General features: G+C 54.8%; 76 protein-coding genes. 35 read left to right on the top strand and 41 right to left on the bottom strand.

The genetic code is table 11. The features are described 5' to 3' along the window. Positions 1-122: 122 nt before the first annotated feature. Positions 123-1025: a tRNA (adenosine(37)-N6)-dimethylallyltransferase MiaA gene (miaA, locus tag ACK4S7_RS01530; RefSeq protein ID WP_409643804.1), complete on the bottom strand. Its 903-nt coding sequence runs from the start codon at positions 1023-1025 to the stop codon at positions 123-125. A 16-nt stretch (positions 1026-1041) separates the two neighbouring features. Between miaA and serB the strand changes: the two genes are divergently transcribed. Beyond that, positions 1042-1932, top strand: coding sequence for a phosphoserine phosphatase SerB (gene serB / locus ACK4S7_RS01525; protein WP_409643802.1), 891 nt, complete (start codon positions 1042-1044; stop codon positions 1930-1932). A 73-nt stretch (positions 1933-2005) separates the two neighbouring features. Further along, positions 2006-2545, top strand: coding sequence for a superoxide dismutase family protein (locus ACK4S7_RS01520; RefSeq protein ID WP_409643800.1), 540 nt, complete (start codon positions 2006-2008; stop codon positions 2543-2545). 2 nt (positions 2546-2547) lie between these two features. Here ACK4S7_RS01520 and ACK4S7_RS01515 read toward each other — a convergent pair whose 3' ends face one another. Next, a complete protein-coding gene (locus ACK4S7_RS01515) occupies positions 2548-3090 on the bottom strand; it encodes a murein L,D-transpeptidase catalytic domain family protein (RefSeq protein ID WP_409643797.1) in 543 nt (180 codons plus the stop codon). 292 nt (positions 3091-3382) lie between these two features. Between ACK4S7_RS01515 and ACK4S7_RS01510 the strand changes: the two genes are divergently transcribed. The 3 genes from ACK4S7_RS01510 to ACK4S7_RS01500 all read left to right on the top strand — a co-directional run bounded on the left by ACK4S7_RS01510 (position 3383) and on the right by ACK4S7_RS01500 (position 6595). Further along, a complete protein-coding gene (locus tag ACK4S7_RS01510; protein WP_409643795.1) occupies positions 3383-4207 on the top strand; it encodes a L,D-transpeptidase family protein in 825 nt (274 codons plus the stop codon). Between the two features lie 94 nt (positions 4208-4301). Beyond that, a complete protein-coding gene (locus tag ACK4S7_RS01505; protein ID WP_409643793.1) occupies positions 4302-4754 on the top strand; it encodes a MerR family transcriptional regulator in 453 nt (150 codons plus the stop codon). Positions 4755-4795: 41 nt separating this feature from the next. Beyond that, on the top strand, positions 4796-6595 hold the full coding sequence (locus ACK4S7_RS01500) for an acyl-CoA dehydrogenase C-terminal domain-containing protein (protein WP_409643791.1): 1800 nt from the start codon (positions 4796-4798) through the stop codon (positions 6593-6595). Positions 6596-6654: 59 nt separating this feature from the next. Here the strand turns inward: ACK4S7_RS01500 and cysK are convergent, their stop codons facing one another. The 8 genes from cysK to ACK4S7_RS01460 form a co-directional block, all read right to left on the bottom strand. After that, the gene (gene cysK / locus ACK4S7_RS01495; protein WP_409643789.1) at positions 6655-7575 is read right to left on the bottom strand and encodes a cysteine synthase A; all 921 of its coding nucleotides are present in this window, start codon (positions 7573-7575) and stop codon (positions 6655-6657) included. Continuing rightward, positions 7572-8900 carry an MFS transporter gene (locus tag ACK4S7_RS01490; protein ID WP_409643787.1) on the bottom strand — a complete coding sequence of 443 codons (1329 nt, stop codon included), beginning with the start codon at positions 8898-8900 and terminating at the stop codon, positions 7572-7574. The genes cysK and ACK4S7_RS01490 overlap by 4 nt, the downstream gene beginning before the upstream one ends. 87 nt (positions 8901-8987) lie before the next feature. Then, the gene (locus ACK4S7_RS01485; protein WP_409643785.1) at positions 8988-10133 is read right to left on the bottom strand and encodes an aspartyl/asparaginyl beta-hydroxylase domain-containing protein; all 1146 of its coding nucleotides are present in this window, start codon (positions 10131-10133) and stop codon (positions 8988-8990) included. A gap of 68 nt (positions 10134-10201) precedes the next feature. Then, the gene (locus tag ACK4S7_RS01480; RefSeq protein WP_409643783.1) at positions 10202-11092 is read right to left on the bottom strand and encodes an alpha/beta fold hydrolase; all 891 of its coding nucleotides are present in this window, start codon (positions 11090-11092) and stop codon (positions 10202-10204) included. Between the two features lie 85 nt (positions 11093-11177). Next, positions 11178-13481 (bottom strand): ATP-dependent helicase, encoded by a 2304-nt coding sequence (locus ACK4S7_RS01475; protein ID WP_409643781.1) that lies wholly within the window; start codon positions 13479-13481, stop codon positions 11178-11180. Positions 13482-13664: 183 nt separating this feature from the next. Beyond that, entirely contained in the window at positions 13665-14000 is a 336-nt protein-coding gene (locus ACK4S7_RS01470) for a hypothetical protein (RefSeq protein WP_409643779.1), read from the bottom strand. Between the two features lie 41 nt (positions 14001-14041). Continuing rightward, complete coding sequence (rsmD, locus tag ACK4S7_RS01465) at positions 14042-14605, bottom strand: 16S rRNA (guanine(966)-N(2))-methyltransferase RsmD (RefSeq protein ID WP_409643777.1); 564 nt, start codon at positions 14603-14605, stop codon at positions 14042-14044. Beyond that, the gene (locus ACK4S7_RS01460; protein WP_409643774.1) at positions 14605-15468 is read right to left on the bottom strand and encodes a pseudouridine synthase; all 864 of its coding nucleotides are present in this window, start codon (positions 15466-15468) and stop codon (positions 14605-14607) included. Before ACK4S7_RS01460 ends, rsmD begins: the two co-directional genes overlap by 1 nt. 73 nt (positions 15469-15541) lie before the next feature. Between ACK4S7_RS01460 and ACK4S7_RS01455 the strand changes: the two genes are divergently transcribed. Continuing rightward, positions 15542-17122, top strand: a complete 1581-nt coding sequence (locus tag ACK4S7_RS01455; protein ID WP_409643772.1) for an AmpG family muropeptide MFS transporter — start codon at positions 15542-15544, stop codon at positions 17120-17122. On the opposite strand, the gene ACK4S7_RS01450 is transcribed toward ACK4S7_RS01455, so the two are convergent. The 9 genes from ACK4S7_RS01450 to ACK4S7_RS01410 all read right to left on the bottom strand — a co-directional run bounded on the left by ACK4S7_RS01450 (position 17107) and on the right by ACK4S7_RS01410 (position 27459). After that, entirely contained in the window at positions 17107-18447 is a 1341-nt protein-coding gene (locus ACK4S7_RS01450) for a bifunctional folylpolyglutamate synthase/dihydrofolate synthase (protein ID WP_409643808.1), read from the bottom strand. The two genes, ACK4S7_RS01455 and ACK4S7_RS01450, sit on opposite strands and share 16 nt — an antisense overlap. 64 nt (positions 18448-18511) lie before the next feature. Beyond that, complete coding sequence (gene accD / locus ACK4S7_RS01445; protein WP_409643770.1) at positions 18512-19366, bottom strand: acetyl-CoA carboxylase, carboxyltransferase subunit beta; 855 nt, start codon at positions 19364-19366, stop codon at positions 18512-18514. A gap of 149 nt (positions 19367-19515) precedes the next feature. Continuing rightward, the gene (gene trpA, locus ACK4S7_RS01440) at positions 19516-20298 is read right to left on the bottom strand and encodes a tryptophan synthase subunit alpha (protein ID WP_409643767.1); all 783 of its coding nucleotides are present in this window, start codon (positions 20296-20298) and stop codon (positions 19516-19518) included. Continuing rightward, positions 20295-21536 (bottom strand): tryptophan synthase subunit beta, encoded by a 1242-nt coding sequence (gene trpB, locus ACK4S7_RS01435; RefSeq protein ID WP_409643765.1) that lies wholly within the window; start codon positions 21534-21536, stop codon positions 20295-20297. Before trpB ends, trpA begins: the two co-directional genes overlap by 4 nt. Then, positions 21523-22164 (bottom strand): phosphoribosylanthranilate isomerase, encoded by a 642-nt coding sequence (locus tag ACK4S7_RS01430; protein ID WP_409643763.1) that lies wholly within the window; start codon positions 22162-22164, stop codon positions 21523-21525. The genes trpB and ACK4S7_RS01430 overlap by 14 nt, the downstream gene beginning before the upstream one ends. 157 nt (positions 22165-22321) lie before the next feature. Then, entirely contained in the window at positions 22322-22996 is a 675-nt protein-coding gene (pyrF, locus tag ACK4S7_RS01425; RefSeq protein ID WP_409643760.1) for an orotidine-5'-phosphate decarboxylase, read from the bottom strand. Next, positions 22993-23298: a hypothetical protein gene (locus ACK4S7_RS01420; RefSeq protein WP_409643758.1), complete on the bottom strand. Its 306-nt coding sequence runs from the start codon at positions 23296-23298 to the stop codon at positions 22993-22995. Before ACK4S7_RS01420 ends, pyrF begins: the two co-directional genes overlap by 4 nt. A gap of 102 nt (positions 23299-23400) precedes the next feature. Further along, entirely contained in the window at positions 23401-24711 is a 1311-nt protein-coding gene (gene purB / locus ACK4S7_RS01415; protein ID WP_409643756.1) for an adenylosuccinate lyase, read from the bottom strand. Positions 24712-24843: 132 nt separating this feature from the next. Then, complete coding sequence (locus ACK4S7_RS01410; protein WP_409643754.1) at positions 24844-27459, bottom strand: TonB-dependent receptor plug domain-containing protein; 2616 nt, start codon at positions 27457-27459, stop codon at positions 24844-24846. A 211-nt stretch (positions 27460-27670) separates the two neighbouring features. On the opposite strand from ACK4S7_RS01410, the gene parC reads away from it, so the two are divergent. After that, positions 27671-29995, top strand: a complete 2325-nt coding sequence (gene parC / locus ACK4S7_RS01405) for a DNA topoisomerase IV subunit A (protein WP_409643752.1) — start codon at positions 27671-27673, stop codon at positions 29993-29995. A 175-nt stretch (positions 29996-30170) separates the two neighbouring features. Continuing rightward, positions 30171-31802, top strand: a complete 1632-nt coding sequence (locus ACK4S7_RS01400) for a putative bifunctional diguanylate cyclase/phosphodiesterase (RefSeq protein WP_409643750.1) — start codon at positions 30171-30173, stop codon at positions 31800-31802. Here ACK4S7_RS01400 and ACK4S7_RS01395 read toward each other — a convergent pair. Genes ACK4S7_RS01395 through ACK4S7_RS01380 form a run of 4 tightly spaced genes read right to left on the bottom strand, consistent with a single transcriptional unit; the run spans position 31760 to position 34624 of the window. Further along, positions 31760-32986: a CCA tRNA nucleotidyltransferase gene (locus tag ACK4S7_RS01395; RefSeq protein WP_409643748.1), complete on the bottom strand. Its 1227-nt coding sequence runs from the start codon at positions 32984-32986 to the stop codon at positions 31760-31762. The two genes, ACK4S7_RS01400 and ACK4S7_RS01395, sit on opposite strands and share 43 nt — an antisense overlap. After that, positions 32986-33558 carry a CoA pyrophosphatase gene (locus tag ACK4S7_RS01390; protein ID WP_409643745.1) on the bottom strand — a complete coding sequence of 191 codons (573 nt, stop codon included), beginning with the start codon at positions 33556-33558 and terminating at the stop codon, positions 32986-32988. The genes ACK4S7_RS01395 and ACK4S7_RS01390 overlap by 1 nt, the downstream gene beginning before the upstream one ends. Beyond that, complete coding sequence (locus ACK4S7_RS01385; protein WP_409643743.1) at positions 33555-34106, bottom strand: DUF1285 domain-containing protein; 552 nt, start codon at positions 34104-34106, stop codon at positions 33555-33557. The genes ACK4S7_RS01390 and ACK4S7_RS01385 overlap by 4 nt, the downstream gene beginning before the upstream one ends. A gap of 38 nt (positions 34107-34144) precedes the next feature. Beyond that, a complete protein-coding gene (locus tag ACK4S7_RS01380) occupies positions 34145-34624 on the bottom strand; it encodes a GNAT family N-acetyltransferase (RefSeq protein ID WP_409643741.1) in 480 nt (159 codons plus the stop codon). A 179-nt stretch (positions 34625-34803) separates the two neighbouring features. Between ACK4S7_RS01380 and ACK4S7_RS01375 the strand changes: the two genes are divergently transcribed. Next, positions 34804-35664 carry a DUF1499 domain-containing protein gene (locus ACK4S7_RS01375; protein WP_409643739.1) on the top strand — a complete coding sequence of 287 codons (861 nt, stop codon included), beginning with the start codon at positions 34804-34806 and terminating at the stop codon, positions 35662-35664. A 20-nt stretch (positions 35665-35684) separates the two neighbouring features. Here ACK4S7_RS01375 and ACK4S7_RS01370 read toward each other — a convergent pair whose 3' ends face one another. Next, positions 35685-36818 (bottom strand): PQQ-dependent sugar dehydrogenase, encoded by a 1134-nt coding sequence (locus ACK4S7_RS01370; RefSeq protein ID WP_409643737.1) that lies wholly within the window; start codon positions 36816-36818, stop codon positions 35685-35687. A gap of 186 nt (positions 36819-37004) precedes the next feature. On the opposite strand from ACK4S7_RS01370, the gene rimP reads away from it, so the two are divergent. The 10 genes from rimP (at position 37005) to pnp (ending at position 47720) form a co-directional block, all read left to right on the top strand. Continuing rightward, positions 37005-37565, top strand: a complete 561-nt coding sequence (gene rimP, locus ACK4S7_RS01365; protein WP_409643735.1) for a ribosome maturation protein RimP — start codon at positions 37005-37007, stop codon at positions 37563-37565. Positions 37566-37569: 4 nt separating this feature from the next. Continuing rightward, positions 37570-39213 carry a transcription termination factor NusA gene (gene nusA / locus ACK4S7_RS01360; RefSeq protein ID WP_409643732.1) on the top strand — a complete coding sequence of 548 codons (1644 nt, stop codon included), beginning with the start codon at positions 37570-37572 and terminating at the stop codon, positions 39211-39213. Positions 39214-39244: 31 nt separating this feature from the next. Next, positions 39245-39901 (top strand): DUF448 domain-containing protein, encoded by a 657-nt coding sequence (locus ACK4S7_RS01355; RefSeq protein WP_409643730.1) that lies wholly within the window; start codon positions 39245-39247, stop codon positions 39899-39901. 21 nt (positions 39902-39922) lie between these two features. Continuing rightward, entirely contained in the window at positions 39923-42475 is a 2553-nt protein-coding gene (infB, locus tag ACK4S7_RS01350) for a translation initiation factor IF-2 (RefSeq protein WP_409643728.1), read from the top strand. 29 nt (positions 42476-42504) lie between these two features. Continuing rightward, the gene (gene rbfA, locus ACK4S7_RS01345; RefSeq protein ID WP_409643726.1) at positions 42505-42921 is read left to right on the top strand and encodes a 30S ribosome-binding factor RbfA; all 417 of its coding nucleotides are present in this window, start codon (positions 42505-42507) and stop codon (positions 42919-42921) included. Continuing rightward, positions 42921-43502 (top strand): thymidine kinase, encoded by a 582-nt coding sequence (locus ACK4S7_RS01340; protein ID WP_409643724.1) that lies wholly within the window; start codon positions 42921-42923, stop codon positions 43500-43502. Before rbfA ends, ACK4S7_RS01340 begins: the two co-directional genes overlap by 1 nt. 40 nt (positions 43503-43542) lie before the next feature. Continuing rightward, positions 43543-43977 carry a DUF6491 family protein gene (locus tag ACK4S7_RS01335; protein WP_409643722.1) on the top strand — a complete coding sequence of 145 codons (435 nt, stop codon included), beginning with the start codon at positions 43543-43545 and terminating at the stop codon, positions 43975-43977. Positions 43978-44007: 30 nt separating this feature from the next. Next, complete coding sequence (gene truB, locus ACK4S7_RS01330) at positions 44008-44910, top strand: tRNA pseudouridine(55) synthase TruB (RefSeq protein WP_409643720.1); 903 nt, start codon at positions 44008-44010, stop codon at positions 44908-44910. Between the two features lie 16 nt (positions 44911-44926). After that, positions 44927-45196 carry a 30S ribosomal protein S15 gene (rpsO, locus tag ACK4S7_RS01325; RefSeq protein WP_409643718.1) on the top strand — a complete coding sequence of 90 codons (270 nt, stop codon included), beginning with the start codon at positions 44927-44929 and terminating at the stop codon, positions 45194-45196. A 199-nt stretch (positions 45197-45395) separates the two neighbouring features. Then, positions 45396-47720 carry a polyribonucleotide nucleotidyltransferase gene (gene pnp / locus ACK4S7_RS01320; RefSeq protein ID WP_409643716.1) on the top strand — a complete coding sequence of 775 codons (2325 nt, stop codon included), beginning with the start codon at positions 45396-45398 and terminating at the stop codon, positions 47718-47720. A gap of 9 nt (positions 47721-47729) precedes the next feature. Here the strand turns inward: pnp and ACK4S7_RS01315 are convergent, their stop codons facing one another. After that, a complete protein-coding gene (locus tag ACK4S7_RS01315; protein ID WP_409643714.1) occupies positions 47730-47915 on the bottom strand; it encodes a hypothetical protein in 186 nt (61 codons plus the stop codon). 19 nt (positions 47916-47934) lie between these two features. Here ACK4S7_RS01315 and ACK4S7_RS01310 point away from each other — a divergent pair, with 19 nt between their 5' ends. From ACK4S7_RS01310 to ligA, 4 genes are read left to right on the top strand one after another with little or no spacing between them, the layout of a single operon-like run. Next, a complete protein-coding gene (locus ACK4S7_RS01310; RefSeq protein WP_409643712.1) occupies positions 47935-48729 on the top strand; it encodes an outer membrane protein assembly factor BamD in 795 nt (264 codons plus the stop codon). A gap of 4 nt (positions 48730-48733) precedes the next feature. Beyond that, positions 48734-50389, top strand: coding sequence for a DNA repair protein RecN (gene recN / locus ACK4S7_RS01305; protein WP_409643709.1), 1656 nt, complete (start codon positions 48734-48736; stop codon positions 50387-50389). Next, a complete protein-coding gene (locus ACK4S7_RS01300; protein WP_409643706.1) occupies positions 50386-50949 on the top strand; it encodes a hypothetical protein in 564 nt (187 codons plus the stop codon). Before recN ends, ACK4S7_RS01300 begins: the two co-directional genes overlap by 4 nt. Before the next feature lie 29 nt (positions 50950-50978). Continuing rightward, complete coding sequence (gene ligA, locus ACK4S7_RS01295; protein WP_409643806.1) at positions 50979-52994, top strand: NAD-dependent DNA ligase LigA; 2016 nt, start codon at positions 50979-50981, stop codon at positions 52992-52994. Between the two features lie 12 nt (positions 52995-53006). Here the strand turns inward: ligA and ACK4S7_RS01290 are convergent, their stop codons facing one another. Further along, on the bottom strand, positions 53007-53702 hold the full coding sequence (locus tag ACK4S7_RS01290) for a TIGR02117 family protein (RefSeq protein ID WP_409643703.1): 696 nt from the start codon (positions 53700-53702) through the stop codon (positions 53007-53009). 15 nt (positions 53703-53717) lie between these two features. Between ACK4S7_RS01290 and phhA the strand changes: the two genes are divergently transcribed. Beyond that, complete coding sequence (phhA, locus tag ACK4S7_RS01285) at positions 53718-54587, top strand: phenylalanine 4-monooxygenase (protein ID WP_409643700.1); 870 nt, start codon at positions 53718-53720, stop codon at positions 54585-54587. Positions 54588-54624: 37 nt separating this feature from the next. On the opposite strand, the gene ACK4S7_RS01280 is transcribed toward phhA, so the two are convergent. The 6 genes from ACK4S7_RS01280 to ACK4S7_RS01255 form a co-directional block, all read right to left on the bottom strand. Continuing rightward, positions 54625-55194 carry a fasciclin domain-containing protein gene (locus ACK4S7_RS01280; RefSeq protein WP_409643696.1) on the bottom strand — a complete coding sequence of 190 codons (570 nt, stop codon included), beginning with the start codon at positions 55192-55194 and terminating at the stop codon, positions 54625-54627. A gap of 98 nt (positions 55195-55292) precedes the next feature. Further along, complete coding sequence (locus ACK4S7_RS01275; RefSeq protein WP_409643694.1) at positions 55293-55979, bottom strand: anti-sigma factor domain-containing protein; 687 nt, start codon at positions 55977-55979, stop codon at positions 55293-55295. Next, positions 55976-56560 (bottom strand): sigma-70 family RNA polymerase sigma factor, encoded by a 585-nt coding sequence (locus tag ACK4S7_RS01270; RefSeq protein WP_409643692.1) that lies wholly within the window; start codon positions 56558-56560, stop codon positions 55976-55978. Before ACK4S7_RS01270 ends, ACK4S7_RS01275 begins: the two co-directional genes overlap by 4 nt. 46 nt (positions 56561-56606) lie before the next feature. Continuing rightward, positions 56607-57587 carry a 50S ribosomal protein L11 methyltransferase gene (locus ACK4S7_RS01265; protein WP_409643689.1) on the bottom strand — a complete coding sequence of 327 codons (981 nt, stop codon included), beginning with the start codon at positions 57585-57587 and terminating at the stop codon, positions 56607-56609. Beyond that, positions 57577-58269 carry an SDR family NAD(P)-dependent oxidoreductase gene (locus ACK4S7_RS01260; protein WP_409643687.1) on the bottom strand — a complete coding sequence of 231 codons (693 nt, stop codon included), beginning with the start codon at positions 58267-58269 and terminating at the stop codon, positions 57577-57579. Before ACK4S7_RS01260 ends, ACK4S7_RS01265 begins: the two co-directional genes overlap by 11 nt. Before the next feature lie 41 nt (positions 58270-58310). Beyond that, positions 58311-59651 carry a methyl-accepting chemotaxis protein gene (locus ACK4S7_RS01255; protein ID WP_409643685.1) on the bottom strand — a complete coding sequence of 447 codons (1341 nt, stop codon included), beginning with the start codon at positions 59649-59651 and terminating at the stop codon, positions 58311-58313. Positions 59652-59898: 247 nt separating this feature from the next. Here ACK4S7_RS01255 and sdhC point away from each other — a divergent pair, with 247 nt between their 5' ends. From sdhC to sdhA, 3 genes are read left to right on the top strand one after another with little or no spacing between them, the layout of a single operon-like run. Further along, on the top strand, positions 59899-60342 hold the full coding sequence (gene sdhC / locus ACK4S7_RS01250; RefSeq protein WP_409643683.1) for a succinate dehydrogenase, cytochrome b556 subunit: 444 nt from the start codon (positions 59899-59901) through the stop codon (positions 60340-60342). Beyond that, positions 60342-60731, top strand: coding sequence for a succinate dehydrogenase, hydrophobic membrane anchor protein (gene sdhD, locus ACK4S7_RS01245; RefSeq protein WP_409643681.1), 390 nt, complete (start codon positions 60342-60344; stop codon positions 60729-60731). The genes sdhC and sdhD overlap by 1 nt, the downstream gene beginning before the upstream one ends. Then, positions 60731-62533, top strand: coding sequence for a succinate dehydrogenase flavoprotein subunit (gene sdhA / locus ACK4S7_RS01240; protein WP_409643679.1), 1803 nt, complete (start codon positions 60731-60733; stop codon positions 62531-62533). The genes sdhD and sdhA overlap by 1 nt, the downstream gene beginning before the upstream one ends. Here the strand turns inward: sdhA and ACK4S7_RS01235 are convergent. Continuing rightward, the gene (locus ACK4S7_RS01235) at positions 62508-63515 is read right to left on the bottom strand and encodes an LLM class flavin-dependent oxidoreductase (protein WP_409643677.1); all 1008 of its coding nucleotides are present in this window, start codon (positions 63513-63515) and stop codon (positions 62508-62510) included. The genes sdhA and ACK4S7_RS01235 overlap by 26 nt on opposite strands. Positions 63516-63919: 404 nt before the next feature. On the opposite strand from ACK4S7_RS01235, the gene ACK4S7_RS01230 reads away from it, so the two are divergent. Next, positions 63920-64561, top strand: coding sequence for a LysE family translocator (locus ACK4S7_RS01230; protein WP_409643675.1), 642 nt, complete (start codon positions 63920-63922; stop codon positions 64559-64561). Here the strand turns inward: ACK4S7_RS01230 and ACK4S7_RS01225 are convergent. Further along, on the bottom strand, positions 64558-65706 hold the full coding sequence (locus tag ACK4S7_RS01225; protein WP_409643673.1) for an alpha-hydroxy acid oxidase: 1149 nt from the start codon (positions 65704-65706) through the stop codon (positions 64558-64560). The genes ACK4S7_RS01230 and ACK4S7_RS01225 overlap by 4 nt on opposite strands. A gap of 7 nt (positions 65707-65713) precedes the next feature. Beyond that, the gene (locus tag ACK4S7_RS01220) at positions 65714-66607 is read right to left on the bottom strand and encodes a neutral zinc metallopeptidase (RefSeq protein ID WP_409643671.1); all 894 of its coding nucleotides are present in this window, start codon (positions 66605-66607) and stop codon (positions 65714-65716) included. A gap of 89 nt (positions 66608-66696) precedes the next feature. Here ACK4S7_RS01220 and ACK4S7_RS01215 point away from each other — a divergent pair, with 89 nt between their 5' ends. Then, positions 66697-67482, top strand: coding sequence for a 3-hydroxybutyrate dehydrogenase (locus ACK4S7_RS01215; RefSeq protein WP_409643669.1), 786 nt, complete (start codon positions 66697-66699; stop codon positions 67480-67482). Between the two features lie 19 nt (positions 67483-67501). Here ACK4S7_RS01215 and ACK4S7_RS01210 read toward each other — a convergent pair whose 3' ends face one another. From ACK4S7_RS01210 to ACK4S7_RS01200, 3 genes are all read right to left on the bottom strand, one after another. After that, entirely contained in the window at positions 67502-67912 is a 411-nt protein-coding gene (locus tag ACK4S7_RS01210; protein WP_409643667.1) for a hypothetical protein, read from the bottom strand. Between the two features lie 158 nt (positions 67913-68070). Next, entirely contained in the window at positions 68071-68229 is a 159-nt protein-coding gene (locus ACK4S7_RS01205) for a hypothetical protein (RefSeq protein WP_295444897.1), read from the bottom strand. A gap of 11 nt (positions 68230-68240) precedes the next feature. Next, positions 68241-69842 carry an isocitrate lyase gene (locus tag ACK4S7_RS01200; protein WP_409643665.1) on the bottom strand — a complete coding sequence of 534 codons (1602 nt, stop codon included), beginning with the start codon at positions 69840-69842 and terminating at the stop codon, positions 68241-68243. Positions 69843-69992: 150 nt separating this feature from the next. On the opposite strand from ACK4S7_RS01200, the gene ACK4S7_RS01195 reads away from it, so the two are divergent. Further along, positions 69993-71405, top strand: a complete 1413-nt coding sequence (locus ACK4S7_RS01195; RefSeq protein WP_409643663.1) for a short-chain fatty acyl-CoA regulator family protein — start codon at positions 69993-69995, stop codon at positions 71403-71405. On the opposite strand, the gene ACK4S7_RS01190 is transcribed toward ACK4S7_RS01195, so the two are convergent. Then, positions 71402-72436, bottom strand: coding sequence for a mannose-1-phosphate guanylyltransferase (locus tag ACK4S7_RS01190; RefSeq protein WP_409643661.1), 1035 nt, complete (start codon positions 72434-72436; stop codon positions 71402-71404). The two genes, ACK4S7_RS01195 and ACK4S7_RS01190, sit on opposite strands and share 4 nt — an antisense overlap. A 167-nt stretch (positions 72437-72603) precedes the next feature. On the opposite strand from ACK4S7_RS01190, the gene ACK4S7_RS01185 reads away from it, so the two are divergent. Genes ACK4S7_RS01185 through prsR form a run of 3 tightly spaced genes read left to right on the top strand, consistent with a single transcriptional unit; the run spans position 72604 to position 77446 of the window. Beyond that, on the top strand, positions 72604-73992 hold the full coding sequence (locus ACK4S7_RS01185) for a TIGR03013 family XrtA/PEP-CTERM system glycosyltransferase (RefSeq protein ID WP_409643658.1): 1389 nt from the start codon (positions 72604-72606) through the stop codon (positions 73990-73992). Further along, on the top strand, positions 73993-76083 hold the full coding sequence (prsK, locus tag ACK4S7_RS01180) for an XrtA/PEP-CTERM system histidine kinase PrsK (RefSeq protein ID WP_409643656.1): 2091 nt from the start codon (positions 73993-73995) through the stop codon (positions 76081-76083). It abuts the gene before it with no gap. A gap of 1 nt (position 76084) precedes the next feature. Continuing rightward, positions 76085-77446, top strand: coding sequence for a PEP-CTERM-box response regulator transcription factor (gene prsR, locus ACK4S7_RS01175; RefSeq protein WP_409643654.1), 1362 nt, complete (start codon positions 76085-76087; stop codon positions 77444-77446). 21 nt (positions 77447-77467) lie between these two features. Here the strand turns inward: prsR and ACK4S7_RS01170 are convergent, their stop codons facing one another. Further along, positions 77468-77809: a GntR family transcriptional regulator gene (locus tag ACK4S7_RS01170; RefSeq protein WP_409643652.1), complete on the bottom strand. Its 342-nt coding sequence runs from the start codon at positions 77807-77809 to the stop codon at positions 77468-77470. 57 nt (positions 77810-77866) lie between these two features. Further along, positions 77867-78436: a nitroreductase gene (locus ACK4S7_RS01165; RefSeq protein WP_409643650.1), complete on the bottom strand. Its 570-nt coding sequence runs from the start codon at positions 78434-78436 to the stop codon at positions 77867-77869. A gap of 132 nt (positions 78437-78568) precedes the next feature. Here ACK4S7_RS01165 and ACK4S7_RS01160 point away from each other — a divergent pair, with 132 nt between their 5' ends. Both ACK4S7_RS01160 and ACK4S7_RS01155 read left to right on the top strand, forming a co-directional pair. Beyond that, positions 78569-80149 carry a peptide MFS transporter gene (locus tag ACK4S7_RS01160; RefSeq protein ID WP_409643648.1) on the top strand — a complete coding sequence of 527 codons (1581 nt, stop codon included), beginning with the start codon at positions 78569-78571 and terminating at the stop codon, positions 80147-80149. Between the two features lie 3 nt (positions 80150-80152). Beyond that, a partial coding sequence (locus ACK4S7_RS01155) for an amidohydrolase (protein ID WP_409643646.1) occupies positions 80153-81486 on the top strand: 1334 nt, incomplete at its 3' end.

The following is an 81486-nucleotide window of genomic DNA, read 5'->3' as shown; positions in this document are numbered from 1 at the left end:
TGCGCCGGATTTTTCGGGCACTGGAAAGTCCTTATCTATTGTGTCGCCGTCCTATGTTGCACTGCAGCAGGCTAAGCAAGAGCGGGCTAGCTAATGATTAGAAAATGGCTTGTCAAATAGTATCATTGAAATTTTATTACAAAATCATCTATATTTGAATCATTTATTGCTGTCTCCACGCGCGCCCAGTCCCCCGGTGCTTGATTTCTGAACCACGTAAACTGCCGTTTCGCATATTGCCGGGTGGATATCTGGCCGCGCGCAACAGCTTCATCGCGTTGAATGGATCCTTTCAAAAATGCCGAAATTTCCGGCACGCCGATGGCGCGCATCACCGGCGCATCTTGCGGGAGGTTGCGCGAAAGCAACGCTTCTACCTCTCGGACCGCTCCCCGCTCCAACATCAACTCAAAGCGCGCATCGCAGCGGTCATAAAGCCACTGGCGCGGCGGCAAGAGCAGCAAGGGCCGCAGAGTGATATGCTTTCTTATGCCGCCAGTCTTCGTCGCGCGCCATTCGAATATGCTGCGGCCAGTGCTTTGAACAACCTCTAGAGCCCTGGTGATGCGGCTAATGTCGGTTGGTGCAAGGGTGGCCGCAACTGGCGCGTCGTCGCGCTGCAGTGTCGCGTAAGCCTGCTCGACGGGCATTGCACGAATCGATGCCCGCAATTCTGGGTCCACCTCTGGGATGGGCGCAATGCCGTCGAGCAATGTGCGAATATACAGCCCGCTTCCACCCACTAATATCGGCGTTGCCCCCGCCGCATGAGCCTGCGTTATCACTTGTTTGGCATCGGCCGCCCAGCGCGCGGCAGAACAGGGTGTTATTCCGCCCAAATAGCCAAATAGATGATGCGGAGCAATGCGTTGTTCTTCCGCCGTCGGCTGCGCGCTCAATATCGGCAAATCGCGATATACCTGAGCGCTATCTGCGTTGACAATTACATAATTGCCAGTCCTAGCGAGGCTCAGCGCTAATGCCGTCTTGCCGCTCGCGGTCGGACCCGCAATAAGCGCGACCATATTTTTAGGATTCGAAATGCCCATTTGCACTCTGATAGCAGCAGATAGTTTTGAGAGCGGCATAATTTCCGAGGTTAAGGACCGTTTGGCCGCAGCGGAATGTTCGCCGGGCGCACTCAACTGGCTTGACGATGCCAAAGCGGTCGACATCATGTTCGATGGCAGTCCGTCAAGCGCGCGCTCTGCATTGTCGGATATGGAAGACCGCTTTGACATTGTCGTGCAGTCAGGTGATGACCGGCGCAAAATGCTTTTAGTATCAGACATGGACAGCACCATGATCACCGTCGAATGTATCGACGAGCTGGCGGACTATGCTGGTATCAAGCCCGAAATCGCTGCAATAACGGAACGCGCAATGGCGGGAGAACTCGACTTTGCCGATGCACTGACTGCAAGGGTCGCGTTGCTTGCCGGGCTGGGTGAACATGTCATTGAGCAATGTCTGCGCGAACGGGTGCGACCCATGCCGGGTGCCGAAATTTTGGTCCGCACCATGGCCGGCTGGCGCGCGCATACGGTTCTAGTTTCTGGCGGGTTTACAAGCTTTACTGGTCCTGTGGCGGATATGCTAGGCTTCGCTGAAGTGCACGCGAATGTACTTGAGATTAGAGACGGGCGGCTAACGGGGGCATTGGCGGCTGATATCGTGGATGCCGCAACCAAGCGTGCTGTTCTGCATTCTGCTGCTGATACGCGTCAAATTGCTTTGGGCGCGACTTTAGCCGTGGGCGATGGTGCCAATGACATGCCGATGATCGCTGCCGCAGTTTCGGGTGACGGCCTTGGTGTGGGTTATCATCCAAGGCCGCAACTAGCCGAGGCAGCAAATTTCTCAATCAGAAACAATGACCTGACCGCCTTGCTATACGCCCAGGGCGTCAGACCCTCCCTTTGGGTGCACTGATTTTACGAAACAAATTGAGTGCCGCGCGTTTAATGTTATGTTGCGACGGCTAGGCGACTTTCAGGAGACAATAATGCGCAAATTGCTGCCGATTCTCATTATCCCGACACTCGCTAGCTGCTCGACAATGCAATCGACCAAGACGGCGGAAGTTTTAGAAGTTGTGACTGCTGACCTCGCCCGGGCTGATGGCAGTTGGGCAGGCGTGGCGACAATTTCCAAGCGTACTGACGGCATATTCTTCAGCCTAACTGCTGAGGCACCTTCCGCAGGGACGTACGGCATGCATCTTCATGCAGTTGGCAAATGCCAAGGACCTGATTTTACAAGCGCTGGGCCACATTGGAACCCCGCCATGAAACAGCATGGTCGCGATAACCCGATGGGCGCGCATGATGGCGATTTGCCAAATGTCGACGCAACCGCTGATCGCAAAATTACGCTTGAGTACAAACTGACAGACATCGTGCTCTCCGGGCCGATGGGTCTACTAGATGCCGATGGCGGATCTCTGATCATTCATGAAAAAGCCGATGATTATAAAACCGATCCAAGCGGCAACAGCGGCAAACGGATTATTTGTGGTGTGTTCAAATCCGGCAACCGGAGCTGATGTTAAGCCTTATCGGCGTATAACAGGCATCCCGGGGCAACCCGCTCCAGAATAACGTTGATGTCATCCTTGGCAAAAGCAAAGCACCCTTGGCTACGGCCAATCTTGCCTTGGTCATGAATGAGCGACCGGTTCACATACCACGCTGGATGGATAACTATTGCGCGCGCCTCAGCCTGATCATTTTGCGGGTCGAGTCCAATCAACCGTCGCGATTCGCCGTATTGGCCAATATATGTCTGACCGACGAGGTAGCTGCCGGCCGATGTGGCTTCGGATCCATGGACGTTCGAAAAGTTTTGAACCCAGCCGCTATGGCCCGGATCCGAACCCTTGCCATGGGCAACAAGAAATGTGTCGGATTTGCCGCTGCGCAAATCAACCACATAAAAGCGCGGATCGCGCGAATGTTTGGAAAAATCGGCAATCGCGAGCAAGTCCCGATTGCGGATGCGAGCCTTATGCGAGGCCAATGCAGCTTTTGCGCGCTCCAGTAACAAAGGCGACGGGCCAAGGCCACCACCTCCCGTGCCCGACTTGAACATTATTTCAGCTGCGGTGGAGGGTACAGTAAGCAAACTTGCACCAAGTACCGCCGAATGAATTAATTGCCTTCGTCCGATTATCATGCACTAAAGATAGGAAGCAATCCTTTCCAAAAACAGTCCTGTGGTGGCAATTGAGCGTATATCAAGGACGGTTAAGCGCATTGCCTGCCATTTTTTCTTTTTATGCCGCTTTAGCTAAATTGACGTCGAATTCCTGTGCCATTGTTGCTAAAGGTCCCATTGAGCGCGGCCATGAGGCTGCATTTCATTGCGCAGTTAGGGCATTTTCATGAAGTTCGGCAACGGCATCCGCACATTGCAGGGTCTTTTTGCGCTTGCGTTAGTAATAGCCGTTCCCAACACGGCGATTGGTCAATCGCGCGTGCAAGGCCAAGCTGTCCCTGTGCCACAATCCCAAAGCCCTATGGTCGTACCTGTTGAGCCCCAGACACCCAAGCCGGAGGTAGACACGCCAACGACCGCGGCAACGCCGGCTGTACCGACGCCGGATACTACCTCACCCGTTGCAGAACAGGAACCGAAACCGCGCAAGAAAGGGCCCATCGACGCACTGAGGCCCGGGCAGTTTGTTTGGGCAGCCCAAGATGTTTACGAAGGGCCGATGAAGATCGTAATTGTCCTTGATATTCAACGCATTTATGTTTTTCAGAACGACAAGTTGGTCGGTTTCAGCACCATTTCTTCAGGAAAGAAGGGAAAGGAAACGCCGACAGGCATATTCAACATTTTGCAAAAAAACGTGGATCACAAGTCCAATCTCTACAGCAATGCGCCAATGCCTTATATGCAACGGCTGACGTGGGACGGCATCGCCCTTCACGGCGGCTATCTGCCAGGTTATCCCGCGTCGCACGGCTGTATCCGTTTGCCCCACGCATTCGCAAAGGCCCTGTATGGCGTAACGCAGATGAACCAAGAGGTTGTTATTCTGCAAGACACATCGACCCCAGTTAAACGACCGCCACCCCCACCCATGGTTGACCCGGAAGCTGTGCCGGCAGAACCGCCTGTCGATCCGTCCTTCGTCCCACCGGTTGCGACCCAGCCGCCAGCGTCAAATTCGTCCAATGTTTTTCCTGACCCGTCTGCGTAATTTATTATTCTGTGTTTGACGTCTGCAACTTCCCCGATTGACGTTTACGCTAACGTAAAGTAGTGACGTTACTGCAACGAAGAGGGAAGGCGCTATGGCATCTATCACGCGCGATGAAAGGCGAACCGATGCAACCATCGACACGCCGGACGCATTCAATCGGGAGTCATTTACGATCTCCGATTTATCCATCGAATTTGAGGTTACAGCCCGAGCATTACGTTTCTACGAAGATCAGGGCCTCATTTCGCCTGAGCGAATGGGTTTGGCACGCATTTATTCCAAGCGCGACCGTGCACGGCTTGCATGGATATTGCGGGCAAAGCGTGTTGGCTTCAGCCTTGCCGAAATTCGCGAGATGATCGATCTTTATGACTTGAACGACGGCCGGAATATTCAGCGACGAGTCACAATTGAAAAATGTCGGGACAGGATCAATCTATTGAAAGCCCAGCGTGACGATATTGAAAGCGCAATTAATGAATTGACCGAATTTGTCTCCACGGTGGAAAAAGTCGAGGCCGCCGAAAAGTCTGCCGCTGCTTGATACGTCACCAGTTTATTTTGATGCAATTTTAAGGATAGAAAATGCCTAGCTATACTGCCCCTGTTCGCGATACGCAGTTCATCCTCAACGAAGTTTTAGGAATTGAACGCTTCGCCAATTTGCCGGGCTTCGAAAATGCCAGCCCGGACATGATCGATGCGATCCTGACCGAAGGTGCGAAATTTGTCGAAAATGTCCTGTTCCCTTTGAACCAGATTGGCGATTTGCAGGGCTGCACACGACATGAGGATGGCAGCGTCACTACGCCCGATGGATTTAAAGAAGCCTACAAGCTTTATTGCGAAGGCGGCTGGGGCACATTGTCGGCGCCGGAGGAGTTTGGCGGGCAGGGCATGCCGCATATCGTTTCCATGGCTTTTGAAGAGCTGATGGCAAGCTCCAACATGGCGTTCGCGATGTATCCAGGCCTGACGCAGGGCGCAGTGTCCGCGATCTTGGTTAAAGGCAGCGATGAACAGAAAGCCAAATTTGCGCCGAACATGATTTCGGGCAAATGGGGCGGGACGATGAATTTGACTGAACCGCATTGCGGAACGGACCTTGGCCTCATTCGGACCAAGGCAGTGCCAAATGGCGATGGCAGCTTTGCTATTTCGGGCACCAAAATATTCATCTCCTCAGGGGAGCATGATCTCACCGAAAATATCATTCACCTGGTGCTCGCCAAAACACCCGGCGCGCCGGACAGCGTCAAAGGCATTTCACTGTTTATAGTGCCGAAGTTTCTTGTGAATGACGATGGATCGCTTGGCGCGCGCAACACGCTGTCGTGTGGATCCATTGAACATAAGATGGGCATCCACGGTAACGCCACTTGTGTCATGAATTATGATGGCGCCACCGGCTATCTCGTCGGTGAAGAAAACAAGGGCCTCGCCGCGATGTTCATCATGATGAACATTGCGCGCCTTGGCGTCGGTCAGCAAGGCCTCGGTGTTGCTGAGGTCGCTTACCAAAACGCCGTTCATTATGCGCAAGACCGCCGTCAGGGACGTGCCCTTACTGGCCCGCAGGATATGGACCAAAAGGCCGATACGCTATTTGTGCACCCCGACGTGCGCCGCATGTTGATGGACGCAAAGGCATTTACAGAAGGAATGCGCGCCTTGTGCCTCTGGGGCGCGTTGCAAGCCGATTTGCTGCACCATGCCCAAACTGAGGAAGAGCGTCAGATGGCCGATGACCTGTTGTCGCTACTGACTCCAGTTATCAAGGGCTATGGCACTGACAAGGGCTACGAAGTCGCAACCAACGCGCAGCAGGTATATGGAGGCCACGGCTACATCGCCGAATGGGGTATGGAGCAATATGTGCGCGATGCCCGAATCGCGATGATCTATGAAGGCACCAACGGCGTGCAGGCGATGGACCTTGTTGGACGTAAGCTGGCGCAAAATGGTGGCCGCGCAATCCAGGCATTATTCAAGATTGTGGATGAGGAATGCGCTGCTGCAAAATCGGGTCCGCTTGCGGACCTTTCCACCCGTCTTGAGAAAGCCAATGGCGATTTGAAAGCTTCAACAATGTGGTTCATGCAAAATGGCATGGCTAACCCGAACAATATCGGCGCTGGCGCACATCATTATATGCACATTATGGGCATCGTCGCGCTTGGCCTGCAATGGCTGCGCATGGCGCAAAGCGCGCAAAAGGCACTTGATGCTGGCGCTGACAACGCTTCATTTTACGAAACAAAGCTTGTCACCGCCCGTTACTTTGCAGAACGCTACATGCCAGATTGCGGCGCGCTTCGTCGCAAAATTGAGGCAGGAAGCGAGGCCATTATGGCGCTAACGCCGGAAATGTTCGCGGCCGCATAATCGCGCTTTGAATCGCAAGACGTTAAAATGCCGGGATGATGAGTCCCGGCATTTTTGTTTTATTCGACCGGCAGGAAATCCGGCACTGACAGATAGCGCTCGCCAGTATCGTAGTTGAAACCCAGCACGCGGTTTCCGGCAGCCAGCTCAGGCAGCTTCTGCGCAATAGCGGCTAGCGTCGCACCTGATGAGATACCGACGAGCATACCTTCTTCGCGGGCCGCCCGACGCGCATATTCCTTCGCCGTGTCAGGATCTACCTGAATGACGCCGTCAAGTAACGCGGTGTGCAAGTTGGCGGGAATAAAACCTGCGCCTATACCTTGGATAGCATGTGGGCCTGGCTGGCCTCCGCTGATAACAGGGGACAAGGTCGGCTCGACCGCGAAGACCTTCAGGTTCGGCCACGCCTTTTTCAGGACCTGCGCACAGCCGGTAATGTGGCCTCCAGTGCCGACGCCCGTGATCATGACGTCAATGGGGGAGTCACCGAAGTCTTCCAAAATCTCCAGCGCGGTCGTACGGACGTGGATATCGATATTCGCGGAATTTTCGAATTGTTGCGGCATCCAAGAATTGGGTGTTTGCGAAACCAGTTCTAGTGCGCGTTCAATCGCACCCTTCATGCCCTTTTCGCGGGGCGTGAGATCAAACGACGCGCCATATGCCAGCATCAAGCGGCGACGTTCCAATGACATCGATTCCGGCATGACGAGGATAAGTTTATACCCCTTGACCGCGGCAACCATGGCAAGGCCAACGCCAGTGTTGCCCGACGTCGGTTCAATGATCGTTCCGCCTGGCTTCAAACTGCCTTCTTTCTCGGCCGCCTCGATCATCGCCAGACCAATGCGGTCTTTTATGGATCCACCAGGGTTTGACCGTTCCGACTTTATCCAGATCTCAGCATTTGGGAACATACGTTCCATGCGGATATGCGGGCTGTTGCCAATGGTATCGAGGATCGATTGTGCTTTCATGGACTTTTTCCTCTATATTGCGGTTCAAATGTGCGGGCGTTCTTAAGCTCGGGAAACAGCCCCGCCCATATTGCTGTTATGAATATGGCACCGGCGCCACCAAATACAACTGCACCGACGGGGCCGAGCATGGCAGCCGCCAGTCCAGATTGCAGTTCACCCAATTCGTTAGATGCTGAAATAGCAAGGCCCGACACGGAACTTACCCGTCCACGCATGTCATCGGGGGTGTTAAGTTGAACAAGGGACGAGCGCACATAGACTGACAGCATGTCCGAAGCGCCAAGCACCACCAGCATGACCAACGCGACCGCCATGCCGGCGCCCATGTTAAGAAAGCCAATACGGGCATCACCAAATATGCGCGTGCCGATTTCATGGCTTAGGCCGAAACCTATGGTGGCAATTCCAAAGACAACAACTGCCCATAGCATTTTAGCCCCGACGTTGCGACGTAACGGTCGAATGGTCAGCATCAGCGCCACGATTGAAGCGCCGACAGCAGGAGCAGCGCGCAATTGGCCGAGTCCATCTGGACCGACCATCAATATATCACGCGCATAAACAGGCAGCATCGCTGTTGCCCCCGCAAGCAAAACGGCGAACAGGTCAAGCGTAATAGCCCCAAGCAAAAAGCGTTCGGACCAGGTGTAACGAATGCCATCAACCATCTGGCGGACTGGATGAATCTTCTTTTCCATCGGCGGTGGGTAGACTGGTAGCACGAGGCTGAGGCTGATTGTCGCCAACAGCATAAGTCCAGCCGAAACCCAATAGGGCAGAGACGGACTTGCCGCAAACAATAGTCCCCCAGCAGCTGGACCGATGACTGAGCCGATTTGCCAGGCAATTGAGCTTAACGCTATCGCACGTGGCAACGATGCTGGCGGTACAATGTTGGGAGCAATTGACGACATCGATGGGCCAACAAAAACCCGCGCTACGCCATGCAATGCTGCAAACAGGAAAAGTAAGGGCAGGGTGAGCCCCTCAATATAGGTGAACCAGCCCAAAGCGAGCGCGACCAACATATCGATGCTGTTGGCAAGTCGCGCGACGGTGCGCCGTTCCCAACGGTCCGCAGCCCACCCCGCGACCGGTGTCAGCAGCGCGAGCGGAACGAACTGCACCAGCCCCAAAAGACCAAGTTGCAGCGACGCCTCGCGAATGGACATGCCATAATCACTACGCGCAATGTCATAGGCCTGATAGCCAATGACAACGACCATCCCCATGGTCGCAAGCACCGCCATAAATCGCGCCATCCAGTAGAAGCGGAAGTCAGCGATCTTAAGGGGATGAATTTCGGAGGAAATATCGGACATATTATATGCGCCTATCGGCTTATATTTCCTAGTGCAATGCTCAGACTTCTATCCACCTGCAAAGCTGTCTTTTACTGTCAGCGGTAATTAGCCAGCATTTTCGGGGGCGCCGTGATAATCGTTGATCGTCTCGAATATCGAGGTCAACGCCGCGCGTTCTTCGAGGGATATTTCGGGACGCCAGATTTCAAAAAGCAATATGACCCGCGTTTCACCGCTCTTGTTCCATGCTTCATGTTCGAAGCTGTCATCGAATATGAGCGCTTCTCCTTCACGCCATGCCCGTGTTTCGTTGCCGACACGAATCGCACAATCAGAAGGAATGACCAAGGGAATGTGGCAGATCAAACGCGTATTCAACAGGCCGTGGTGTGGCTGTATATGCGTGTCTGGCTTAAGCAGTGACCACAATGCAATCGGCGACCGCTGGTCGATATGGGGCATGGGCGCGCTTTCCAGTGCTGTCATGGTTACAGGACAACGCGCTGCATTTTCGGGAACGATTTGCCCGTTGCGCCAAAAATAAAATGCACCCCATTTCGGGTCGTTGATCAGCGGATTGGCAGCCCGGGGACGTTCACCATTTGCTTCCACATAAGGCGCAAAGTCATTTCCGTCCGCCAATACCTCGCGCAGTTCGGCCTGCATTTCGGGCACCGCATTTTCGATTTCAGCTAGCCAAGAAAATTCATAACGCTCGTAAAATTGGCGTTGCGGCAAGCCCGGGAAATAAAAGCTCGACGGCTGTTGCAGATAGAGCTGCTTGCGTCCCAGAAGCAAGTCCACGGCCGTGCCGACCCGGCCAGCACGATCAAGCCCAGCTTGCTCTAATCCGTCCAACAAATGTTGTTCAAACTTAACCTGCACCTGCCCCACAAAATTGCGTGCGCGGTGAAGCATCGGATGAAGCGCTGTGGGCACATTTGGTGTGCGTGCAGCTTGATTTAAAGCCGCTTGAAAGAAGGAGTTCGCTGCGCGGTCATCGCCAGACCGTGCTTTCAACTCACCCGACAGGATCAACGCGGACAGATTACGTGGTTCTAATTCGAGCTGGCGCTGTAATGCCGCCTCTTCGGCTGGCGTATCTCCTAACAGGTTGCATGATTGCGCCAAAAGAAGCCATGGCATTACATCATCCGGTAGTTCGGCTAACAACCGCCGGGCGCTGGCACCATCGCGCCGCTGAAGCGCAGCTCTGGCGTCGGTTATAATATTTGAAGCCCCCACATTCATTCTGCACCTTAACGCCAAAGGATGGGGCTTTACTAGCCCCATCCTAGATGCTTCGCTTCATGGTGTTATTAATACCCACCCATGGGCAAGGCAGGATTAATGACAAAATTTTCCGGGTCTTGGGAGCCTGGTTCTTCGCCGTTTAGAAACGCCATGATATCAGAAATCAAGCGATCGCGGTCTGTTTCAAAAAGGCCATGCGGAGATCCGGCATATTCGACGAGTGTGACATCGTCGATCATGGCAGCGGCCATCCGCGCGGTTGGGTCAATTGGCACCGTCGAATCTGCCGTGCCATGAATGATCAATGTCGGAACGTTGAACGCAGGCAGGTCGTTTCGGAAATCGGTCGAGGAAAACGCTTCTGCGGCTTTTAAAGTAGGGCGAAGCCCAGCCTGCATTGTCATGTTCCAGGCCCAGTCCAACGTAGCATTGCTGACAGGTTTGCTGAGCCACCCAATACCAAAAAAGTCATGGAGAAATGTGCGCATGAACGCCGGGCGATCTGCGATCAGCTCCTGGGTCATTTGCTCGAAGGTTTCGATAGGAACGCCGTCTGGATTATCGTCGGCCTGAAGCAAAAAGGGCACGACGGATGCCACAAATACGGCGCGAACTATGCCGGTACCTTCATAACGTGACATATATCGAGCCACTTCGCCGCCGCCCATTGAAAAGCCGACCAGGGTCACATTTTCGGTGGCGCCCGTAGCTTTCATGATATCGGCGAGGTCGTCGGTCAGACCGTCATAGTGATAACCATCCCACGGTTGCTCCGAGCGGCCAAATCCTCGCCGGTCGTAGGAAATGACCCGATGTCCGGCATTGGCCAGCGCTTCCGCAACTGGGTCCCAGCTGTCGGACGATAGCGGCCAGCCGTGAATAAGAATAACCGGGTTTCCGGTGCCCCAGTCCTTCACGTAAAGCCACGTGCCGTCGCGCGTTTCGATCATGGGCATCCGTAATCTCCTATGCATTTCAAACTGCATAGGAAACTCGTCAAAGGTGGGGACGTTCCGTCACATGCATACCCGACCAGGGTGATCAGGTTAAACTCACAAAGCTGTCCATCACCCGTTTGCGCCCAGCCTGTTCGAAGTCGATCTCTAACTTGTTACCTTCGATTACAGCGATGGCGCCATAGCCGAACTTTTCATGGAAAACGCGAAGGCCAACGCTCAGGTCTCGCCTGCCTTCGTTCCCCAAGCTTACCGCGCTGCGCGTGTTTTCGGCGATACGCTGGGGACGGGGGTTAAAGCCGCCTGAAGTCGCTGCGCGCTGCCATCCAGGACCGCGTGCGCCCGCGCGCGTCGCGTTGGCGGCGGCCAAGTGCGCAAACGGGTCGGATTGTTCGCTCCAGTTGGCGCGCCACAAAGATGCGCCGCCGGTCATGGTCTGCTCGGCCTCTATGTGGTCGAGCGGCAGTTCCTCTATGAAGCGACTTGGGATGCTACTTGTCCACTGGCCATAAATCCGGCGGTTCGCTGCGTGGATTATGGTGCATTTGCGTTTGGCACGGGTAATCGCGACATAGGCCAGGCGACGTTCCTCTTCCAGCGACGCCAGTCCGCCCTCGTCAAGCGCGCGTTGTGAAGGGAAAATGCCATCTTCCCATCCGACCAAAAAGACATTGTCATATTCAAGGCCCTTGGCTGCGTGTATGGTCATGATTGTTACACTCGCGCCGCTGTTGCCCCGGTCGTTATCCATGACCAGACTGACATGCTCCAAAAATTCACCTAGCGTCTCATATTCTTCCATGGCGCGCGATAGTTCGCTCAGGTTTTCGAGACGGTTCGATGCCTCCGTGCTGCGCTCGGCCTGCAAAACGGCTGTGTAACCACTTTCGTCCAGTATCATCCGCGTAAGATTAGCAGGTGACATATTTGCCGCTTCGTCACGCCAGCGGGCAATGTCCACCACGAGGTCAGCAAGCGACTTGCGGGCCTTACCTGTCAGTTCATCTGTCCCCACCAGACGTGCCGCAGCCACTGACAAGGGCGCGCGCTCTGCGCGGGCTACGATATGAATTTTCTCTACGGCTTTATCGCCAATTCCGCGTTTTGGCACATTGACGATTCGTTCGAAGGCAAGATCGTCGGCTGGCTGGTTTACTACACGTAAATAAGCAATAGCATCACGGATCTCAGCCCTTTCGTAGAACCGAAAACCGCCAACTATCCGATAGTTAACACCGATTTGGATGAAACGATCTTCAAATTCCCGGGTTTGATGTTGGGCGCGGACGAGGATAGCAATGCTGTCCAGACTTTCGCCTTTATATTGTAACGCCTCTATTTCTTCCCCAACCCGGCGGGCCTCTTCTGGCCCATCCCACACGCCAATGATGCGAACCTTTTCACCCTCATCCAGCTCGGTCCAAAGCGTCTTGCCGAGTCGCGCGCTATTGGCGTTGATGAGGCCCGATGCAGCAGCGAGGATGTGCGGCGTGCTGCGGTAATTTTGTTCAAGCTTGATCGTTTTTGCACCAGGAAAGTCCTTTTCAAATCGCAGGATGTTCGCGACCTCCGCTCCGCGCCACGAATAAATGCTTTGATCGTCATCGCCCACGCAGCAGATGTTCTTACGTTTCTGCGCGAGGAGGCGAAGCCATAAATATTGTACGGCGTTCGTATCCTGATATTCGTCGACAAGAATATATTTGAACTGCGCCTGATATTTTTCGAGGATATCGCGGTTGCCTTTCAGCAGGTTCAACCCATGCAACAATAGATCGCCAAAATCACAGGCGTTCAATGCAAGCAGCCGCGCCTGATATAGCGCATACATGCGTTGCCCTTTGCCATTTGCGAACGCCTCATTGTCTGCCGCGTCCAAGTCCGCTGGGGACTTGCCGGCGTTTTTCCATTTGTCGAGCAAGTTCGCAAGCCCACGCGCGGGAAAGCGTTTTTCGTCGAGATCCTCCGACTGAATAAGCTGCTTCAGCAACCGGATCTGGTCATCAGTGTCAATGATGGTGAAGTTACTCTGCAAGCCGATGACTTCCGCATGGCGGCGCAGCAGCTTTGCGCCAATGCTGTGGAAAGTGCCAAGCCAAGGCATGCCCTCAACGGCTGATCCTACCATGGCGCCAATACGCTCGCGCATTTCGCGCGCGGCTTTGTTAGTGAAGGTGACGGCAAGGATTTCTGACGGCCATGCTTGGCGCGTATATAATATCTGCGCCATCCGTGCTGTTAGCGCCGCGGTTTTACCTGTGCCCGCGCCAGCCAGCAGGAGAACCGGACCTTCCGTGGTGAGCACCGCTTCACGTTGCGGCGCGTTCAACCCGCGCAGCCATGGGGGTTCCATTTCGGAGCGATCGGTCTGGACCTGAATATCTGACATGAGGCGAACAGTTAGGGAACGACGACTTGAACCGCAAGCGTTGTTCGGCAAGCTGGCGGAACTAATTCTTGCGATGGTGATTTTGCTTTAAGTCCATCAAAGGAGAGATATCATGCGCAAGACCTTGTTATTTGGTGCCGCAGTGTTGATCGGTGTTATTGGGACTGACCCTGCATTTTGCTTTCAAAACGGGATGCCGACGAGTCCGCAGGTGCAACCTGGGCCAGAGGTGCCGACGGAGCCAGATGCTCCGGGCATGCCGCCCATCGAAGACCCCTCGCAACCAGCACCCCCGATCACGGAGCCTTTGCCGCCGGAGATGCCTCCGGTTGCCGGGGAAGCTCGTGATGTTCCCTCATCGCCGAAAGCGCCGGTGCCGACCCGCACAGATGCTCCAATCGGGCCTATGGCAACCCCACCATCATCGGGTGGTACGCAGGCTATCAGTGGCGGAACCACACGTGCCATGATGACCCCACAACCTGCGACAAAGGTATATCCGTTATGCACACGAACCATTCAGGATAGCTGTCGCAATCCCGGTGAAGGGCCAAAGGCGACTAAACGCCCGCGCCGTTAAGCCCTTCGGGCCGCAAAAGCGTAAGACGCGCCTTACCCACATTGCGGACGGTGTCGACCGTGAAACCTTTCACGTCGACATCTTCCTTAATACTGGTTTCGACGCTAATCCACGCGGATGGCGCAAACCAGCCAAAGCGGGCAAGCTTATCAAGCGCGACAGAACCGGCGCCACTTAGGTAGGGCGGGTCGATAAGGACAATGTCCGACGGGTTAACGGCAGTGCCGAGCGACAAAACTGACGATTTGCGAACGTCGCTTCGATCTTTGGCGCCAAGTTTAATGATGTTTGCCTCTAACGCATCGAGCGCCAGATGGTCCTGCTCGACAAAGGTGCAATGCGCTGCTCCGCGTGACAATGCTTCAAGACCAAGTGCGCCGGACCCCGCGAAAAGGTCAAGCACGCGCAAATCTTCAAATGATCCCAGTCTGCTGGTCAGCATCGAAAACAGCGTTTCGCGCGTACGGTCGGCGGTTGGACGGGTAATATCGCCCTTTGGCGCTATTAGCGGCCGTGACCGCCATTGGCCGGAAATAATACGCATTACTTCAGAGTCTTTCTAAACTCGATCAGGTCAACGCGCCGAACTTCGCCAACGTGGCCAGGGGCCAGTTCTCCCAACACAAACGGACCATAACGGGTGCGGATAAGGCGGCTTACTTCAAGCCCCAAATGCTCGAGTACGCGGCGAACCTCACGATTCTTGCCCTCCGTCAACGTCATTTCGACCCAACCGTTGCGGCCCGTGCGGCGTTCGAGATTGGCATCGATTTTCCCATATTTGACGCCGTCGATCTCGATACCGTGGATAAGGTCCTCAAGCTGGTCCTGACTAACATCGCCAAAGCATCGCGCGCGATATGTGCGTTCAACTCCGGTAGATGGTAGCTCCATCTGGCGTTTGAACTCGCCATCATTGGTGAGAAGCAGTAAACCTTCCGTGTTCAAATCAAGCCGCCCGATCGGCATGAGCCGCGGCAGATCCTTCGGCAGAACATCATAAATCGTCTTACGCCCGCTAAAATCACGTTCAGCGGTTAAGCAGCCTTCGGGCTTGTGAAACATGTACAATTGCGTCGGCGCAGGTTGCCCAACAGCCTTGCCATCCACAGCGACACCTTGCAGCGATTTCAGTAACGTGGCGGGCGTTTCCACCTTTTCGTTGTTCAGCGTAACGCGGCCGTCGGCTATCATTCGCTCGATTTCCCGTCGCGACGCCACACCTGTGCGCGCGAGCAGTTTCGCAATGCGTTCCTCGCCCTCCTTTCGCTCCAATGCTCCCTTGCTTGGGCCTGCATTGGGGTTGGGTTTGCGCGACGGTTTGCTGTCCCAACGCAGACGCGGTGGCTTGGTCGGACGGGCAGGTGCTTTCGAAGGAGGTTTAGCCATAAAGCGCCTTTGACGCATGTTGCTTCAAAAGTCACTGGCCATTCAGGAAAATGCCGTTAGTCATCGGCTCAATAATCTCGGAGGGGTCCGCATGTCAGTCGATTTAGCGCGTTTCATCATTTTCGCAGGCATCTTGCTCGCGCTACCGCTAATTGCGCTGACAGTTCCAGCGTTCCGGCCTTATCTACGTAAAAATCCTGTCATTACCTTTTTGCTTGGTATCTCGAGCGGCTTTCCTCTGACGTTGCTTGTAGCGACGATGACGTTCTGGTTAGCAAAGGTGGGTATTGATACTGCCACGATCGGTTTTGCTGTTGCGTTGGGTATTCCGTACACGATCAAGTTTCTCTGGGCACCTTTGGTTGACAAGCTGCACTTGCCGGTCCTGACAAAGCTTTTCGGGCAACGCCGCAGCTGGTTGTTCTTTGTACAAGCTTTGCTGTTTGTGTCGATCTGGCAGTTGGGCGCCAGCAACCCGCAACCCGGCGATATGGGTTTGTTCGCAGTTTGGGCTCTCATCACAGCGTTCCTATCTGCTACCCAAGATATTGTCATTGATGCATATCGCATTGAAATATTAGAAGAAGAAGAATTTGCCCACGGCACGGCTACAAACCAGTTCGGCTACCGTACTGGCAACCTGATTGCTGGTGCAGGAACTATCTATTTTGCCTCGCAAGAGGGGCTCGGTCTTGGATGGTCGACGGCTTATGGCCTTACTGCTTTCTGTATCATTCCCGCTATTATTGGAGCGCTTTGGGCAGGTCCGGGTAAGTTTGTTGATCGTTTCGCCCATGCGGAGGGCATGAAACCAAAGCAATGGCTGACCGAAGCCGTCGTTAATCCGTTTCGCGAGTTTTTGACGCGACATGGTGCATTTCTTATCCTCGGCTTTGTTCTTGTCTACAAGGTAGGCGACGCTATGGGGCAGGCAATGCTTAGCCCTATGATCGTTGATCTGGGTTTCTCCGACCTCGATTATATTTCGGCAAACAAATTATGGGGCTTTGGCGCGTTGATTGTCGGGTCAGCATTGGGAGCGCCATTCATATTGTGGTTGGGCATGGGCCGTGCCTTGCTCATCTCCGGTCTTTTGATGATGTTCTCCAACGTCATGTTCATGATCTTGGCTGCCACAGGCAACAGTTACTGGATGATGGTCGCCGCCATTTGCACGGAGAATTTGACCAGTGGTATCGGCCTCACGGTGTTCGCAACTTATTTGTCAGGGCTGTCGAGCATTGCTTATACCGCCACTCAATTTGCGCTCCTGTCATCCTTTGCTGGTGTAGGGCGTACTTTCATGGCTGGCCCAGCGGGCATCGTCGCCGAGAATGTGGGTTGGGTTGGTTTTTGGGGCTTCACTGTAGTTGCGGCGATACCAGGCATGATCTTGCTTTGGTTACTGTGGAGCAAGGGCTATGTTGTCCAGAGCATCCATCAGGTCGAAGCCGTCGATGAAAAGGCGTTGAAGGATCCTGTCGGACCACTGCGTATCCTTGGATTTTTATTGGTTGTGGCCGGGCTTATCGGTTTACTGTTAGCCAAGCCGTTGGAGTTTACAACTAATGTCACATGGATGTTTGCTGCAGTGTTGGTTGCCGGGGGATTATTGGCCTGGAAGGGCCAGCCCAAGCGCGTAGCTCAAACCCAATCTCAGTCAGGTATCTGATCATTCAGGCGTAAAACCTCGCCAGCGAGATATAGCGAGCCGCAGATCAGGACATTTGTCGCCGGATGTCGCGTTGCAATTTCCTTCAGCGCCTCGGCGACATCGACTTTCTCGTGTGCGCTGGCAATTTGCAGACCGGATTGCGCCAGTTGGCAAAGTTCTTTTGGGGTATGGTGCTCATGCCCCGGTATCGGCACAGCATACAGCGAGGCAATTTTATGCCTGAAGGGTTTTAGGAAACCGATCGCGTCTTTGTTTTTCAACATGCCGACAATGACATGGAGTTGCGCGCTGTCCCCCAGCGTTTTGGCAATCGCTGACCCAGCGTCAGGATTATGGCCTCCGTCCAGCCAAATCTCTGATCCAGCCGGTAATAATCGGGTGAGCGGCCCTTTGGCCAAAAGTTGCATACGCGCGGGCCAGCGTGTCCATTCCATAGCCGCTGACAAGGCTGCTTCGGGAAGGTGTATCGCGGTTTGGTGCCGGATCATCGCGACCGCCAAGGCAGCGTTGTCGGCCTGATGTCCCCCGGCCATTCGAGGCAATGGCAAATTAAGTTTTCCGGCAGCGTCCCGGTAATGCAGGCGGCCATCATATGTCGCCGCATCCCAGCTTTCGCCCCGCGCGTGCAAAATGGCGCTGTGTAAAGATGATTGCACGGCAACAGTGTTCGCCATTGAGGCACTATATTTTTGCGTCATCAGCGGCGAACCCGATTTTGCAATGCCAGCCTTTTCAAAGGCGATGCGGTCAAGCGGCGGCATGTCGGGTATACCATCCTCCTGAGCCAACAAAAAGGCTTCATGGTCCAGACCAAGCGACGCAATGCCGCAGGCAACAGGGTTGATCAGTACGTTCGTCGCGTCCAACCTGCCGCCAAGACCAACTTCGACGATGCATGCATCCGCTTTTGTCCGCGCAAAGGCGCAGAAGGCGACAGCTGTGGTGACTTCAAAGAAACTGGCCTCAAGCCCCTCTGCATGGTCCAGCACTTCGGACAATAGCGCGGTTAAAATTACGTCATCAACCAGTTGTCCCTCGACCCTGATGCGTTCGTTGAAGCGCACCAGATGCGGACTGGAGTAGACATGTGTGACAAGGCCCGCTGCTTCCATAGCGCATCGTAAAAATGCACAGGTCGAACCCTTGCCGTTGGTGCCGGAGACATGAAAAACTGGCGGTAGGTGATGGTGTGGGTTGCCGAGCCGGTGGAGCAACTCCGCAATTCGCTCAAGCCCCAAGACGTCCTTGCCCGGCGACAGCATCGTCAACCGGTCAAGCTGCGCCTGAACCGCTGGGTTAGTCGATATGGCGTGGTCAGGCATACGCTTTTCCTTTGTCATTCCAGCTTTCGCAAGAATGACAACAATAGTTTTATGGGGAGGATTACTACGCCGCCTTCTTCTCGGGCGCGAGATAGCCAATAAGTTGTGACAATACGCCGCGCAGGTCGTGGCGATGGGTGACCATGTCGATCATGCCGTGTTCAAGCAGATACTCGGCGCGCTGGAATCCTTCGGGTAATTTCTCGCGGATTGTCTGTTCAATCACACGCTGCCCGGCGAAACCGATGAGAGCGCCCGGCTCGGCTATCTGCACATCTCCGAGCATCGCGTACGACGCGGTGACCCCGCCAGTGGTTGGGTCGGTTAATACAACAATGTAAGGCAATCCTGCATCATGTAGCATCTGAATCGCCACGGTCGAGCGGGGCATTTGCATCAGGCTCAGGATGCCTTCCTGCATGCGCGCGCCGCCAGCTGCGGTGAAAATAACATAAGGACATTTCGCCCGGATCGCCGCCTTTACCGCGTCGATAAATGCTTCCCCGACCGCCATTCCCATTGAGCCGCCCATGAAGGCAAAGTCTTGCACGCTGACGACAACGGTCTGGCCATTGATTTCGCCGCGTGCTGTTTTCATTGCGTCGGTTTCGCCAGTCGCAAGTCGGGCCGCCTTTATCCGGTCGACATATTTCTTGGTGTCTTTGAATTTCAAAGGGTCTTCGCCGACGACAGGCGGCTTAAGGATGTCGTAGCTCTCGTCGTCAAATAAAGCATCAAAACGCGCAGCCGGACCAATGCGGCCATGATGGTCGCATTTGGGGCAGACAGATTGATTTTCCTCAAACTCCCGAAGGAAGATCATCGCGTGGCAGCCCTTGCATTTGTGCCAGAGCGTTTCAGCGGTCTCGCGTTTCGCGATGAAGGGAATGGCGTTACGGACGCGGGTGACCCAGTTCATATTTTCTGTCCCTGTAAAATACGCAGTGCAAAATTTACCGTAGTGCTGAGCCTGTCGAAGCACGTTTTCAGGCTAGCGCTACACCCCAGATGCGCCCTTCGACGGACGCAGTCGCTGTGCGACTGCTGCTCAGGGCTACGGTTTTGTAGTTAGCCTCGTGATGAAATGATAGCTGCTTTTAGCGACGCCACATAATCGCGCACAGGGCCAGCTGCGCCTGTTCCGTGCTGGGCGACCAATTCCACAATGGCGGAACCAACCACAACTCCGTCGGCAACACGCGCAATATTCGCGGCTTGTTCAGGTGTGCGCACGCCAAAGCCAACCGCGACCGGCAAGTTGGTATGCGCCTTAAGACGCGACACGGCCTCGTCGATACTGGTCTGTGCAGCCACTTGCAAACCAGTGATGCCAGCAACGCTAACGTAATAAAGAAAACCCGACGCGCCGTCGAGGACCGTGGGCAGACGTGCCGCATCGGTGGTGGGCGTTGCCAGCCGGATGAGGTCAATGCCGGCACTCCGCAGGGCAGGGCCGAGCTCCGGGTCTTCCTCAGGTGGAATGTCCACGCATATGACGCCGTCGACTCCAGCCTTGTTGCATTCCGACGCGAACCAGTCCCCGCCACGGATTGTCATCGGGTTGGCATAACCCATCAGCACCAATGGTGTGTCAGGATGACGTTTGCGAAACGCAGATGCGACGTCAAAGATAGCTGCCGTCGTCGTGCCACCATTCAGGCTGCGGATATTTGCTTCCTGAATGGCTGGGCCGTCGGCCATCGGGTCGGTGAATGGCATGCCAAGTTCAATAACATCCGCGCCGCCTGCGACGAGCGCGTCGAGATTGGCAGCAGTGTCGCCATCGCCAGCGGTGATGAAGGCGACGAGGGCAGGGTGTGGCTTGGAGAAGGCGGTGGAGAGGCGGGTCAAATTGTCGTCCCCAAAGCCTCGGCGACGGTGAAGATATCCTTGTCACCACGTCCACACAGGTTGGCGAGGATAATCTGGTCACGGTCCATCTTCTTGGCCTCGCGTTCAACCGCGGCGATTGCGTGGGCAGGCTCCAACGCTGGAATGATGCCTTCGGTGCGACATAGCAACTGGAACGCGGCAAGCGCCTCCATATCCGTGACGCTGTCATACCGCACACGGCCAATTTCCTTGAGCCAGCTATGCTCGGGGCCAATGCCCGGATAGTCGAGGCCAGCAGAGATCGAATGCGCCTCGGCAATCTGGCCATCGTCATCCTGAAGCAAATAGGTTTTGTTGCCGTGCAAAATGCCCGGGCGTCCGCCGGCCAAGCTTGCGGCATGTTCAGCGTCAAGGCCATGACCTGCCGCCTCAATGCCAAGCATCTCAACTTCCTTGTCGTCCAGAAACGGATGGAAAAGGCCAATTGCGTTGGAACCACCGCCAATGGCCGCGACGAGCAGGTCGGGAAGGCGGTTGATGCGTGACAGCATTTGCGCGCGCGCTTCCTTGCCGATGACGCTTTGGAAATCGCGGACCAACTCGGGATATGGATGCGGGCCAGCAGCAGTACCGATAATGTAGAAAGTATCGTGGACGTTCGCGACCCAGTCGCGCAGACCTTCGTTCATGGCGTCTTTCAGCGTACCAGCGCCGCTGGTTACGGGAATGACTTCGGCGCCGAGCAAGCGCATGCGAAACACATTTGGTTGTTGCCGTTCAATGTCCTTTGCGCCCATATAGATAAAGCAGGGCAAGCCGAAACGCGCGCAGACAGTTGCCGTGGCAACGCCATGCTGGCCAGCACCGGTTTCTGCGATGATCCGCGTCTTACCCATACGAATAGCAAGCAAGATCTGGCCAATACAATTGTTGATCTTGTGCGCACCCGTGTGGTTCAGCTCATCGCGCTTGAACCAGATCTGCGCACCTTTGCCTGCAGGCGCATCCTTGCGGACTTCCTCTGTTAAGCGCTCTGCGTAATAAAGCGGCGACGGTCGGCCGACATAATGTTCAAGCAAATCGTCGAACTGCGCCGCAAAGGCAGGGTCACTTTTTGCTGCACGATATTCGCGCTCCAGATCGAGCACGAGCGGCATGAGCGTTTCAGCAACATAGCGCCCGCCGAATTGGCCAAAATGGCCGCGATCGTCAGGTTGGTTACGGAACGAGTTCGGGGTGAGTTCAGCTATTGTCATAATCGCGCACCGCTTGGCAGAAGGCCGCAATCTTGTCCACATCCTTGATGCCTGGCGCGGATTCTACGCCCGACGATGTGTCGACCAGCTGCGCACGCGTTTGGTGCAGGGCTTGTTTAACATTGTCAGGGTTAAGGCCACCAGCAAGGCCCCATGGAAGCTTGTGCTTGTGTTCCGTGAGCAATGACCAGTCAAACCCTGTACCTGTACCGCCAGGTAACGCCTGTGCCGGTGCATCGAACAGGATGAGGTCAGCCGCATCGACATATGCGTCAGCGTTTTTAAGTGAAGCGGCGTCCCGAACGCCAAAGGCCTTCCATATCTCAATATCGACAGCACTCTTTAATATCCGGAGCCACTGCGCTGTTTCGGAGCCGTGGAATTGCACAACGTCTGGCTTTACCACCTCGATCGCTTTAGCCGTAAGACCCGGTTCCGCATTTACGAGCAAAAGCACAACCTTCAGGCTGGCCGGCGCCCGCATCCGCAACGCAGCAGCCTGATCGAGAGCGACATGGCGCGGACTTTTTTCGAAATGGACGAGGCCGATATGGGACGCACCTGCTTTGGCTGCGGCATCAATGCCGGCTTCGGTACTTAGGCCGCAGATCTTTATGTTGGTTGGCATGAAATTCCCATTAGCGGACCAATGAGCTCACGTCATGCTGAACTTGATCCAGCATCTTGCTTTTTGGCGTCGTAGATCAAGTCAAGAAACCGAGGTCAGGAAGGCCAGATTTTATTATCTTCGCACGATGTCAATTTCCGCGCCGTATCGCGCGGTTCTAGAGCGTGCCCATAATTGCCCTTGCAGCGTCGTCAGGGCTCGCTGCTTTGGTTATCGGCCTCCCGATGACCAAAACACTCGCACCATCGTCACGAGCCTTCCTGGGCGTTACGGTGCGTTTCTGGTCTGCGACAATTCCGCCGGCCGGACGAAGGCCCGGGACCACGAAAAAACCATCTTTCCACGCCTTTTTGGCCGCCTTCACCTCATGCCCCGAGCAGACTATACCATCTAGGCCAGCTTCTTGCGCAAGTGCGGCCAGCCGGGCTACCTGAAGTTCGGGGCTGTCAGATACGCCAACACGGTTTAGGTCATGGTCGTCAAGGCTCGTGAGTACCGTCACCGCCACCACTTTGGTATGTGCACCAGCGGCAGCCTTGGCATCCTCCATCATCGCACGGCCGCCGGCAGCGTGAATGGTGACAATAGCGGGCTCAAGCACGTTGATCGCCTGCATCGCCTTGGCAACGGTATTTGGAATGTCGTGGAGTTTCAGGTCGAGGAAAATGGGCAGGCCCAATTTCTGCACTTCATGCACGCCGTGATGCCCATTGGCACAAAAAAATTCGAGGCCGAGTTTCACGCCCCCCACTTGGTCTTTGATGCGCCGCGTTAGCTCAAGTGCATCATCCAGATATGGCGTGTCGATTGCTACAAAGATCGGATTGGTCATATCGGGTCCACAGCGGTATAGGCAGGGGGAGGAGACACCGGCGGGGGTGGTGGAAATGCCAGTGTGCGTTGATTGCTTTCAAGCGTAAGAATGCGGCGTTTCATGCGCCACACTTGCGTTCGATGGAGAATGTACAATGGCAGAAAGCCAAGGACAAAGGCGACGATAACAAGGGCAGGCAATTTTGTGTCAAGGCGAAGCCCGCCCCACAGACTGACAGAGACAGGCGCCCAATTGTTGGTGGCAAATACAATCAGCCCAATAATGACTGTCACCCAAATCAGCGTTTTTAGAAATCGCATCGCGCGGCCTCTCCTTTGCAGGACACACCTTATGGAAAATTTCCCACTTTGGGTAGGGGGTAGCGATTATTCCTTACAACGCAGCAGGAAAACGAAATGCGATCAGCCAAAGACTCGATCGAAAATCGTGTCGATGTGCTTGAAATGGTAATCCAGATTAAACCGGTCTTCGATTTCCGATGCTGTCATTTTGGCCGCGACATCCGGGTCGGCTTTAAGCAGATCCATCAGTGATTCGGCGCCGTCCGATTCCCACACTTTCATCGCATTGCGCTGCACAATGCGGTAGCTGTCCTCGCGGCTGATCCCGGCTTGAGTGAGCGCTAATAGCACGCGCTGCGAATGGACAAGCCCGCCCATGCGGTCGAGATTTTTTTGCATTCGCTCTGGGTAGACGAGTAGCTTGTCGATAACGCCTGTTAAACGGCCAAGTGCGAAATCCAGGGTAATTGTCGCGTCCGGCCCAATGTACCGTTCGACGCTGGAATGGCTGATATCGCGTTCATGCCACAGAGCAACATTTTCAAGCGCCGGAATCACATAACCACGCACCATGCGTGCAAGGCCAGTCAGATTTTCGGTCAACACAGGGTTGCGCTTATGCGGCATAGCCGAGCTACCCTTTTGACCTGGTGAGAAATATTCCTCCGCCTCCAACACTTCGGTTCGCTGCAAATGGCGGACTTCAGTTGCCAAGCGTTCAATTGACGAGGCTATGACGCCTAGCGTTGCAAAATACATGGCGTGGCGGTCACGCGGGATGACTTGAGTGGACACCGGCTCAACGGCAAGGCCTAGCTTAGCGGCAACATGCGCCTCAATCTCAGGGTCAATATTAGCGAAAGTCCCGACGGCGCCGGAAATGGCGCAGGTAGCGATTTCGGCGCGTGCAGCGACCAATCGCTCGCGACCGCGGGCGAATTCGGCATAAGCTTGCGCGAGCTTCATACCGAATGTCACAGGCTCAGCATGGATGCCATGACTGCGGCCAATGGTCGGTGTGAACTTATGCTCAATTGCGCGGGTCTTGATTGCAGCGAGAAGCGCATCCATGTCAGCGAGCAGCAGGTCAGTCGCTTGAGTCAACTGAACTGCAAGGCAGGTGTCGAGTACGTCAGACGACGTCATCCCTTGATGCATGAATCGTGCTTCGTCGCCAACTTGTTCTGCTACCCATGTCAGGAACGCAATGACGTCATGTTTCGTCACGGCCTCAATGGCATCAATCGCTGCGACGTCAATAACCGGGTTTGTATCCCACCATTTCCAAAGCGCTTGCGCGGCAGATTCGGGCACAACACCACGTGCGGCCAGCGCATCGGTCGCGTGCGCCTCAATCTCGAACCATATCCGGAAACGGTTTTCCGGCTCCCAAATTTTGACCATATCGGGGCGGGAATAACGTGGGATCATGAGAAACGCTTTCTGCTTGGTTCGGGAGTCGACGTCCCGTTAGCAGGCGCGCCGTTGGGCGTCAAAAACGCAGGACAAAAAAGAAGGGCGCGGATTTTAGCCCGCGCCCGTCTTGCTCAATCGATCAGGAATTTAGAAGTCGACTGACACGCGACCGTAGACGAACCTTCCGCTAAACCCAAAAGGTGATTGCGAGCTATAAGGCAGGAACGAGTTGTTGAAGCCATAGCTTACGCCATCAACCGTACCAAAAGGTAAGCGGTCCGGGTACACATCCAGTAAGTTGTTCGCACCAAAAGCAATTGAGACGGACTCAACCGGCTTGAAGCGGAATTCCAAATCCGTCACCCACTTCGGCGACAGGAAGATGTCGCCAGGTACGTCTCCCGGCGCAAGAGCGATATTGTTGTTGTTAGCCGCGGTCGAGAAGCCGCTCGGCAAGAATACCTCACCATAACGGTTTGTGCGGAACGTCAGGCCGACATTGTCATAATCCCAATCAAGGCCAATGTTCAGCTTGTTCTTGGGTTGACCGTCGGTCAGGCGATAGCTTTCCTGACGAGCAAACAGACGCTGGGCAGTGAAGCCCGAGAAGACCCGCCGGTCGGTTATCTTTGTGTCGTTCAGATTATACCCGACGCTCAAGCGGAACTGGCCAAGGCCAAATTCCGGTACGCGATAGCTGGCGACGATATCCAGACCGGTAGTCTTGGTATCAATACCATTGATGAAGAAGCGCGCGGAACTCACGCCTGTCACGCCAGCAGATGTCAGCAGCGCTAGAACATCTGCTCCCTGCAGGTTTTCTGTGAGCGTGATGCGGTCATTGATCTGGATATTGTAGTAATCCGCCGTGATGCTGAGCCCGCTAAACGGCGTGAATGTTACGCCAGCACCCAGATTAACCGATTTTTCCGGTTGAAGCGGCAATGCCCCAAGCGCAATGGCTACCGGCGACGAAACCGGAAATGTTCCGATTTCAATCAAAACGCCGCCAACATTGTTCGTTGAGGTCGCTGCATAAGATTGCTGTGCAAGACTTGGAGCCCGGAAGCCCGTGGAAATGGATCCACGCAAAGCAACCCCGTCAATAACTTCAAATCGCGCGGCAGCCTTGCCATTGATGGTATCACCGAAGTCGCTGAAATGTTCATAACGGCCAGCCAGTTGCAGCGTTAAACGGTCGGTAAGGTCAGCATCCAACTCGACATAACCGGCAAAGCTATCCCGCGACACATCGGTGGCATTAGCGGGGCGAAAGCCCGGAAACACCTGCGCGCCGCCCGCAGCGTTGAATGGCGCTGCCGAAAAGGGTCCGTTGACGTAACTCTGCAATTCGCCAGCAACGATCTTATAATTTTCGTTCCGATATTCGCCGCCGAGTGCCAAAGATATGCTTTGCCCGATGCCGATGTCCAAATTGCGTCGAAGATCGAGATTTATCGAGGTCTGTCCCGATCGCAAACCGCCAGCATCGAAACGTCGAGCGCTCGCCACGCCGCCAAGTGATGTGTTTACGGTATTTTCGATCGTGTAGTCCAACCGGTTTGATCCATAGACAGCAGACAGGTCATAATCCCATCCGCTCACTGCACCGCGAACGCCCGCTGCCGCCGAAATGTCGACAATATTACTGGCGATCAACGGAAGAAAGCCATCCGCGTAAATCGGTACGAAGGTCGTGGTCGAGGCTGCCCAGTCGCGGTTACGCACGTCTGAAGAGCGGCGATAGAAACCTGCGCCATTGCCGTCGCGCACGCCGTAGCTTCCAAAGGTGTAGAATTCGGCTGATTCCGAAAATTCATATCCAGCATTGACGAAGAAATTGAGATCTTTCGAAACGCCATCACCATAACGGTGGGCATAACGGTTGAACGTTGCCTCGCGTGGATCACCGGCAGCGAAATAATTGCGACGAATGTCGGGGCCCGACCGGTTGGTTGGGGACCGGTCCTTATATTCCGCCGTGAGATTCAGATATCCGCTATCGCCCAGAGGCAGACCGAAATTTGAGGCAAAGGTGTAGGTGTCGCCGTCGTTACGTTTGCGATCATTACCTGTATAAGTGATCACGGGGTTGTCCGACAGACCAGTCGTCAATGACACAGTGTCAACCTGACCGACGTCTTCCATCTCGGTGATGTATTTGCCAAAGGTCGCCTGTGCGCGACCGCCAATGCCTTTTTTGAGCTGCACGTTGATAACGCCAGCAATGGCATCGGAGCCATATTGCGATGCTGCGCCGTCACGCAGAACTTCGATGCGTTCGATGGCGAGTGGCGGAATTGTATTCAAATCTACGGCGGTTGAGCCACGGCCAACCGAACCATTCAGATTGACCAGAGCAGATTGATGTCGGCGTTTGCCGTTAATGAGCACCAGTACCTGATCCGGCGCAAGCCCACGCAACGTTGCGGGACGAAGCGAGTCTGTTCCGTCGGTCAGCGATGGCTGCGGGAAGTTGAACGAGGGCACAAGCTGGTTCAGCAATTTGTTTGTCTCGGTCTGGCCGCTGTTCAGCAAGGCATCGCCCGAAATAACATCGACAGGGACTGTACTGTCAGCAACGGTCCGGTCCGTCCGGCGGGTACCAGTTACGATGATCGCATCTGCGCCAGTCGCTTCTTCAACGGCAGGCTCTTGGACCGAATTATTCTGCTGGGCAAAAGCAGGGCTGGCGGCAGCCATGAAAAGCGCAGTGGACGAAACCGTCACTGCGAGTGCTGAAATTAGCCTGTGCGTTGTCATTATCATTTCCCCGGTTTGTTCGTTTATTCGGTTTGGAAAGATAAATCTGGCACTTTGATGCTCTGAATTCCAGTAAACTCGCAATTTCACGCCATTTTGGTTGCCATCTGTGACTTTATAGCAACGGCGCGGGGTCTGGAAGTTGCATTTAGCTGTGGATTGCTGAAATCGCTGCTTTGCGAGGGCAGATTGGCTCGCTATCGGAGCACGGATGTCTGATATTGTTGACGCTCCTGCAGAAGATCCATTTGACGCGATTGTTGACGCGCCGTTCGATGCGGCTTTGTCGGAACGCTACTTAATCTATGCTATGTCAACCATTACGGCGCGTTCACTGCCCGATCTGCGCGACGGTCTTAAGCCAGTACACAGGCGGTTATTGTGGGCAATGCGGCTGTTAAAACTGGACCCGGCCAGTGGGTACAAAAAATGCGCGCGTGTCGTTGGTGATGTAATCGGCAAATACCACCCGCATGGTGACCAGTCCGTCTATGACGCGATGGTCCGCCTCGCGCAGACATTTTCGCTGCGTTATCCTTTAGTTGATGGCCAAGGCAATTTTGGAAATATCGACGGTGATAATGCCGCGGCCTATCGATATACCGAAGCGCGGCTGACCCGCACCGCAATTGAGCTCATGAACGGGCTTGACGAAAATGCGACGGATTTTCGGCCCACCTACAATGGCGAAGATGAAGAGCCCGAGGTTATGCCCGGCCTTTTCCCGAACTTGCTTGCCAACGGTGCAAGCGGCATCGCGGTGGGTATGGCAACGAGCATTCCGTCTCATAATGTTGCCGAGATTATTGACGCGGCGATGGTGTTGATCGACAATCCGCAGGCCAGCCATGAGCAGTTGATGGAAATCGTACGCGGCCCTGATTTCGCAACTGGCGGTGTGCTAGTTGATAGCCATGCGGTCATTAGCGCGGCTTATGCAAGTGGTCGTGGCGCGATGCGGGTGCGTGCGCGCTTTTCAAACGGTTGGCTTGACGACAATAAATGGGAACCGACGGGTGTCGAGAAGCTGCCTGGCGGGACCTGGCAGCTTGTGGTGTCGGAGATTCCTTATCAGGTCCAAAAGGGCAAGCTGATCGAACAGATTGCCCAGCTAATCGCTGACAAGAAACTTCCAATCCTCGATGACATCCGCGACGAAAGCGATGAACAAATCCGCATCGTTCTCGTGCCGAAAAGCCGGAATGTCGACCCCGACGACCTGAAAAATGCCTTGTTCCGCTTGACCGATCTGGAAACACGCTTCTCTCTGAACATGAATGTGTTGGATGCTGATCGTACGCCAAAGGTCATGGGACTGGGCGAAGTGCTGCTCCGCTGGTTGAAACACCAGATCGAAGTTCTTGTCCGTAAGTCACAGCATCGGTTGGAAAAGATCGATTCTCGGCTTGAACTTCTTCAGGGCTACATCATTGCATTTCTCAATCTTGATCGCATCATTGAGATTATTCGTACCGAAGATGAGCCAAAGCCTGTGATGATGGCCGACTTCCAGTTGAACGATCGCCAGGCAGAGGCAATACTTAACATGCGCCTGCGGTCGCTCCGCAGGCTTGAGGAAATGGAACTGAGGCGTGAGCTTGAAGCATTGCAGGCCGAACGCGAAGAACTCGTAAAGCTGATCGAAAGCCCAGCGCTCCAAAAGAAGCGGCTGAAAAAAGACCTGTCTGCAATGCGGAAAAATTACGCCCAGGAAACGGATCTCGGCCGACGCCGGACAAGCCTTGAAGAAGCGGGTCAAGCACGCGAAATTTCGCTTGAGGCGTTTGTCGAACGCGAGCCCGTGACAGTCATCATGTCGAAGCGCGGTTGGATCAAGGCAATGAAGGGCCATGTCGATTTGTCTGCACGCGCTGACTTCAAATTCAAGGAAGGCGACGGCCCAGCCTTTGCGTTCCATGCGCAGACCACTGACAAGATCCTAATCGCGACTGCCAATGGCCGCTTTTATACTTTGGGTGCAGATAAGCTGCCCGGTGCGCGTGGTTTTGGCGAGCCGGTCGGTACGATGATCGATATCGAAACAGGGAATGACATCGTTGCCGTTCTTCCGGCAATTGCAAATGGACGCATGCTGCTTGCAGCGTCGACTGGCAAAGGCTTTATTGCGCGCATGAGCGACGTCATTGCGGAGACCCGCAAGGGCAGGGGAGTCGTTACGCTTAAGCCAGGAACACGGCTCAAGGTCGTGCGCCTGGCGCCACCTGAGACCTCGGACGAAGCTATACTGCGCGATCAATATGTCGCAGTGGTAGGCGATAACCGGAAATTGGTGGTTTTCCCTATCACTGAGATTCCCGAAATGTCCAAAGGGCAGGGCGTTACGTTGCAACGCTATAAAGACGGCGGGTTGGCTGATGCCATTTGCTTCCTCATGAGCGAAGGCCTGAGCTGGGCTATGGGCGGTGACAGCGGCCGGATGCGTACCGAGAACGATATGTCGCTGTGGCGTGTCGCCCGCGGCGCTGCCGGTAGGTTGCCGCCGCAAGGCTTTCCCCGAAACAACCGGTTCGACTGAAATTAGCTAGATATTAACCAAGCAATGAGTGACGATTTTTTACAATCGCTCTCCATAGCGACGGACAATGAAAAATGTCGGTCGCCTTCCAAATTTAGCAGACGTGCTTCCAAAAACCGTACTTTGTAGTGGCGTGCCGGCTGCAGCCGACATGATTCCAGCACATTTTACTTGGTTGACCACGCTACCTATTGCGGCCGCGCTGTTCCGAATTAATCGCGAGATTGTCGAGCGGGTGATAACCAACGCCAAATTTGACGAACTGGTTCTAGGGTTTGCCCGTGCCTCAGGACTTGACATCGCCAGATTGGCTGACCGAATAATGGCAATGGCCGAAGAAAAGTGTGACGCGCATTTCGAATGCTGGCGTTCAAACGACATGATTCATCCCCGCGAGTTGGAAATTAGCATCGCCCGGTTCAGAGCCGATAGTGACATTTTTTTGCTGTCGATATTCGATCGTACCGCCGAGGCACTTGGCCAGTCAAATTTACGCCGCGAAATGTTGAGTGACAGCCTGACGGGCTTTTGCAATCGCACCGGCTTTGAAGAACAGGTTGAAGATTCCGTTTCCCGCATGCTGGCATCAGGTGCCGTCCAGGCATATGCTATCATCCTTGTTGATCTCGCGCGTTTCAGCCGGGTCAACGAATCGGTTGGCGCAGTGGCAGGCGATGAACTAATCATCACGGTCGCCCGACGTTTAAATGCACGTATTAGAAGCAACGAAATTCTTGGCCGTCTGGGCAGTAACGAATTTGCGTTGTTTGTTCAGTTGGACAGGGATCAAACCGACGTTGCAAATATTGCAGAGCGGTTAAGCGATGCTTTTGTTGATCCGTGCAAACTATCCAATCTTGAAATACAAATGGAGTGCGCACTGGCTGCGGCAGTTGGTGTTGTTGGGTTAGACAACCCGACCGACACGTTGCGACATGCACAAATCGCCCTTAAACGGGCGAAATCTTCAAAGTCCTTTGAATTATACGCCGCAGGTTCAGTCGATATGGAACGGCGCAGGTTTAGTATGGAGACAGATTTGCGGCGTGCGCTGCAACGCGGCGAGCTGCAACTGCATTATCAGCCACTCGTTGACCTCGATACCGGTGCATTAAGCGGCTTTGAGGCGTTGGCGCGATGGGACCATCCGGACCTTGGACCGATATCGCCTGTTGATTTCATCCCGGTCGCGGAAGAAAGCGGATTGATCGTTCCTTTGGGCCGGTGGGCTCTGGAGCAGGCTGCACAAACGATATCGAAATGGGATGCGCGGTTTGACCGACGGCAAGACTTCCGAATCTCGGTAAACCTCTCAGCCGTACAGATGCAGCGCGATGATGTTTTCGACGCCGTGTCGGGTGCCCTTAAGGGCGCAGATGTGTCCGGAAATCGGATGACGATTGAACTCACCGAAAGCGCATTCATAAATGATCCTGACGGAGCGAAGAAGTTACTCGACGCCCTCAAGGGGTTGGACACCGACGTTGCAATGGATGATTTTGGCACCGGCTATTCCAATCTGGCATTTTTGCAGCAACTGCCAATCGATGTGCTGAAAATTGATCGAAGTTTCGTGACAGAAATGACCGTAAATAAGGACAAGCGCGCGATTGTGCGTACTGTGCTTTCTCTGGCCCGGGCACTTGGTATGAAGACGACCGCTGAAGGCATCGAAAGCGAAGAAATATCGCTCGTTCTCAGGCGGCTCGGCTGTTCGGTTGGGCAGGGGTTCTTCTATGCCCGGCCACTCACTGAAGAAGACGCTTATACTTTCCTGATGGCAGATAAGGCTGCCTTAACGTTTTGAACCGCGATGTCGTGCTGGCGTTCGGCATCGGGAAAATCCTCGGATATCCAGACGGTCTCAATGGCGCGCAGCGTTTTTGCAACCAAGGGACCTGCTGGTAATCCCATGGCGATGAGCGCTCCACCTTTGATCGACAGGGTTGGGCTTTTCCATTGTTCCAGCCGCAAGAGACATTGCTGCACATCGCTGTCGCAAGCGTATAGCATCGTCACATCGCGGGCTGTTTCGATATCCGCACGATAGGCAATTTTGCGAACGTTGTGCGGCTTGGGCGCAGGCGCCGCCAGCCGTCGCGCGAAGCCCTCACGCATCCTGTTGGAAAGTTTCAACCGCGCGGCGACTTTGTCGACTGCAGCGGCGTCACACGTTAGAAGCGTTAAGTACCGGGCAGGGAGCGATATAGGCTGCCCGCACTGCGCCTCGCGCGTGACAAGGCGTCGCAAATCATTGGCGGCACTGTCGGAAAGTTCAGGCAGAAATGGGCTGAAAATACCGTTAGAGATCATCAACTCTACCGATGCCACAGGGTCGATTAAGCCTAAAATGCGGGTGAGTTCCTGTGCAATCCGTTCGCGCGACAACGCGGTCAGGCCATGCGCCCCCTTGGCACACGCAACTACTGCTTCCGCGTCAAGCTCTCCTCTCCCATATCGGGCTAGAAAGCGGAAATAGCGGAGTATGCGCAGGAAATCCTCCGCAATGCGCTGATTTGCGTCACCAATGAAACGTAGCTTTTGCGCTGCTAAATCCGCGAGCCCGTTAAAATAATCGAATATTTCGCCGCTTTCGGGGTCAGCATATAAGGCGTTGATTGTGAAGTCGCGTCGCGCGGCATCTTCCTGCCAATCTGTTGAAAAAGCTACCGTCGCACGTCGCCCGTCGGTGGCGACATCACGGCGTAGCGTCGTTATCTCATAATTGTTGCCATCAATGGCTGCGGTGACGGTGCCGTGGTCAATGCCAGTAGGAATTGCTTTGATGCCGCCCGCTTCGAGCCTGTCGATCACGTCAAGTGGCAGTAACGTGGTCGCTATGTCGACATCGGATACGGGCAGTCCAAGAAGCGTATCACGCACCGCGCCCCCGACGTATCGCGGCCCACCGTCGAAATCGTTAAGTGTCGCGAGAACCTTTTTTAGTCCATCGCGGTGTTGCCATTCTGCATCGGGAAGCCGCCCGGCCATTACGCGAACCGACGCACTAGATTGGCGATGATGCCCGCAGTCACTCCCCATATGCGGCGTTCGCCCCACTGAATGTCATAATAGCTGCGTTGCTGCCCATTCCATGCCACCTGTTTCTTGATGGAATTGGCTGGATCAAGTAGAAAGGCAAGTGGGACTTCGAAATAGTCGTGGACTTCTTCAGGATTGGGTAACAGAGCGAGATCGGCAGGAATGACACCCACAACCGGTGTGATGCTATAGCCGCTGCCTGAATAATAAGTGTCTGCAACACCTAGCACTTCCACATGCGCTGGATAAATGTTCAACTCTTCATGTGCCTCCCGTAGAGCGGCGGCAACGGTGCTTTCATCTCCGTCATCGACCTTGCCGCCTGGGAAGGCCACTTGGCCCGCATGGCTGCGCAACCAGGTAGGTCGCTGGGTTAATATCACGCCCGGCTCTGGCCTGTCAGTGATTGGTATCAGGACAGCGGCCGCGCGGTGGTTTTCCGAACCCAAGTGACGTTCGTCTTCAATTTCGATGATAAGCGCAGGATCAAGCGCCGACTGCAGCCGGTAACGCCAATTCATACAGGGGAAACCAAATGAAACTGGACGCCTTTACTCCAAATGCTCGGCGATTCCGGGTTCTCTGCCAGTGCCAAATTGGCCAGTTCATAGTACACCGGACGAGCAAGCTTGGCCCATAGCCCGGCTCGTACATGCAAATATAACAGGCCACCGCGCATCTCGATGAGATGGTCCGCATCAGCCACAACAAGGTCATCGCTGTTCAGACGGAATGCCAATACGCGATTATTACCTTCGCCTTCAGTCTGTAGCTCGACAGCTATAAAGGGAGCATCTTCGACTCTAATTGAAAGTTTTTGCTGCGGAGTTACCAGCCAATGCCGACCGTCGGCATCGCGACGTAGCAGGCTGGAAAATGCGCGTATCATGGTCGGGCGCGTAATTTCTCCACCCTGATGAAACCATTTGCCATCGGCTGCGATGTGCATTTCGCTGTCGCCCGTAGTGGCCGGTTCCCAATTTTCCACAGGTGGCAATTTTCGCGCCGCAACCAAATTGGCAATATCTGTCAATGTTAGGTTGGCAAGATCTGGTGCTTCGTAAGGCATGGAGTTGCGATAAGGGCAAACCCGCCAGTCGTCAAAGCTTAGTCCGCAGGACCGAGCACTCCCCGCGCAGGAAGTTCCACCAACTTTGTATTGCGCAGCAGCAAGCGCTTTGGATCCCATGGCCCTGGCAAAGTCCAGCCAGCGGTGCCCTCGCTCACAAAGCCGAAACGAGCATAATATTCCGGATCGCCGATCATTACCATCGGCGGGTCTTGGGGCTTCACCGCATCCAGCATCAATTGCATTAAACGCTTTCCAAGCCCGCTGTTTTGCCGATTAGTCGCGACGGCGACCGGCCCCACCAAGAACAACTCCGCCTTGCCGACGCGGACGGGCCAGCATTGAATGCTTGCGACAAGTTGTCCGCCATCCACAATGCCAAAGGACAGATGATTGACTGGCTTCATCCCTTTGCGGAGCAAATAAGCCGTGCGCGCATGGCGATCAGCCCCGAAAGCATCATCAAGTAGCGCGCTTAGCGCATCAGAAGACGTGCCGGATAGGGGCGTGATCTGCATATTAATCTGGCCTGCCGGTTCGCTGGAGTGTGATACAAATGTCGGCGCGCCCTGTCATTCTGGAACATGTTTGTCCATTGAATATCGGTCAACGACAATATGGTTTCCGGTAAATTGCCTTTCTACGGAACATCCGTTAGCGTGCTGGGCTTACATAATTTTGTCAGTCAGGAGACGACATGGTGAATGATCAACAAGTGCCTCACGAGACACCGGAACCAACAGTTTCACCCGCTCCTGTCCAGCCGACCACATCACCTTCACATAAAAAAGACTATGCCGGATATTTGGTGCTCGTGGCGGGCGTTGGCGCACTGGTCTGGGGCTTCGTCTCTGCAGTAGGGACAGGTTGGGGTTTCTGGGAATATTCCTCAGGGTTGAAGGGGGTAACGTGGGCATTTTTCTTGGGACTCGGCGCCATTCTAATTGGTCTCTTTCAGCAATGGCGCGCGCGGAGACTGACAGCGCCACCACCGCGCGTCCGCCGCTGGATGGGTATGCTTGTCGCACTGGTTTACGTCGGGTGGGTTGGTACGTTTCTTATTAAGGCCCTGACGGTGCCTGCAATCCATGATGTTTCCACTGACCTTGCTGATCCGCCAGCATTCCAGACATTGCAGTTGCGAGCTGATAATCTTGATAATATTCCCGGCGCGGATGACGAGGACATGCGTGGACTAACGCCGCAGCAACGTTGGAGCGTGGTGCATCAAAGAGCTTATGGCGACATTCGTTCTGTCCGCATCAATGAACCTGTACCCCTGGTTGTCGCCAAGGCAGAGCGCCTTGCGAAAGCGCGTGATTGGGACGTAGCGATTTCGCTGCCTGAAGAAGGTCGTCTGGAAGCAACAGACACAAGCGCGTTTTTCCAGTTTAAGGACGATGTTGTATTGCGCGTCCGCCCATCGGACACGGGTGAGGGTAGCATCGTCGACATGCGGTCGGTCAGCCGTGTAGGGGTGAGTGACCTTGGAATGAACGCGAAGCGCGTCCGGTCTTTTCTGGCCGATTTGACTGGAACGGTAACGGCGGCGCGTTAAAAGCGCCGCCGCCGGTGCTGTTACTTTTTCGGCGTCAACTTTAGCAAGCGGCCCTGAGAACCGGCACGTTCGTCCTCAAGCACCCAGATTGCACCATCTGGGCCTTGTTCCACTTCGCGGATGCGTGCACCCATGTCCCACTGATCGGCCTTGGTGGCATTCTCGCCATCCAGCTTGACGCGGACCAAAGCTTTTGCGCCCAAGCCACCAATGAATGCGCTGCCCTTCCATTCTTTAAACATGTCGCCGGAATAAATCATCAAGCCGCCGGGCGATATTGCGGGGTTCCAGAAAACCTTGGGCGCTTCAAAGCCATCCCCTGCCGAGTGGTCGGGAATATTACGGCCATCATAATGGTCGCCGTTGGACACGGTCGGATAGCCATAATTGGCCGCTTTTTTAACAAGGTTTAGTTCGTCGCCCCCCGCAGGGCCCATTTCCTGGTTCCACAAACGCCCCTGCGCGTCAAAAGCGATGCCAAGTGGATTGCGGTGTCCATAAGACCAGACTTGCGACTTTACGCGGCCCTGATCGTAAAACGGATTGTCCGACGGAACCATGCCGGCATCGGTCAAGCGGACGATTTTGCCGAGATTCTGGTTTAGATCTTGCGCAGGATCGAATTTTTGGCGATCGCCACTGCTGATATAGAGCATGCCGTCTGGACCAAAGGCAAGACGGTGCCCGTAATGGCCTTGACCAGAAACTTTTGGTTCTTGCCGCCAGATAATTTGGACGTCGCCCAAGCTAGGCTTCCCACCCGCCACGTTCAGCTTCCCACGCGCGACCGCTGCACCAAAACCGCCATCGCCAGCTTCGGCATAGCTGAGATAAACAAATTTGTTGTTGGCAAAGTCTGGGTGGACAATGACGTCGCCCAGTCCGCCTTGGCCGCCATATGCAACTGCGGGAACGCCCTCCACTTCGACAACGGAACCTTCATTTTCCCAAAGTTTCAACTTACCTTTTTTCTCGGTAATGAGCGCAAAGGGAGTTCCGGGGACGAATGTCATGGCCCAGGGTTCATCAAAATCTGCGACGACAGCAACATCAAATGGTTTTCCACTGGTGCCTGCAGGGGCGGCGTCACTGACCGATGGTTGGCAAGCGGCAGCCAAAAATGATGCGCCGATCAGGAAAGATAATTTGGACATGATGTAAGGCTCCTTTGATATATGCCGGATTCAGTTGGGGTGTATGCGACGGATGTGCAAGACACTTGCATATGAAAGCCTTCAGAGCTATACCGCTGTCATCCTTACATTGTGAGAACTTGGAAGGGCTGGCGCCGTTGGGGCCGGCGCTGAAAGCCATTGCATGTTGCTTAAGAAAGACGAAATTTGCCTGATCTGGATAAACTAAGCAGTTTAATCGCACCTGAGGCGGAGGCGCTTGGCTTCTCGTTGGTGCGCGTGGCGTGGTTCTCAAACGGCGCGCAGGGAAGCGACGAGCCAACTCTGCAAGTAATGGCAGAGCGTCCTGAAACGCGCCAGTTGAACATAGACGATTGCGCTGCGCTGTCGCATCGCATTTCCGACCTGTTTGACGAGCTTGACCCCATCGTCGAGGCTTATCGGCTTGAAGTCAGCTCGCCCGGTATTGACCGGCCACTTACTCGCCTTGCCGATTTTTCGGATTGGGTCGGACATGAAGCCAAGATCGAACTGAGCGATCCCATGGATGGCCGCAAGAATATTCGCGGCGACCTCGCAGGTGTCGATGGTGAGAATATCAACGTCGATGACCGCAAGGCCGGACGGCTGACGTTCCCCTTTTCCGCACTTGGCCATGCCAAGCTGCTCTTGACAGACCGCCTGATTGCGTCGACTGCCCCCATCAACAGCGATGGGGCGGACGAAGTAGAGGCTGAACCCATTCACGACGAAGCACAGGAAGACTAAGAACATGGCCAGTAGTATTGCCGCCAACAAGGCTGAATTGCTTGCAATTGCCAATGCGGTCGCCACCGAAAAGATGATCGATAAGTCGATCGTGATCGAAGCGCTCGAAGAGGCCATTCAACGTGCCGCACGTGCGCGCTACGGGGCCGAAAACGACATCCGTGCCAAGCTGGACACACAGACCGGTGACTTGCGCCTTTGGCGCGTTGTAGAAGTCGTGGAAGAGGTCGAAGATTATTTCAAGCAAGTCGACCTGAAGCAGGCCGATAAGCTACAGAAGGGGGCTGTTGTTGGCGACTTCATCGTTGACCCATTGCCCGCTGTGGATTTGGGCCGTATCGATGCGCAGTCCGCCAAGCAGGTTATTTTTCAAAAGGTGCGCGATGCAGAGCGCGAACGCCAGTTTGAAGAATTTAAGGACCGCACCGGCGAAATCATCACGGGCGTCGTAAAATCTGTCGAGTTCGGTCACGTTGTTGTAGATCTTGGCCGTGCAGAAGGCGTTATACGCCGTGATCAGCAAATTCCGCGTGAAGTCGTCCGCAGCGGCGACCGCGTTCGTGCGCTCATCATGAAAGTGCAACGCGAAAATCGCGGTCCGCAAATCCTTTTGAGCCGTGCGCATCCCGATTTCATGAAAAAATTGTTCGCGCAGGAAGTTCCTGAAATTTATGACGGCGTTATTGAAATCAAGGCAGCCGCTCGCGACCCAGGTAGCCGCGCCAAGATCGGCGTAATCAGCTACGACAGCAGCATTGACCCGGTCGGCGCATGCGTAGGTATGAAGGGTAGCCGCGTTCAGGCCGTTGTGCAGGAAATGCAGGGCGAAAAGATCGACATCATTCCATGGTCGGAAGACACCGCAACCTTTATCGTAAATGCGCTTCAGCCGGCGACGGTTAGCCGCGTAGTAATCGATGAAGAAGAAGGGCGTATTGAGGTTGTCGTTCCTGACGATCAATTGAGCCTGGCCATTGGCCGTCGCGGACAAAATGTCCGTTTGGCGTCACAGCTTACGGGCCGTGGCATCGACATCATGACCGAAGCGGAATCGAGTGAGAAGCGTCAGAAGGAATTTGTCGAGCGTTCGGAAATGTTCCAGCAAGAACTGGACGTTGATGAGACGCTTGCCCAATTACTGGTCGCCGAAGGCTTTAGTGAGCTTGAAGAAGTTGCTTATGTCGATCCGTCCGAAATCGCTGCTATCGAAGGCTTTGACGAAGGTTTGGCCGAAGAGCTTCAGAACCGCGCACAGGAAGCGCTGGATCGCCGTGAAGAAGCCAACCGTGCCGAACGCCGGGAATTGGGCGTGGAAGATGCCCTGGCTGAGTTGCCAATCCTTACCGAAGCGATGCTGGTGGTTCTTGGTAAAGCCGGGATCAAGACACTCGACGATCTTGCTGATTTGGCGACCGATGAGCTGATCCAAAAGGCACGTGAGCCGCGCCGCAATGAACGCAGCGATCGCGAGATGCGTCGCAACCGGACGGAAGACAAGGCCGGCATCCTTGCCGTGTTTGGACTTTCGGAAGAACAGGGCAATGAAATCATCATGGCTGCCCGCGCACATTGGTTCGAAGATGAAGACGGTGCGGAAACGCCCGAACTCAAAGGGGAGGACGCGATTGCAGCGGACGACTCTCAATGAGAACCGACACTCCCCAATAAGGAAGTGCATATTGTCAGGTGAGCATGGGACTCGTGCCCAGCTCATCAGGCTTGCCCTGGGTCCTGACGGAAGCATTGCGCCTGATCTGTTCGCCAAGGCCCCGGGCCGTGGTGCCTGGATTGGTGTGTCCGGCGACGAACTGTCGAAAGCGCTACAAAAGGGCAAGCTTGCAGGTTTGCTGCGCCGCGCGTTCAAGACAGACAAGATCGATATCATCGATGATCTCACCGGCCGCATTGACCGAGGGCTGGAAAAAGCGTTTTTGGACCGGCTTGGGTTGGAAGCGCGAGCCGGGCATCTTATATTGGGCGCAGAAAAGATCGATTCCGCATCGCGCAGCGGACAGGTTCGGCTACTGTTGCATGCGTCAGATGCCAGCGCCGACGGCAGCGGCAAGCGCGACCAGGCATGGCGCGTCGGCGAGGATGCCGAAGGTTCCGGAAAAGGTGGTGTCAAGCTGCCCGTGGACCGTGATATATTATCGGCGGCACTTGGACGGCAGAACGCGGTCCATGTCGCATTGATTAACCAAAAAGCGGCGGACAGGGTGATGCATCATCTTGGGCGCTGGCTAAATTTCAAAGGATGCAGTAATGCGCCACTCGATTCCGCTGCTTCGGTTGCGGACTTGCGGGGCACTGACACTGACATCTCCGCAATTGACTGAGTAAGGACGGGTTCTGTTTCGATGAGTGATGATACCAACAATAAACCGACTTTGACGCGCAAGCCGCTCACTTTGAGCCGTTCGCTCGAGTCGGGTGAAGTCAAACAGACCTTTAGCCATGGCCGCACCAACAAGGTGGTGGTCGAGGTGAAGCGTAAGAAGCTGGTTGGCAAGCCAGGTTACGCACCGGAACCGGAAGTTGCGGCCCCACCCCCACCCCCGCCGCCTCCTGCTGCCCCAGTTGCCCCGGCGACGGCGCCCGTGCGCGCTGCCCCTGCGCCGCGCCCGCTCGCAAATGACATGTTAAGCCGTCAGGAGCGTCAGGCTAAGCTGCTGCGCGAAGCGGAAGAAGCGCGTCTGGCCATGCTTGAAGAAAGCAGCCGGCGCGAAGCCGAGCAACGTGCGCAGCGTGCCGAAGAAGAGCGCCTGCGTGCCCAGGCAAATCGCGAGGAGGCTGCTGCACCGCCGCCTCCGCCACCGCCGCCACCTGTCGCTGAAACAGCCGCTCCAGCGGTCACCGAAGCCTTTGAGCCGGTTGCTGAGGAAGTCAATAAGGATGGAGCAGCGCCGGCGCCGCGTCGCTTTACGCCTGTTGAAGCGCCGAAGCGTCCTGAGCGCGAGCGTGAGGAAATTAAAAAGGCACCGCATCGTCCGACGCGCGGTGCTGCGGATGACCGCCGCCAATCGGGCAAGCTTACCGTTACCCGCGCTCTGGAAGGTGATGATGGCGCACGTGCGCGTTCATTGGCCGCGCTGAAGCGTGCCCGTGAAAAAGAAAAGCGTTCGCACGGTGGCGGGAACCGCCAAGCTCAGGTCAAGCAAACGCGTGACGTGGTCGTGCCTGAAACTATCACTGTCCAGGAACTGGCCAATCGTATGGCGGAAAAAGGCAGCGACCTTGTGAAAGCATTGTTCAAAATGGGTATGCCCATTACGATCAATGAAACGATCGACCAGGACACGGCAGAGTTGCTGGTTGAAGAGTTTGGCCACAACATCACTCGCGTTTCCGATGCTGACGTCGATATTGTTCATGACGAAGATGTTGATGCAGCCGAAACCATGAGGTCGCGTCCACCTGTCGTCACAGTCATGGGCCATGTCGACCATGGTAAGACATCGCTCTTGGATGCGTTACGCGGCGCAAATGTCGTGTCCGGCGAAGCTGGCGGCATTACGCAACATATTGGTGCATATCAGGTTAAGGCAAAGGACGGTTCGGTCATCACTTTCCTCGATACGCCAGGGCATGAAGCCTTTACCCAGATGCGGCAGCGCGGTGCTTCGGTAACGGATATCGTCATTCTGGTCGTTGCTGCTGATGACGGGCTGATGCCGCAGACAATTGAAGCCATCAAGCATGCAAAGGCTGCAAATGTGCCTATGATCGTCGCGATCAACAAGGTCGATAAGGAAGGCGCAAACCCGCAAAAGGTACGCGAGCGCCTCCTTGAACATGAAGTTGTTGTCGAAGCCATGGGCGGCGAAGTTCAGGACGTCGAAGTTTCGGCCTTGAAAAAGACTGGCCTTGATACATTGCTTGAGAAGCTGGCGTTGCAGGCCGAAGTAATGGAGCTTAAAGCCAATCCGGATCGTTCAGCCGAGGCCGTTGTTGTTGAAGCGCAACTCGACAAGGGCCGCGGTGCTGTTGCCACAGTGCTCGTGAAGCGCGGAACATTGAGGCGCGGCGATATCTTTGTCGTCGGCGCACAGAGCGGTAAGGTTCGCGCGTTGATCAACGACAAGGGGCAGCAGGTCGCGGAGGCTGGTCCAGCGACACCTGTCGAAGTGCTCGGCTTGACTGGTGTTCCATCGGCAGGCGACGTTTTGACCGTGGTTGAGAATGAAGCCCGTGCCCGCGAAGTTGCATTGTACCGTAAGGAACAATCAACCAAGGTTCGTACGGCGCAAGTTACGCCGAATCTTGAAAATCTGTTTGATAACCTGTCCGCCACGCGCGCGATGGAATATCCCGTGGTTATCAAGGGCGACGTCCAAGGTTCGGTCGAAGCGATCGTTACCGCGCTCAACAATATCTCGACTGACGATATCAGGGTTCGCGTGTTGCTTGCTGGCGTAGGTGGTATCACCGAGTCCGACATGTTGCTGGCGGCGGCTTCAAATGCGCCGCTCATCGGATTTAACGTGCGTCCAAATGCCAAGGCAGCCGCTTTGGCAAAACGTGACCGCGTCCGCCTGAAATATTTCGACGTGATCTATCACCTGACCGCCGACATCGCCAAGGAAATGGCAGGCGAATTGGGACCAGAGATCATCGAAACCGTCGTTGGGCGTGCCGAAGTCAAGGATGTGTTCAAATCCGGCAAACGCGACAAGGCAGCTGGTCTGTTGGTCACCGAGGGCATCATAAAGAAGGGTCTCCATGCCCGTCTCACCCGCGAAGATGTCATTGTTTCGAAAACAACCATTGCTTCACTTCGTCGCTTCAAGGACAATATCGACGAAGTCCGTGCCGGCCTCGAATGCGGTGTCGTTCTGGCAGACACGAACGATGTCAAGGCAGGCGATATGCTTGAAGTCTTTGAGATCGAGGAGCGTGAACGGACGTTGTGATTTTAGCTCGTTGCTGAGAGTTAAGCATTATGGCCAAACATAACGATACAGGCCCCGAGGGCCGTTCGGTACGTCTGCTCCGCGTAGGTGAGCAATTTCGCCACATCTTGTCGGAATTGCTTGCGCGTGGAGAGGTGCATGATGACGTCCTCAACAGCCATAGTGTAAGCGTAACTGAAGTGCGCATGTCGCCCGATTTGCGGCATGCCACGGCTTTCATCAAACCCCTGCTTGGCGTGAATGAAGCTGTCGTGCTCAAGGCCCTGCGGACCAACACTGCGTTTTTCCAAAAGGAAGTCGCAGCGCGCGTGAGCATGAAATATGCCGCAAAGCTGAAGTTCCTCGCGGACGATAGCTTTGATCAGGCTACGCATATCGAAACATTGCTAAGCGCGCCCAAGGTTCAGCAAGACCTGACCGACGAAGAGTCAGATACCGAAGGCTGATGGCCAAGCTGTATTTCTATTATGCTTCGATGAATGCGGGCAAATCGTCGACCTTGTTGCAGGCGGCATTCAACTATGGCGAGCGAGGCATGAAAGTCATGCTTTGGACGGCGGCGATTGATGATCGCCCCGGCTTTGGCGCGATTAGCTCGCGTATTGGTCTTGCTGGTGACGCAAGCCGGTTCGAGTTTACGACCGACATCGAGAAGGCTGTACTTTCCCAGCATCACGAGACGCCTTTAGCTTGTGTCTTGATAGATGAAGCACAGTTTCTCACCAAGGAGCAGGTTTGGCAGGCAGCCAGTCTTGCGGACCGGGCCGGAATTCCCGTAGTCTGCTATGGCTTACGCACTGATTTTCAGGGAGAGCTCTTTCCAGGTTCTGCTGCTTTGCTCGGAATCGCCGATAGTCTCGTCGAGCTTAAGGGTGTATGCGATTGCGGTCGAAAGGCGACAATGAACTTGCGGGTAGACGAGTCTGGTAAAGCCGTAGTCGACGGCGCCCAAACCGAGATTGGCGGCGATGACCGCTACGTTGCTATGTGTCGCAAACATTTTAACGAGGCACGCGAGCGCGTGTAAGCTTTCATTTCGCGTTCATCCATGCACGGATATGGTTTGCATGATGAAAATATTTCCTGTCTTCTTTTTACTCGCTGCGGCCGCTGTTTCGGTGCCTGCATTTGCGACTAAGCCTGCCGCGTTTGGTTGGCCGGAGCTTGGCATCGAAACGCGTATTAATTTTCCTTATCAGGGGACCATCCGGAATTTTGAAGCGGATGGCAATGACGGCATTTGGTTAGAAGATCGACAGCGGCGCTGGTATTATGCTGATGTGATTGGGACATGTCAGGATCTGACTTTCGCGCAGGCGATCGGCTTTGACACGCGTGGATCTTCAACATTGGACAGATTCAGTTCGATAATCGTGCGTGGTGAACGCTGTCCGCTAGCCAGCCTTGTTACTTCCAGCAAGCCATTGCCGCGCAAGGAACGACAGCGGATTCACAATGCCACCGTCGCCGCAAGTAAAGACGTTGTAGCCCCTTCAAATTGACTTCAAGTGGCCGTGCCGTAAAGGGCAGGCATGCATGGCTGGATCATCCTTGATAAACCGCTGGGGCTTGGCTCGACGCACGCTGTCGCCGCCGTGAAGCGCAATCTGCGTGAGGCGGGTTTTGGCAAGGTCAAAGTCGGTCATGGTGGCACCCTTGACCCTCTGGCTACTGGTGTCCTGCCCATTGCCTTGGGCGAGGCAACGAAGTTATGCGGGCGGATGCTTGATGCTTCGAAGACGTATAGCTTCACCATTAGCTTTGGTACGGAAACCAGTGGATTGGATGCCGAGGGCGCTGTTGTCGCAACGTCAAGCCACCGCCCTACGATGGATGAGGTTCAAGCGGTTCTTGTCAAGTTCATGGGCCTGATCGAACAAATTCCGCCCGCATATTCAGCGATAAAGATTGACGGCAAGCGAGCCTATGACTTGGCCCGGGCAGGGGAGATGGTCGAGATGAAGTCGCGATCTGTGACGGTCCATGACATCTCGGTCCAAGATGTTGCGACCAGTGGTAAGCTGGACGCTGTTACATTTACGGCCGATGTGTCCAAGGGCACTTATATCCGAAGCCTAGCGCGTGACATTGCCTATGCCCTCGGCACAGTCGGTCATGTGTCCATGCTTCGCCGCACACGCGCCGGGCCGTTCGCCTGGGAAAGCGCGATTTCGCTGGACAAACTGAATGCATTCGGCCAAGGAGCCGCCCAAGAAGACATTATCTTGCCGATGGAGGCAGGGCTGGTCGACATCCCGGCTCTAGATCTCTCCCCGGAACAGGCAAGGGCAGTCCAACAGGGCCGCGTCTTGACCGGGATTGCCATGAAAGATGGGCTACATTGGGCGAGGGGCGCAGATTTGCGGCCTCTTGCACTGGTGGAGAACATCGACGGGATATTGAAAACCGTGCGTGGCTTTAACCTTACTCCATGATGTTCGAAGGAAAAATATGTCAATTACTGCAGAACGTAAAGCCCAGGTCATCAAAGAGCACGCTCGCGAGCCTAACGATACCGGATCGCCAGAAGTGCAAGTTGCAATCCTGACCGACCGTATCAATGCATTGACCTCACATTTCAAAGACCACCACAAGGACAACCACTCCCGTCGTGGCCTCCTCCAAATGGTTAACAAGCGTCGTTCGCTTCTCGACTATTTGAAAAAAATCGATGGTGAGCGCTATGCCGCCCTCATCGCGAAGCTTGGTCTTCGTAAGTAAATTCACTCTCGGCCCGCCTCGGCGGGCCGTTTGCATATTGTGTCCCCTGATTATCTCTCAGGTGAGCATGAAAAGGGCCGTCCGGCAATGAGGCCGGACTGTCATCGGGGCTCGAAAATGCCCCATCCGCGGCGGATCGGTATTTCCGCAACTCAAGAGGCCCCGCATCGCATTGGGCATGCGGGTCAAAGGAAAATCTATGTTTAATACGAAAACTGTATCAATCGAGTGGGGCGGACAAACCCTGACACTCGAAACGGGCAAGGTTGCCCGTCAAGCTGACGGCGCTGTTATGGCATCTCTTGGCGAGACTGTTGTCCTTTGCGCGGTTACCGCTGCAAAGTCCGTGAAGGATGGCCAGGATTTCTTCCCGCTCACCGTTCACTATCAAGAAAAATATTCCGCAGCCGGCCGTATTCCCGGTGGCTTCTTTAAGCGTGAACGTGGTGCGACCGAAAAGGAAACGCTGGTTTCGCGTTTGATCGACCGGCCACTTCGTCCATTGTTTCCGGAAGGTTTCTACAACGAAATTAATGCTATCGCACAGGTTCTTAGCTATGATGGCGAGAATGAGCCTGACATTTTGGCGCTTGTCGCTGCTTCAGCAGCAATGACAATCTCGGGCGTCCCATTCATGGGGCCAATCGGCGCAGCACGCGTTGGTTATCTGAACGGCGAATATATCCTGAACCCAACCGACGAACAGGTTGCAGAGGGCGATCTCGATCTGGTTGTTGCAGCAACTTATGACGCAGTGATGATGGTGGAATCGGAAGCAAACGAGCTTTCCGAAGAAATTATGCTCGGAGCGGTCCTGTTCGCGCATGACGCTTGTAAGGAAGTCGTCAAGGCGATTATTAAGCTTGCCGAGCAAGCTGCCAAGGAGCCTTGGGCAATGGCAGAACAGGCTGATTTGTCAGCCGCTAAGGACAAGCTTAAGAAGCTAATCGGCAAGGATATTGCTGCTGCCTATAAACTCACCGACAAGTCGGCACGCTCGAATGCATTGAATGCTGCACGTGCTGCGGCGAAGGAGGCGTTCACCGACGCGAGCCCGCAGGACCAGATGGCTGCAGGCAAGCTGATGAAGAAGCTGGAAGCCGAAATCGTTCGTGGCGCCATCCTTAAGGACGGCACGCGCATCGACGGACGTACTACCTCGCAAATCCGTCCAATCGTTGCAGAAACGCATTTCTTGCCACGTTCGCACGGTTCGGCGCTCTTCACCCGTGGTGAAACGCAGACCATCGCAACCTGCACCTTGGGCACCAAGGATGCAGAACAAATGATCGATGGTCTTGGCGGCCTGCATTATGAAAACTTCATGCTGCATTACAACTTCCCACCTTATAGCGTCGGTGAAGTTGGGCGCTTCGGTGCACCAAGCCGCCGTGACATCGGTCATGGCAAGCTTGCATGGCGCGCTCTGCATGCCGTGTTGCCAAGCAAGGAAGAGTTTCCTTACACAATCCGTATCACCAGCGACATCACCGAGTCGAACGGTTCGTCGTCGATGGCGTCGGTTTGCGGTGGAAGCCTTGCGATGATGGATGCAGGCGTCCCTATCAAGCGTCCTGTTTCCGGTATCGCTATGGGCCTGATCCTGGAAGGTAAGGATTACGCTATTCTGTCCGACATTCTGGGTGACGAAGATCATCTCGGCGACATGGATTTCAAGGTGGCTGGTACTTCGGAAGGCATCACGACGATGCAGATGGACATCAAGATTGCCGGCATTACCCGCGAAATCTTTGAAGCTGCGTTGAACCAAGCCAAGGAAGGCCGCGCGCATATCCTGGGTGAAATGGCTAAGGCACTGGGCGAAGCCCGCGGTGAATTGTCCGCACACGCACCACGTATCGAAACGATGCAGATCGATAAAGCGAAGATCCGCGACATCATTGGTACCGGCGGCAAGGTCATTCGTGAAATTGTGGCGACAACCGGCGCGAAGGTCGATATCGATGACGAAGGTCTTATCAAGATATCGTCGTCCGACATCTCGCAGATCGAAGCTGCACGTAAGTGGATTTCCGGCATCGTTGAAGAAGCAGAAGTCGGCAAGGTCTATGACGGTAAGGTCGTCAACCTCGTTGATTTCGGCGCATTTGTGAACTTCATGGGTGGCAAGGACGGTCTCGTCCATGTCAGCGAAATGCGGAACGAGCGCGTCGAGAAGGTAACGGATGTTGTCAGCGAAGGCATGGACGTCAAGGTCAAGGTTCTTGAGATCGACCCACGCGGCAAGGTTCGCCTGTCGATGCGCGTCGTTGATCAGGAAACCGGTGAAGAGCTTGAAGATACCCGTCCTCCGCGTGAAAAGACCGAGCGTAGCGATCGTGGCCCACGTCGCGAAGGCGGCGGTGGCGGACGCGGTGAAGGCCGTGGCGACCGGGGACCTCGTCGTGATGGCGGCGGACGTGGCGAAGGCCGCGGCGATCGTGGCCCACGCCAAGAGCGTTCAGAAGGCGAAAACAAGGGCGGGGGCGATCCCGACCATGTACCAGCTTTCTTGAAGGACTAAGCTTACCGCTTATTCCGGCTGACACCAGCCGATCAGAATATCCTGTAAAAGGATGGAGAGGAAAGGGGTTGCTTCGGCAGCCCCTTTTTTTTGGCGTCTAAGGCCGATCAGTTCATCGCTGATACAGCAAATTTCCGCCACGTTTCTCACGTCTTTATCGACGTTGCCAAGCAAAAGGCTTGGCGCGGCGGACAAGATTATCTAGGGAACATTCATGAACAAAAAATTCCTCGCGCCCGTGGCGGTATTGGCCGCATCTTCCCTGCTTTCCGGCTGCGCTGCACTCGGTCTTGGCGGTGGCGGAGCAAAGCCGGGCAGCAATACCCGTTATGTCGCGCGTGACGTTAACACGCTTTATGCTGCGGCAAAGGACAAGCTTGACAGCAAGCAATATGAAGTTGCGGCTGCATTGTTTGACGAAGTCGAGCGGCAGCATCCTTATTCGCCTTGGGCGCGACGTGCGCAACTCATGAGCGCGTTCAGTTACTATATGGCGCAGAAATATAATGAGTCGATTCAATCGTCGCGGCGGTTCCTGTCGATCCATCCTGGAAACAAAGACGCCTCCTACGCATATTATCTGATCGCATTGTCTTATTATGAACAAATCAGCGACGTGACCCGTGACCAAAAGATTTCGGAACAGGCACTTGCCGCTTTGGGCGAAGTTCAGCGTCGCTATCCAACCTCGCGCTATGCGTCAGACGCGACTTTGAAGATCGACCTTGTTCGCGACCATCTTGCGGGCAAGGAAATGGAGATTGGCCGTTTTTATCAGCGTCGGGCATTGTGGCTCGCGTCATCACTGCGTTTCCGCGAAGTAGTCGAGAAATATGACACGACTACCCACGCTCCGGAGGCGCTGTATCGCCTGACTGAGAGCTATCTCGCAATGGGTGTGCCTGAAGAGGCCAAAAAGGCAGCAGCCGTGCTTGGTGCCAATTATCCCGGTAGCCAATGGTATGCGCGCGCCTATAACCTGATGCAGAAGAACGCACCCGCCGCGTAATGCCATGCTAACGGCGCTTTCGATCCGCGATGTCGTGCTGATCGAGGCACTGGACCTAGAATTTGCAGGCGGCCTTGGCGTGCTGACGGGCGAGACTGGGGCAGGTAAATCCATCTTGCTTGATGCGCTTGGCTTGGCACTTGGTGCCCGGGCGGACAGTGGGCTAGTGAGGTCGGGTGCAGACAAAGCGCAGGTTACGGCAAGTTTTGACGTACCCGGGCATATCGCCGCGCTGCTTGCGGACAACGACATTGATATCGACCCGGGCGAACCGTTGATCATCCGCCGTTCGGTGAAGGCGGACGGCGGGAGCAAGGCGTTGATTAACGATCAACCTTGTTCGGCTGCGCTTTTGCGTGAACTTGGCGCGGCACTGGTTGAAATCCACGGGCAGCATGATGATCGGGGCATGCTGAATGCCCGGGGTCATCGGGGTTTGCTTGATGCCTTTGGTAGAAGTGACACAGCAACGGTTTCTGCCAATTTTGCTGCGTGGCAGGACGCAAAAGCACGCCTGGATATTGCGCGGGAGGCGCTGGAAAACGCCGCACGTGACCGCGAATGGCTTGAACATTCTGTGGCTGAACTCGCTGCGTTCCACCCGCAACCCGGTGAGGAAGAACAACTCGCCGGTGAGCGTTCCGACATGCAAAAGGGCGAACGCATTGCCGAGGACCTGAAAACGGTGCTGGAAAGTTTTGACGGCCCGAAAAGTGGTCTGTCGCTCATCCGCGGCGCAGCACGCAAACTTGACCGTTTGGCGGATGCGCACCCGTTGTTGGCCGAGGCGCTGACCGCGCTTGACCGCGCAGTGATTGAGGCGAGTGAGGCCGAGGATAAATTGAACGCTGCCGCGCGTGCAATTGAATATGAGCCTGCGCGGCTTGATGAGATTGAGGAGCGATTGTTTGAACTGCGCGCCCTGGCCAGAAAGCATAATATCGCGCCCGACGGCATTATCGCATTGCAGGAGCGGCTGACGGCGCAATTGCAATCCATAGAGGCAGGCGGCGAGGGGCTCGCTTTGTTGGAGGCTGAGGTAGCAACCAAGCACACAGCCTATGTTGAGTCCGCAAGCACCTTGTCTGCGGCCCGCGCGGCTGCTGCGGTGAAATTGGACGCAGCGGTAAAAAATGAACTTGCGCCTTTAAAGCTTGATGCCGCGCAATTCCAAACAGCGGTGGAGAAGCTGCCCGAAGACCGCTGGACCGCTTGGGGCATGGACCGCGTTGAGTTTTTGATCTCGACCAACCCTGGCGCGCCTTTTGCGCCATTAGCCAAGATTGCATCGGGTGGCGAATTGTCCCGCTTCATCCTCGCGTTAAAAGTGGCCTTGGCGGAGGAAGGCGGCGCGGCCACAATTATCTTTGATGAGATCGACCGGGGCGTCGGTGGCGCGGTTGCAGCGGCAATTGGCGAACGCCTTGCCCGTCTGGCTACACGCACACAGTTGCTCGCCGTCACTCATAGCCCACAGGTCGCGGCCAAGGGGAAGGCGCATTATTTTATCGCCAAATCGAGCCAAGGCACGGTTACACGAACAGGCGTTACCTTGCTTGACCCTGAGGCACGACGCCAGGAAATCGCACGTATGCTTTCCGGGGCTGAGGTTACAGACGAGGCAAGGGCACAGGCCGTGCGCTTATTGGAGACAGTATGAAAAAGTTAGGAATTTTGGTGGCCTTGTTCGCCAGCGGTTGCGCGACGACGCAAACTTCGGTTCAACCAGCGGACGCATTTTTCGGACGGATGTCTGAGCTTTGCGGCAAAAGTTTCAATGGAAAACTGGCTGCTGGCGATGATAGCGACGCCAGCTTTGCGAGCGCCAAGATGCAAGCCCATGTCCGCACGTGCACAGACCGGGAAATACAGATATCCTTTGACGTCGGCGAGGACCGCTCGCGCACGTGGATCATCACCCGCACCGATGACGGCCTCCGCCTGAAACATCGGCACATGTTGAAAAACGGGACTGAAGACCCCGTGTCGCAATATGGTGGTGATACCACGCAGGCAGGGACTGCAACCCGTCAGGAATTCCCGGTCGACGACTATTCGAAAATGATGTTTACGAAAGAAGGCAGGACGGTATCAAATACCAATGTCTGGGCTTTTGAAATCGAACCACAGAAGACACTGACCTATGAACTGGCGCGCCCAAACCGGTTATTCCGTGTGGCTTTCGATGTGTCCAACCCGGTCATCGGAGCAAATGAGTGACTTCTGAGGCCGCCGCTGCCAACGAATTGATGCGGTTAGCGAAGCAGATTTCGTATCACAATAAGCGCTACCACGCCGAAGACGCGCCTGAGATCTCCGACGCGGAGTATGATGCGCTGGTTCGGCGAAATAATGAACTTGAAGCTGCGTTTCCACAACTTGTGCGTTCGGACAGCCCTAACAAGCAAGTGGGTGCTGCGGTCGAGGGTTCTGGCCTGAAGAAAATTATGCATGCCAAGCGGATGATGAGCCTCGACAATGCGTTCGATGCGCAGGATGTATACGACTTTGTCGCGCGGGTGCGTCGGTTCTTGAACCTCGCGGCAGACGCAGAGGTGGCGTTAACTGCTGAGGACAAAATTGACGGTCTTTCGCTCTCGCTGCGATACGACAACGGCGTGTTGATACAGGCTGCTACGCGCGGGGATGGCACGGAAGGCGAGGACGTGACCGCTAATGTCGCTTACATTGCGGATATTCCGCAACAGCTCGCTGGCGATGTACCTGCCATTTTCGAGGTACGGGGCGAAGTCTATATGGCCAAGTCCGACTTTCTGGCTATAAACGAAGCGCAGAAGGCGAAAGACGGGAAACTGTTTGCTAACCCGCGCAACGCGGCTGCGGGCTCATTGCGCCAAAAGGACCCCAAAATTACAGCAACCCGGCCCTTGCGCTTCTTTGCGCATGGCTGGGGTGAGGTAAGCGCTTTGCCTGCGGAAACGCAATGCAGGGTCATGGCCGCGATCGCGTCTTGGGGCGTGCCGGTTTCGCCTTTGCTGCAACGATTTGAACATCCTGAAAATGCCCTGTCGCATTATGCCGATATCGAGCGCCACCGCGCTGATCTTCCCTATGACATTGATGGGGTGGTCTACAAGGTTGACCGATTGGAATGGCAAGAGCGGCTCGGCTTTGTCGCCAAGTCGCCCCGCTGGGCAATCGCGCATAAATTTCCCGCAGAGCGTGCAGAAACGACGCTCGAGCAGATTGATATCCAGGTCGGGCGGACAGGCAAGCTAACTCCAGTTGGGCGTCTTGCGCCCGTTACTGTGGGTGGTGTCGTGGTGTCTAACGTGACCCTGCATAATCGCGACGAGATCGCACGTCTGGGTGTACGTCCCGGTGACCGCGTGGTCGTGCAAAGGGCAGGGGACGTAATTCCCCAGATTGTCGAAAACCTGTCCCGTGACGCCGATCGCCTGCCTTATCAATTTCCCGCGTATTGCCCGCAATGCGGTTCCGAGGCTGTGGCCGAGGAGGGCGAAGTTGATGTCCGCTGTACCGCAGGGCTCATATGTCCCGCGCAGCGCGTTCAACGGCTGATACATTTTGTGAGCAGAGGCGCGCTTGATATCGAAGGGCTTGGGGAGAGAACGATCCAAGAATTCTTCGATTTGGGTTGGCTCGAAAGCCCCGCCGATATTTTCCGGTTACGGCGTCGACGGACAGACATCCTATTGCGCGACGGCTGGCAGGATAAGTCTGTGGATAACCTGTTGGCAGCTATTGAGGCGAAGCGAAGGCCCGATGGTGCGAAACTCCTTTTTGGTTTGGGGATTCGGCACATAGGCACAGTCACGGCGCGCGATCTGTTCAAGGCGTTTGGGTCTGTTGAAGAAATCGGAAATGTTGGAATGAAACTGGCGCAGGGTGATCACGCTGCTGTCGCTGACATCACTGCGATTGACGGTGTCGGCGGTGCGGTCGCCGAAGCACTTGCCGACTTCTTCCATGAGCCACATAATCTTTCAGTCTGGAACGATCTGTTGAATGAGGTTGAGCCCCCGCCCTATGTTTCAAATATTCGAGAAAGCGCGTGGACCGGAAAAACCATCGTCTTTACCGGAAAGCTGGAAACAATGAGCCGAGATGAAGCGAAAGCGCAAGCGGAGGCGTTGGGGGCCAAGTCGGCGGGGTCGGTAAGTGCCAAGACTGACCTGGTTGTTGCTGGTCCTGGCGCTGGGTCCAAGCTGAAGCAGGCAACTGCGCTGGGCATTCAGGTTATTGATGAAGCGGAGTGGGCGCGTATTGTAAACGCGGCGTAGCGGTATCCAATCTTACTTCCGACGCGTTCTAAACCAGCGCATTACTCCGCCTGGCAATGGGGTCCAAGCCCCCATTTTCACGCCAGCGTTTCGCAGTACGGAGCCAGTCCATTCGTTGCAGGTATGTACAGCACTATAACGTCCGTTTGCTTCGTAAAACACATTGTCGGGGCCGTAGGCCCGGTGGGCGATGCTCTGGCCCGATGCTGTTAGAGCAAAAGAGCTTCGGATGTTCGCCACCATCAACCGATATTGGTCTGGCGAGACCTTAAATGTCGCACGATGGGGTTGAGGCTGTGGATTGTTGAGGTGATAGACATGAAGCAAAGTGTGCTCGGATCCTAAGACTGCACTCGCGATATCGGCGGGCCGTATGTCGGCCCAGGTGGGCGCATTGCGATACACCCCTGCATGGCCCCAACCTATCATGGCGTGGGTGCCATTCAGCTTTGGGTCTGTCAGGTCATTTGGTCGGATGATGTCAGTTAAATCAGCGAACTCGGAAACCGTTGGTACGATGATGCTCACATGCACCCCGTTGGTTTCGACAAAAAGGGTGATGCCGTCATCAGGTTCCTGCCACACCGAATTGACTGGAATTACACTGCCAATTAGCGCCGCGCACATATAGATACCTGTTAAAAACAACGGCCAACCCAAAACAGCGCGCAATCCGCTGCCGACGCTGTTGATGCGAAACAGTTTCAAGTGTAACCAATTCCCATGAAGAATATCAGCCATGTGTATGATACCCCGCCAGCCGGAGCAAATGCCGATTGGACGGTGCCCCAAAATTGGGACGCTTTTAGCGCCGACGAGCATGCAATGTGGGACACGCTGTTTGCCAGGCAGACAACGATGCTCCCCGGACGTGCGGCCGATGCCTTTATGCGCGGTATTGACGTGCTGAAACTTTCGCGGCCTGGCATTCCCGATTATCGCGAATTGAACGCACGGTTGATGGCGGCAACGGGCTGGCAGATTGTTGCAGTGCCCGGACTTGTTCCTGACGATGTTTTTTTTGACCATCTCGCCAACCGCCGATTTCCCGCCGGCAATTTTATTCGAACGCCGGAACAACTGGATTATCTGCAAGAGCCGGATGTATTCCATGATGTGTTTGGCCATGTGCCAATGCTGGCTGACCCGGTTTTTGCCGATTACATGGTCGCTTACGGCGAAGGCGGGTTGAGGTCGCTTGGCTATGGCGCCCTTGACCATTTGGCGCGGCTATATTGGTATACAGTCGAGTTTGGCCTTATTAAGCAAGCCGATGGCTTGCGGATTTATGGCGCGGGAATTGTATCCAGCTATGCCGAAAGCATCTTTGCGCTAGAGGATGACAGCCCAAACCGGATTGCGTTCGACTTAATGCGGGTTATGCGCACCCACTACCGGATCGACGATTTTCAGCAGAATTATTTTGTGATTTCCAGCATCGACGAACTGCTTAATGTCACCGTCAAAACGGATTTCGCACCACTTTATGCAAAACTTGAAACACTTCCTGACATAAAAGTGGGTGAGGTGTTGGCAGAGGACCTGCTCATTACGCGCGGCACGCAAACATATGTAAAGGGCGCCGGTCGCTGAACGAGGGGGATCAAGCGACCGGCAACCCAGCTACCAGTTAAGGCAGCAACACGGAATCGATGACATGCACAACACCGTTTGATTGCATCACGTCAACGGTGGTTACGGCTGACTGTCCGCCCTTGCCATCAGTGATAACAACGCTGTTACCCGACAAACGCGCCGTCAGCTTTTCGCCTGCAACGGTGGTCAATGTAGCTGTGCCACCACCATTTTTGATGGCGCCTACGATATCAGTCGAGGTCAACTTGCCAGCGACGACATGATAAGTGAGAATCTTGGTGAGAGTTGCCTTGTTTTCCGGCTTCACGAGGGTACCGACGGTTCCTGCAGGCAGCTTTTCAAAGGCCGTGTCAGTTGGTGCGAATACGGTAAACGGACCCGGGCTGGCGAGCGTATCGACAAGACCAGCAGCTTTCACTGCGGCTACCAGCGTAGTCAGGTTCGGCGCGGCCGATGCATTTTCAACGATTGTCTTCGCGGGCGCCATGGCGGCACCGCCAACGGTGGGGTTGGACATTTTGTGATGGTTTGCCATCACTGCTGTGCCCGCAAGTGTCGTAGATGCCAAAGCTATGGCGACAATTAAACGGCTAGTACGTTTCATGATTCAGCTTTCCTGTTCCTAGGCACTGCCAATCAGTGGCGTGCTGTACCCAGTTACGGATGCACCGGTCGTCCAGATGCAGCGCCGCTGAAAATAAATTATAAAATACTGATTTTCCCGCTCGCCAACACTGGACCAGTGGCAACGCCGCCCGGCGCGCCCTGCGCGGGTTCAGGCGTGATCGCCAGCAGCGCGCCTTCGTTCATATACTGACGCATTTCGGTGCTGACATCCATTTTGGTCGGCCTGTCGCCATTAATCACACCTAGCGAACGCGCTTTGCCATCGGCGGGTATGATCCATAATTCCGGATAAAGTTCGCCAGTGTCGAGCGTCACCGGAGTCAATAACATGGTACCCTGCGTGCTGTCATAGCTTGCAGTGATCGCGGAGCGGCCATCTTCGCTGCCCAAGGCGGCAATCATCGGCGCACTGTTTGCGGACGGCGATGTGGGGACTGGCTTTTGCAATAATAATATACCAAGGAAAATTGCCGCCGTAGCAGAAATGCCAGTCAGCGCCCGCCAGAAGGTGAGCTTGGCTATACCGACGTCCTGTAAGGTCGGTGCCGGTAGTGACATTTCAATTTTCGACCACATTTCTGCGGGCGGTGCCTGTTCTGGTCCTAGCAAGGGGATCAGTCTCTGGCGCCAGGCCTCAATTTCGGCCGCAAAGCCAGAGTCCGTTGCAATGCGGGAAATGGCAATTGCTTCTTGTCCGGCATCTAGCAGCCCCAGCACATATTCGCCCGCCAAGGTGATGTCTTCGTCGGTCATGACAGTCATGCTGCTCCCTCCATGCAGCTGCGCAGCTTCAAAAGGGCCCGTCTTATTCGGCTTTTGACGGTACCCAATGGCTGCCCTTCATGTTTGGCGAGATCAGCATACGTCGATCCGCCGATAAAGGCACGTCGAATGAAGAGGGCATCGCGCTGATCCAGTGATGATATGCAATCGTGCAGGATGCGATCATCCGACTCTTCAATTAATTGCGCATCCGCCAGGGGGGTGGCGTCAGCAATTTCTGCTGCCTCTTCGATTGACGTTGTACCTGCCTTCTTTTTTGCACGCAGCCGATCAATCGCCCGGTTGCGAGTCACCGCCACAAGCCAGCTTATTGGGCTTGCCCTTCCGCTCTCAAAGCTTGCTGCCTTATTCCAAATTGTGAGATACGCGTCCTGCAACACATCTTCCGCTTCGTTCCGATCTGGGAAGATACGCAAGCACACCCCAAATAGCTTCGCGGATGTTGCAGCGTACACAATGGCAAACGCGTTGCGATCACCGCGACCGGATTGAACCAATGCCTCGGCAAGCTTTGCGCGCCGCGCCGAATCCAAATCTGCAGGTCCCGAATTAAATGTCATCGATTGTGATATGGCTGAGGCTTTGCATAGGCGCAATCCTGCTTTTCTACCATGTTCCGAAATCACCGGGCGGTTGACTGGTGCGACCTGTTGCGCGCAAGGGACGTTTCCAACCGTAAGTGCGCCGCTTCACCAGCCACAAGCACGGCCAATCGCCAAAATCGACGCGCTTTTGAACGCGAAAGCCCTGCCGCCTGTATGCGCGCAACACTGCCTCCGCCTGTGTGTTCAGCAGCCCAGCCAAAATGAGCGATCCGCCGTCCTGCACAATTTGCGCGAGTGATGGTGCGAGTTCAATAAGGGGGCCTGCCAGAATGTTGGCCGTCACAAGGTCATAGGGCGCGCGTGAGGCGATAAGTGCGTTCGCCGTTCCTTCAGCTACACAAAGTGCGAGTTCGCCCTGAAAGACGCCGCAGGCCACGCTGTTTACGTGCGCATTGTCCGCGGTAACCTCAACGCTAACCGGATCGATGTCGGAGGCGGTCAGATAGGCCTTCGGCCAAAGGCTGTGAGCGGCGAAGACTAGTATACCCGTGCCGGTGCCGATATCAGCGATCAGGTCAAAGCGTTTTCCAGCACGTTTCATGTTGTCGAGCATCGTGAGGCAGCCGCTGGTAGTTTCATGGCCTCCAGTGCCAAATGCCCGGCTTGCCTCAATCAGGAACGGCCTTGCCCCTTTGGGGACTTTCCCTTTGTTGGAACTGGTGTGGACATAAAAACGGCCAGCATGGACTGGTTTCAACCCCTCTTGGCTCATCACCACCCAATCTGCGTCCGGAAGTTGTTCAACGATTGGCTTGGCCTTGGCGGCGCTACCAATGCGGCTATGAATGGCCGTTATTACTGCTTTGTCCGGTTTTACTGCGAAATAGGCATCCAACTGCCACTTATCGTCATTAAATGCTTCAACTTCGTCGGCAACGATGGTCGGCATAGGGTCAAGCGAAGCCAGCCATTCATCGTCCTCGTGGATAGCCTCGGCCTCTGCCCGAGTGCAGGGGAACCGGACTTTCCAATCAGCGGACATAGCTTGCGCCATTTACGTCGAGCACGGCGCCCGTCATTGATGGCGGAGCTTCGAGTGCACAGAATTTCGCCATTACCGCGACTTCTTCTGGATCGGCGACTTTGCCAAGCGGAATGTCGGCGAGCAATTTATCACCACCGCGGCTTTCAAGATAATCCTCGGCCATGCCGGTCATTGTGAAGCCTGGGCATATGGCAAAGGCGTAAATGCCTTCCTTGGCATAAGCCCGCGCAATGGTTTTTGTCATGGCGACCATGCCCGCCTTTGACGCGGCATAATGCCAGTGGGCCGGGCTGTCGCCGCGATAGGCGGCGCGGCTGGCGATGTTGACGATGCGGCCCGACGCGCCTCTGGCTTGCCAATGCAACACTGCAAGTCGGCATAAATCAGCGCTGGCGGTCAGGTTGATCTGCATTGTGCGGTTCCAGCTTGCCAGCCAGTCCGCGTCCGGGCGTGAGATGGGATTGTCTTCGAAGACCCCGGCATTATTAATGACGACATCGACTTGCCCGTCGAGAGCCTTAAGTGCAGAAGCCCATAGCAGAGCAGGGGTTTCGGGATCGTTCAAATCCCCGTCTTTACTGGACATGGCAACCACGCTCGTTGTGGCGGGGTCAAAGCTTGCGGCGACTGCTGCGCCAATACCGCGCGATGCGCCGGTGATGAGGATATGGGTTTTCATTGGCGCTGCTTTTCACAGCGCCGACGAAATTTCAATCACAGTTATCGAACGAGGTTGCCGACAAAGCGTGTTGCGTTGGCCTGAAGTGAGGAAATTTTTTCATTCACCTCACTAAATCCTCCCTCAAGCAGCATGATTTCGGACACGACATTCTCGGTGTCTGATCGAATGGCTGAAATGGTGTTGGACATGAGATCAGCGGCAAGGGCGGTTTCGTCTACGGATGCCGTAATCATTGTTACCGTTTGAGCCTGGTCCTCCATCGCACGACGTATCCGCTCAGCCGACATTTTTACTTCGTCGACTGTTTCCCGGATAGAAGCATTGGATTCAACCGATGCCTTAGTGGCACTTTGAATGGCCGAAATCTTTTGGGCGATTTCGTCGGTGGCCTGGGCAGTTTGGTTGGCGAGACTTTTGACCTCCTGCGCGACCACCGCAAAGCCACGTCCTGCATCGCCAGCCCGTGCAGCTTCAATCGTTGCATTGAGGGCAAGCAGATTCGTTTGGCCGGCAATATCACGGATCAGCCCAAGAATGGACTCGATGGATTGCGACTGTTCGGACAACGTATCTGTTGCCACGGCACCTTTTGTTGCAACCGCAGCGGCCCTGTTTGCCACATCGGCTGCGGTTTCAACTTCCGTTCGTGCGTCTTCAATGGCGCGAATGAGGCCGGCGGCGGTTTGGGCTGCTTCGCGCATAGCGATTGCGGATTGTTCCGAAGCGGCGGCGACTTCTGATGCCTTGGACAACATACCATTGGCCATTTGCGAACTGCTTGCAGCCTGTTGACGCAATACTGCGGTTCGGTCTGCAACATCATGCGCCGCGATGCCAATGTCGGATTCAAACTGGGCAGATTGCTCGCGGCGGCGGCTGGCATTCTGCTCGGCATGAAAAGAGGTGTAGCACATAGCCATGATGGATAATTCTAGCCCAGTTATTGTCAGTATAGCGGTTGCGAGTTCCTGATAATCGGGTTGTTCAACACCATAAACCGCACCCAGCAACTCTAATGTCCGCGCATTGGTACGGGCGGAGGCTGCGTTCACATGCTCAAGCGGAATCCCCCTTTGACAAGAATCCATTACCTGCCGTGTTAGGTATTTTGACCATTCGGTTCCATCAATGTCGCGCATTCGCCGCCCCATAAATGCCGCGGTCTTGGAGCGCGCGGTTTCAATGATATGGGTGTCTTCCAATTCGGGAAATTTGCCCATGGCAATCCAGTAGTCCCAGTAATAGCAGCCGAGATCGTAAAAATGGTCTTTTAGAAGTTCCCCAATCTTACGGCAGCGCGGGGCCAGACTCTTGTCCTGATTGAATACATCCACGATCGTCTGCACGCTTGATGTTTCAATGTCCCGTTTTTCTGCCATTTAAAGTTCCTGTTTGACGGTATGTCGCGATGCGGCTTGAAGTTATCGCAATACCGGTTAATTGGTTAATAGCAGGTTATTGACGCAGACTAGGGCAGTCTGGACCTCCAATTTTCCGAAATTAGTTATTGAACAAATCCGTTAGCCGAATGCGCGTTTCGCACCGCGCGGGCCTTGCACGTTGGCGCTAAACGATTAAAGAGCGACGCAACGTCGACCACCGGACATTATGAAGGACGCTGAACCTATGGCGAAAAACCCGAACCGACCGCTGTCACCGCATTTGCAGGTGTACCGCTGGTCGCCCCAGATGGCCATTTCAATATTCCACCGCGCAACGGGTTTTATCATGGCAACTGCCGGTATGATGACAGTGCTGTGGTGGCTATCCTCTATCAGCGGCGGTGCGGAAAGCTACGCCACATTCCAAAAATATGTCGTGTCGGCCGGCTCTGACGGTACTTCTGCTCAAGTTGTCAGTAACTGGTTTTTCCGCTTGGTCGCTTTGGCCGTTACCTTCAGCTTTTTTCAGCATATGGCCTCAGGCATTCGTCACCTCGTGCTCGACATTGGGGCGGGTTATGAACTGAAAACGAACCGGACATGGGCATCCGTTGCATTTGTCGCAGCCTTTTTTGCAACTGCATTCGTGGTCCTGTTTGTGGCATCGCGCTTTCTTGGAGTTTGGTGATGGACAGTAGAACATATATCGGGCGCGTCCGCGGATTGGGTTCGGCCAAGCATGGCGGCGAGCATTGGCTGAAGCAACGCTTGACCGCCATTGGCAATTTATTGTTGGTAACATGGTTCGTTGCATCGCTTTTGATGATCCCCAGTTTTGACCAAGCAGCTTTGGCGCAATGGCTTGCACAGCCGTTGGTTGCCGTTCCTATGATCTTGATGCTCGTCAATGTCTTTACTCATATCCGTCTCGGTCTTCAGATATTGATAGAGGACTATGTGCATGACGAGGGTCTGAAGTTCGCGAGCATGACACTCCTTAACCTTTACGTCATCGCCAGTGCCGTGTTCGGCATTTTCGTGGTCGCAAAACTCGCATTTACCGGAGCATCCGCCTGATGTCAGACGCTTACAAGATTATTGACCACACATATGACACCGTCGTCGTGGGCGCTGGCGGGTCTGGGCTGCGCGCGACAATGGGGAGCGCAGAAGCTGGACTGAAAACGGCATGCATCACCAAGGTTTTCCCAACCCGTTCGCATACTGTAGCGGCACAGGGTGGCATCGCGGCATCCCTAGGTAATAACTCGCCAGACCATTGGACGTGGCACATGTATGATACGGTCAAGGGATCGGATTGGCTCGGCGACCAGGATGCTATCGAATATATGGTCCGTGAGGCACCTGCAGCGGTGTACGAGCTTGAACATGCGGGCGTGCCATTCTCACGTAACGCCGACGGCACCATCTATCAGCGGCCCTTTGGCGGACACATGCAGAATATGGGCGAAGGCCCTCCCGTTCAACGTACAGCCGCAGCTGCCGACCGGACCGGTCACGCGATGCTGCATGCTTTGTATCAGCAGAGCCTGAAATATGACGCCGACTTCTTCATCGAATATTTCGCGCTCGACCTAATCATGGAAAATGGCGAATGCCGCGGCGTTATCGCCATGTGCATGGAAGATGGCAGCATCCATCGGTTTAAAAGCCATGCAGTGGTCCTCGCCACTGGCGGCTATGGCCGTGCGTATTTCTCCGCAACTTCGGCGCACACTTGCACTGGCGATGGTGGCGGCATGGTGCTTCGCGCTGGTTTGCCTTTGCAGGATATGGAGTTTGTCCAGTTTCACCCAACAGGCATTTATGGCGCGGGTGTGTTGATCACTGAAGGCGCGCGCGGCGAGGGCGGCTATCTGACCAACAGCGAAGGCGAGCGCTTTATGGAGCGTTATGCTCCATCGGCGAAGGATCTTGCTTCACGCGACGTCGTCAGCCGTTCCATGGCGCTTGAAATGCGCGAAGGCCGCGGGGTTGGTGCGCACAAGGACCATATCTACCTGCATCTGGATCATATCGACCCGGCCGTATTGGCGCAGCGTTTGCCCGGCATCACCGAAAGCGGCAAGATCTTTGCTGGCGTCGACTTGACGCGCCAACCACTGCCGGTAACGCCAACGGTGCACTATAATATGGGTGGCATTCCTTGCAATTATCATGGCCAAGTTGTCACCAAGGTCGGTGACGATCCTGAAGTGATCGTTCCCGGACTATATGCTGTTGGCGAAGCCGCTTGCGTGTCGGTGCATGGTGCAAATCGTCTTGGCTCAAACTCGCTCATCGACCTTGTGGTATTCGGGCGGGCGACCGGCTTGCACTTGAAGTCGTCACTGACCCCCGGCGCGCCGCATAAGGCGTTGCCAGCGGACGCTGCAGATCTGGCGCTCGCGCGTGTTGACAAGTTCCGCAATGCAAAGGGCGGATCGCCGACTGCCGAGATACGCCTTAAAATGCAGCGGACTATGCAGAAGCACGCGGCCGTGTTCCGCGACACGGCGTTGCTTGAAGAAGGTGTGACCGAAATGCAGAAGGTCAACCAGCGTCTCGCGGACGTACATGTGACGGACCGCAGTCTGATTTGGAACACTGACCTTATCGAAACGCTCGAGCTCGATAACCTCATGGCGCAGGCTGTTTGCACGATTGAAAGCGCAAACAACCGCAAGGAAAGCCGCGGCGCCCATGCGCACGAAGATTTCCCAGAGCGCGACGATGCCAACTGGATGAAGCATACCGCTTCATGGTTTGAGGGCTGGGGTGGCTCAGGCGGGAATGTCAAAATAGACTATCGTCCGGTCCATGATTACACCCTGACCGACGAGGCAGAGTATATTAAGCCAAAACCACGGGTTTATTGATGGCTTCGAAAACGGAGGCTGTGATTTCCAGGCTCCGTTTTCGCTTTTCATGATCAAAGACCGAACAGGCGACGATGATCTCGTCGGCCTGCGTCCGAGCTTGAAACGCCTGCACCGCAGACTTAACCGTATCTGCTGCACCGATTGCACTTGCGGACAAAACATCTGTCAGGGCCGCACTAAATTGCGGCGGCAAGGACGCGACATAACCCTCAACAGGTGGCGGCAATTGTCGTGGATTGCCGGTGCGCAGGGCAACGAAGCTTTGCATCAAGGAACTTGCGAGAAACTCAGCCTCCGCGTCGCTTTCGGCTGCGATGACGTTGAACGCCGCCATGGCGTAAGGCTCATCCAGCACCGCGCTTGGCCGGAAATGGCTTCGATAGATATGGAGCGCTTCATCCAGCATTTGCGGTGCAAAATGGCTAGCAAAGGCAAAGGGAAGACCAAGTGCTGCTGCAACCTGCGCGCCGTAAAGGCTGCTGCCCAGAATGTAGAGATGTACATCAGCGCCTGCGCCCGGCGTGGCGACGATCCCGGTCTGCCCATCATCATCGAAATAGCTTTGCAGTTCCATCACATCACGCGGGAAGGCATTTGGGTCGCTGTCCAGTGTACGCCGGATTGCGGCAGCAACGCGTTGATCGCTGCCCGGCGCACGGCCAAGTCCAAGATCGATTCTACCCGGATAGAGCGCATCCAAAGTGCCGAACTGTTCAGCAATGACCAAGGGCGAATGGTTGGGTAGCATGATGCCGCCTGAACCAACGCGAATGGTTTTGGTCGCAGCTGCGATATGCCCAATGACTACGCTGGTGGCGGCACTGGCGATCCCCCGCATGCCATGATGCTCGGCGACCCAGTATCGGGTGAAGCCAAAGCTTTCGGCGTGCGCAGCAAGGTCGGCTGCATTGGCTAATGCCGACGAGACGTTGCCGCCTTCGACAACAGGTACGAGATCAAGAAAGGAAAATGCCGTCATGCCATTTAGATGGTGTCCAACGGCTTCAAAACCAAGCGCAATCGACTATAAATCAACATCGAGCGATGTCTGCCACTCAGTAGATGGCCTCCAACCTCGCGCGAAGACCGTGATTGGATTTGGAAAGTCACACTAAGGTCTCGCCTAAATAGTTCTAGCAAAAGTGCGGGCGGCCATCAGAAATGTCTGAAATTCGTCGTCGTGCGGAGCACGACTGACTTTTTATCATCCCGCGGGACGAGCGTGCCCGGGAAATCCAAAGCACCGTATCAACGCCAAGAAAGAACGATGCCGACAATTGACCATTGGCAATGTTTTTCTCAAACGAAATCCTACATTGCAAGTGCTGATCGGGGGGCCAGCATTATTCTGTGGTCGGTCAACGCCAAGCATAATCGACTAAAGTGATAGGGCGTGCCATATCTGGTCCAGTGCTGACCGACCTCTACATTCCCTTTCTTGTAACAACGTTGCTCATCGAGTTGACACCAGGCCCTAATATGGCTTGGCTTGCCCTCACGAGCGCGAGCCAAGGCAAGCGTTCCGGTTTTGCGGCAGTGGGCGGCATTGCGCTTGGGCTAGCAATACTTGCAGCAGCGTCCGCTGTAGGTCTTGCAGAACTGGCGACGCGATCGCCTGCGGTCTTTCATTTTTTGCGCTACGCAGGCGTTGCTTATCTTCTGTGGCTGGCTTGGTCGGCATGGTCTTGGGGCAACGAGCCATCCCCACTTATCGTCAGCGATAACGCGCCGGGCGCGTGGTTTCGTCACGGCCTTTTGTTGAATCTGTTGAACCCAAAGGCGGCAATGTTCTTCATCGTGGTTCTGCCTGCATATATCGTGCAAACCGTACCCGTTGGACCGCAAACGACCTTGTTGTCAGCGACCTATGTCAGCATCGCAACCGCCGTACACGTTGCCATCGTCATGCTGGCAGCACAAGCGCACGGATGGATATCTGTCGGGGGCAGGGGGCACATCGTCCAGCGTGCGTTTGCCGTTCTGTTGGCTGCAATCGCTATCTGGTTTCTAATAAGCTCAGCCTAGCGCCAGCGCAGCATTGAGCGATCAAGTTTCGCAGCGGACTTCACACCCATCAGGCGCATGTTTCGTGCAATTTCATCGCGCAATTTTCCTATAATACGCTCAACGCCGGGCTGACCCGCTGCGGCGAGCGCGTATAGATATAGGCGTCCCCCGGAACAGGCCGTGGCCCCAGCGGCAAGGGCCTTTAGAACATGGCTTCCGCGTTGAATTCCGCCATCGCAAATGATGTCGATCTTACCACCAACGGCATCGGCGATTTCGGCGATCTGATCGAACGGCGAACGCGATCCATCCAGTTGCCGTCCGCCGTGGTTGGACACCATGATTGCGGTCGCCCCGATGTCGACTGCGCGCTTTGCATCGTCCACTGACATGATGCCTTTCAGACAGAATTCGCCGCCCCAATCCGACCGCACCTTTTCCGCCATTTTCCAGTCCATCGAGGTATCAAGCATGGTGTTGAAATATTCGGCCACCGACACTGCGACATTCGTCCCGGCGTCGACATGCGTCTGCAAATTGGGCAGCGAAAATTTTTCGCGGAACATGTAATTCATAGCCCACATCGGGTGGATCACGTAACTTAAGACCGACGCGGGGGTAAAACGGGGCGGGGAGGTGAATCCGCTGCGCAGACAACGTTCACGGTTGCCCGAAACAATAGTGTCGACGGTCAGTGCAATCGCATCAAATTTTGACGCCTTGCACCGCTCGATCATTGATGTGTTCAGGCCTTTGTCCTTGTGGATATAAAGCTGAAACATTTTGGGTGTCTTGATTGTATCTCCAACTTCTTCGATGCTGACGGTCGCGAGCGACGAGATTCCAAACCAGGTGTTGAACTGCTGTGCCACCGACGCAACGGCCCGCTCGCCCTGCCAATGGAACAGGCGTTGCAATGCGGTAGGGGACAGCATGAGCGGCATGTCGATGCGCCGTCCCATTACCGTCACGCCCATGTCGATTTCCGACACGCCAGCCAGTACGTTAGGCACAAGATCGCAGTCATCGAATGATTCGCTGTTACGACATTTTGTCCGTTCATCGTCGGCCGCGCCATCGATGTAATTGAATATGGGCGAGGGCAGGCGCGACTTCGCCAGACGGCGGAAATCTGCTACATTGTGACAATCATTCAAACGCATTCAGCGCTTATGACAGACCTTGCAAATAATTGCATGCATTTGGATTCTTCGCCTTGATGCCACGTTGCAACGCCTCCATCCGCTGCGCTGATGTGCCGTGCGTGAACATGCTTTCGACAGGTGCCCGTCCAGCTTGCTTCATCAAGGTGTCATCACCGATGGCATTGGCAGCGCGCATGCCTTCTTCGATATCGCCAGGCTCAATGCGGTCCGCATTCAAGCCAGCCCACACGCCAGCAAAGCAATCAGCTTGCAATTCCATACCCACCTGAAGGCGGTTGCCATCGGCCTCGCTTGATTGTGCCTGAAGCTTGCGGACCTGCCCGGCAATGCCCGCCAGATTCTGTATGTGGTGTCCAACCTCATGCGCGATAACATAAGCATAGGCAAAGTCGCCGCCAGCGCCCATCTTCCTTTCCATTTGCTGGAAGAAGCTGGTGTCGAGATAAATCCCTTGATCAGAAGGACAATAAAATGGGCCCATGGCTGATTGCGCTGCACCGCATCCGGATTGGCCGCCGCCCTGATAGAAGTTCAAGGTCGCTGGCCGGTAATTCTGGACAAGCTGTGACCAAGTGTCCTCTGTCGATTTCAGAACGCGACAAGCGAACAATTCATCTTGGGTGTCGCAGGCAACATTTGCGCCGGCTGTGCCGTTTTGCTGCCCGCTCAAATGTGGAGTGGTGCCAGTCCCGCCAGTGCCCAGCATCCCGCTGGACATCACGAAATACCCGACGACCGCTATAATTAACAGCGTTCCGCAACCCAGTTTGCGGCCAAGCAACATTGGGAGCAAGCCGAAGATTAGACCCAAAGGACCCCCACCGCCGCCGCCAAAGCCCATTCCGCCTGACCCTTGGTCACTTACGTTACTACTCGGGTCAAGGTCGTCGAGCCGCATATCATTCTCCCATATTGTCCTGCGCCAACATTGCGTTTAGCGGTGCAATGCGCAAGTAAAGTTCACCCTAAACGCAAAGGTACTCTCCCATGTTCCTCAAAGGCAAAACAGCACTTATAACTGGATCTACCTCGGGCATCGGATTGGGTTATGCACGCGCACTCGCGGCGCAAGGCGCACAGGTGATGATTAATGGCTTCGGTGATGCGCAGCTCATTGACAGCTATGTCACTGAATTATCAGCCTTAAGTGGTGGAAAAGCGCTTTATTCTGCGGCAGATATGACTAAGCCGGAAGCTATCCGGGCAATGGTTGCCGAATGTGCCGAGCAGATTGGATCGCCTGATATATTGATCAACAATGCCGGTATCCAGCATGTTTCCCCGGTGGACGAGTTTCCCGAGGACAAATGGGACGCAATATTATCGATCATCCTGTCCTCGGCGTTCCATACAACAAAGGCTGCCTTGCCCGCGATGAAGACGAAAGGATGGGGCCGGATTATCAACACCGGATCGATGCACAGCCTCGTCGCCTCACCATTCAAATCTGCCTATAACGCTGCCAAGCACGGACTTGCCGGTTTCACGAAAACCGTAGCTCTGGAAGTGGCAACGCAAGGGATTACTGTAAACAATATCTGCCCCGGATACGTGTGGACGTCGTTGGTTGAGAACCAGATCCCAGACACGATGAAAGCACGTGGCTTAACGCGAGAGCAGGTTATCAATGATGTTCTGCTGGCCAATCAACCGCAGAAGAAATTTGTGCAGGTCGAACAGTTGGCAGCGCTAGCAGTATTTTTGTGCCGTGAGGAGGCCAGCGCGATTACCGGTACGAACCTGTCGGTCGATGGCGGATGGACCGCGCAATAACATTGGTCTGAAACTTCGGCTATTCGACTGGGGTCGGCATTGGTCCGGGCTGCTGGCCGCCTTCCGGTAAGGATGTTGAGCCCGGCATGACATAAGGCGGCGGCGTGTAACCCCCTTCGGACGACTGTGCGTTGTCGCCTTGCGATGGTGTCATCTGGGGTGAGGCTCCAAATGGCATGCCGAAATCTGGCTGCAGCGGGCGGCCGTCGATAGTAGGCGCCCCGATTTGAAAATCGCTGACAGATCCTGAATTAAATTGTTGAGGCGGCTGCTGCGCCGGTAAAGAAGTCGAGATGGATGGCGGAGGCGCGGCCGCTTCGGTGCTCGTTTGAACAGAAGTGTCGGAAATGGGGTTTGTGTCGGGAATAACCAGAGCAATCACCCCGGCGACCGAAAGTACCCCCAACAACATTTTAAGAATATTATCCACGCGTCCCAGCCCGGTTGAGTTCGACATAAGGGATAATATAGTGGCGTTAATAAAATATTATCGATGCAAGCCTGTGGAACATTAAAAAAACCGCCGACATTTACTGCCGGCGGTTAGGTGTTTTTCCTCCCCAGGAAAACTTTGAAATCTGGTCGAGATTATTTGCCGCCTGCGCTTCCCAAGCGATGATAAAGCCGGGCGAATTTAACCGATTCAGGCTTATCCTGAATGACCTCAAGATAATGGACCAGTGCCTGACGGAGAAGCGTCAGGTCCTCCGTCGACAGAACAGCGCGTGCGCGTGGTGGTTCGCCCATATCAATGCTCCTTATGCAGCTTGGCTGAATTGGTTCATGGTGTTGTCTTTGCCGCCAGCTTTCAACGCTGCTTCACCGGCGAAATATTCCTTGTGATCATCGCCAATGTCCGATCCGGACATGTTTTGATGCTTGACGCAAGCGATGCCTTGACGGATTTCCTTGCGTTGAACACCCGCAACATAACCGAGCATACCCATTTCGCCGAAATAATCCTTCGCCAGATTATCGGTGCTGAGCGCTGCAGTGTGATATGTCGGCAGCGTGATCAGGTGGTGGAATATTCCCGCCCGTTTTGCAGAATCGCGCTGGAAGTTCTGAATTCGCACATCGGCTTCCACACCGAGCGGTGTCTCGTCGTACGAGGCGCTCATCAAATTTGAACGCTCGTAGCTGGATACATCCTGCCCTTCGGCTGCCCATGCGTCGAAGACCTGCTGACGGAAGTTCAGCGTCCAGTTGAAGCTTGGTGAGTTGTTATAGGCAAGCTTCGCGTTCGGTACGACTTCACGAATACGGTCCACCATTCCGGCGATCTGTTCGATGTGGGGTTTTTCAGTTTCAATCCAGATGAGGTCGGCCCCATTTTGAAGCGAGGTGATGCAATCAAGAACGCAGCGGTCCTCGCCAGTGCCGGAGCGAAACTGGAAAAGGTTGGACGGCAAACGCTTTGGACGAAGCAGCTTGCCATTGCGGTTCAATATGACATCGCCATTTCGTGCGGTGGCTGGGTCGATTTCTTCACAATCAAGAAAGCTGTTGTACAAATCTCCGAGATCTCCCGGCGCCGTAGATACGGCGATTTGTTTTGTAAGGCCTGCGCCCAGTGAGTCGGTACGCGCGACGATTATGCCGTCGGGCACGCCGAGTTCAAGGAACGCATAACGGCAGGCGCGGATTTTCTGAAGAAAGTCCTCATGCGGTACGGTGACTTTGCCATCCTGATGGCCGCACTGCTTTTCGTCAGAAACCTGGTTTTCAATCTGCAGTGCACAGGCACCTGCTTCGATCATCTTCTTTGCGAGCAGATACGTCGCCTCGGCATTGCCAAAGCCCGCATCGATGTCAGCGATAATTGGCACGACATGGGTTTCGTGGTTTTCGATCTTGTCCATGACAGAAGCTTCCCGCGTCGCGTCATTTTGAGCGCGCGCATCGTCCAACTCGCGGAACAACAGGTTCAGCTCACGACTGTCCGCCTGACGCAGGAAGGTATACAGTTCTTCAATCAGGGCAGGAACGCTTGTCTTTTCATGCATTGACTGGTCGGGGAGAGGACCAAATTCGCTACGCAACGCTGCAATCATCCAGCCGGAGAGATATAGATAGCGCTTCTTGGTTGTGCCAAAATGCTTTTTGATTGAGATCATCTTTTGTTGCGCGATGAAACCGTGCCAGCAACCTAGCGACTGGGTATATTGGGCCGGGTCTGCATCATAAGCTGCCATGTCTTCGCGCATGATCTTGGCAGTGTAGCGGGCAATGTCGAGGCCTGTCTGGAAGCGGTTCTGCAACTGCATCCGCGCCACTGATTCCGCGTTGATCGAATCCCAGGCTCCGTTGTGAGCGGCAATTTGCGCGTTATTGGTGTCGATCAGTGTCTGGTACGACATTTACAATTCCTTCGTTCGTTGGGGTATATAACCCTTTATTCGTGGGCAATCGTGCTGAACACCAGTCAATTTTGTAATTTTTCTTGTCTTCCAGTCTGCAAAAAACATCTTTATCTTGTAATGTTGTAAATAAATTGACAAAAGATCAGCATGGCCGAAGATAAGTTATTTGCAGGGCACGCCGTGCGCAGAATCCGCCGGGCAAATGGCCTGACGCAGGGGTTGATGGCCGATGCGCTCGCAATTTCACCGTCTTACCTGAATCTGATCGAGCGGAACCAGCGGCCCGTGACTGCGACGCTTCTTTTAAAACTTGCACAGTCTTATGACTTTGACCCCCGCACTTTAACGGGAGTTGCCCCCGGCGGTGGCGTAGAGGCGATCCGGCGGAGACTGAGCGACCCGATGTTTGCGGATTTAGCAGTCGACAGGGCGCAGGTCGAAGAATGGATTGCAGCAAGCCCCGATGCCGCCGAGGCTTTTGCGCGTGCTTTTGACCGATTGTCCGGTGGCTCGCATGGTGGAGCCAGCACGGCTCAAGGCGGAGCGCTTAGCGAGCCTGAATCGATCGCATCCGCGCGCCGCGAGATCGAACGCTGGCGAAACCATTTTGCCGATCTGGATTCCCAAGCTGAAGGCCTTGCCGACGAATTGCGTCTTGCAAATGCGGACCTATATGGTGCGATTACCGAACGACTGCGCGTGAAGCATCAATTGTCGATCCGTATTTTACCGTTTGACGTCATGCCAGACAGGTTACGGCGGCTCGACCTTCACGCCCGACAGCTTCAATTATCTGAATTGCTTGACCCTGCCAGCCGGACTTTCGCTGCCGCGCTGCAGCTTGGGATGCTGGAAGCAAAGGCGGAGATTGACGCACTGGTCGCTGGAGCATCCTTCACCGAACGTGCTGCCGAGCGCCTCTATCGCCGCCACCTAAATAGCTATTTCGCGGCCGCCGTTATGATGCCGTACGCACGTTTTCTGAGAGCATGTGAAGCAACGGGTTATGATATCGTGGTACTTCAGCGCCGCTTTGGCGCAGGTTTCGAACAGATCGCACATCGACTGACCACGTTGCAGAGGGTGGGACACCGAGGCCTGCCATTCTTCATGCTCCGTATCGACCGGGCAGGTCAAAGCAGCAAGCGCTATGCCGGAGCGAGCGCGTCGCCATTGGTGGCGACGGATCGTCGGTGCCCGCTGTGGCAGGTGCACAATGTATTCGCGCGGCCAGGTACGCTGATGCCGCATTTGGTCGAGTTGGAAGACAATAGCCGCTGGTTTACAATCTCGCGCACTGTTCATCCGCAAACCGCAGTGAGTGGCAGTGTCGAGGCCGAGTTCGCCATTTGTCTGGGCATTGATGCAAAACTGGCCGCACCGTTGGCAGCAGCGCGCGGTCTTGACTTGGGCGGCATGGCAACGGCCATCGGGCTTGGCTGTTCAGCCTGCACGCGACCTGAATGCCCTCAGCGAAGTGCCCCACCAGCAGGCCGTGTCCTGGTCTTTAACGAGCGGGAGAGAGGCATGTCACCTTTTACCTTTGACCGTAGTGACTAGTCGGCTGCGAAATCACGTACTTTCTGGCTTGTTCCGCGGGGCAGGATCATCACTTCACGCCCGTTTGCAATAATAAGCAAATCGTCAACACCGTAGACAGAAACGCGAACGCCATCGGCATGAATGAGGTTGCCGTGACTGCTTTCAATTCGCACATTGCCGAATGCAACATTTCCTTCCGCGTCTTTTTGGCCTATCTCGTGCAAAGCATCCCAACTGCCGACGTCTGACCAGCCCATGCTTACGCGAGCGACTGCAACGTTGGACGCCTTTTCCATAATTGCGTAATCGATACTGTCGGCAGGGGATCTGGCAAAACTGCTGTGGTCCGGCCGTAATTGGTTGCCACTTTGAACGGCTTTAGCCATCGCATCGCGTACGGCTAATTCCATGGCAGGCGCATATTGCGCCATGGCGTTTAGATAAGAGTCAGCACGAAAAAGGAATATGCCGCCGTTCCAAACATGGTCACCTGCCGCTATCATGGCAGCAGCACGGCCTGCGTCCGGCTTTTCCACAAAACGCTGGACTGTATGCAAGCCTTCGGCTGTTTCTGGCCCCATCTGGATATATCCATATCCTGTTTCCGGGCCGCTTGGGTTAATTCCATAAGTTGCAAGCCAGCCATCATGGACAGCAGGCAAAAGCACGTCGGTGGCATGATGAAAGGCCGGCTCATTATTAATGACATGATCACTTGGCATGACCAGCAAAACGCGGTCGCGTGCCTCGACCGCAAGCGCCGCCAGGGCAATTGCCGGGGCTGTGTTACGAGCACAAGGTTCCAGCAAAATGATTGCGTCGCTCACTCCGATTTCGGCCAGTTGATCGCTTACGATAGCGGCATGCGCCGCATTGGCGACAATGATGGGTGCGGCAAAGCGTTGCCTGTCCATTACACGTAAGACCGTTAACTGGAACATTGTCCGTTCGCTCGTCAGCGCAAGAAACTGTTTTGGTGTTTGCGGCGTCGACAAGGGCCACAGGCGCGTACCGCCGCCGCCCGACAGAATTACAGGAGTGATTGTCACAATTTTTCCAGCTGCAGCAAGGCTAAATAATGGGCTGATATTGCCTATGTTAGACCCATGGTCAAACGCCAAAAAAATCTTTTTTTCACCGTAACTTGGTCATTTGGTGTAAAATTAACCGACACTTTACAGTTAATGTTTAATGCGGCCGAGATGGAAGCTGCGCGATGATAAGGCTATTTAAGCATTATATACCCTATCCGGTGCTTGTTCTTGCGGTCATCGATTTTTGCCTTTTGATTGCCGCAGCCGAGACTGCCTGGCTTGTTCGCGCGCACCATATTGGCATGCATGTTGACCATATCGGAAACCGAATTGGGCCGCTCTTGACGTTTGCCGCCTCGGTTCATTGCGCCGCGATTTCTGTCGGTGTGTATGGTTCCGACGCACTTCAGTCTTCTCGCTTCGCCATCGCGCGCCTGCTCGTCGCCGTATCGCTTGGGATCATTTTTCAATCGCTCATGGCTTTTCTGTTACCGGGTTCAACATTGTGGCGCACCAATTCGGTGTACGCGATGATGCTTGCCTTTATCTTTCTGGCAACAAGTCGCGCCATTCTGGGAAGCATGGTGGGCAGCCAAAGTTTCAAACGGCGGTTGCTGGTGCTCGGCGCGGGCGCGCGGGCGCAGCGGATTAAAGACCTTGAGGCAAAGCCCGGAGCGGGTTTTGTAATCGTGGGCTTTATCGCCATGGATGAAGACAAAAGGGTTATTCCGGAGGCCATCAACCGCAGTGCTATTTTCAATCTCGCTGATCTGGCGGTAAAGCTTGGAACCAGCGAAGTGGTGCTTGCGCTGGAAGAGCGCCGCAATGCCCTACCGGTGGATGATTTGCTCCGGATCAAAACCACCGGGGTACACGTCAATGACATATCGACTTTTCTTGAACGCGAAACTGGCCGTATTGACTTGGAGAGCGTGAACCCGAGCTGGCTGATTTTTTCCGATGGCTTTTCGTCGGGTCGTCGCTTGTCGGGCATCGCCAAACGGCTTTTTGATATTACCGCGAGCTCGCTTCTCCTGTTAATTACCGCACCAATCATTATTCTATTCGCATTGCTGGTCAAACTGGAGAGCGACGGTCCCGCTTTCTACCGACAGGTTCGGGTGGGCCTGTTCGGACAGCCATATAATGTATTGAAACTGCGTTCGATGCATTCGGATGCCGAGCAGCCGGGCGAGGCGGTTTGGGCGCAACAGGGCGATAGGCGCGTGACAGGGGTCGGCAAGTTCATTCGTAAAGTGCGAATTGATGAACTGCCGCAGACGTGGAACGTCCTTAAGGGCGAGATGAGTTTTGTGGGGCCGCGTCCGGAACGCCCGGAATTTGTTGCGGATTTGGAAAAGCAGCTTTCTTATTATGCAGAGCGCCATATGGTGAAGCCCGGCATTACCGGGTGGGCGCAGATCAATTACCCTTATGGGGCGTCCATTGAGGATTCCCGTCATAAACTGGAATATGATCTATATTACGCCAAAAACTATACTCCGTTCCTGGATATGCTTATTCTTCTGCAGACACTCAGGGTCGTACTCTGGCCCGAAGGCGCGCGGTAGATGTACGACATTCTTTCATCTTTCGCATTCTGGGGACATTTTGCTGCGGCCGCTGCTTATATTGCGCTCGCCGTGTGGCTTGTGCATCAATATCGGGGCAAAAATTGGCCGCAGGTTCTCTTAATCGGCGCTATGGCAATGACTGCCGTGTGGGGATTTGCAGCAACCTTTGTGGCGCCATTCAGCCTCGCCGCGCAACTGTCGGAAACTGTCCGCAATCTTGCATGGCTGGGTTTCATGTTTTCGTTGCTGCGCAATAGCAAGGGACAACAGCAACGCAGCATCAATATGATCTACGCCGCGCTGACATTTGTATTGTTATCGCAGCCCGTATTCGATTTGCTGACACGATCCATCGCTACCGAAACCCCCGGGGCGGCTTATGCGTTGGAAACATCGATCCTGTTGCGGATGATTTTCGGTGCAGGTGCTTTGGTGTTGGTGCATAACTTGTATTCGGTGTCTGCCCCTGAGACCCGCTGGGGTATCAGCCTGCCGATGGCAGCGCTGGCGGCCATGTGGACATTCGACCTCAATCTATACACGATAAGCTATCTCACTTCGGAAATTTCGGCGGAGCTTATTAATACGCGGGGCATTGCGATGGCTTTGCTGGCTCCGGTCTTTGTCATCGCCAGTAAACGCAATAGCCAATGGCGGCTCCAGCTTTCGAGAACTGTGGCATTCCAGTCGGTCTCGCTGTTGGTGATCGGCGCCTATTTGATCGCGATGGTGTTATTGGCCACGGCAATCGAGATGATTGGCGGGACATATGTCCGCCTTGCTCAAGTCACGCTCATAATCGGCATGTCAGTGGCAGCGCTGCTCATTCTGCCGTCCGGGCCCTTCAAGGCCTGGCTAAACGTAATGCTCGTGAAGAATTTTTTCCAGCACCGGTATGATTATCGTTCCGAATGGATGCGTTTTGCAGACACGATTGGCTTTCCGTCGCCAGATGCCGCCCCATTTTACGAAAGGGTGATAAAGTCGCTCGCCGACATTTTTGAAAGCCCGGGCGGCTTGATCTTTGTCCCCGATGACGAAGGGCGCCTCACGCTTCAGGCGCGCTGGAACTGGTCAACTGCGCAAATCCCGGCCAACTGCGTCACGTCGCACACAATGCCGTTTTTTGAATCGACGGGCCATATATTGGCGATGAATGAGATCCGGGCAGGCAAAGATGATCGCTGCGATCCAAGAGCAGTGCCGCAATGGCTTTATGAGGACGATCAAGCATGGGCAGTGGTGCCGCTGGTGCATTTTGGCAAGCTGGCGGGACTGGCCGTGCTTTCCCGACCACGCCTGCCGCGCGCGCTGGATTGGGAAGACCTTGATATGTTGCGTATCGTCGGTCGGCAGGTGGCAAGCTATCTGGCGGAAGCCTCCAGTCAACAGGCACTTGCTGACAACCGGCAGTTCGAACAGTTTAATCGCCGGTTCGCCTTTGTGATGCACGACATCAAAAATCTGGTGAGCCAGTTGAGCATTTTGGCACGTAACGCTGAGAAGCATGCCAACAAGCCCGAATTCCAAGTCGACATGGTCGATACATTGCGATCATCGGTAGACAAAATGAACGAACTGCTGGCCCGGCTGTCACAGCATAATACCGCAAAACATAACGTGCCGCTACCAATCGATATCAGCGATGTTGTAATGAAGTCGGTCTATAACAGCCGACTGGTATATCCCATAGAGACCCAGCTAACCCCCGGGATGCTGGCGATCGCCGATGCTGCTCGCGTTGACACTATTATTGGTCATATTGTCCAGAATGCGATTGAGGCTTCGGCAGAAGGCGCGCCGGTTAAAATCACAAGCCGTCCGCAGGGCGCAAATGTCGCGATCTCTATCATCGACACGGGAACGGGCATGACTGAGAGCTTCATCGCTAATCAGTTGTTCAAACCCTTTGTTTCCACCAAGCCCGACGGTTTTGGCATTGGCGCATATGAAGCCCGCGCATTGGCCGTTTCCATGGGCGGAAGCCTTCGTGTCGAAAGCCGGATTGGCAAGGGAACAAATTTCACACTGCTGCTACCTGCAGCGACGCAGAATAGCACTACCAACCATGATCAGGAGGCCGCATGATATGGCTGACGTGAGACAAAAGCTTCTTATCGTTGAAGACGATCTAGGCCTCCAAAAACAATTGAAATGGTCATACGAGGACTTTGAGGTATTTTGTGCCTCAAATCGCGATGAGGCCCTGACCCTGTTGCGGTCAGAAGAACCCGACGTTGTGACGCTTGACTTAGGATTGCCGCCAGATCCGGACGGCGTCAACGAAGGTTTTGCGGTGCTCGAAGAGATGCTTAAGCTGAAACCCGACACCAAGATTATTGTCGCATCAGGTCATGGTGCGCGCGAAAGCGCGTTGCGCGCGATATCGGCTGGCGCGTGGGATTTCTACCATAAACCGGTCGACATTGATGAATTGCACCTCATCGTCCGACGTGCATTCCACGTCCATGCGCTCGAGCAACAAAATGCACTGCTTCAACAGCCCGACAGTGATGGCGAGCTTTTGCTGGGAACCATATTGACCGCTGCGCCCGAGATGCTGAAAGTGGCGCGAACCATTGAACGCATTGCTCCCGCAGACGTATCGGTCATGCTGCTTGGGGCAAGCGGAACCGGCAAGGAATTACTGGCACGCGGCCTGCACAATGCCAGTGTTAGGCGGGACAAGCCGTTTGTGGCCATCAATTGTGGTGCAATTCCGGAGAACCTGCTTGAATCAGAACTTTTCGGTCACGAACGCGGCGCGTTCACTGGCGCGGTAAAGACGACTGAAGGCAAAATTGAGATTGCCAACGGCGGAACGCTTTTCCTTGATGAAGTGGGAGATATTCCGCTTCAACTTCAGGTAAAACTTCTGCGCTTCCTGCAGGAGCGAACCATAGAACGAATTGGTGGCCGCAAATCCATCAATGTTGATGTGCGTGTGGTCTGTGCGACCCACCGTAATCTCAACAAGATGATTGCCGACCAGACCTTCAGGGATGATCTTTATTATCGCCTGGCGGAAGTTACCGTGAACATCCCGCCATTGGCAGCACGGACGGGCGACGCCATTCTGCTCGCCAAGCATTTTGTGAGCCGCTTCGCCCGAGAAATGAATCCTTCGATCAAGGGGATGTCGACCAGCGCACTAACGGCAATAGACGCCTGGAAATGGCCGGGCAATGTGCGCGAGCTTGAGAACAGGATCAAGCGCGCTGTCATCATGGCTGAAGGCAAATTTGTAACCGCCGATGATCTCGACTTCGGGGATGATGAAGACGGTGATTTGCTGCTGAACCTGAAAGCCGCGCGAGATGCATCTGACCGCAAAGCGATCAAGCGGGCCATTTCGCGGACTGAGGGGAATATTTCAAGCGCAGCCAAATTGTTGGGGATTAGCCGGCCGACCCTATACGACTTGCTAAAGCAATATGATTTACAATCTTGACGGGAAAAGGAGTTGCTGCGCCTAGTTCAGGGCCAGCAATTCCGCCGGATCGATACCTGCACGCTGCATCTGTGCCTTTACGTCAGGCCAGACATTCTGGACGAAGTTGTCCCGCTCAAAGCTACGCAATTTTGCAATGGCGCCGTTTGCTACGAACAGGCCTACCCCGCGCTTGACGTCGACCAGTCCACTGTCCTGAAACAACTGATATGCCTTCGCCACCGTAAGTGGGTTGGCACCCTGATCCGCAGCAAAAGCACGCACAGACGGGAGCATTTCGCCTTCTTTGTAATTGCCATCAAGTATGGCTGCAGCGATCACGTCACGCAATTTCAGGTAAACAGGCTTTGCATCATTTTTCATCACAAGCTTACTGCCATAATACAGTATGGCGCGTCAATAGTGGCGAATGAAACGCATTCACGGCCAGTGGCGGATAATGTCACTGGCGAGTGGCCTTGGCCGTTCCTCGAGCGGCTGCGCAGGAGTGCCAATAAAGAATAGCCCGGCAATTTTTTCCCCGCCTTGGCAAAGGGTCCCGCGAACCATAGGGTCATAGCTTGCCCATCCTGTAATCCAGCTGGCCACAAAGCCATGTGCATGGGCGGCATGGAGCAAATTCATGCCGACCGCGCCGACGCTCATTTCTTGTTCCCAAAGCGGAATTTTGGCACTTGGTTGCGGTGCAAACAGGAGGATGACGAGTGTTGGGGCCATTAACGCTGGTGCGATTGCAGCCTCTATCTGCGCTGGTCTGGCATCGGGGTTCGCAGTGCAGAATGCTGTGCGCAAAAGATTAGCGAACGCGGCGCGATCAACAATTTTGACTAAGCGCCAAGGAAACAGCTTTCCGTGATCGGGCGTTCGCATTGCGATATGCAAAATCTCGTCAAGGACTAGTGCATCTGGCCCTGGCGCAACCATGTCGCGCGGCTTGCCCGAGCGACGGGTCTGCAAAAAGGTAGTGACTGAAGAAAGATCGTTGAACATTCCACTCCCTTCGACGAAATTTGCCTTGTCCCGCAATATAATTCTTCACACGCGCAATTTTTTCGGTAGGTTCCGCGCCAATCGTCCCATTCAACGGGATATCAAACATAACAGAGATGAGGGGTTCGCTCGATGGCGACATCATATGCGCAAGATGGAGATGCAGCAGGGACATTCCTTGGCCATCCCAAAGGGCTATTTGTATTATTCTTTGCCGAAATGTGGGAGCGGTTTTCCTATTACGGAATGCGCGCTCTGCTCATTTTCTATCTGACGAAGCACTGGTTGTTTTCAGATGAGAAGTCAGGCGTCATTTACGGCGCTTACACTGCTCTTGTGTATATCACCCCTGTTCTGGGCGGCTATCTTGCCGATAGGTATCTCGGGCAGCGAAAAGCGGTCACTTATGGTGCGGTGCTTTTGACCTTCGGCCACTTTTTAATGGGTTTTGAAGGTTCCGGCGGCCAGGATGTTGCTTCTCTTAACATCTTCTGGCTTGCGCTTGCATTCATCATCGTCGGATCGGGTTTTCTGAAGGCGAATATATCGGTGATTGTCGGGCAACTCTATCCACGTACCGACGTCCGCCGCGATGGCGCCTATACCATTTTTTATATGGGCATTAACCTCGGCGCGGCGTTAGGAGCACTTTTGTGTGGCTATCTCGGCGAAACCTATGGCTGGTCCTATGGTTTTGGCGCCGCGGGTGTCGGTATGCTGTTCGGTCTCATTGTATTCATCGTGTTCAAGCCGTTGCTGCTTGGCCGGGGTGAGCCGTTGAACCCGGAAGCACTAACCAAGCCAGTAATGGGCATAAAGCTTGAATGGTTGATCTATCTTGTGGGTCTTGTGGCTGTCGCCATTTGCTGGTGGTTGGTTCAAAACCAAGCTGTCGTCGGCAGCTTGCTTGGCGTCGCAGGTGCGATATTAGTGGCATATGTATTGTGGACCGCAGTACGCAAGCTTGAGCCGCATGACCGTGACCGCATTTTTGCAGCAATGTTCCTGATTATTGGTTCGATCCTGTTCTGGGCCTTGTTTGAACAAGCAGGATCGTCGTTAAATCTGTTCACCGATCGTCACGTCGACCGTGCGGGCGTCCCTGCATCTGTATTCCAGTCGTTGAACGCAATATATATCGTGTTGCTTGCGCCATTGTTTGCCTGGCTTTGGACCACACTTGGTCGCAAGGGCCTTGAGCCTTCTGCGCCTGCAAAATTCGGACTTGGTATCGTCCAGCTCGGCATCGGCTTTCTGGTCCTGGTGGCGGGGTCTGCTGCGGCTGGTGCGGGCAGCATGGTGCCCGTGATATTCATCTTCCTGATCTACCTGTTCCACACCACCGGTGAGTTGTGCCTGTCGCCGGTGGGCCTCAGCGCGATGAACCGTCTGGCTCCGGCACATTTGGCTTCGCTGATCATGGGAACGTGGTTCTTTGCTTCTGCGACGGGTAATTTTGTCGCGGGCTTGATTGCCGCAGCAACTGGTTCAGAGGCAGCGTCAGGCGAAGGTGCAGGTCGTGAAGTCGTCATGGCGGTCTATAGCCAGATTGGCTGGATCGCAATTGGCGTCGGCATTGCGGTTGTCGTTATCTCACCTCTTATCAAGAAACTGATGCACCTCGACACCTTGCGTGACGACGGTCCTCTGGAAGGCCAAGCAGAAGCAGGCGAACCTGCTGCCGCTGGCGTTCACCCTACTAACCGGAGGTAAACAATGCCTATTTCGAATGGTTTGCGCAGCGCATCTCTTGTGCTGCCACTGGCCCTAATGGCGTGTTCCAACGCCGATCGCCCTAAAACGGCTTCGTCCGCACCGGCGGTGAGGACAACGGAAAAGGCGCCAGCGCCTTTTCCATCGACGTACAAGGCATATCCCGGCGTATCTACGGCAATCCGTAACGTTACCGTTTACGACGGTGAGGGCGGCAAAATCGTCAATGGTGTCGTGTTCATGTCTAACGGTAAGATTAGTAGCGTAGGAGAGGCTGATACGGCCATTCCGGCTGGTGTTAATGTGATCGACGGTACTGGCAAGTTTGTGACGCCCGGCATTATCGATATCCATTCCCATTTGGGTGATTATCCTACGCCATCCGTTGAAGCACATAGCGACGGCAACGAAGCGACTTCGCCGACAACCCCCGAAGTATGGGCGGAACACAGCGTGTGGCCACAGGACCCCGGGTTTAGCCGTGCACTTGCCAATGGCGGAGTTACTGCGCTGCAGGTTTTGCCTGGATCGGCAAACCTTATGGGGGGGCGATCGGTCGTCCTGAAGAACGTCTACGCGCGCACAATTCAGGGCATGAAATTCCCTGGTGCGCCTTATGGTATGAAAATGGCCTGCGGCGAGAATCCAAAGCGCGTATATGGCGCCAAAGGCCGGATGCCATCAACGCGCATGGGCAATATCGCAGTCAACCGTCAGACATGGATCAAGGCGCAAGAATATAAAAAGAAGCGCGATAGCGGCAAGGAATTTGTCCGTGACTTGGGCATGGAAACTTTGGCGGGTGTCCTTGATGGTGACATTTCAATTCAGAACCACTGCTACCGTGCCGACGAAATGGCGCTCGTCCTGGATATGGCCAAGGAATTCGGGTATAAAGTGTCAACATTCCACCACGCAGTCGAAAGCTACAAGATCGCCGATTTGTTGCGCGATAACGGTGTGTGTTCGGCCGTGTGGGCCGATTGGTGGGGTTTCAAAATGGAAGCCTATGACGCTATACCGGAAAATGCGGCTATCCTGCACAATACTGGCGCCTGCGTCATCATCCACTCTGACGATGAAAACCAGATTCAGCGTTTGAATCAGGAAGCGGCAAAGGCGCAAGCCGACGGCCGCCGCATGGGTATCAACATAAGCGATGCTGAGGTCATCAAATGGCTGACCTATAACCCTGCCAAAGCGCTTGGCATTGATGACAAAACGGGAAGCCTTAAGGCTGGCAAGATGGCAGATGTCGTGTTGTGGAATGGAAACCCGTTGAGCGTATATGCGCGGCCTGACAAGGTCTGGATCGATGGCGCTTTGATGTTCGACGC

This window comes from Sphingorhabdus sp. (genome assembly GCF_046292425.1).
In the GTDB taxonomy this organism is placed as follows: Bacteria; Pseudomonadota; Alphaproteobacteria; order Sphingomonadales; family Sphingomonadaceae; genus Sphingorhabdus_B.
This window is presented reverse-complemented; position numbering and strand designations above follow the sequence as displayed.

Excerpts from the sequence above, each read along its gene's own strand:
- ACK4S7_RS01215 (WP_409643669.1), top strand. The coding sequence starts at position 66,697 with ATGTTCCTCAAAGGCAAAACAGCACTTATAACTGGATCTACCTCGGGC.
- ligA (WP_409643806.1), top strand. The coding sequence starts at position 50,979 with ATGCGGTTAGCGAAGCAGATTTCGTATCACAATAAGCGCTACCACGCC.
- ACK4S7_RS01520 (WP_409643800.1), top strand. The coding sequence starts at position 2,006 with ATGCGCAAATTGCTGCCGATTCTCATTATCCCGACACTCGCTAGCTGC.
- infB (WP_409643728.1), top strand. The coding sequence starts at position 39,923 with ATGAGTGATGATACCAACAATAAACCGACTTTGACGCGCAAGCCGCTC.
- prsR (WP_409643654.1), top strand. The coding sequence starts at position 76,085 with ATGGCTGACGTGAGACAAAAGCTTCTTATCGTTGAAGACGATCTAGGC.
- ACK4S7_RS01225 (WP_409643673.1), bottom strand. The coding sequence starts at position 65,706 with ATGCGTTTGAATGATTGTCACAATGTAGCAGATTTCCGCCGTCTGGCG.
- ACK4S7_RS01220 (WP_409643671.1), bottom strand. The coding sequence starts at position 66,607 with ATGCGGCTCGACGACCTTGACCCGAGTAGTAACGTAAGTGACCAAGGG.
- cysK (WP_409643789.1), bottom strand. The coding sequence starts at position 7,575 with ATGAAAGCACAATCGATCCTCGATACCATTGGCAACAGCCCGCATATC.
- recN (WP_409643709.1), top strand. The coding sequence starts at position 48,734 with ATGCTAACGGCGCTTTCGATCCGCGATGTCGTGCTGATCGAGGCACTG.
- ACK4S7_RS01375 (WP_409643739.1), top strand. The coding sequence starts at position 34,804 with ATGGTGAATGATCAACAAGTGCCTCACGAGACACCGGAACCAACAGTT.
- ACK4S7_RS01485 (WP_409643785.1), bottom strand. The coding sequence starts at position 10,133 with ATGAATGTGGGGGCTTCAAATATTATAACCGACGCCAGAGCTGCGCTT.
- ACK4S7_RS01505 (WP_409643793.1), top strand. The coding sequence starts at position 4,302 with ATGGCATCTATCACGCGCGATGAAAGGCGAACCGATGCAACCATCGAC.
- ACK4S7_RS01300 (WP_409643706.1), top strand. The coding sequence starts at position 50,386 with ATGAAAAAGTTAGGAATTTTGGTGGCCTTGTTCGCCAGCGGTTGCGCG.
- ACK4S7_RS01260 (WP_409643687.1), bottom strand. The coding sequence starts at position 58,269 with ATGAAAACCCATATCCTCATCACCGGCGCATCGCGCGGTATTGGCGCA.
- ACK4S7_RS01390 (WP_409643745.1), bottom strand. The coding sequence starts at position 33,558 with ATGAATTGGCGTTACCGGCTGCAGTCGGCGCTTGATCCTGCGCTTATC.
- ACK4S7_RS01205 (WP_295444897.1), bottom strand. The coding sequence starts at position 68,229 with ATGGGCGAACCACCACGCGCACGCGCTGTTCTGTCGACGGAGGACCTG.
- sdhA (WP_409643679.1), top strand. The coding sequence starts at position 60,731 with ATGTCAGACGCTTACAAGATTATTGACCACACATATGACACCGTCGTC.
- ACK4S7_RS01430 (WP_409643763.1), bottom strand. The coding sequence starts at position 22,164 with ATGCCAACCAACATAAAGATCTGCGGCCTAAGTACCGAAGCCGGCATT.
- ACK4S7_RS01515 (WP_409643797.1), bottom strand. The coding sequence starts at position 3,090 with ATGTTCAAGTCGGGCACGGGAGGTGGTGGCCTTGGCCCGTCGCCTTTG.
- sdhD (WP_409643681.1), top strand. The coding sequence starts at position 60,342 with ATGGACAGTAGAACATATATCGGGCGCGTCCGCGGATTGGGTTCGGCC.
- nusA (WP_409643732.1), top strand. The coding sequence starts at position 37,570 with ATGGCCAGTAGTATTGCCGCCAACAAGGCTGAATTGCTTGCAATTGCC.
- parC (WP_409643752.1), top strand. The coding sequence starts at position 27,671 with ATGTCTGATATTGTTGACGCTCCTGCAGAAGATCCATTTGACGCGATT.
- ACK4S7_RS01165 (WP_409643650.1), bottom strand. The coding sequence starts at position 78,436 with ATGTTCAACGATCTTTCTTCAGTCACTACCTTTTTGCAGACCCGTCGC.
- ACK4S7_RS01185 (WP_409643658.1), top strand. The coding sequence starts at position 72,604 with ATGATAAGGCTATTTAAGCATTATATACCCTATCCGGTGCTTGTTCTT.
- ACK4S7_RS01255 (WP_409643685.1), bottom strand. The coding sequence starts at position 59,651 with ATGGCAGAAAAACGGGACATTGAAACATCAAGCGTGCAGACGATCGTG.
- ACK4S7_RS01385 (WP_409643743.1), bottom strand. The coding sequence starts at position 34,106 with ATGCCTTACGAAGCACCAGATCTTGCCAACCTAACATTGACAGATATT.
- ACK4S7_RS01340 (WP_409643724.1), top strand. The coding sequence starts at position 42,921 with ATGGCCAAGCTGTATTTCTATTATGCTTCGATGAATGCGGGCAAATCG.
- ACK4S7_RS01475 (WP_409643781.1), bottom strand. The coding sequence starts at position 13,481 with ATGTCAGATATTCAGGTCCAGACCGATCGCTCCGAAATGGAACCCCCA.
- rbfA (WP_409643726.1), top strand. The coding sequence starts at position 42,505 with ATGGCCAAACATAACGATACAGGCCCCGAGGGCCGTTCGGTACGTCTG.
- sdhC (WP_409643683.1), top strand. The coding sequence starts at position 59,899 with ATGGCGAAAAACCCGAACCGACCGCTGTCACCGCATTTGCAGGTGTAC.
- ACK4S7_RS01270 (WP_409643692.1), bottom strand. The coding sequence starts at position 56,560 with ATGACATTTAATTCGGGACCTGCAGATTTGGATTCGGCGCGGCGCGCA.
- ACK4S7_RS01500 (WP_409643791.1), top strand. The coding sequence starts at position 4,796 with ATGCCTAGCTATACTGCCCCTGTTCGCGATACGCAGTTCATCCTCAAC.
- ACK4S7_RS01510 (WP_409643795.1), top strand. The coding sequence starts at position 3,383 with ATGAAGTTCGGCAACGGCATCCGCACATTGCAGGGTCTTTTTGCGCTT.
- ACK4S7_RS01395 (WP_409643748.1), bottom strand. The coding sequence starts at position 32,986 with ATGGCCGGGCGGCTTCCCGATGCAGAATGGCAACACCGCGATGGACTA.
- ACK4S7_RS01420 (WP_409643758.1), bottom strand. The coding sequence starts at position 23,298 with ATGCGATTTCTAAAAACGCTGATTTGGGTGACAGTCATTATTGGGCTG.
- ACK4S7_RS01480 (WP_409643783.1), bottom strand. The coding sequence starts at position 11,092 with ATGCCCATGATCGAAACGCGCGACGGCACGTGGCTTTACGTGAAGGAC.
- ACK4S7_RS01410 (WP_409643754.1), bottom strand. The coding sequence starts at position 27,459 with ATGACAACGCACAGGCTAATTTCAGCACTCGCAGTGACGGTTTCGTCC.
- ACK4S7_RS01280 (WP_409643696.1), bottom strand. The coding sequence starts at position 55,194 with ATGAAACGTACTAGCCGTTTAATTGTCGCCATAGCTTTGGCATCTACG.
- serB (WP_409643802.1), top strand. The coding sequence starts at position 1,042 with ATGCCCATTTGCACTCTGATAGCAGCAGATAGTTTTGAGAGCGGCATA.
- prsK (WP_409643656.1), top strand. The coding sequence starts at position 73,993 with ATGTACGACATTCTTTCATCTTTCGCATTCTGGGGACATTTTGCTGCG.
- ACK4S7_RS01235 (WP_409643677.1), bottom strand. The coding sequence starts at position 63,515 with ATGACGGCATTTTCCTTTCTTGATCTCGTACCTGTTGTCGAAGGCGGC.
- ACK4S7_RS01275 (WP_409643694.1), bottom strand. The coding sequence starts at position 55,979 with ATGACTGTCATGACCGACGAAGACATCACCTTGGCGGGCGAATATGTG.
- ACK4S7_RS01380 (WP_409643741.1), bottom strand. The coding sequence starts at position 34,624 with ATGCAGATCACGCCCCTATCCGGCACGTCTTCTGATGCGCTAAGCGCG.
- rsmD (WP_409643777.1), bottom strand. The coding sequence starts at position 14,605 with ATGCGTATTATTTCCGGCCAATGGCGGTCACGGCCGCTAATAGCGCCA.
- ACK4S7_RS01170 (WP_409643652.1), bottom strand. The coding sequence starts at position 77,809 with ATGAAAAATGATGCAAAGCCTGTTTACCTGAAATTGCGTGACGTGATC.
- ACK4S7_RS01490 (WP_409643787.1), bottom strand. The coding sequence starts at position 8,900 with ATGTCCGATATTTCCTCCGAAATTCATCCCCTTAAGATCGCTGACTTC.
- ACK4S7_RS01450 (WP_409643808.1), bottom strand. The coding sequence starts at position 18,447 with ATGCCTGACCACGCCATATCGACTAACCCAGCGGTTCAGGCGCAGCTT.
- ACK4S7_RS01370 (WP_409643737.1), bottom strand. The coding sequence starts at position 36,818 with ATGTCCAAATTATCTTTCCTGATCGGCGCATCATTTTTGGCTGCCGCT.
- purB (WP_409643756.1), bottom strand. The coding sequence starts at position 24,711 with ATGATCCCACGTTATTCCCGCCCCGATATGGTCAAAATTTGGGAGCCG.
- rpsO (WP_409643718.1), top strand. The coding sequence starts at position 44,927 with ATGTCAATTACTGCAGAACGTAAAGCCCAGGTCATCAAAGAGCACGCT.
- ACK4S7_RS01195 (WP_409643663.1), top strand. The coding sequence starts at position 69,993 with ATGGCCGAAGATAAGTTATTTGCAGGGCACGCCGTGCGCAGAATCCGC.
- ACK4S7_RS01470 (WP_409643779.1), bottom strand. The coding sequence starts at position 14,000 with ATGGTTCGTGTGCATAACGGATATACCTTTGTCGCAGGTTGTGGGGTC.
- trpB (WP_409643765.1), bottom strand. The coding sequence starts at position 21,536 with ATGACAATAGCTGAACTCACCCCGAACTCGTTCCGTAACCAACCTGAC.
- ACK4S7_RS01455 (WP_409643772.1), top strand. The coding sequence starts at position 15,542 with ATGTCAGTCGATTTAGCGCGTTTCATCATTTTCGCAGGCATCTTGCTC.
- ACK4S7_RS01200 (WP_409643665.1), bottom strand. The coding sequence starts at position 69,842 with ATGTCGTACCAGACACTGATCGACACCAATAACGCGCAAATTGCCGCT.
- ACK4S7_RS01335 (WP_409643722.1), top strand. The coding sequence starts at position 43,543 with ATGATGAAAATATTTCCTGTCTTCTTTTTACTCGCTGCGGCCGCTGTT.
- ACK4S7_RS01160 (WP_409643648.1), top strand. The coding sequence starts at position 78,569 with ATGGCGACATCATATGCGCAAGATGGAGATGCAGCAGGGACATTCCTT.
- miaA (WP_409643804.1), bottom strand. The coding sequence starts at position 1,025 with ATGGTCGCGCTTATTGCGGGTCCGACCGCGAGCGGCAAGACGGCATTA.
- ACK4S7_RS01310 (WP_409643712.1), top strand. The coding sequence starts at position 47,935 with ATGAACAAAAAATTCCTCGCGCCCGTGGCGGTATTGGCCGCATCTTCC.
- truB (WP_409643720.1), top strand. The coding sequence starts at position 44,008 with ATGCATGGCTGGATCATCCTTGATAAACCGCTGGGGCTTGGCTCGACG.
- ACK4S7_RS01460 (WP_409643774.1), bottom strand. The coding sequence starts at position 15,468 with ATGCGTCAAAGGCGCTTTATGGCTAAACCTCCTTCGAAAGCACCTGCC.
- phhA (WP_409643700.1), top strand. The coding sequence starts at position 53,718 with ATGAAGAATATCAGCCATGTGTATGATACCCCGCCAGCCGGAGCAAAT.
- ACK4S7_RS01265 (WP_409643689.1), bottom strand. The coding sequence starts at position 57,587 with ATGTCCGCTGATTGGAAAGTCCGGTTCCCCTGCACTCGGGCAGAGGCC.
- accD (WP_409643770.1), bottom strand. The coding sequence starts at position 19,366 with ATGAACTGGGTCACCCGCGTCCGTAACGCCATTCCCTTCATCGCGAAA.
- pnp (WP_409643716.1), top strand. The coding sequence starts at position 45,396 with ATGTTTAATACGAAAACTGTATCAATCGAGTGGGGCGGACAAACCCTG.
- pyrF (WP_409643760.1), bottom strand. The coding sequence starts at position 22,996 with ATGACCAATCCGATCTTTGTAGCAATCGACACGCCATATCTGGATGAT.